90 protein-coding genes and 2 tRNA genes (2 of these 92 only partly in view) are annotated in these 115,343 nt (G+C 64.0%); 57 read left to right on the top strand and 35 right to left on the bottom strand.

Annotation, left to right across the window (positions count from 1 at the left end):
* From ACP7AX_RS04135 to ACP7AX_RS04120, 4 genes are all read right to left on the bottom strand, one after another.
* Positions 1–752, bottom strand: partial view of a MetQ/NlpA family ABC transporter substrate-binding protein gene (locus tag ACP7AX_RS04135; protein WP_426225493.1) — the 5' portion only. Its footprint begins 91 nt before the window's first position; only the first 752 of its 843 coding nucleotides appear in the window; it begins with the start codon at positions 750–752; the stop codon falls past the left edge of the window.
* 122 nt (positions 753–874) lie between these two features.
* Positions 875–1,546 (bottom strand): ABC transporter permease subunit, encoded by a 672-nt coding sequence (locus tag ACP7AX_RS04130; protein ID WP_131682731.1) that lies wholly within the window; start codon positions 1,544–1,546, stop codon positions 875–877.
* The gene (locus tag ACP7AX_RS04125; RefSeq protein WP_426225492.1) at positions 1,543–2,589 is read right to left on the bottom strand and encodes a methionine ABC transporter ATP-binding protein; all 1,047 of its coding nucleotides are present in this window, start codon (positions 2,587–2,589) and stop codon (positions 1,543–1,545) included. Before ACP7AX_RS04125 ends, ACP7AX_RS04130 begins: the two co-directional genes overlap by 4 nt.
* A 262-nt stretch (positions 2,590–2,851) precedes the next feature.
* Positions 2,852–3,562, bottom strand: coding sequence for an exonuclease domain-containing protein (locus tag ACP7AX_RS04120; protein ID WP_131682729.1), 711 nt, complete (start codon positions 3,560–3,562; stop codon positions 2,852–2,854).
* A 63-nt stretch (positions 3,563–3,625) separates the two neighbouring features.
* Here ACP7AX_RS04120 and ACP7AX_RS04115 point away from each other — a divergent pair, with 63 nt between their 5' ends.
* The 3 genes from ACP7AX_RS04115 (at position 3,626) to ACP7AX_RS04105 (ending at position 11,042) form a co-directional block, all read left to right on the top strand.
* On the top strand, positions 3,626–4,042 hold the full coding sequence (locus tag ACP7AX_RS04115) for an MGMT family protein (RefSeq protein ID WP_426225491.1): 417 nt from the start codon (positions 3,626–3,628) through the stop codon (positions 4,040–4,042).
* A gap of 89 nt (positions 4,043–4,131) precedes the next feature.
* The gene (locus ACP7AX_RS04110) at positions 4,132–7,524 is read left to right on the top strand and encodes an ATP-dependent helicase (RefSeq protein WP_426225633.1); all 3,393 of its coding nucleotides are present in this window, start codon (positions 4,132–4,134) and stop codon (positions 7,522–7,524) included.
* A gap of 47 nt (positions 7,525–7,571) precedes the next feature.
* The gene (locus tag ACP7AX_RS04105) at positions 7,572–11,042 is read left to right on the top strand and encodes an ATP-dependent helicase (protein ID WP_426225490.1); all 3,471 of its coding nucleotides are present in this window, start codon (positions 7,572–7,574) and stop codon (positions 11,040–11,042) included.
* On the opposite strand, the gene ACP7AX_RS04100 is transcribed toward ACP7AX_RS04105, so the two are convergent.
* On the bottom strand, positions 11,029–12,243 hold the full coding sequence (locus ACP7AX_RS04100) for a phosphotransferase (protein ID WP_426225489.1): 1,215 nt from the start codon (positions 12,241–12,243) through the stop codon (positions 11,029–11,031). The genes ACP7AX_RS04105 and ACP7AX_RS04100 overlap by 14 nt on opposite strands.
* Positions 12,244–12,395: 152 nt before the next feature.
* Between ACP7AX_RS04100 and nudC the strand changes: the two genes are divergently transcribed.
* The 3 genes from nudC to ACP7AX_RS04085 are packed head-to-tail and all read left to right on the top strand — an operon-like array spanning position 12,396 to position 16,240.
* Positions 12,396–13,418 carry an NAD(+) diphosphatase gene (gene nudC, locus ACP7AX_RS04095; protein WP_426225488.1) on the top strand — a complete coding sequence of 341 codons (1,023 nt, stop codon included), beginning with the start codon at positions 12,396–12,398 and terminating at the stop codon, positions 13,416–13,418.
* Positions 13,419–13,478: 60 nt separating this feature from the next.
* A complete protein-coding gene (locus ACP7AX_RS04090) occupies positions 13,479–15,614 on the top strand; it encodes an ATP-dependent DNA helicase UvrD2 (protein WP_426225487.1) in 2,136 nt (711 codons plus the stop codon).
* Positions 15,611–16,240, top strand: a complete 630-nt coding sequence (locus tag ACP7AX_RS04085) for a M48 family metallopeptidase (protein WP_426225486.1) — start codon at positions 15,611–15,613, stop codon at positions 16,238–16,240. Before ACP7AX_RS04090 ends, ACP7AX_RS04085 begins: the two co-directional genes overlap by 4 nt.
* Positions 16,241–16,267: 27 nt before the next feature.
* On the opposite strand, the gene ACP7AX_RS04080 is transcribed toward ACP7AX_RS04085, so the two are convergent.
* Positions 16,268–17,740, bottom strand: coding sequence for a zinc-dependent metalloprotease (locus ACP7AX_RS04080; protein WP_426225485.1), 1,473 nt, complete (start codon positions 17,738–17,740; stop codon positions 16,268–16,270).
* A 132-nt stretch (positions 17,741–17,872) separates the two neighbouring features.
* Between ACP7AX_RS04080 and ACP7AX_RS04075 the strand changes: the two genes are divergently transcribed.
* From ACP7AX_RS04075 to ACP7AX_RS04055, 5 genes are all read left to right on the top strand, one after another.
* A complete protein-coding gene (locus ACP7AX_RS04075) occupies positions 17,873–19,057 on the top strand; it encodes a YlbL family protein (protein ID WP_426225484.1) in 1,185 nt (394 codons plus the stop codon).
* A gap of 136 nt (positions 19,058–19,193) precedes the next feature.
* A complete protein-coding gene (locus ACP7AX_RS04070) occupies positions 19,194–22,211 on the top strand; it encodes a UPF0182 family protein (RefSeq protein ID WP_426225483.1) in 3,018 nt (1,005 codons plus the stop codon).
* Positions 22,212–22,290: 79 nt separating this feature from the next.
* A tRNA-Met gene (locus ACP7AX_RS04065) sits at positions 22,291–22,364 on the top strand.
* A 135-nt stretch (positions 22,365–22,499) separates the two neighbouring features.
* Positions 22,500–22,573 (top strand) — tRNA-Met (locus ACP7AX_RS04060).
* 138 nt (positions 22,574–22,711) lie between these two features.
* Positions 22,712–23,644, top strand: a complete 933-nt coding sequence (locus ACP7AX_RS04055) for a cytochrome b/b6 domain-containing protein (RefSeq protein WP_426225482.1) — start codon at positions 22,712–22,714, stop codon at positions 23,642–23,644.
* A gap of 13 nt (positions 23,645–23,657) precedes the next feature.
* Here ACP7AX_RS04055 and ACP7AX_RS04050 read toward each other — a convergent pair whose 3' ends face one another.
* The 3 genes from ACP7AX_RS04050 to ACP7AX_RS04040 all read right to left on the bottom strand — a co-directional run bounded on the left by ACP7AX_RS04050 (position 23,658) and on the right by ACP7AX_RS04040 (position 28,199).
* Complete coding sequence (locus ACP7AX_RS04050; protein WP_426225481.1) at positions 23,658–25,109, bottom strand: cryptochrome/photolyase family protein; 1,452 nt, start codon at positions 25,107–25,109, stop codon at positions 23,658–23,660.
* Positions 25,110–25,249: 140 nt separating this feature from the next.
* Positions 25,250–26,041: a PspA/IM30 family protein gene (locus ACP7AX_RS04045; RefSeq protein ID WP_131682718.1), complete on the bottom strand. Its 792-nt coding sequence runs from the start codon at positions 26,039–26,041 to the stop codon at positions 25,250–25,252.
* Between the two features lie 112 nt (positions 26,042–26,153).
* Positions 26,154–28,199 carry a TPM domain-containing protein gene (locus ACP7AX_RS04040; protein WP_426225480.1) on the bottom strand — a complete coding sequence of 682 codons (2,046 nt, stop codon included), beginning with the start codon at positions 28,197–28,199 and terminating at the stop codon, positions 26,154–26,156.
* Between the two features lie 288 nt (positions 28,200–28,487).
* On the opposite strand from ACP7AX_RS04040, the gene ACP7AX_RS04035 reads away from it, so the two are divergent.
* From ACP7AX_RS04035 to ACP7AX_RS04020, 4 genes are all read left to right on the top strand, one after another.
* On the top strand, positions 28,488–30,083 hold the full coding sequence (locus tag ACP7AX_RS04035) for a trypsin-like peptidase domain-containing protein (protein WP_426225479.1): 1,596 nt from the start codon (positions 28,488–28,490) through the stop codon (positions 30,081–30,083).
* 255 nt (positions 30,084–30,338) lie between these two features.
* Entirely contained in the window at positions 30,339–31,130 is a 792-nt protein-coding gene (locus ACP7AX_RS04030) for an electron transfer flavoprotein subunit beta/FixA family protein (protein WP_131682995.1), read from the top strand.
* A gap of 14 nt (positions 31,131–31,144) precedes the next feature.
* A complete protein-coding gene (locus ACP7AX_RS04025) occupies positions 31,145–32,098 on the top strand; it encodes an FAD-binding protein (RefSeq protein WP_131682715.1) in 954 nt (317 codons plus the stop codon).
* A gap of 4 nt (positions 32,099–32,102) precedes the next feature.
* On the top strand, positions 32,103–32,882 hold the full coding sequence (locus ACP7AX_RS04020) for a PIG-L deacetylase family protein (RefSeq protein ID WP_426225478.1): 780 nt from the start codon (positions 32,103–32,105) through the stop codon (positions 32,880–32,882).
* A gap of 47 nt (positions 32,883–32,929) precedes the next feature.
* Here ACP7AX_RS04020 and ACP7AX_RS04015 read toward each other — a convergent pair whose 3' ends face one another.
* The 4 genes from ACP7AX_RS04015 to ACP7AX_RS04000 form a co-directional block, all read right to left on the bottom strand.
* Entirely contained in the window at positions 32,930–33,793 is an 864-nt protein-coding gene (locus tag ACP7AX_RS04015) for an anti-sigma factor (protein WP_426225477.1), read from the bottom strand.
* Between the two features lies 1 nt (position 33,794).
* The gene (locus tag ACP7AX_RS04010) at positions 33,795–34,403 is read right to left on the bottom strand and encodes a sigma-70 family RNA polymerase sigma factor (protein WP_426225476.1); all 609 of its coding nucleotides are present in this window, start codon (positions 34,401–34,403) and stop codon (positions 33,795–33,797) included.
* 225 nt (positions 34,404–34,628) lie between these two features.
* Positions 34,629–35,096, bottom strand: coding sequence for a TrmH family RNA methyltransferase (locus ACP7AX_RS04005; protein ID WP_131682711.1), 468 nt, complete (start codon positions 35,094–35,096; stop codon positions 34,629–34,631).
* 21 nt (positions 35,097–35,117) lie between these two features.
* Positions 35,118–36,083 carry a J domain-containing protein gene (locus tag ACP7AX_RS04000; RefSeq protein ID WP_426225475.1) on the bottom strand — a complete coding sequence of 322 codons (966 nt, stop codon included), beginning with the start codon at positions 36,081–36,083 and terminating at the stop codon, positions 35,118–35,120.
* A 171-nt stretch (positions 36,084–36,254) separates the two neighbouring features.
* Between ACP7AX_RS04000 and ACP7AX_RS03995 the strand changes: the two genes are divergently transcribed.
* A complete protein-coding gene (locus tag ACP7AX_RS03995; RefSeq protein WP_426225474.1) occupies positions 36,255–36,923 on the top strand; it encodes a hypothetical protein in 669 nt (222 codons plus the stop codon).
* On the opposite strand, the gene ACP7AX_RS03990 is transcribed toward ACP7AX_RS03995, so the two are convergent.
* The gene (locus ACP7AX_RS03990; RefSeq protein WP_426225473.1) at positions 36,920–37,342 is read right to left on the bottom strand and encodes a hypothetical protein; all 423 of its coding nucleotides are present in this window, start codon (positions 37,340–37,342) and stop codon (positions 36,920–36,922) included. The two genes, ACP7AX_RS03995 and ACP7AX_RS03990, sit on opposite strands and share 4 nt — an antisense overlap.
* Before the next feature lie 90 nt (positions 37,343–37,432).
* On the opposite strand from ACP7AX_RS03990, the gene ACP7AX_RS03985 reads away from it, so the two are divergent.
* Together ACP7AX_RS03985 and ACP7AX_RS03980 are read left to right on the top strand one after the other, a co-directional pair.
* Complete coding sequence (locus ACP7AX_RS03985; protein ID WP_426225472.1) at positions 37,433–38,095, top strand: helix-turn-helix transcriptional regulator; 663 nt, start codon at positions 37,433–37,435, stop codon at positions 38,093–38,095.
* A 33-nt stretch (positions 38,096–38,128) separates the two neighbouring features.
* Complete coding sequence (locus tag ACP7AX_RS03980; RefSeq protein ID WP_426225471.1) at positions 38,129–39,361, top strand: cysteine desulfurase family protein; 1,233 nt, start codon at positions 38,129–38,131, stop codon at positions 39,359–39,361.
* On the opposite strand, the gene ACP7AX_RS03975 is transcribed toward ACP7AX_RS03980, so the two are convergent.
* Positions 39,337–40,590: an NAD(P)/FAD-dependent oxidoreductase gene (locus ACP7AX_RS03975; protein ID WP_426225470.1), complete on the bottom strand. Its 1,254-nt coding sequence runs from the start codon at positions 40,588–40,590 to the stop codon at positions 39,337–39,339. The genes ACP7AX_RS03980 and ACP7AX_RS03975 overlap by 25 nt on opposite strands.
* Before the next feature lie 206 nt (positions 40,591–40,796).
* On the opposite strand from ACP7AX_RS03975, the gene mnmA reads away from it, so the two are divergent.
* The 7 genes from mnmA (at position 40,797) to ACP7AX_RS03940 (ending at position 49,153) form a co-directional block, all read left to right on the top strand.
* Positions 40,797–41,921: a tRNA 2-thiouridine(34) synthase MnmA gene (gene mnmA, locus ACP7AX_RS03970; protein ID WP_426225469.1), complete on the top strand. Its 1,125-nt coding sequence runs from the start codon at positions 40,797–40,799 to the stop codon at positions 41,919–41,921.
* Between the two features lie 171 nt (positions 41,922–42,092).
* Positions 42,093–43,727 carry an ABC transporter substrate-binding protein gene (locus tag ACP7AX_RS03965; protein WP_131682705.1) on the top strand — a complete coding sequence of 545 codons (1,635 nt, stop codon included), beginning with the start codon at positions 42,093–42,095 and terminating at the stop codon, positions 43,725–43,727.
* Between the two features lie 128 nt (positions 43,728–43,855).
* On the top strand, positions 43,856–44,947 hold the full coding sequence (locus ACP7AX_RS03960) for an ABC transporter permease (RefSeq protein WP_426225468.1): 1,092 nt from the start codon (positions 43,856–43,858) through the stop codon (positions 44,945–44,947).
* Between the two features lies 1 nt (position 44,948).
* Entirely contained in the window at positions 44,949–45,965 is a 1,017-nt protein-coding gene (locus ACP7AX_RS03955) for an ABC transporter permease subunit (protein WP_131682703.1), read from the top strand.
* Entirely contained in the window at positions 45,962–47,677 is a 1,716-nt protein-coding gene (locus ACP7AX_RS03950; RefSeq protein WP_131682702.1) for a dipeptide ABC transporter ATP-binding protein, read from the top strand. Before ACP7AX_RS03955 ends, ACP7AX_RS03950 begins: the two co-directional genes overlap by 4 nt.
* A gap of 88 nt (positions 47,678–47,765) precedes the next feature.
* Positions 47,766–48,152 carry a chorismate mutase gene (locus ACP7AX_RS03945; RefSeq protein WP_131682701.1) on the top strand — a complete coding sequence of 129 codons (387 nt, stop codon included), beginning with the start codon at positions 47,766–47,768 and terminating at the stop codon, positions 48,150–48,152.
* Positions 48,143–49,153, top strand: coding sequence for a hypothetical protein (locus ACP7AX_RS03940; protein WP_426225467.1), 1,011 nt, complete (start codon positions 48,143–48,145; stop codon positions 49,151–49,153). Before ACP7AX_RS03945 ends, ACP7AX_RS03940 begins: the two co-directional genes overlap by 10 nt.
* Positions 49,154–49,158: 5 nt before the next feature.
* On the opposite strand, the gene ACP7AX_RS03935 is transcribed toward ACP7AX_RS03940, so the two are convergent.
* From ACP7AX_RS03935 to ACP7AX_RS03910, 6 genes are read right to left on the bottom strand one after another with little or no spacing between them, the layout of a single operon-like run.
* Entirely contained in the window at positions 49,159–49,872 is a 714-nt protein-coding gene (locus ACP7AX_RS03935) for a DUF4166 domain-containing protein (protein WP_426225466.1), read from the bottom strand.
* A gap of 44 nt (positions 49,873–49,916) precedes the next feature.
* Complete coding sequence (locus ACP7AX_RS03930) at positions 49,917–51,209, bottom strand: DUF58 domain-containing protein (protein WP_426225465.1); 1,293 nt, start codon at positions 51,207–51,209, stop codon at positions 49,917–49,919.
* 12 nt (positions 51,210–51,221) lie between these two features.
* Positions 51,222–52,298, bottom strand: a complete 1,077-nt coding sequence (locus ACP7AX_RS03925) for an AAA family ATPase (RefSeq protein WP_426225464.1) — start codon at positions 52,296–52,298, stop codon at positions 51,222–51,224.
* Positions 52,295–53,479, bottom strand: coding sequence for a DUF4350 domain-containing protein (locus tag ACP7AX_RS03920; RefSeq protein WP_426225463.1), 1,185 nt, complete (start codon positions 53,477–53,479; stop codon positions 52,295–52,297). Before ACP7AX_RS03920 ends, ACP7AX_RS03925 begins: the two co-directional genes overlap by 4 nt.
* A complete protein-coding gene (locus ACP7AX_RS03915; protein ID WP_426225462.1) occupies positions 53,476–54,129 on the bottom strand; it encodes a DUF4129 domain-containing protein in 654 nt (217 codons plus the stop codon). Before ACP7AX_RS03915 ends, ACP7AX_RS03920 begins: the two co-directional genes overlap by 4 nt.
* The gene (locus tag ACP7AX_RS03910) at positions 54,119–55,444 is read right to left on the bottom strand and encodes a hypothetical protein (protein ID WP_426225461.1); all 1,326 of its coding nucleotides are present in this window, start codon (positions 55,442–55,444) and stop codon (positions 54,119–54,121) included. The genes ACP7AX_RS03915 and ACP7AX_RS03910 overlap by 11 nt, the downstream gene beginning before the upstream one ends.
* A gap of 156 nt (positions 55,445–55,600) precedes the next feature.
* On the opposite strand from ACP7AX_RS03910, the gene mtrA reads away from it, so the two are divergent.
* The 7 genes from mtrA to secA all read left to right on the top strand — a co-directional run bounded on the left by mtrA (position 55,601) and on the right by secA (position 65,811).
* Entirely contained in the window at positions 55,601–56,275 is a 675-nt protein-coding gene (mtrA, locus tag ACP7AX_RS03905) for an MtrAB system response regulator MtrA (RefSeq protein ID WP_131682694.1), read from the top strand.
* Entirely contained in the window at positions 56,247–58,154 is a 1,908-nt protein-coding gene (gene mtrB, locus ACP7AX_RS03900; RefSeq protein ID WP_426225460.1) for an MtrAB system histidine kinase MtrB, read from the top strand. Before mtrA ends, mtrB begins: the two co-directional genes overlap by 29 nt.
* A complete protein-coding gene (locus ACP7AX_RS03895) occupies positions 58,151–59,866 on the top strand; it encodes an LpqB family beta-propeller domain-containing protein (protein WP_426225459.1) in 1,716 nt (571 codons plus the stop codon). Before mtrB ends, ACP7AX_RS03895 begins: the two co-directional genes overlap by 4 nt.
* Before the next feature lie 90 nt (positions 59,867–59,956).
* Positions 59,957–60,856 carry a ComF family protein gene (locus ACP7AX_RS03890; RefSeq protein WP_426225458.1) on the top strand — a complete coding sequence of 300 codons (900 nt, stop codon included), beginning with the start codon at positions 59,957–59,959 and terminating at the stop codon, positions 60,854–60,856.
* Between the two features lie 145 nt (positions 60,857–61,001).
* Positions 61,002–61,736 (top strand): ribosome hibernation-promoting factor, HPF/YfiA family, encoded by a 735-nt coding sequence (hpf, locus tag ACP7AX_RS03885; RefSeq protein WP_426225457.1) that lies wholly within the window; start codon positions 61,002–61,004, stop codon positions 61,734–61,736.
* A 20-nt stretch (positions 61,737–61,756) separates the two neighbouring features.
* Positions 61,757–63,028, top strand: a complete 1,272-nt coding sequence (locus ACP7AX_RS03880) for a winged helix-turn-helix domain-containing protein (protein WP_426225456.1) — start codon at positions 61,757–61,759, stop codon at positions 63,026–63,028.
* A gap of 41 nt (positions 63,029–63,069) precedes the next feature.
* The gene (gene secA / locus ACP7AX_RS03875) at positions 63,070–65,811 is read left to right on the top strand and encodes a preprotein translocase subunit SecA (protein WP_426225455.1); all 2,742 of its coding nucleotides are present in this window, start codon (positions 63,070–63,072) and stop codon (positions 65,809–65,811) included.
* A 135-nt stretch (positions 65,812–65,946) separates the two neighbouring features.
* Here secA and ACP7AX_RS03870 read toward each other — a convergent pair whose 3' ends face one another.
* A complete protein-coding gene (locus ACP7AX_RS03870) occupies positions 65,947–66,417 on the bottom strand; it encodes an Rv3235 family protein (protein WP_426225454.1) in 471 nt (156 codons plus the stop codon).
* 832 nt (positions 66,418–67,249) lie between these two features.
* Here ACP7AX_RS03870 and ACP7AX_RS03865 point away from each other — a divergent pair.
* Both ACP7AX_RS03865 and ACP7AX_RS03860 read left to right on the top strand, forming a co-directional pair.
* Entirely contained in the window at positions 67,250–67,570 is a 321-nt protein-coding gene (locus ACP7AX_RS03865; protein WP_426225453.1) for a hypothetical protein, read from the top strand.
* 161 nt (positions 67,571–67,731) lie between these two features.
* Positions 67,732–68,304: a hypothetical protein gene (locus tag ACP7AX_RS03860; RefSeq protein ID WP_426225452.1), complete on the top strand. Its 573-nt coding sequence runs from the start codon at positions 67,732–67,734 to the stop codon at positions 68,302–68,304.
* A 111-nt stretch (positions 68,305–68,415) separates the two neighbouring features.
* Here the strand turns inward: ACP7AX_RS03860 and ACP7AX_RS03855 are convergent, their stop codons facing one another.
* Positions 68,416–68,631 (bottom strand): helix-turn-helix domain-containing protein, encoded by a 216-nt coding sequence (locus tag ACP7AX_RS03855; protein WP_108597729.1) that lies wholly within the window; start codon positions 68,629–68,631, stop codon positions 68,416–68,418.
* Positions 68,632–68,783: 152 nt separating this feature from the next.
* On the opposite strand from ACP7AX_RS03855, the gene ACP7AX_RS03850 reads away from it, so the two are divergent.
* Genes ACP7AX_RS03850 through ACP7AX_RS03835 form a run of 4 tightly spaced genes read left to right on the top strand, consistent with a single transcriptional unit; the run spans position 68,784 to position 77,141 of the window.
* The gene (locus ACP7AX_RS03850; RefSeq protein ID WP_426225451.1) at positions 68,784–69,428 is read left to right on the top strand and encodes a hypothetical protein; all 645 of its coding nucleotides are present in this window, start codon (positions 68,784–68,786) and stop codon (positions 69,426–69,428) included.
* Entirely contained in the window at positions 69,425–70,732 is a 1,308-nt protein-coding gene (locus ACP7AX_RS03845) for an AAA family ATPase (RefSeq protein WP_426225450.1), read from the top strand. Before ACP7AX_RS03850 ends, ACP7AX_RS03845 begins: the two co-directional genes overlap by 4 nt.
* A gap of 57 nt (positions 70,733–70,789) precedes the next feature.
* Positions 70,790–75,643: an NAD-glutamate dehydrogenase gene (locus tag ACP7AX_RS03840; RefSeq protein ID WP_426225449.1), complete on the top strand. Its 4,854-nt coding sequence runs from the start codon at positions 70,790–70,792 to the stop codon at positions 75,641–75,643.
* A 28-nt stretch (positions 75,644–75,671) separates the two neighbouring features.
* On the top strand, positions 75,672–77,141 hold the full coding sequence (locus ACP7AX_RS03835; RefSeq protein ID WP_131682681.1) for a histidine kinase N-terminal domain-containing protein: 1,470 nt from the start codon (positions 75,672–75,674) through the stop codon (positions 77,139–77,141).
* Positions 77,142–77,266: 125 nt separating this feature from the next.
* Here ACP7AX_RS03835 and ACP7AX_RS03830 read toward each other — a convergent pair whose 3' ends face one another.
* The gene (locus ACP7AX_RS03830) at positions 77,267–77,515 is read right to left on the bottom strand and encodes a WhiB family transcriptional regulator (protein ID WP_003804966.1); all 249 of its coding nucleotides are present in this window, start codon (positions 77,513–77,515) and stop codon (positions 77,267–77,269) included.
* Positions 77,516–77,744: 229 nt separating this feature from the next.
* On the opposite strand from ACP7AX_RS03830, the gene ACP7AX_RS03825 reads away from it, so the two are divergent.
* Positions 77,745–78,251: a hypothetical protein gene (locus tag ACP7AX_RS03825; RefSeq protein WP_426225448.1), complete on the top strand. Its 507-nt coding sequence runs from the start codon at positions 77,745–77,747 to the stop codon at positions 78,249–78,251.
* A 29-nt stretch (positions 78,252–78,280) separates the two neighbouring features.
* Here the strand turns inward: ACP7AX_RS03825 and ACP7AX_RS03820 are convergent, their stop codons facing one another.
* The gene (locus ACP7AX_RS03820; RefSeq protein WP_426225447.1) at positions 78,281–82,333 is read right to left on the bottom strand and encodes an FtsK/SpoIIIE domain-containing protein; all 4,053 of its coding nucleotides are present in this window, start codon (positions 82,331–82,333) and stop codon (positions 78,281–78,283) included.
* Between the two features lie 214 nt (positions 82,334–82,547).
* Here ACP7AX_RS03820 and ACP7AX_RS03815 point away from each other — a divergent pair, with 214 nt between their 5' ends.
* The 6 genes from ACP7AX_RS03815 (at position 82,548) to ACP7AX_RS03790 (ending at position 88,612) form a co-directional block, all read left to right on the top strand.
* Positions 82,548–83,138 carry an acyltransferase gene (locus ACP7AX_RS03815; protein ID WP_426225446.1) on the top strand — a complete coding sequence of 197 codons (591 nt, stop codon included), beginning with the start codon at positions 82,548–82,550 and terminating at the stop codon, positions 83,136–83,138.
* A 129-nt stretch (positions 83,139–83,267) separates the two neighbouring features.
* Entirely contained in the window at positions 83,268–84,455 is a 1,188-nt protein-coding gene (gene glf / locus ACP7AX_RS03810) for a UDP-galactopyranose mutase (RefSeq protein WP_426225445.1), read from the top strand.
* A complete protein-coding gene (locus ACP7AX_RS03805) occupies positions 84,452–85,318 on the top strand; it encodes an ABC transporter permease (protein WP_426225444.1) in 867 nt (288 codons plus the stop codon). The genes glf and ACP7AX_RS03805 overlap by 4 nt, the downstream gene beginning before the upstream one ends.
* Complete coding sequence (locus ACP7AX_RS03800; protein WP_426225443.1) at positions 85,318–86,046, top strand: ABC transporter ATP-binding protein; 729 nt, start codon at positions 85,318–85,320, stop codon at positions 86,044–86,046. Before ACP7AX_RS03805 ends, ACP7AX_RS03800 begins: the two co-directional genes overlap by 1 nt.
* A 41-nt stretch (positions 86,047–86,087) precedes the next feature.
* Positions 86,088–87,713, top strand: coding sequence for a glycosyltransferase (locus ACP7AX_RS03795; protein WP_426225442.1), 1,626 nt, complete (start codon positions 86,088–86,090; stop codon positions 87,711–87,713).
* Positions 87,710–88,612, top strand: a complete 903-nt coding sequence (locus ACP7AX_RS03790) for a glycosyltransferase family 2 protein (RefSeq protein WP_426225441.1) — start codon at positions 87,710–87,712, stop codon at positions 88,610–88,612. The genes ACP7AX_RS03795 and ACP7AX_RS03790 overlap by 4 nt, the downstream gene beginning before the upstream one ends.
* Before the next feature lie 79 nt (positions 88,613–88,691).
* Here the strand turns inward: ACP7AX_RS03790 and ACP7AX_RS03785 are convergent, their stop codons facing one another.
* The 3 genes from ACP7AX_RS03785 to rfbA form a co-directional block, all read right to left on the bottom strand.
* Positions 88,692–89,825 (bottom strand): polysaccharide pyruvyl transferase family protein, encoded by a 1,134-nt coding sequence (locus ACP7AX_RS03785; RefSeq protein ID WP_426225440.1) that lies wholly within the window; start codon positions 89,823–89,825, stop codon positions 88,692–88,694.
* Between the two features lie 351 nt (positions 89,826–90,176).
* Positions 90,177–92,156 carry a DUF6541 family protein gene (locus tag ACP7AX_RS03780; RefSeq protein ID WP_426225439.1) on the bottom strand — a complete coding sequence of 660 codons (1,980 nt, stop codon included), beginning with the start codon at positions 92,154–92,156 and terminating at the stop codon, positions 90,177–90,179.
* Positions 92,157–92,174: 18 nt separating this feature from the next.
* Entirely contained in the window at positions 92,175–93,047 is an 873-nt protein-coding gene (gene rfbA, locus ACP7AX_RS03775) for a glucose-1-phosphate thymidylyltransferase RfbA (RefSeq protein WP_305941560.1), read from the bottom strand.
* Positions 93,048–93,150: 103 nt separating this feature from the next.
* Here rfbA and rfbB point away from each other — a divergent pair, with 103 nt between their 5' ends.
* The 5 genes from rfbB to ACP7AX_RS03750 all read left to right on the top strand — a co-directional run bounded on the left by rfbB (position 93,151) and on the right by ACP7AX_RS03750 (position 97,997).
* Complete coding sequence (rfbB, locus tag ACP7AX_RS03770; protein ID WP_426225438.1) at positions 93,151–94,149, top strand: dTDP-glucose 4,6-dehydratase; 999 nt, start codon at positions 93,151–93,153, stop codon at positions 94,147–94,149.
* Positions 94,150–94,152: 3 nt separating this feature from the next.
* Entirely contained in the window at positions 94,153–95,559 is a 1,407-nt protein-coding gene (locus tag ACP7AX_RS03765; RefSeq protein WP_426225437.1) for a sugar nucleotide-binding protein, read from the top strand.
* A 121-nt stretch (positions 95,560–95,680) separates the two neighbouring features.
* A complete protein-coding gene (locus ACP7AX_RS03760; RefSeq protein WP_426225436.1) occupies positions 95,681–96,346 on the top strand; it encodes a glycosyltransferase family 2 protein in 666 nt (221 codons plus the stop codon).
* A gap of 32 nt (positions 96,347–96,378) precedes the next feature.
* Positions 96,379–96,726, top strand: coding sequence for a DUF2304 domain-containing protein (locus tag ACP7AX_RS03755; protein WP_426225435.1), 348 nt, complete (start codon positions 96,379–96,381; stop codon positions 96,724–96,726).
* A 128-nt stretch (positions 96,727–96,854) separates the two neighbouring features.
* Positions 96,855–97,997, top strand: a complete 1,143-nt coding sequence (locus ACP7AX_RS03750; protein WP_426225434.1) for an acyltransferase family protein — start codon at positions 96,855–96,857, stop codon at positions 97,995–97,997.
* A gap of 155 nt (positions 97,998–98,152) precedes the next feature.
* On the opposite strand, the gene ACP7AX_RS03745 is transcribed toward ACP7AX_RS03750, so the two are convergent.
* Both ACP7AX_RS03745 and ACP7AX_RS03740 read right to left on the bottom strand, forming a co-directional pair.
* The gene (locus ACP7AX_RS03745; RefSeq protein WP_426225433.1) at positions 98,153–99,262 is read right to left on the bottom strand and encodes an NAD-dependent epimerase/dehydratase family protein; all 1,110 of its coding nucleotides are present in this window, start codon (positions 99,260–99,262) and stop codon (positions 98,153–98,155) included.
* Between the two features lie 61 nt (positions 99,263–99,323).
* Complete coding sequence (locus ACP7AX_RS03740) at positions 99,324–100,211, bottom strand: glycosyltransferase family 2 protein (RefSeq protein ID WP_426225432.1); 888 nt, start codon at positions 100,209–100,211, stop codon at positions 99,324–99,326.
* A gap of 158 nt (positions 100,212–100,369) precedes the next feature.
* Here ACP7AX_RS03740 and ACP7AX_RS03735 point away from each other — a divergent pair, with 158 nt between their 5' ends.
* Positions 100,370–101,656 (top strand): hypothetical protein, encoded by a 1,287-nt coding sequence (locus ACP7AX_RS03735; RefSeq protein WP_426225431.1) that lies wholly within the window; start codon positions 100,370–100,372, stop codon positions 101,654–101,656.
* A 37-nt stretch (positions 101,657–101,693) separates the two neighbouring features.
* On the opposite strand, the gene ACP7AX_RS03730 is transcribed toward ACP7AX_RS03735, so the two are convergent.
* The 5 genes from ACP7AX_RS03730 to ACP7AX_RS03710 form a co-directional block, all read right to left on the bottom strand.
* Positions 101,694–104,396: a GH25 family lysozyme gene (locus tag ACP7AX_RS03730; protein ID WP_426225430.1), complete on the bottom strand. Its 2,703-nt coding sequence runs from the start codon at positions 104,394–104,396 to the stop codon at positions 101,694–101,696.
* Positions 104,397–104,572: 176 nt separating this feature from the next.
* Positions 104,573–105,595 carry a GDP-mannose 4,6-dehydratase gene (locus tag ACP7AX_RS03725; protein ID WP_426225429.1) on the bottom strand — a complete coding sequence of 341 codons (1,023 nt, stop codon included), beginning with the start codon at positions 105,593–105,595 and terminating at the stop codon, positions 104,573–104,575.
* Entirely contained in the window at positions 105,592–106,575 is a 984-nt protein-coding gene (locus ACP7AX_RS03720) for a GDP-mannose 4,6-dehydratase (protein ID WP_426225428.1), read from the bottom strand. Before ACP7AX_RS03720 ends, ACP7AX_RS03725 begins: the two co-directional genes overlap by 4 nt.
* Before the next feature lie 88 nt (positions 106,576–106,663).
* Complete coding sequence (locus ACP7AX_RS03715; RefSeq protein ID WP_426225427.1) at positions 106,664–107,815, bottom strand: glycosyltransferase family 4 protein; 1,152 nt, start codon at positions 107,813–107,815, stop codon at positions 106,664–106,666.
* A gap of 996 nt (positions 107,816–108,811) precedes the next feature.
* A complete protein-coding gene (locus ACP7AX_RS03710; RefSeq protein WP_426225426.1) occupies positions 108,812–110,662 on the bottom strand; it encodes a hypothetical protein in 1,851 nt (616 codons plus the stop codon).
* A gap of 521 nt (positions 110,663–111,183) precedes the next feature.
* On the opposite strand from ACP7AX_RS03710, the gene ACP7AX_RS03705 reads away from it, so the two are divergent.
* From ACP7AX_RS03705 to ACP7AX_RS03680, 6 genes are all read left to right on the top strand, one after another.
* Positions 111,184–112,407, top strand: coding sequence for a CpaF family protein (locus tag ACP7AX_RS03705; protein ID WP_426225425.1), 1,224 nt, complete (start codon positions 111,184–111,186; stop codon positions 112,405–112,407).
* Positions 112,407–113,261 carry a type II secretion system F family protein gene (locus ACP7AX_RS03700; RefSeq protein ID WP_426225424.1) on the top strand — a complete coding sequence of 285 codons (855 nt, stop codon included), beginning with the start codon at positions 112,407–112,409 and terminating at the stop codon, positions 113,259–113,261. The genes ACP7AX_RS03705 and ACP7AX_RS03700 overlap by 1 nt, the downstream gene beginning before the upstream one ends.
* Positions 113,258–114,199, top strand: coding sequence for a type II secretion system F family protein (locus ACP7AX_RS03695; protein ID WP_426225423.1), 942 nt, complete (start codon positions 113,258–113,260; stop codon positions 114,197–114,199). The genes ACP7AX_RS03700 and ACP7AX_RS03695 overlap by 4 nt, the downstream gene beginning before the upstream one ends.
* Positions 114,200–114,282: 83 nt before the next feature.
* Positions 114,283–114,549 carry a hypothetical protein gene (locus ACP7AX_RS03690; RefSeq protein ID WP_426225422.1) on the top strand — a complete coding sequence of 89 codons (267 nt, stop codon included), beginning with the start codon at positions 114,283–114,285 and terminating at the stop codon, positions 114,547–114,549.
* A gap of 3 nt (positions 114,550–114,552) precedes the next feature.
* Complete coding sequence (locus tag ACP7AX_RS03685; protein WP_426225421.1) at positions 114,553–114,996, top strand: TadE family protein; 444 nt, start codon at positions 114,553–114,555, stop codon at positions 114,994–114,996.
* 133 nt (positions 114,997–115,129) lie between these two features.
* Positions 115,130–115,343 carry the 5' portion of a hypothetical protein gene (locus ACP7AX_RS03680; RefSeq protein WP_426225420.1) on the top strand. The gene runs 179 nt beyond the window's last position, so only the first 214 of its 393 coding nucleotides appear in the window; its start codon is at positions 115,130–115,132; its stop codon lies off the right edge, out of view.

Here is a 115,343-nt window from a genome sequence, read left to right as displayed (position 1 = left end):
ATTCGCACATCATCCTTGGAGTCCTCGCGCCAGGCCAGGAAATTGGCGTAAGGGTTGTTCTCCACAGACTCCACGGCCAGGGCGTTGTCTGTGCTGAGCCCGGCCTTGAGGATGAAGTTACCGTTGATCAGGGCAAGGTCCACGGACGGGTCCTTGAGGTCATTGATCAGCAATTCGGGCTGGTTCTCAGAGAACTCCAGCTTCTTGGGGTTCTGTTCATCAGTCAGGGTCAGCACGGAGCTGTCATCCTTGATGTCTTTGACCAGGCCGGCAACCTGAAGGACTTTGAGGGCACGGACCTGGTTGGAAGGATCATTCGTGATCGCAACCTTGGCGCCGTCCTGAAGCTCCGTGACGTTCTTTACCTTTTCAGAGAACGCCGCGTACGGCTCGATATGAACGCCTTCCCCGTGGCCGAACTTGTAGCCCTTTGTTTCCACCTGATCCTCGTACCACGGAAGGTGCTGGTAGAAGTTGGCGTCCAGGGAACCATCGCTGAGCGCCGTGTTGGGTGTCTGGTAATCCTCGATCTCCTTGATGTCCAGCTTGAGGCCGGCCTTCGGAGCGAGATCCTGGTTAATGAACTCGAGGATCCTGGCGTGCGGAACCGGGCTGGCGCCGACACTGAGGGTAGCCGGATTTGCCGGGTCAAGAGTTGCGACGTCGGCGCTCGGGGCGGACGTGCCGCCGCAGCCGGTCAGTGCCAGGGCAGTAACAATGCCCGTGGCAAGGAGGGTGAGTGACTTACGCATCAGATGCGGTCCTTTCTAATGGCTTGGAGTCCGCTGCCGGCTGATGCCGTGCATGGGTCTCCTGCAAAGATGCAGCGGGTGTTGTACCTGCTGCGGTAAGAAATTTTTGAGGCGTGGCCGAATCAGCGGTGGTCCAGCCGCCGCGCCGTCCATTCGCCGAAGAGCTGTATCACCTGGACGAGGACAATGATCAACACGATGGTGACAATCATGACCGGGACATCGAACCGCTGGAAACCGTAGTTATAGGCGAGTTTTCCCAGCCCGCCGCCGCCCACCAGGCCTGCCATGGCTGAGTACCCCACCAGCGTGACCACTGTGGTGGTGGTGGCAGAAACCAGTGCAGGGAGCGACTCGGGCAGCATCACCTTGCTGATGACCTGCATTTTCGTGGAGCCCATGACTTGCGCGGCATCGACTTTTCCGTGGTGGACATCCCGGAGCGTGGTTTCCACCAAGCGGGCAAAGAAGGGAATGGTGCCGATGGAAAGGGACACCGAGGCCGCGACGGGTCCCAGGCTCGTGCCGGTCAGAAGCCGGGCAAGCGGAATGAGTGCCACCATCAGGATGGCGAACGGGATGGACCTGGTGATGTTGACGATCACATCGCTCATGATCCTGTTGATCACCGGCATGGGCCGGAGGCCGCCCGGTGCAGTCGCGTGCAGGAAGACTCCCAGCGGGAGGCCAACGAGGACCGTGAAGAAGGCCGATATTCCGACCATCTGGAGCGTTTCCACGATGGCCTCAGGGAGGGCCTTGGCAAATACAGGATTACTGAAGAAATCGTTCATAGGGTCAGTCCTGTCGTGTCATCAATATCGGCGGGCTCCACCGGAGACGAAGAATCAGCAAGCTTCGCTCCGATACCGCGCTGATGCAGGTAATCGAGGACGCCATCGAGGTCCGCGTTGTCTGCGAGCTGGACGCGGAGGTGCCCGAACTGCTGGCCACCCAGCGTCTCCACGCTCCCCGCAAGGACATTGATATCAATGTCGAAGCGACGGGCGATGCCTGTCAGGACGGGCTCCTTGGCGTTGTCGCCGGCGAACAGGATTTCGAGGATCGGTCCGCCCTGGAGCGCGCCTTTGAGCGGCTCCGCTGCGGGAAGCGGCAGGAGCGCTTTGGCGAGTTGGCTCTCGAGGTCGGCGGCAATGTCCTGCAACGCGCCATGTTCGATGATTCGTCCTTTGGCCAACAGCGATACCGAATTGCAGACCCGCTTCACAACATGCATCTCGTGGGTGATGATCAGCACCGTGAGCTGGAGACGCGTTGTCAGGTCCTGGATCAGATCCAGGATCTCGTTGGTGGTTGCCGGGTCGAGCGCGGACGTGGGCTCGTCGCAAAGCAGGACATCCGGCTCCGCGGCCAGTGCCCGGGCAATGCCGACGCGCTGGCGCTGTCCGCCGGAAAGCTGGGATGGGTACGCGTTTTCGAAACCCGCGAGGCCCACGAGGGACAGCAGTTCGCTGACCCTGGATGCCGTTTTGTCCTTGGGCGTCTTGACGAGTTCCAGTGGATGGGCGACGTTGCCTGCGGCCGTTCGCGAGTCCATGAGATTTGCATGCTGGAACACCATGCCGACCCGTCGGCGCGCCGCCCGGATCTCGGAGTCCCGAACGGAACTCAGGACAGTTCCATTGATACTCACCGAGCCCGACGTCGGACGGTCCAGGAGGGTGAGGCAGCGAACCAGTGTCGACTTGCCGGCACCGGAGTGGCCAATGATTCCGTGAATGGAGCCTTTGGGAACGGAAAGGGTGACACCGTCCAGGGCAACTACGTCTTTCTTACCCTGGCGATAGACCTTGCGAAGGTCAGTAACAGTGATCATTTAACCTCAGGAGTTTGGCCTCGAGCATGACTTAGCACAGGCAGGCATTTGCAGTTAATTATGTCAGCCCAGCGCCTCGGTCGTCATTTTCGAATTTTCTTCGGGGATTAGCCCTGATCGCGATGCTTTTGAGGTGCTCGGAGGATCATCCACTAGTGGGCATGGCGGCCCAGACCGGCGTCCGCGGAATTCACGCCACGGAATTCCGGTACGAAATGGAGGCACTGGCCTGTGATCTCGATCGCAAGGCGGTTGACGGGTCCTAGAAGTCCCCGCGGCCGCCGTCTTCCGGCGGCAGGACCGGCCATTCGCCTTCGATCACGGCAGCAGGTTTGGTCTTGCGCAGGTAATTCTGGAAGTCAGCAGCCTGGCTGACGGCCCAGTCCTTCTGCAGTTCGTGAAGCTGGCTGGCAGGCATCTTGAGCTTGGGGAATTTGATGGCCATGGCATCCAGCATGCGGAGCGTGGCCAGGGCATCCGCCGCGGATGTGTGGGCGTTGTCCAGGGAGATGCCGTATTCCCCGCACAGCGCCGTCAGGGTGCGCTTGCCCTTCCGGTACCTGTCCACCTGCTTGTTCATGATGTAAGGATCCAGAACAGGGAACCGGGTCAGCTGCCGGACACCGTGGCGGGCGGACTCGGCGGCGAGGACCGTGAAGTCGTAGCTGGCATTGAAGGCAATAACCGGAATACCGGCGTCGAACAGTTCCTGCAGGACCGTGGCGAGCTCGCCCGTGACCTCGCCGGCAGGCCGGCCCTCACGCCGGGCCTGCTCTGTAGTGACGCCGTGGACGTCGCTGGCCTCGGCGGGGATTTCGACACCCGGATCGGCGAGCCATTCGTGTTCCTTGATGACGTCGCCTTTATGGTCCACCACCGTCACCGACGCCGTGACAATCCTCGCGGCACGCGAGTTCCGGCCGGTGGTTTCGAGATCGAACGCTGCACGGGGGAGGGTGTTCCAGGTGGTCATGCTTCCACGCTACCGGCGGGCACCGACAGGATCGTGGAACGCCACTGCGGCTAATCTGGATCCATGCGGATTGAGTACGTCGAGGCGGTGCTGGCGGTGGTTGAGCTGGTTCCCTCCGGAGCCGCTGTGGCCTACGGGGACGTGGCCGAGCTCCTGGGGTCCGGCGGGCCCCGGCAGATCGGGCGTGTGATGAGTCACTACGGCACCGGCGTTCCCTGGTGGCGGATCCTCAAATCCAACGGCCAGGCCCCCGAGGGTCACGAGGCCAGGGCTCTCCGGCACTACCTGGCGGAGGGGACGCCCCTCCTGGGTAATCACGCGGGCTACCTCAGCACGGGCGAGGGCCGGTGGCGGGTGGACCTGACGGCAGCCCGCTGGTCACCGGGCGAGGACGATTTCGACCGGATTGATGCCATTGCGGAGCTGCTGGAGCGGCGGCTCCACAGATTGTCAGTGGCTGATGATGGAATGTCTGTGTGACCGCAACTATCCCCGATGTCGAACCGCTTGACACTTCCCACGGCTACTCTGAGCCGAATTTCGGCGCCGGCCGACCCGGCGGGACCGGCCTGCGTCTGCTTCCGCCCCGGCAGATCCACGCCGCAGTTCCCGTGTTGTCGGCGGACCAGGCGGCCGCTGTTGAGGTTCCGCACGGTTCTGGACCGGTGCTGGTTCCTGGAGCGCCGGGAACGGGCAAATCCACGGTCCTGATCGAAGCTGCCATCCGCCGTGCACTGAAGGACGGAGTTGATCCGGAACGCATCCTGATCCTGGCACCGGGACGCCTCGCCGCAGACTCCCTGCGCGACAGGTTCACGGCCCGGCTGGACAGAAGCCTGAGCACCACACCGGCGCGGACATGGGCCTCGTACGCGTTTGACCTGATCCGCCGGGCGAAAGCAGAGGGAATCCTTCCACTTCCGCGGCAGCCGCGCCTCCTTTCCGGCCCGGAGCAGGACCTCATCATCAGGGAACTCCTGGACGGCCACAGCATGCCGGGCCTGGAACTGCCCTGGCCCGCCGATCTCGAAGCGGCCCTGGAAACCCGCGGCTTCCGCCACGAGGTGCGGCAACTGTTCGATCGCATTATCGAATCCGGGCGGACCGCAGAGGATCTGGCAGAGCTGGGCCGCGCATGCGGACGGCCGGACTGGCTTGCTGCCGCAGCACTGTACGCCGAGTACCGGGACGTGCTGGACCTGCGCATGCCTGAGGCGTTCGACCCCGCCGGGATCATCACCACCGCACGGCAAATTTTCCAGGATGCCCCTGATTTCCTGGCGGCGGAGCGCGATCGCCTCCAGCTGGTGCTCGTGGATGACATCCAGGAAGCCAACCCCGCTGTTTTCGAACTCCTGGCTGACATCGCAGCGGGCCAGGATTGCTACGTGGCCTTCTCTCCGGACACCGTGGTCCAGGGCTTCCGCGGGGCCCGGCCGGACCTTGTGGCGGAACTGCCTCAGCTCCTCTCGGCTGACGGCAGCGTCCTCGAGCGGCCGCTCTGGCACACGCACCGGCACGCACCGGCCATCGCCGAGGCATGGCTCGGCGTCGCAGGCAGGATCTCTCAGCGCGCCGGTGGCCGGCTGGCCCGGCGGCTCGAGCAGCCGCAACCTCAGGCCCCTGCACCACACGGGTCCGCCGCCGCCGTCGAACCCCATGCAACATCTGCCGGTACGGTGGAGGCCCACTTGGTTCCCTCGCCTGTCCACGAACTGCGCTACGTCGCCCAGCGCATCCTGGACCAGCACGTGAACCATGGCCGCAATCTCGGGGAGATCGCCGTGATCGTGCGCAACGGCGGCCAGCTCAGCGAGTTGCAGCGTTACCTTTCGGGTCAGGGGATTCCCGTGCGGGTTCCGGTGGCTGAGTCCGCTGTCCGCGACGAAGTGGCGGTCCGTCCGCTGCTGGATGCCTATGCCATCGCGCTGGACCCTGCGCTGCTGACGCCTGAGAGCGCCGTCGCACTCCTCACGTCCCGGATAGGCGGCGCCACGTCCATTGAACTGCGCAGGCTCAGGCAGTCCCTGCGGCAGGAAGAGCTACAGGGTGGCGGCGGGCGTACCAGCGATGCGTTGTTGGTGGAGGCTCTTTTGGAGCCGGGCGCCTTGGGGACGCTGGGCATCGAGGGCCGCGCTGCCCGTCGCACCGCCCGCATGCTTCAGGCCGGACGGGCAGCGGTGGCCGAGCCGGGCGCTAACGCCGAGTCGATGCTCTGGGCCCTCTGGCACTCCACCGGCCTGGCCCAGGCGTGGACGGAATCTGCGTTGTCCGGGGGATCCCACGGAGCGCGGGCAGACCGGGACCTCGATGCCATGATGGCGCTCTTCCACACCGCTGAGCGCTACGTGGACCAGATGCCCGGTGCCGGGCCCGAACAGTTCCTCGAATACCTCCTGAACCAGGAACTGCCCATGGACACACTGGCTGCGCGGGCCCAGGTGGATGACGCTGTTGAGCTCATGACACCTGCGAGCGCCGCCGCGCGGGAGTGGCCGGTGGTCATCGTGGCGGGTCTGCAGGAAGGCGTCTGGCCCAACACACGGCTCCGTGGCGAGCTACTGGGCAGCAGCCTGTACGCCGACGCAGTGGAGCATGGAGTCGGCTACGCGCTGCAGCTCGATCCCCTGAGCCGGCTGCGGGAAATCCGCTATGACGAACTCCGTAGCTTCTCCACGGCGGTTTCCAGGGCCTGCGAAATCCTGATTTGCACGGCAGTCTCTTCAGAGGATGACCAGCCATCATCGTTCCTGGACTACGTCGCTCCACTCGACCCGGGAGTGGAGGGCAGGGGGTTCACCGCAGTGGAACGGCCCATGACCCTCCGTGCCCTCGTGGCAGAACTGCGCCAATACGCCCAGCTGGACGGAAAGTACGAGCCCGAAGCGGCCGAGGCAGCACGGGTCCTCGCATCACTCGCCTGCGCTGAACCTCCCGTACCAGGGGCGCATCCGGACAGCTGGTGGGGGCTATCCCCCCTGTCTTCGTCAGAACCGGTGGTTCCCCCCGGAGGGACCGTCTACGTCTCACCCTCAAAGGTGGAATCCGTCCAGAAATCCCCACTTGACTGGTTCGTCCAGGCGGCCGGGGGAGAGGCCGCCACCGATTTTGCCCGCAGCCTGGGCACCCTGGTCCACGCCATTGCGCAGGATATGCCGGATGCCTCCGGTGGCGAGTACGTGGCTGAACTCGTCCGCCGCTGGCCCACGTTGGGCATGAAGGACAACTGGGAAGGCAAGCTGGACTTCCAGCGTGCCGAAACCATGGTGCGCAAGCTCGCCCAGTACGTCCTGGTCATGCGGAGTGAAGGACGCAGCCTGGTGGGTGTGGAACAGGATTTTGAGGTCCGGCTCCCAGACGTAGCTGTGACGGCGTCTGCAGGTGGGCAGAAGGCCGGGCCTGCTGCGGGGAACACCGCCGACGCCGGCGGGGAACCTGGCGTTGAGGGCGCCGGGGCTGTGCCACGTGCCGCCGTCCTCCGTGGCCAGGTTGACCGGCTCGAGATCGATGCCGAGGGAAGGCTGGTCATTGTGGACCTCAAGACCGGTAAACGGCAGCCGGGGAAAACGGAGCTGTCCAGGCACCCCCAGCTGGGGGCCTATCAGGCAGCAGTTCTGGCCGGCGGTTTCGCGAACGCGGACGGGCTCTCCGGCGGGGGCGCCGCCATGGGTTCCCCGGTCGGGGACGCGCCGGGAGGTGCCGCGCCGGGAGGTGCCGTGCCGGGCGGGGCTGTGCTGGCACAGCTGGGGACCACTACCAAGACCCCCGGAATCCAACAGCAGCAACCCCTCGATCCGCAGGAGAACTGGGCGCTGGACATGGTTACCGGGGCAGCCGCGGTGATGGCCGGCAACAGCTTCGAAGCCCGCCACGATCCAACAAAGAGCGGTCACGGCGGCCACGGCTGCAGGCTGCCGGAGGTTTGCCCCCTCTGCATCCGCGGAAAGCAGGTCACGGAATGAGTCCGCACGAACTTCCCGAGCCCCTTTTCAGCCCTGAGGAGCTTTCCATGCTACTCGGGGAAAAGAACACACCCACCCCGGAACAGTCCGCCATCATCTCCTCGCCGCTGGCCCCGCGGCTGGTCATTGCGGGCGCTGGATCCGGAAAAACCGCCACCATGGCCGACCGCGTTGTGTGGCTCGTGGCCAACGGTTGGGTGCGGCCCGAGGAAGTCCTGGGTGTCACGTTCACCAGGAAGGCAGCCGGCGAGCTGGCCACTCGGATCCGGGCCAAGCTGGCGGCACTGCAGCGTATTGCCGCCCAGGACACACGGAATGCCATCTTCCCCGAAGGGCTCCTCAGCACCGACGCCCTTGAACCAAAAGTGTCCACCTATCACTCGTTTGCCAGCGGCATCGTGTCGGACTACGGGCTGCGGCTGGGTGTGGAACGGGATGTAGTACTGCTGGGCGGGGCGCAGGCCTGGCAGCTGGCCAGCGAAGTGGTGGAGTCGTTCGACGGCGACTACCGCCACTTCAGGGCGGCGAAGTCCACGTTGGTCAAGGCTGTCATCCAGCTCGCGGGCGAATGCGCCGAGCACCTGCAGGAACCGGCCGACGTCGAAGCGTGGCTGATGGCGCGCCTTGCCGAATTCGAGGATCTGCCCTACCTTGCCGGCGCTGCGAAGAACGCCCCGCAGGGCGTCGCTGACCTGGCGGCGATGCTGCGCACCAGGGCAAGCGTCGCTGACATGGTGGGCCGCTATTCGGCGGCCAAAAGATCACGCGGTGCACTGGACTTCGGCGACCTCGTGGCCCTGGCGGCCCGCGTGGCACGGGAGATCCCGCTGGCCGCGGACATGGAACGGCAGCGGTACAAAGTGGTCCTTTTGGATGAGTTCCAGGACACCTCCTACGCCCAGCTGGTGCTCTTCTCCCGGCTCTTCGGTGAAGGCCATGCCGTCACGGCCGTGGGCGATCCCAACCAATCGATCTACGGCTTCCGCGGAGCTTCTGCCGGTCAACTGTTCCACTTCGTCCGCGAATTTCCCGTCCGGCTGGACGGCGGTGACGGCGGTGACGGCCAGGTGAAGTACACCCCCGCACCGACGTCCTATCTCACGACTGCCTGGCGCAACGGGCGGGCCATCCTGTCCGCCGCAAACATCATGTCCGACGCCTTGGGCAGGGTGGAGCAGCAGAAAGCACCGGCCGGTACTGGAGAGACGCTTGCGGCCGCCAACGTGCCGCCGTTGCAGCCCAGTCCTTTCGCGGCGGCCGGGCAGGTGGTGCTGGGCCGTTTCGGCACCGACGTTGACGAGGCATCCGCACTCGCCGAGGACGTCCTGCGGTACCGGATCACTGATTTTGAGCACGCGGCCGACGGCACTCCCGTGCCGCCTGCCCTCGCGGTTCTGTGCCGGCGCCGGGCGCAGATGGAAACCATCCGGCGGGAGTTCGAGGCGCGGGGGATTCCGTACGAGATCGTGGGGCTGGGCGGACTGCTGGACACCCCTGAAATCGTTGACCTTGTAGCCACTCTTCGAGTCCTTGCCGACCCAGGGCGCTCGGATTCCCTGATGCGGCTGCTGGCCGGTGCCCGGTGGCGGATCGGGCCGGCCGATCTGATGGCTTTCCGGGACTGGTCAAGCCAACTGGCCCGGAGGCGTGGACACCTTTCCGCAGCCGACGCGTCGGAGGACATTCCTTCGGACGGGTCCGGCGAGGCCGTGATCGAGAGCGACCTCACTGACGGCGCGAGTCTTGTTGAGGCATTGGACTGGCTGCCTCGCGAAGGCTGGACGTCCTCTCACGGCAGGGCCCTGACAGGCCAGGCACGCGGGCGCCTCGCCAGGCTCTCGGCAGAGCTCAGGCAGCTGCGTGGCTACCTCGGTGACGATCTGACCACGCTCCTTGGCGAGGTGGAGCGCGCCATGCTGCTTGATATCGAAGTTGCTGCCCGCCCGGGGACGAGCATCCATCAGGCACGCCGCAATCTCGATGCTTTCCAGGACGCTGCCGCGGGCTTCCTGAGGACCTCGCACCGGGTGGACATCCTGGCGTTCCTGGCCTGGCTGGAGGCGGCGGCTGCCGAGGAGAACGGCCTCGATTCGCCGGCTCCGGACATCAACCGCGAGGCCGTGCAGTTACTGACAGTCCACGCTTCCAAGGGCCTGGAATGGGATGTCGTCTTTGTGCCTGGCCTTAACGCCGGCGCCTTTCCCAGCAGCAAGGACTCCCGTTGGAGCAGCGGAGCGGCAGCCCTGCCCTGGCCCCTGCGCGGGGACCGGGCTGATTTGCCCCAGTGGGATACCGACCAGCCGGACCAGAAAGGCTGGCTGGATGCTGAAAAGGACTTCAAGGCCGCAGTCCAGGCGCACGGTGAGGGAGAAGAACGCCGGCTCGCTTATGTTGCCTACACCAGGGCAAAGCATGTCCTCTGGGTTTCCAGCGCAGCCTGGGTCGGATCGCGGGCGGTGCGGGCAGACATGTCGCCTTTCCTCGCTGAACTGGAAAAGCTTGTCTCCGCCGACGGCGGGGAAACGGGTTCCGCCGTCGTTCACCCCGCGTCGGTTGACGAAGCGTCGTTGCCGGAGAAAAGCCCCTTGACCACCGAGACTGAGCTGGCCGGCTGGCCCTATGACCCGTTGGAAGGCCCGTTGGATCCGCGGACCGGCCAACGCCTCCGGCTGGTCCCTGGAAGACGGCTGGCTATGGAGGCCGCAGCCGCACGGGTTATGGCCGGCATTCAGGGCTCGACGCCGGGCGCTGAACCAGCCGCAGAAGGCCCCCTGCAGTCGTCCCCGCCGGACGGGTCTTCCCCGTCAGAGGGGGTGACAGAGCGAAGGCTCCGGGGTGCTGCTGCAGGCTGGGCCACGGAAGCTGCCCTGCTGCTTGAGCGCCGGTCCAGGCGCGCCGGTGGCCAGGATGTGCACCTGCCCGGTCACATTTCTGCCTCCACCCTGGTGGATCTCGGTGAGGATCCCCAGGGAGTGGTGGGCCGGTTGCGGAGGCCCGTCCCGCGTGAGCCCGGCATGTCCGCCCGGAAGGGAACAGCCTTCCACTCCTGGGTGGAGGAGTACTTTGGCGCTGCGGGAATGCTGGACCTTGGCGAGGCGCCGGGTTCTGATGAGCACATTGATGCAGCCTACGATCTGGACGCAATGGTGGTGACCTTCAAAGCATCCGAGTGGGCGGACCGTTCGCCTGCGTTTGTCGAAGTGCCGGTGGAAACCCGGGTCGGCGAGGTTGTGGTCCGCGGGCGCATTGACGCCGTCTTCCGCGACGCCGATGGCAGATGGGACCTCGTTGACTGGAAGACCGGGCGCAGGCCCTCAGCCGCACAGCTCAGGTCGAAGTCGGTTCAACTGGCCGTCTACCGGCTCGCGTGGGCCCGGCTGAAGGGTGTACCCCTTGAGGACGTCAGGGCTGCCTTCTTTTATGTGGCGGACAACCAGGTGGTGCGGCCGCACGATCTGGGTTCACCCGAGGAGCTGGAACAGATTGTTGGCACCGCGCTGGGCGTCAGCGCTTCGTGACGTCGATGATGCTGATGGCCGCCGTGGAGGTGTCGTCGGCAGACCTGATGGCGGGTACGTTCTGCGCTGGTTGGTCCTGGTCCGCTTCGTCCAGCGCCGGTTCAGTGTCCGCGGGGATGGGCCCCACTTCTACGGCGGGAAGGACCGACGCCGGCTGTGCCGGCAGCTCGGGTACGGGGACCACCGTGACCGCCGGGGCCGGAACGGCAGTCATGGCCGGGGCCGGTACCATCGTGTCCCCGGGAGCCTCCTGGCCCGGCAGCGGTTCAACACTGATCGCTTGACCGCCGTGCTCGGCAATATCGGACGCGAGGGTCTCCAGCATGCCTTCAGCCTCGGCGACCATCGCAGCGTCCCCGGCAGCAATGCCCTTCACCAGGTACTGCGCCAGGGCGAACTCGGCGGACAAGGCAGCCCGCCGGAGCAGGTGCTGATCCGGAGCGTCGCGGCGGGCCTCGGTGTAGCTGTTGAGGACGGCATCCACGAAGTCCTGTTCGTTGGAGGCAACCAGCCAGGCGAAGTCGTCGGCGGGATCGCCGATCCGCAGGTCCGTCCAGCCGATTACTGCTGTGACGCGGCTGCCTTCCACGAGCAGGTTGTCCTCATGCAGGTCGCCGTGGACCACGCACGGGTTGAACCGCCACAAGGAGACGTCCTCCAGAGCGTGTTCCCAGCGGCGCAGGAGCAGCGCAGGAATCTTCCCGGTAGTGGCTGCCTGGTCGAGTTCGTTCAGCCGGCGCTGCCTGAATTCGTTCGGGGTGTAGCTGGGCAGGTCGGCATTGCTGACCAGGGACTGCGGCAGATCGTGGATTGCCGCCAGGGCAGCCCCGATTTCCCGGGCAAGGGCGTCGGGACCGGCGGTGAGTTCCTCCACGCTGCGGGTGCTCCCGGCCAGATGGGAGTACACAAAGGTGCTGAGACTGCCCAGGCGGACGCTTCCGGCCACGGTGGGCATGAGGAAGGGCAATTCAGCCCGGATGGCCGGTGCGAAGGCGCGGAGCACCAGGAATTCTGTTTCCAGCCGGGCACTCGCTTCCGCGTGCCGCGGCGACCTGACCCTCCAGTGCTTGCCTTCCGAGTCAAGGAGCAGGGCGGAGTCGAAATCCGCGGGATCGTCCGCAGCGGAGCTAACGGCAGTTGGCGTTAGCCCGGGGACGGCCGCGGTTGCAACGGCTGCCAGTTCGATCGGTTTTCTTCTCACTGTTCCACGGTAGATTGAGTGGCGTCCAAGACGACGATGTGCGGGCGGCGAGTCTGAAGATATGCCTCAAAACACCCCGTCCAATGCGGGACAGGCCCCATGACCGCCACAGCTGAATGTAAATTGTCGGTTCGAGTCAGTACGGTGGACACATGAGTCATGCCGAGTCCGCAACACCGGGCTACCGGGCGCAGGCAGTCGAACTGCCGGCCAACCATCTGTTTGATACCGTGCTTCCCGTGCGGCCGGCCCTGGTTGACCGCGGATCGGCAGACCGGGTCCGTCCCGGCATGGTGGAGGGACTGCTGGAGCGGGAGGACACCCTGGCCGTGGTCCTCTCCGGCCGCCAGGCTGTGGTGCAGGGCGATACGCTGTGGCTTACCTCAGCCGCACAGCTGCTGGCCGCATTGAAGGGCCTGGGCTCGGCTCCGGATCTGGTCATTTACCTCGGTGCTGCCCTGGCCGGCTCGGATCTCCCCGCAGGTACCGGGATTGTCCTGTTTGTCCTGCCCGAACCGTTGGATCCGGGCTCGGCCGGGATCCCGTCCAAGGCTTCGTGGGCCGGTTTCCGGGACGTCGCGTCAGTCCTCGCGCCAACGGACACTGCACTGTTTGTGGAAGCCAGTGCCATCGCCAACTGGCATGCTGGCCATACCCACTGTCCCCGCTGCGGAGTCCCCACAACGGTCGAGGCCGGCGGCTGGGTCCGGCGCTGCCCCCAGGACGGCTCGGAACACTATCCCCGCACGGATCCCGCCATCATCGTGACGGTGGTGGGGCCGGATGGACGGCTCCTGCTCGGTGGCGGCGGGCCCGTGGACGCCAAGAACTATTCCACCCTCGCCGGTTTCGTTGAACCCGGAGAGTCCCTGGAACAGGCCGTGGTCCGGGAAATCCATGAGGAAGTGGGGGTAAGGGTGACCGGATGCCAGTACCTTGGTTCGCAGTCGTGGCCGTTCCCGGCCTCCCTTATGCTTGGGTTCACCGCCGTCACTGCGGACAGCGAAGCAAAGCCCGACGGCGTGGAAGTGACCCGGGCGCGTTGGTTCAGCCGGGAGGAACTCCAGGAAGCGGTGCTGGCAGGGGAGATCACCATCTCCAGCAGGCTTTCCATTGCGCGCTCGCTGATCGAGCACTGGTACGGCGGCCGGATCATGGACCGTGCCGACGCCTGATACGCAACACCCATTGAACAGACGCCAGTACGTGGCCGTCGCGACAACAGAGCAGCAGAAGTGACCACAGAGAATTTTGACAGCGCAGAGTCCCTCGAGGAACGCATCCTTGGGGGACTGGATGCCGAACAGCGCGAGGTCGCCAGCACACTCAACGGGCCCCTGTGTGTCCTAGCCGGCGCCGGCACCGGAAAGACCCGCGCCATCACGCACCGGATCGCCTATGGCGTGCACTCGGGCGTGTACAGCCCGCAGCGGCTCCTCGCTGTGACATTTACGGCAAGGGCAGCGGCGGAGATGCGCAGCAGGCTCCGGGACCTGGGCGTGGGCAACGTCCAGGCGCGCACCTTCCACGCCGCCGCCCTGAGGCAGCTGCAGTTCTTCTGGCCGCAGGCCGTGGGCGGCACCCTGCCGAACCTGCTCGACCACAAAGCCCAGATGATCGCCGAGGCGGCCCGCCGGCTCAGGCTTAGTACCGACCGCGCATCCATCCGGGACCTCGCCTCGGAGATCGAGTGGGCCAAAGTCTCCATGCTGACCCCGGCGAACTACCTGGAGAACGCGCAGGACAGGGGTACCCCTGGCGGGTTCGACCTCACCGCCGTCGCCCGTGTGTTCCAGTCCTACGAGGACGTCAAGACCGACCGCAACGTCATCGACTTCGAGGACGTGCTTCTGATAACCGTAGGCATCCTGCAGGAGGACCAGAAGGTGGCCGCCACGGTCCGCGAACAGTACCGGCACTTTGTGGTGGATGAATACCAGGACGTCTCCCCGCTGCAGCAGCGTCTCCTTGAACTGTGGCTTGGTGGCCGCGACGAGCTGTGCGTTGTCGGCGATGCAAGCCAGACCATCTACTCCTTCACCGGCGCCTCGCCCAAGCACCTGCTGGGTTTCAAGGCCCTGTACCCGGACGCCAACGTGGTGAAGCTGATCCGCGATTACCGCTCCACACCGCAGGTGGTCAAGCTGGCCAACGATCTCCTGGCGGCGCGGCGCAGCGGCGGGCCGGTTGCCGACGCTGCCTGGGCCACCCCGCTGCAGCTCGTGGCGCAGCGGCCGGCAGGGCCCGTACCGCAGTTCACCGAATGCTCCGACGACGAAGCCGAGGCTGCCACAGTGGCGCTCAAGGTCCGGGAACTGCTCGACGCCGGCACTCCCGCCAGCCAGGTCGCTGTCCTGTTCCGCACCAACGGGCAGTCCGAAGCCTACGAGCAGGCGCTTGCCGCGGCTGGTATCGGCTACCAACTTCGTGGCGGCGAGCGGTTCTTCGCCCGCAAAGAAGTCCGTGATGCCATTCTTCAGCTGCGGGCAGCAACCCGGGCAGTCGCGGAGACCTCATCGCCGGAACCGCTCGGCCAGCTGGTCCGGGACATCGTTGCGTCCCTCGGGTACACGGAAGCTGCTCCCCACAACGGGGGAGCGTTGCGGGAACGCTGGGAATCCCTGGCGGCGCTGGTGGCGCTCGCGGACGAGCTGGTCCAGGTCCGGGGTGAGCAGTTCAGCCTTTCGGATTTCGTCAATGAACTGCAGGAACGGTCCCTGGCCCAACATGCGCCCACGGTCCAGGGCGTGACTTTGGCATCCCTTCACGCTGCCAAGGGCCTCGAGTGGGACGCGGTCTTCCTGGTGGGCCTCAGCGAAGGCCTGATGCCGATCTCCTTTGCAGACACACCCGAAGCAGTAGATGAGGAACGCAGGCTCCTCTATGTGGGAATCACCCGGGCACGCGAACACCTGGCCCTGTCCTGGTCCACGGCGCGGACGCCCGGCGGACGGGCCAACCGCAAGCCCTCCCGCTTCCTGGACGGGCTCCGGCCCAACTCGGTGGCCAGCTCCACCGTCCGGGGCAAGGGCCCTGCGCCCCGGCGCAAAGCTGCTGCGCCGGCCACCTGCCGGATCTGCGGGAGCATGCTGGCCAGCGGTGCCGAACGCAAAGTGGGGCGGTGCAACGACTGCCCGCCCAGCTACGAGGAGCAGACCTTCGAGGCGCTCCGGCAATGGCGGAAAGAGATCGCGCTGTCAGCAGAGGTGCCCGCGTTCGTGGTTTTCACGGACGCCACATTGACGGCCATCGCCGAGGCCAAACCGTCCACTCTGGAGGAACTGGCCGCGCTCGCCGGCATCGGCCCTTCCAAACTGGAACGCTACGGCGAGGACGTCCTGCGCGTACTGGTTGAAAGCACCACCCTATGAGGCAGGGGCAGGGGCAGAGGCAGGGGCAAGGCGGAGCGGCTCAGGCCCCGCTCACCACCCCCGACGGTATGCCGGTTGAGGTGCGGCGCTCCGCGCGGCGGACCAGGACAGTCGCCGCATTCTGGGAAAACGGCACTGCGGTGGTGGCCATCCCCGCCCGGTTCACAGTTGCCCAGGAGGTGGAATGGGTCAACCGCATGCTGGACAAGCTGCACCGCCAAGGGGCGAAACGTGCCCAGCAGGGGAAGAAGCGGCCAGCCACTGATGCCGCCCTTGCAGCCCACGCCGCTGATCTCTCCGCGAGGTACTTTGGCGGCAGGGCAGTCCCCGCGTCGGTCCGCTGGGTCAGCAACCAGAACTCCCGCTGGGGCTCGGCGACGCCGTCGGAAGGAACCATCCGTCTCTCCGACAAACTCCGCCCCATGCCGCAATGGGTGATCGACTACGTCCTGCTGCATGAACTGGCCCACCTGCTGGTGGCCGGGCACAATGCGGCGTTCTGGAAACTGTTGGAGGCTTACCCTGACACCATGCGGGCCAAGGCATTCCTGGAGGGCGTCTCATTTGCCACCGGACGCGGAATGGGTCCCGATGGGGCGGACCCCGGCCACGACGACGCCGATTAGCAGCGCGGCGCAGCAGCCGGCGGGCCGCTAGCCCTTTTCGTCGTCCGGGTTCTGCCCGTCAGTCTTCTTGTCACCGGCGCCGGGCTGTTCGCCATCGGCCGCGTCAGCACCGCCGTCGGAACCGTCTTCGGTGGCAGAACCGCCTTCCGGCGCTTTGTCGAAACCGCCGCTGAGCAGCTTCTGCAGCGCATCATCCACCTCGGTGTCGCTTGCTTCAGCGAGTTGGCGGCGTCCGCTGAAGCCCTGGGGGTCATCCAGGTCCTCGGCGGTGGGCAGAAGGTCCGGGTGCTGCCAGATGGCGTCACGTCCGGCAATGCCACGCTCGTCCTTAAGGGTGGCCCACAATGTGGCCGCCTCACGCAGGCGCCGGGGACGCAGTTCGAGACCCACGAGCGAGGAAAACGCGTGCTCTGCCGGTCCGCCGGTGGCGCGGCGGCGCCGGACGGTTTCCCGGAGCGCGGAGGCGGAGGGCAGCAGCTTCTCGGTGGCGGCGGCGCTGAGTTCGTCCACCCAGCCTTCAACGAGGGCCAGGGCAGTTTCCAGTTTTTCCAGTGCCTGTTCCTGGGCGGGGGTCCGCTGCGGCATGAACACACCCTGGGACAGTGCCTCCTGGATGCCCTCGGGATTGCTGGGATCCAGGTCCCTGGCCAGTTCCTCAATCCGTGAAGTGTCAATGTGGATGCCGCGGGCGTAGGCCTCGATGGCTCCCAGCAGGTGTCCGCGCAGCCAGGGAACCTGGACAAACAGGCGGGCATGGGCCGCCTCGCGGACTGCCAGGAACAAGCGGATGTCATTTTCCGGCAGGCTCAGGCCTTCACCGAAAGACGCGACGTTCGCCGGCAGCAGGGCCATTTCGAGATCGGCGAGGGGCACCCCGATATCGGTGGAGCTGACCACCTCCCCGGAGAGGGCGCCAATGGCCTGCCCCAACTGCATGCCGAAGATGGCGCCGCCCATGTTCTGCAGCATGGAGGACGCCCCGCCCATCATGGACTTCATCTCTTCGGGCATCTGCTCGGTCATCGCACTGGAGAGCGCATTGGCAATGCTGTTGGCCACCGGTTCGGTGAGCCGCTTCCATGTTCCGAGGGTGGCTTCCACCCACTCGGCACGCGACCAGGCACGGCCAATCAGGCCGGTCGCCGGGAGATCGGTGACCGGATCAAGCCATAGTTCGGCAAGCCGGAGTGCTTCGTCCACTTCCCGGCTCTGAAGTGCCGTGACGGAAGGGTCAGCGCTGCTGGCGGCGACCCTGCGGGCGTTCTCGTGGGCGAGCTGCCAATTGACGGGTCCCTCTGAGGGGGCGCTCATCATTGCCTGGACCTGGGAGAACATCTGCGCCAGAAGGTTGGGGTCATCCGGCAGGCCGGCAGCCTTGGCCAGCTCGGCGGGGTCGAAATTTTCCATGCCCTTGCCGCCCATCAGGTTCTGCAGCATTTCTGCCAACGGATCCTTCGGCGTTTCATCGCCGTTGGACGGATTGAGTGGGTTGGAGGTCATGATCCCGCCGATCGTCGGTGTGACTGTTCACGTTTCACGGTACCCCGGGCCGGGGCGGCTGTCTGCCGGACAGGCGTTCCGTTCGCTGTAGGCAAAGAGCTGCCCCGGGCCACACCGCGTAGTGTTGGTTCGGTGACTACAACCCGTGGCGAACACCCCAGCGAGGACCACGCCCCCGAGCTCGACGCCGGCGCAACAGTGAGTGCCCCGGCCCCCCGAAATGATCCGGCCGACGCCGATCAGGCGGCCTCCCGCCGCTACCGGCCGGAGGACAAGCGGGTGTCCGTGATGATGCTCTCCGGCGTTCTGGCACTGGGGCTGGGCATCGCCGTCGGAACTGTCCCGGTGCCGTATGTTGTTGAATCGCCCGGGCCCATTTTCAACACCCTGGGCCAGTCCCAGGGCAGCCCGGTCATCAGCATCACCGGCCGCGAAACCTACCCCGCCAACGGCAACCTGGACTTGACCACTGTCTATGTCGACGGCGGCCCTAACGGCCCGGTCAGCATTCTCGGCGCCTTCACCGGCTGGCTTGACGGGACCAAGTCTGTCTACCCGGAGGAACTGATCTACCCCACGGGCACCACAAAAGAGCAGGCCGAGGAGCAGAGCTCCGTGGCCATGGCCACGTCGCAGGAGAATGCGGTCGCATCGGCCCTGGGTGAGCTAGATATACCGTTCGGCCAGCAACTCCAGGCTGCCGGACTTTCCGACGGTTCACCGTCGGAGGGCAAGATCGAGGACGGTGACGTTTTCGAATCGATCAACGGCAAGCCGGTGACGTCCCTCGCGGTCATCCAGGAAGAACTGGCAGCCGGAAAAGGGGCCCCCGCCACGGTAGTGGTGCGGCGGGCGGGGGAGTCTGTCACACAGGAGATCAGCCCCAAGGACAACGGTGCAGGCCGCTACATCCTCGGCGTCATGCTGAAGTACCTGTTCACGTTCCCCATCGACGTGAAGATTTCCCTGGACCAGGTGGGTGGTCCCAGCGCGGGGCTGATGTTTTCGCTGGGCATTATTGACACTGTGACACCGGGTGACCTCACCGGCGGCAAGCATGTGGCGGGAACCGGCACTATCACCCCTGACGGCGCCGTCGGGCCCATCGGCGGGATCCAGCAGAAAATGCACGGAGCGCGTGCCGGAGGAGCCACCTTGTTCCTGGCACCGGCGGCCAACTGTGACGACGTCGTGGGCAATGTTCCGGACGGGCTGCAGGTGGTGAAAGTGGAGAATCTCGCGGAAGCGCGCCGCGCCGTCGAACTCTCCGGTTCAGGGCAGGACACGTCCGCCTTGCCCGTGTGCACCAGCAACTAGACTGAGCGCAGGAACTAAGCCTTACCGCCACTCGTGGCAAATATGACGGACGATGCCACACGCTTGACCGGTGCCGGACGTCAACCGCACGCACGCTCTCAATGTAAATCTGACGACCAGCTATGAGGTACCGAGTTTGTCCCGTCCCACCAGCCCCATCCCGCCCGGAAGACCCCCCTCAAGACGCGGCGCACTGACGCCGACGCTGATTGTCGTTGCCCTCGTAGTGGTGGGCTTCATCTTCTTCGCAAATGTCTGGACTGACGTCCTCTGGTACCGGCAGCTCGGCTACTTCGAAGTGTTTGTGACCGAAAACCTCGCCCGGATCGGGATCTTCCTTGCCGGCTTCGCGTTGATGTTCGTTGCGGTCTTTTTTGCGATCAGGGTTGCCTATCACGCACGGCCGGTCTACGCGCCGGACTCCGAGATCCGTGACAACCTGAACCGTTACCAGGCCCAGCTGGAGCCTGTCCGCCGCGTCGTGATGATTGGCCTGCCCATTATGTTCGGCCTTTTTGCCGGCAGCGCCGCGGCCAGCCAATGGCAGAAGGTGCTGCTGTTCTTCAACCAGCAGCCGTTCGGCCAAGAGGATCCTGAATTTGGCCTGGACATCAGCTTCTACCTGATGAGCCTGCCGTTCTTCGGCTTCGTGACCGGGTTCCTCATCAGCGTGGTCGTCATCGCCGGCATCGCCGGAATCCTCACGCACTACCTCTACGGCAGCATCAGGCTGATGGAACGCGGCGTGTTCACCAGCCGGGCGGCGCAGATCCACCTCGCGGTGACCGGCGCGTCGTTCCTGATCCTGCTGGGAATCAACTTCTGGCTTGACCGCTATGCCGCCCTGCAGAACAACGGCGGACGCTGGGCAGGTGCGCTGTACACGGATATCAATGCCGTCATCCCCACCAAGGCGATCCTTGCGGTGGCAGCCGGCCTCGTGGCCATCCTGTTCATCGTTGCCGCGGTGATTGGCCGCTGGCGCCTGCCGGTCATCGGCACGGCCATGCTGGTCATCACCTCCATCCTTGCCGGCGGCGTGTACCCGTGGGTAATTCAGCAGTTCCAGGTCCGCCCGTCCGAGCAGACCCTGGAGAAGGATTACATCGAACGGAACATCAACAACACCCGGGCGGCCTATGGCCTGGACCAGATCCAGGTGGACCGCTACGACGCCACCAACACGGCAACCACCGGCGCACTCGCCCCGGATGCCCAGACCACGGCCAACATCAGGCTGCTTGACCCCAACCTGATCTCCGATGCATTTTCCCAGCTGGAACAGTACCGCCCGTACTACCAGTTTCCGGAAGCGCTGAATGTGGACCGCTATGAGGTGGACGGCAAGATCCAGGACACCGTCATCGCCGTACGCGAGCTGAACCCGACGAACGTTGCCAGCAACCAGCAGGGCTGGCTCAACCAGCACGTTGTCTACACCCACGGCTACGGCGTTGTTGCGGCCAAGGGAAACAAGTTCACCGTTGACGGCAAGCCCGAGTTCCTGCAGTCGGGCATCCCGTCCACCGGTGTCCTCGGTGACGATTCCACGTACGAGCCCCGGATCTACTTCGGCGAGACCTCTCCGGAGTACTCCATTGTTGGCGCACCGGAGGGAGCACCCCCGCGTGAGCAGGACAGGCCGTCCGGCGAGGGTGAAACCCAATATACGTTCACCGGCAACGGCGGACCGAACGTGGGGAGCTTCTTCAATAAGGTTCTCTACTCCATCAAGTTCCAGTCCTCGGACCTGTTGCTTTCCGATGGTGTGAACGAAGCATCCCAGATCCTTTACGACCGCAGTCCGCGGGACCGGGTCGAGAAGGTGGCGCCCTACCTGACGGTGGACGGCAACGCCTACCCGGCGGTGGTTGATGGCCGCGTCAAGTGGATCGTGGACGGCTACACCACCAGCCAGTATTACCCGTACTCGCAGCAGGAGCAGCTCTCTGCCGCCACGACGGATTCGCAGACCACCTCGGGCCGGACGGTTGCCCTGCCCAACAGCTCGGTGAACTACATCAGGAACTCTGTGAAGGCCACCGTGGATGCCTATGACGGGTCGGTGACCCTGTACGCGTGGGATGACCAGGATCCCATCCTGAAGGCGTGGCAGAAGGTCTTCCCGACCTCCCTGAAGCCTTTCTCGGAGATGTCCGGCGACGTCATGAGCCACGTCCGGTACCCGGAGGACCTCTTCAAGGTCCAGCGCGAGCTTCTGGGCCGTTACCACGTGACCGAACCCGGCAGCTTCTACCAGGCCAAGGACGTCTGGAGCGTGCCGAACGATCCCACCGTGGACACCGACGTCAAGCAGCCGCCGTTCTACATGTCACTGCAGATGCCTGACCAGGAGCAGCCCGCGTTCCAGCTCACATCCTCCTTCATTCCACAGATCGTCAACGGCACCGCCCGGAACGTCCTCTACGGCTTCCTCGCTGCTGATTCCGACGCCGGGAACGAGGAGGGCGTGAAAGCCGAAAGCTACGGCAAGCTGAGGCTCCTCCAGATTCCGCCGGAGATCCAGGTTCCCGGTCCGGGCCAGGCCCAGAACAAGTTCAACTCTGACCCAACAGTTTCCCAGGCGCTGAACCTGCTCCGGCAGGGCGCCTCCGAGGTCCTCAACGGCAACCTGCTGACACTTCCGGTGGGTGGCGGCATCCTGTATGTCCAGCCGGTCTACCTGAAGTCCACGGGTGAGACGTCATACCCGACGCTGCAGCGCGTGCTGGTTGCCTTTGGTGACAAGGTTGGTTTTGCGCCTACCTTGGACGGAGCCCTGAAGCAGCTCTTCGGCGGCGACGCCGGCGCGGCGGGCGGGGACGCCGACAACACGGGCCAGACACCGGCAGCTCCGGGGGCACCGCCCGCGGTCAGTGCCGGCGCCCAGGCGGACCTGAAGGCCGCACTGAACGAGGCCAGCGCCGCTATCAGGGCAGGGCAGGCCGCGTTGGCGGCAGGCGACTTCGCGGCCTACGGGGAAGAGCAGAAGAAACTTGCTGCTGCGCTCCAGAAGGCCACCGAGGCCGAGAGCAGGATCCCGGCGCCGGCCCCGGAAGCCACACCCTCTCCTGAAGCCACACCGTCAGCGGAGGCCACACCGGCCCCCGAAGCCACACCGTCTGCGACGCCCTCGCCGGCGGCCAGCAACTGATGGCCTGACCCAGCGAGACCCACATCACGCCACCAGGATTTGGCCTCCCGTTCACCGGACGGTAGAGTTGATCTTGCGACGCGGGGTGGAGCAGTTCGGTAGCTCGCTGGGCTCATAACCCAGAGGTCACAGGTTCAAATCCTGTCCCCGCAACTGGTGAAAAGTCCGGATCCTGGAAACAGGATCCGGACTTTTTTGCTTAAAACCCGCGGGCCGGGGGAGCCGTTGGGAGACTCAATCCGCCTCGGTTTTTGTGCCCTTAAAAGTAGGGTAGTGTTGATCAAGCGACGCGGGGTGGAGCAGTTCGGTAGCTCGCTGGGCTCATAACCCAGAGGTCACAGGTTCAAATCCTGTCCCCGCAACTATGTGAGAAGACCCCGACCGGCAGATATGCCGGCCGGGGTCTTCTTTTGTCCGATTACTACCGGTTCCTAGTATTCTCGTTCGCAGAGCCTCACATTTGAGCACTGGTCAGTCATTCTCGAGAGGAATGTTGTTCGATGTCCACACCCACGAAGAAGCCCGGCTCCGCGACGGGCAAGCGGTCCCGACTCTACTGGGGTGTTCCCGCTGCTCTCGTGGCCTTAGTGCTGGTGGTGCTCCTCGCGAAGTGGATGACAGGGCAACCGGGAGTACAGTCTTTCCTTGCTGAGTATCCGGGCCACTCCGAGCTTCCCGAGGGCGCGCCCGTTGGGTTTCCGGCCTGGCTGGCCTGGCAGCACTTCCTCAATGCTTTCTTCCTGCTGCTCATCATCAGGACCGGCTGGCAGGTGCGTACCACCACACGCCCCAGCGGGCACTGGACGCGTAACAACAAAGGGCTCATCAAGACCAAGAACCCGCCCACCAAGATCACGCTGGAACTCTGGTTCCACCTGACCCTGGACGCGCTCTGGATCCTCAACGGACTGGTGTTCGCTGTCCTGCTGTTCGCGACCGGTCAATGGATGCGCATCGTGCCAACCAGCTGGGATGCCATTCCCAATGCGCTCTCGGCCGCCCTCCAGTACGCCTCACTGAACTGGCCTACGGACAACGGCTGGGTCAACTACAACGCGCTGCAGCTGCTGACCTACTTCGCAACGGTCTTCATCGCTGCCCCGCTCGCTTTTATCTCCGGTATCCGGACCTCACCTGCCTGGCCCAAGAAGGCAGCTGCCCTGAACAAGGCGTACCCGATGGAACTGGCGAGGGCCATCCACTTCCCGGTGATGATCTACTTCGTCGCGTTCATTGTGGTCCACGTGTTCCTGGTGCTCGCCACCGGTGCCCTGCGGAACCTCAACCACATGTACGGCGCTAACGACGGCGGCGGCTGGCTTGGCTTCTGGATTTTCCTGGCGTCGGTGGTGGTCATGGTGGCGGCCTGGTTCCTGGCCCGGCCCATCTTCCTTCGCCCGATCGCGTCACTGATGGGCAAAGTCAGCCGCTGACCCTCCGCCTGCTTCAGCCCGGAGCGGTGCCGCCCTGCCCGTCCTTCAGCTTCTGGTAGGTCGCCAGGGCACGTTCCCTGGACTCCGGCAGCCCAACCACCGGCTCCGGGTAACCGGAGGTATCGGGCAGCTTCCACGGTTCGTGGATGGCCTTCCGGTCCAGGTGCTGGAGCTCGGGGATGAATTCGCGAAGGTAGCGGCCCTCGGCGTCGAACTTTTTGCTCTGGGTTACCGGGTTAAAGATCCGGAAGTACGGTGAGGCATCAGCACCCGAGCCTGCCACCCACTGCCAGTTCGCCGGGTTGCTGGCGGCATCGGCGTCCACCAGCGTGTCCCAGAACCAGGCCTCGCCCAGCCGCCAATCGGCCAGCAGGTTCTTCACCAGGAAGGAGGCGGCTGCCATCCGGACCCTGTTATGCATCCAGCCCGTTTTCCAGAGCTGCCGCATGCCGGCGTCAACCAGCGGATAGCCGGTGCGGCCCTGTTGCCATGCAGTGAGTTCCCCTTCGGTGAGGTGCTGCCATTCGAAGCGGTCGAACTCCGGGCGGTAGTTGCGGGTAGCCAGCTGGGGGTTCACATACAGCAGCTGCCAGCAGAACTCCCGCCAGCCGAGTTCGGAACGGAAGATCCCGACGTCGGGGCCCTCCTGGCGTGGGAAACGGCGCCGCAGACCGTGCCAGACAGTAAACGGACTGATTTCACCGAACCGCAGGTGCGGGGAAAGGCGGCTGGTTCCCTCAACGCCCGGAACGTCCCGCCCTGTTCCGTACTCCTCTACCGGCCCGTCCAGGAAGTCTTCCAACCGGCGGTGGGCTCCCGACTCTCCGGGTTCCCACGTTTCGGCGAGGCCTCCGCTCCAGTCGGGGGAGACCGGAAGCAAAGCCCAGTCCGCCAGGTTATCGGAGGCTGCGTTCTTGTCCGAGCCGGCGCGGGCGGGGGACGGCAGGCTCTCCGGCCGTTCGAGGGGATGCCGGGGTTCCCCGGCTGAGGTGCAGGCCCGCCAGAAGGGCGTGAAGACCTTGTAGGGCCCACCGCTGCCTGTAGAGATGCTCCCCGGTTCAAAGAGCAGGTTGGCCTGGAAGCTGGCGGCTTCGATGCCGTTCGCTTCTGCCCACGCCTTGATGCCCGCGTCCACCGCCCGTTCGGGACCGCCGTAGCGGCGGTTCCACAGCACGTGACGGGCACCCGTTTCCTGAGCGAGGGCCCTGACCACCCGCTCCGCCGGCCCGCGCCGGAGGACGAGCGCGGAACCGGCTGCGGCCAGGGACTCCGCCAGGGACGCCAGGGAATGATGCAGCCACCAGCGGGCTGCGCCTCCAAGGGGACGGATGCCCTCTGATTCCTCATCTAGGATGTAGACCACTGTGAGCGGCAGGCCCAGCTCGGCAGCCCTGGACAAGGCTGGATTGTCCTCCATGCGGAGATCATCACGGAGCCAGACGATTGAGGTTTCGGTGGAGGCCATGACCTCCACGCTACACATCCGGACCGGGGGCCGCCCACAACCTTGACTTGGGTGCCCCGCGGTGCCGTTCCGGATACGGCAAAGGCCGGGGTTCGTCAAGAACCCCGGCCTGCCGGCGGCCCACCGCGGGCCGGAACGTCTTACAGCTTGTCGAAGTCGGCTTCGTCGACCGTGGATTCCGAGCGTGCAGAGTTGCCCGAGGCGCCGATGGCCGGCTTGGCTCCGCCGGACTTCAGGGCCGCCAGGCGTGCCTCGATTTCAACCTGCTCGCCGAGGTCTTCGAGCTGGTTGAATTGCGCGTCCAGGCTGGACGCGGAAAGCTCCTGCTGGCCGCGGACCTTGGCCTCTTCGCGGCGGATCTTTTCTTCGAAACGGCCCACCTCGCTGGTGGGATCCATGAAGTCGATGCTCTTGATGGCATCGTGCACCTGGGACTGTGCTGCGGCGGTCTTGGAGCGGGCCACCAGTTCGTTGCGCTTGCTGGTGAGCTCGTTGAGCTTGCCCTTCATCTGGTCAAGGCCGGTCTTGAGCTTTGCCACCACTTCGCGTTGCGAGCTAATGCTGGGCTCTGCTCCCTTGGCCTCGTTCTCCGCGGACATCTGGCGCTGCAAAGCCACCTTGGCGAGGTTGTCAAACTTCTCGGCGTCAACGCTGTCGCCGCTTGACCGGTATTCATCCGCCTTGCGCGAGGCTGCGAGGGCCTTGTTGCCCCAATCCTGCGCATTCTTGACGTCCTCGTTGTAGTCGTCCTCGAGCATCCGGAGGTTTCCGATGGTCTGGGCAACCGCGGACTCCGCTTCCGCGATGTTGTTCGTGTAGTCCCGGACCATCTGGTCCAGCATCTTCTGCGGATCCTCAGCGTTGTCCAGCAAGGTGTTGATGTTTGCCTTTGCAAGCTGTGCGATCCGGCCGAAAATGGACTGCTTAACCATGGTGTATACCTTTCGTCCTGCTCAGTGGTGGCCACTGAAATCAGTGAACAGTTGTTGTACCGCTTCTATCCGCCGGAAGGGTTGTTCCTGACCGGCGCCTAGCCTATGAGGGTCAGAAACTTCCTGAGTCGCCCCCGCCGAAGTCCCCTCCGCCGAAGCCACCGCCGTCGCCGCCGCCCCAGCCGCCGCCATCGCTGTGGCCGCCGCCCCAGCCTGCGCCGCCGCCGCCGTTGAGGATGGAGTTGATGAGGATACCGCCGAGGATGGCGCCGCCGAGGCCGCCACCGCCTCCGCCGCGTCCGCCGAACATACCGCCGCCGCCGAAGCCCTGGTTGGCGTAGCCACCGAAGTTATCGACATCGGCCTGGGCCAACTGCGCTGCCTGCGCCGCGAGGGCGTGGGCCTGTTGGGCGTAGGTGAGGGCCGTGACGGGATCGTTCCGTGAGATGGAAAGTGCGTAGTCAAGGTTTCGCTGGGATTCCGCCAGCCGGGTACGCGCTTCGGTGCCGACTCCGCCGCGGCGGGCGGTGATGTAGTCCGACGTAGCGCTGATCTGGGCCTGTGCGGACATGATGGTCTGCTGCAGCGACGCCTGCGCACGGCGGGCCTGCTCCTGCTTGTCCCGGATGCCGGTGAGGGACTGGTCCAGGGCCTGATGCGCAGACTCCACACGCTGCAGGGTGGCAATGGGATCGATCTTGCCGCCCTGTATTTCTGCCTTGACCTGGGCGAGAGCCTGTTCGACGCCGGCAACCGGGCCTGCCAGTTCGGGGTGTTCCCCGGACTGGATCATGGCTTTTGCCTGGGCCAGGTCCTGTGAGGTGTCCACGACTGCCGCCTCCAGGCCTCCGCGGGCTTCGTCCAGGCTTGTGGACACCTTGGCGATGGCGTCGAGCAGGACGTTGGTCTGGTGCAGGCTCTCTTCGGAAGCGCGCACCGCCACAGCAGCGAGGCTGCCTTCGCCTGCCGCGAGCTTTTCCTGGGCTGCAGCCGTGGCGTTCTGTACAAAAGCGAGGCGTTCCTTGGCCTGGGTGATGTTATCCGCCACCTGCACCAGGGCGCTGTCAGCGTACTTGGCGCGCAAGGATGTCAGCGACTGTTCCGCGCTGGCGATCTTGGCGTCGGCTTCCTGGGCGCCGGCACTGACAGCGGCCAGGGCTTGGGGTGCGTTCTTCTCAAGCTCGCGGAGTGAATCGAAATCGGCCTTCTGCTCCTGGAGCGAACCGAGCGCTGCCTCAGACCGCCGGATGATCTCACCGAGCCAACTGCGCTGCTGTTCCTCTGTATCAGGAATGTGGTCGTCAAGCTGCTGCTGGAGCTTGAAGGATTCGGACATGTGGGCCTTGGCCTCGGCCAGCGCTTTAGTGAAGTTCCCCACCGCGGCGTCGCCGTACTGCGCCTCTGCGAAACCGAGTTCCTGCTCGCTGGACTTGATGGCGTCGTCGGCTTCGATGATCAGGGAACCGCTCTTGCGCCGGAGTTCCTCGATGCTGAGCGAAGCCAGCGGGTCCAGTTCGGCGCCCTGGGGGCCGTAGCTGGCACTGGATGCCAGCGCCGCTTTCTTCCGTTTGTTGCGGAAGTACAGGTATGCTCCGGCGCCACCGGCCGCGACAACACCCGTTCCGACGAGGACAGCCGCCCCAGCACCGTCACCTGAGGGGACATTGCCGCTGCCTCCGCCGGCGGCATCGCCGATGGCCGAGGCGGTATCGATGGCGGCCTGCGCAAAGTCGCGCTTTCCGCCGGCGAGGTTGGCCGTCACTGCGTTCTGGCTGATCGCTCCCTGCTTGGACTTAATGGGGCTGGCGGAGTTCAGCACAAAACTGAACTTGCCGTCGTCTTCGGCTATGGCCAAGATGGCGTCAGACCTGCCCATGCCCTTGTTCGTCGCCACCGCGGCGGCCCACTCTGCAGGGACAGTGGGGTTAGTGAAGGAGTCCACAGTGACAACATAGAGGTTGTACTTGTGGTCCTTGAGGAGTGTCTGGATGGCTTCCTGGACTTCGCCCTTACGGCTGCCGAGGACGTTTGCGTTATCCACGATGTTCGTGCCGGACGGAATAGTTACCGGAGGTTCGGCCCAGGCCGCAGCGGCAGGAGCCGCCAGGAGCCCGGTCAGGCCGATCACGGCGAGAATACGCTTGAACTTTGACCGCATGTGCAACCCTTCAGCACGCTTGACACTGATTCGGGACGAATCAGTCGTCTCAGAATGCAGCAGCGCCCCCACGCGTGATGTAAAGCCGCAGGTCGCTGTGGCAATTCAATTTGATTCTATGGTGCCCCAACTGACGAGTCCACACGGCCGAATATGCCACCAGCGAAACCACGCAGGGACTGCAGGAAAGGTGCTGGCCAGGCTCTCAGGAACCTCCCAGCCAACGTTCGCCCCAGTTCCAGCCAGACGGTCCATAGTTAATGGCAGACGAGGATGAAAGGAAGTCCAATGACTGAGAACCCAACCCCGGGTGCAGCGCCTGAGAACCGGCATCCGGATGACAACCCGGCTGGCGCGCAGAACCCTGCGGAGGGCCGCAGTGACGCTGCCGGTCACGGTAATCCGACAGAGCGGCTGGACCGCCCGGGGTCATCCGATAACCCCACCCAGCAGCTTCCCGGCGCGCCCCGGCCGGAATATCCTCCCCGCGAACCGTTCTACGGCCAGCAGGCGCCCGGCCAGGGACAGTACGCCCAGCCCACCCCTGGCCCGGACACAGCCTCGCCATACGGCGCTGCTTACCGGGCCCCCGAGCAGCAGTACCAGCATGGAGCGCACCCGGCATCACCGGCCGGGTATACGGGTCAGTTCAACTCGGCCCCCAATCCGGCAAATACGCCACGCCGCAAGGCTTCGTTCGGTGTAGGAACCCTCGTGGCCAGCATCCTTGCCGCCGGCCTGGTGGGTGGCGGGGTCGCAACAGTCGGTTCGGCCAACCTCTTCGACACAGGGTCGCCCGCAGCATCAAGCAGCAACAGCCAGCCGGGCACCGTCATCGTCAATAACCAGGACGCCGTCAACGCCATCACTGCGGCCGCGCTTAAGGCATCTCCGTCCGTTGTAACCATCAGCGCCACGAGTGGCGGTTCCGGTGGCACAGGATCCGGAATCGTCCTCGACGAAGAAGGCCACATCCTCACCAACACCCACGTGGTCACCCTGGACGGCCAGACCGCCTCCGCAGCGCTGGAGGTGCGCACCAGCACAGGCCAGGTGCTCAAGGCCACTCTGGTTGGCACTGACCCCCTTTCTGACCTCGCAGTGATCAAGGTGGACAACGCATCCGGGCTCACTGCAGCCACCCTCGGGGACTCCGGCAAGCTCAATGTGGGAGACACGGCCATTGCCATTGGCTCACCGCTTGGCCTGACCGGAACGGTCACCGACGGCATCGTCTCGACCCTGAACCGGACCATCAGCGTGGCCTCGGCTGCGGCACCTGACGAGGGCGACAGCTCTGAGGACGACGGCGGGTTCCAGTTCGCCCCGCCCAACGGTGGCGAGAGCCAGAACACCACAGGCCAGGGTTCGATCTCCATCAACGTGATCCAGACAGACGCCGCGATTAACCCCGGAAACTCGGGCGGAGCGCTGGTCAACAGCAACGGCGAAATCATTGGCGTGAACGTCGCCATCGCCTCTGCAGGTTCGGATTCCGCCTCCAGCGGCAACATCGGTGTAGGCTTCAGCATCCCCATCAACCACGCCAAGCGCGTGGCGCAGGAGCTCATCGACAACGGCAAGGTATCCCATGGCCAGCTCGGGGTCAGTGTCAAGGACAAAACCTCCAGCGGTTCATCATCGTCAGGCTTCTCCGTGGGAGCGGACGTTGCCACGGTCGAGGCCAACTCAGCCGCCGCAAAGGCAGGCATCAAAGTGGGCGATGTTGTGACCAAGTTCAACGACCTGGTCATCAGCGAACCCAACCAGCTGACCGCCGCCGTGCGCGAGCAGGCCGGGGGAGCCACCGTCAAGCTCACCGTCCTGCGCAACGGCCAGGAGCAGACGCTCGACGTCACGCTGGGCACAGCCCCGGACCAGTAAGGCACCGGAGCAACGAACACCAAGCACCACCGACGACGGCGGCGGTCACCACACCCGGTGCCCGCCGCCGTCGGCCGTTAACACCTGAACCGAACGGTCAAGCCGGGGTGACACAGGCGTTAACGGGACGGCAGCGGGGCGCGCCTATATGGTTAGCTAAGATCTACCCGTACCCCGGGCGTTCCGCGGCCACGACCTCACCCGGCTGGCTATCCACAAGCATGGAAGGCTGCTGTAAATACAGTGGAAGAGACATTGAAGATCATCGTCCTGGTCAAGCACGTGCCGGATGCGCAGTTCGACCGTCACCTCAACGGAGAGGGCTACACTACCGACCGGGATGAGAGCATCCTGTCGGAACTGGATGAATATGCTTTGGAAGCGGCGCTGCAGCTGGCTGAGGCCCGTGGCGGAGCCAAGGCCGGCAATCAGGTCATTGCCCTGAGCATGGGCCCCTCCGGCGCCGTGAACGCCGTTAAGAAGTCACTTCAGATGGGTGCCACCGAAGGCGTACACCTGACGGACGGCGCCCTGGCAGGCTCCGACGCCGCGGCCACGTCGCTGGCGCTCGCAGCCGCCGTCCGGCACCTCGGTGGAGTGGACCTCGTCCTCACCGGCATGGCGTCCACCGACGGCGAAACGTCCCTGGTTCCCGCCCAGCTCGCCGAACGCCTGGGCCTGCCCCAGGTCACCTTCGCGTCGTCGCTGACGGTCGACGGCGGCCGGCTCACCGCGCGCCGTGACGCGGACACCTTCTCCGAGACCGTGGAAGCCTCCCTGCCGGCCGTAGTGTCTGTCACTGACCAGATCAACGAGCCCCGGTACCCCAATTTCAAGGGCATCATTGCCGCCAAGCGCAAAAGCATCACCACCCTGTCCCTGGCGGACATCGGCGTGGATCCCGCGCAGGTGGGGCACGCCGGTTCGTGGACCACCGTGACCTCAGCCGAAGAACGCCCGCCCCGCACCGCCGGCACCATCATCACCGACGAAGGCGACGCCGGCATCAAACTGGTGGACTTCCTGGCCGCCCAGAAGCTGCTCTAAGAGGGATCAAAGACATGGCAAACGTACTCGTATTCATTGATAACCCGGGCCAGGCCCTGAAGAAGAGCAGCCTCGAACTGCTGACCCTGGGCCGGTCCCTGGGTGAGACCGCTGTTGCACTGAACGGGGACCTCAGCGACGGCGTCTCGGCGGCCTTCGCCGAGTATGGTGTCAGCACGGTCCTCCGGCCCTCGGCCGCGGACCTGGATGACTACCTCGTGGCACCCAAGGCCGCCTACCTCGCCGCCGCCGCAGCATCCGCGGGCGCTGGCACCGTCCTCCTGGACAACTCGCCGGAAGGCAAGGAGATTGCCGGCCGCCTTGGCATCCGCCTCAGCGCCGGCGTCATCACCGACGTCGTGGCAGTCGACGCCGACGGCACAGCACACAAGTCCGTCCTGGCCGGCTCCTACACCACCGCCTGCAAGGTCACGACTCCGGTCTCGGTGCTGACCGTGAAGGCAAACAACGTGACGCCGGAACCGGCCGCAGTGCCGAGCAACCCGGAGACCACCACCGTGGAGGTTCCCGCGGATGCAGCGGCCACCGCCGCCCGGATCACAGCCCGGGAGCAGAAGGTGGCCAGCGGCCGCCCGGACCTCACAGACGCCCGGATCGTGGTGGCCGGCGGACGCGGCCTCGACGGCGACTTTGGCCCCGTCGAACAGCTTGCGGACGCCCTCGGTGCGGCCGTCGGTGCCTCCCGGGCAGCCACTGATGCCGGCTGGATCAGCCACGACGCCCAGGTGGGGCAGACCGGCAAGACGGTCTCACCCCAGCTGTACATCTCAGCGGGAATTTCCGGCGCCATCCAGCAGAAAGCCGGCATGCAGACGGCCAAGGTCATTGTGGCCATCAACAAGGACGCCGAGTCCCCGGTCTTCGAAATTGCCGATTTCGGCATCATCGGCGACCTCTTCGACGTCCTGCCCCAGGCCACGGAAGAAATCAAGAAACGAAAAGGCTGATCCTTTGACCACTCCTGCTGGTCCAGCACAGAGCCCGTTCAACCCGGCCACGGCCCGGGTTGGGCGGGTGCTCTGTTTCGCGGCCCACCCTGACGATATCGATTTCGGTGCGGCCGGCACCATCGCCGCCTGGACGGCTGCCGGCGTAGAGGTCAGCTATTGCATCATGACCGACGGCGACGCCGGGGGCTTCGACCCGGCCCACCGTGCGGAGATCATCACGCTCAGGGCCGCCGAGCAGCGCCGGGCGGCCGAAATGGTGGGCGTCACCGACATCCATTACCTGCACGAGCGGGACGGATACCTTGAACCGACGCACGAGGTGATGAAGGGCGTGGTCAAGCTGATCCGGGAACTCCGTCCCGACGTCGTGCTTGCCATGCACCCGGAGCGGAACTGGGGCCGGCTGCAGAAGAGCCACCCGGACCACCTGGCAGTGGGGGAGGCCGTGACGCGTGCCGTCTACCCGGCGGCGGAGAACCCGTTCGCGTACCCGGAGCTGGCCGAGGCCGGCCTTACTGCGTACAAACTGCCGTGGCTGTGGCTTTACGCCGGGCCGGAGGAGCGGGAAAACCACTTTGTCGACGTGACGGACCACGTACGCGCCAAGCTCGACGCCATCCATGTACATGTCAGCCAACACCCGGACGTCAAGGCCATGGAAGCCGCCGTGCGGAACGGGATGAGCGTGAACGCGCGGCGCGCGGGCTTGGCCGGGGGCCGCAGCGCCGAGGCGTTCCACGTCGTGGCCGTTAACGGCCCGGCAACCATCGCGGGCTTTTAACGGGACCGGAGGACGGCAGACGCCTGGGAGCCAGGCGTCTGCCGCTGTCAGGCTCCCAGTGTTGCTGCAGCCACCACAGGCGTGGTGGGCGCGGCTGAGCCGCCCGTCGGTTCAACGGTGATGCCCAGGGCGGACGCGGTGGCGATGCCCTTCACAAGGGCAGGCTTGGACAGCGCTTCCTCGTCCATCAGTCCCTGGGAGACCGGCGCAGAGCCGTCCTTCGGGATCAGCCACATCTGATAGACCTTGCCGGCCGGTGGGGCAGGCACGCCGTTCATCTTGACGACGAGTGAATCCTTCGACGCCGACACCAGGACCGTGGCCGTTCCGCCGGCGGCGACCGGCACGGACGCTTCACGGACGTCCCCGGCACGGACAACCTGGTTCAGCGGATCGTTTTGATCCGCGACGTAAGCCCCCACACCCACTCCGCCAAGCGCGATCACGGCGGCGGCAGCGACCCCGGCGAGCCAACGGCGCGCCCCACCGGGCCGGCGTCGTTCTTCCTTGCGTTGCCTCAGCCCCGCGAGTTCGTCGGTGCCCCCTGCCGAAGTTCCTGCTGCGGGTGCGGACGTAACAGGAGGGACCGCAGCACCCTCAACCGGCAGCTGCGCCAGCGAGGGCAGCTGCGAAACGATGCGGGCGAAAAGATCCGCCGGCGGTTCGGCCTCTGCCGTGAACGACGTGGCCAGAGTCTCCCTGGCCTGCCGGACGCGCTCAAGGAAAGCGTGGCGCTCGGAACCGGATGCGGAAGAGATGTACTGGTCAATGGCGGCGCGTTCAGCGTCTGTGACCGCGTCCAGGGCGTAGAGCTCAGCGAGGTCGACGGCGCGGCCTGAATCCAGGTCTGCAGCAATCGAATCACCAAACGAACCGGGACGGCGGCCTCCGGGACTATTCATTTCTGTCATCTCAACTCACCCCCAGACATGTCTTCAAGCGGATCAGCCCGTCGCGGATGCGGGACTTGATGGTAGGAACTGCGGCGTTAAGCTTCTCGGCTACCTCGCGGTACGTCAGGCCGCCGTAGTAGGCCAGCCGCACGGATTCCTGCTGGGTATCCGTCAGTGTGTCCAGGCAACGGACCACCGCCTCGGCTTCGAGCCTGGTGTCCACTTCATCGGAGACGGAGTCATGATCGACGTCCTGGCTGCTGGCCCCGTACCTGGCTTCACGGTCCGTGGCTGACTGCGAGGAACGGACTTTGTCCACCGCCCGCCGGTGCGAAATGGTCATCAGCCACGACAACGGGCTGCCCATGTCAGGGTTGAACTTGCCGGCGTTCTGCCAGACCTGCAGGAAGACTTCCTGCGTGGTGTCTTCACTGAGTTCGGGATCGATGAGGACGCGGCGTGCCATTCCGAAGACCCTGCGGGAGGTCAGTTGGTAGAACTGGGCAAACGCGGCCTGGTCACCGCCGGCGATCCGGGCGAGCAGCCCTGCCAGACGCTGGCTGAGTTCCGCCGGTGAGTCGGTGACGGTGGGCGGAGCCTCGGAGTTCGGCGCGTTGGGAGTTTCCATCACTATCAAGCATAGGTCGCCCGGCGGACAATCCGGGGCATCGCGGCCGTGCCCCCCGGCGGCGGCCCGCCGGCCCGGCTGAGCAGTGTCAAGCCCTGCATGCAACAGTGTCACCCGCCGTTCCCTCCCTCGCCCTCTTTTGCTGTCAGGAGTGATTCGGTGCAGGTGGCGCTCCGGATGGGCCGCCGGGCGGACGGACTGGGAGGCGCGGACGGACCGGGATGCTCAGAGGCGGGCGCCGGCAAACCCCTGCTGGCGCCACGCCTCATAGACGGCGATGGATGCGGCGTTGGCAAGGTTCAGCGAACGCAGGGACGGCAGCATCGGAAGACGGACGGTCGCGGTGACATGGGGGTCCGTCTTGAGGTCCTCGGGCAGGCCCACGGATTCCTGGCCGAACAGCAGGACGTCACCGGGCCGGTAGGCAATGTCTGCATAGCTTGTGGTGCCGTCCGAGGTGAAGGCATAGACCCGCTCGGGCTGGAGTTCGCGCCAGGCATCGTCGATGCTCTTGTGGACGGTGACGACGGCGAGGTCATGGTAATCGAGGCCGGCCCGGCGGAGCTTGGCGTCAGAGAAGTCAAAGCCGAGGGGCTCCACCAGGTGAAGCTCGGCGCCGGTTATGGCGGCCAGCCTGATGGCGTTGCCGGTGTTGCCAGGGATTTCGGGGGCGTGGAAGAGGATACGGAACACCGTCCAATCCTAGTCAACGCGTCAGTGCATGCCGCGCAGCAGCCTTGCCAGGACGGAGACATTGACCGCGTTGGGGGTGGGCCCGGAGGAGAGGAAGTGTTTGAGGCCGCGGACCAGCCCTGCCGCATTCACTACGTGGACGGTCTCGATTGACCCTGCGGCGCGCCGGTGCCGGTCGATGACGGGCTCGTGAAGGTTGCCGTCCGGACTGTGGATGACTGTCCAGCCGGTGACGTTCAGTTCGGGAAAGATGTCCTGCATGGCCCGGACGATGTGGGCGAGCTGGGGCGGTGCGATGGAACGGCCGCCGTGGTTCAGGGTCTGTCCGTCCCACGCATAGGCGCCCTTGGGCAGGAGCATCGAATTGATCAGGGCCAGCCGGTAGCCGGACAGCAGCGCGTGGTCGATGTGGTTGTCGTCGGCAGGGGATTGGAGGCCGTTGACCAGCCGGGCAGCAGGAATCGCGGGCAGGACCTGCCGGGTGATGAGCTGCACCGTCCGCATCTCACGCTGGATGCGGGCTTCGGCGCCAAAAATGCCCCGTTTGCGCGGAGTGCCGTGGACCTGCTGGCTGGCTTGGCTCAGCGGGATGAGGGGGACCGTCCCGGCGGCCTCAAACGCCGCTGCGTCGTAGGCCGGAACAAAGAAGGGCGCGTCTCCGGCGGTATTGCGCGGTGTGCCGGGCCTGTGAACGGAAGCTGACGCGTGGCTCCCTGCGGCCGGTGCGTCAAAGTCCGGACCCGCGGCGGACCCGGCCGCTCCGTTTCCGCCCTTGCCCGCGGCGTAGGAGCGGTCGTAGGCCTTCCTGCGCTGGGGATCTATCAGGGTTTCGTAGGCAGCCGTCACCCGCCGGAAGGCTGCGGCATCCCCGCCGTGATCCGGATGGGCCGTGCGCGCGGCCCGGCGGTAAGCCACCTTGATTTCCTTCTCGGAGGCTGTCACGGCGACGCGCAGCACCTCGTAGTAGGAGCTGCTGCTCTCGGTCAAGCACTCATCCTTCTGTTGGTCTGGCCAGTCCACGGCAGGCAGTCCGGTCGGCCCAGTTTAGCCGCCTGTCCACATAACGTTTGTGCAGGATGGGGTGGTTCCCCGGCTGGCATAAACTCTTGAAGGATGACGGCAGGGTATGACCGTCCGGGCTATTGCATTGGGGTAAACGTGAAGGCACAGGCTGCGGCGGGACTGTTGGCGGGCTCGCTGTTTGGGGCAGTGGCGTTGACAGGCTGCAGCGTGGGCGTGCCGGACCCGGCTGCGCCGAAGGTTGAGCAGACCGTTACCGCGCTGGCCACTCCCACCATCACGCCGGGCCATGACGCCGAGGCCGTGGCTGCCAAGGACCTGCCTTTCACCGCGGGCGGCACACTTGCCCAAGGCGCGCCGGTGGGAATTTCCGACGGGCTCAAGGACGCGCCCGGCTGGAAGCAAGTCAAGGAGAATGTTGCCGGCGAAAGCCAGTACCTTAAGGCCGATGGCTGCCTGGTGGCAGCCAAGGTCCGCACAAACCAGTCGCCGCTGGCATTGACTGATGACAAAGAGTCCACCGTGGGCCTCTTCGCCTACCTGGACCCGAGCATCCTCCCCAGCTATTTGAAGACATCCACGTTGCGGTGGGGCGGTGAGCACGACAAACCGGGTCCTACGGCCGAGGTGCTCCTGCTGGAAAGGCCGGCGCTTCCCGGAGCCAGCTCCACGGCCGTTCTTGCCAGGGTTTTCGGCAAAGCCGCGTCCTCTGTGTATATCTCCGTTGCCTGCCCCGACGCCGGAACCCTGACGGCGGCCCAGGCTGATGTCGCGGCACGGCTGATACTCGTTCCGCCTACAAACTAGCGCTGCCGGCGGACGGACCCGGGGGACAGCCGGTTCAGTGCAAGCGCGGCGACCATCAGCCCGAAATCACGGAGCGCTACATCGTAGAAGCCGCCCAGGACCAGCAGGTTGATAATGATTCCAAGCAGCCAGACTGCCACCAGCAGGGATCCGAACCGGGGACGGACGGCCACCGCGATCCCGGCGATGATCTCCACCACCCCCACTGCATACATAAAAGTCTGCGCCGGGACCGGCACCACCGAGGTGGCAACCGGGGCGAGGTACATGGTCCAGTCGGCCAGGATGTTGGTGAACTTGTCCAGCCCAAAGATGATGGGCGCGGCCGTGAACACTGTGCGGAGCAGGAGGAACGCCTGCCGGTCCGGATTCATGGCCATCAGCCGGCCGCTCGATGTGGTTACTCCTGTGGCTTCCATGGTGGACTCCTTCTAAAAGTAGGTATAGTCATTTTAGAAAGCCGGCAAGGTTTAAGCAATGCATTTTGTTTTTAGAAGAAGGGGTTCGGAATGCGCAGGCTTCCCTGGGTCCGCCGCATGGCGGCCGTCGCCTCGCTGGGGGATGGCAAGCGCCGGCAGCTCTTTGAGCTGATTGCAGCCTCTGACAATGCCATTGGGCGCGATGAAGCCGCGTTGGCGTTGGGGGTTCCGAGAAGTACGGCCTCCTTCCACCTCGACAAGCTGGTGGACGACGGCCTGCTGGCTGTGGAATTCCAGAAGGCATCAGGAAAAACCGGGCCTGGTTCCGGGCGGCCGGCCAAGATGTACCGGCCTGCCGCGAGCGAGGTAAGTGCCTCGGTGCCGGACCGGAACTACGATCTCGCCGGCGAACTGCTCGCGGCGGCCATTGAACATTCCACGGGTACCGGCCTCCCGGTGGGTGATGCATTGCGGGAAACCTCGCGCCAAAAGGGCCTCCAGCTGGCCGCAGGTTCCGCCAGCCTGGCGGAGTTCATTGCCGGGGAGGGCTACCAGCCCGAGCCCGACGGCTCGGGCGGGCTCATCCTGCGGAACTGTCCTTTCCATCGGCTCGCCGGCGGGCATCCTGAAGTAGTCTGCGCCATGAACGGCTCCTTTTTGCAGGGCGCAGCCGCAGCGTGCGGAGAATCAGAGGAACGGGTGGCGCCCAACACCGTGCCTGGCCAGTGCTGCGCCAGGATCACGCCGCCCTGAATCCCTGACCACCAACGCCGCTAGAATTGATGCGTGCCCGTTTACCTCGACCATGCAGCCACCACGCCCATTTCTCCCGAGGCGTTGGCGGCCCTGACCCGGGAGCTCGCCCGCACCGGCAATCCTTCGTCGTTGCACGGATCAGGCCGCCGCGCACGGCGTTCGGTGGAGGATGCCAGGGAAACCATCGCGGCGGCGGCAGGCGCCCACCCCTCCGAGGTCATCTTCACGTCCGGCGGCACTGAGTCCGACAACCTGGCAGTGAAAGGCCTGTACTGGTCACGAGTGGCCGAGAACCCGGCCCGGCGGCGCATCCTCTGCTCCGCCGTCGAGCACCATGCAGTGCTGGACACCGTGGAGTGGCTGGAGCGGCACGAAGGTGCGGCTGTTACCTGGCTTCCCGTTGACGGCGAGGGGGTGGTGGACCTCGAGGTCCTTGCCGCCGAACTCTCGCGTGACCCGGAGTCCATTGCACTGGTAACAGTCATGTGGGCCAACAATGAAGTTGGCACTGTCCAGCCCATCCCGAGGATCGTCGAGCTGGCGCACGCGGCGGGGGTTCCGGTCCACTCCGATGCTGTGCAGGCGTTCGGCTCGCTGCCGGTCGGTTTCAAGGCCTCAGGGCTTGATGCGATGTCAGTGTCCGGACACAAGATCGGCGGCCCCGTGGGCGTGGGTGCCTTGCTGCTGGGCCGTGCGGTCAAGCTGACCCCCGTCCAGCACGGTGGCGGCCAGGAACGTGATGTTCGCTCCGGGACGCTGGACACGGCGTCCATTGCCGCCTTCGCGGCGGCCGCCGAAGCCGCGACGGCACGGCTGACCCAAGAGTCTCGCCGGATCGCGGCCCTGCGGGACAAGCTGATCGACGGCGTCCTGGACCGCGTGCCCGAGGCGGTGCTGCGAGGGGCGCCGGGGGAGGGGCGGCTCCCCGGAAATGCCCACTTCACCTTCCCTGGCTGCGAGGGCGATTCGCTGCTGTTCCTGCTTGACCTTGCGGGGGTTGAGTCCTCCACCGGATCTGCGTGCACGGCGGGAGTACCCCGCCCGTCCCATGTGCTGCTTGCCATGGGGCTGGACGAGGAAACGGCACGGGGTGCGCAGCGCTTCACGCTGGGTCACTCCACCACGGAGGCGGATGTTGATGCCCTGCTGGCGGCCCTGCCCGGTGCTTATGCCCGGGCGCGGCAGGCGGGGATGGCCGGGCACGAATCATCGATCCAGACCGCTGGAACGGTGGCGCGTCAGGCCGCTTCGGGCAGGAGCTGATCGAGGCCGGCTGACGTGTCGGCAAGCCGTTCAGCCGGTACAGGAACTCCCGCCGAAATGAGGGCTTTGATGACCTTCTGTGCTGGCTGGGGCTTCCGCGGCCAGTTGACGCTCATGCCGGCCACCACCCGCGAGCCGTGCTGCCAGAAGGCAATAAACTCCTTGGCCTCCAGCGAGCCCCTGATCACCGGTTCGGCGCCAGCTGCCAAGGCCGGAAAACCTGAGTACTCCATGCTGACGTCGAACTGATCGGTATAGAAGTAGGGGATGGTGCTGTGGGTGGCTTCCAGGCCGAGCATTGCCTTCGCTGCCACCTTTCCCCCATTGAGGGCGTTGGACCAGTGCTCGCTGCGATGATGCTGGCCGGTAAACGGATGCAGGGCGTTGGCGACGTCGCCGGCGGCAAAAATCCCGGGCACGCTGGTCCGGAGTGAGGCGTCCGTGAGGATCCCGTTGTCCAGGGCCAGCCCGGCCGCTTGGGCCAACTCCGTCCCGGGAACCACTCCGACGGCGATGACCACGATGTCCGCCGGCAGCAGCTCGCCGGAATCGGTGATCACCCCGGTGACCGTCCCGTCGGCCCCGGTCAGCTCCCGCGCCGAGGCGGGAAGCCGGAAGCCCACACCGTTGGCTTCGTGGAGTCCGCGGAAAAACCGGCCAAGATCAGGGCCGATGGCTCCGGCCAGGGGGATGTCCTCCAGGCCGAGGAGCGTGACGTTGTTGCCATAGGTGGCCGCCGCTGCTGCGAGCTCCATGCCGATCCAGCCCGAACCGATCATGACCACGTTTTTCCCGCCCGGTGCCAGAGCGCCGCGCAACCGGCGGCTGTCATCCAGGGTGCGGAAGGTTGTGACCCCGGCCAGGTCGCTGCCCGGCAGGCGCAGAGTCCTGGGCTTCGCCCCTGTGGCGAGGAGCAGGAATCCGTAGTCCAGCAACGTTCCGTCGCCCAGTTGGACTGTCCGGGCGTCCGGCTGGATGCCGGTGACGCTCACGCCGAGGCGGAGGCCGACCTCGTTCTCTGCATACCAGCCTTTGGGCACCACCGGGACGGCATCCTCTCCCGCTTTGCCCAGCAGATACTCCTTAGACAGTGGCGGGCGCAGATAGGGGGCATGGGCTTCGGCGGCGACGATGGTCACCGGGCCAGTGAAGCCTTCGGCCCGGAGGGTCTTCGCCGCGGTGGCGCCGGCCAGTCCGCCGCCAACAATCACGATGTGTTCAACAACCATGACCTTCCACTCCCGCCTCTGGTGCCAGAATTCTAAAACCGTTAGTTTTGACTTTAGAAGCGGCTGCCAGTGCAGTCAAGGTCTTTTGGGCAGGGTTCGGCGTGCCGATAGAATAGAGCGGCAGGCATTGTGTTACCTCTGCGGCTTCCGGCCTAACGGCGCCGCCGGCCGTTGCCTGCACCCCCCGAACCCTAAAGAAAGCCAGCATGCGAGTTCTAGCAGCCATGAGCGGCGGAGTTGACTCCGCCGTAGCCGCAGCACGTGCCGTTGAAGCCGGGCACGACGTCGTCGGCGTTCACCTTGCGCTGTCCCGGATGCCGGGGACACTGCGGACGGGCAGCCGTGGCTGCTGCACCATCGAAGACTCGCGTGACGCATGGCGTGCCTGCGACGTCCTTGGCATTCCCTATTACGTCTGGGATTTCTCCGAGCGCTTCAAGGAAGACGTCGTCCAGGATTTCATTGACGAATATGCGGCCGGACGCACCCCCAACCCCTGCATGCGCTGCAATGAGCGGATCAAGTTCGCTGCGCTGCTGGAAAAGGCAATTGCCCTGGGCTTCGACGCCGTCTGTACGGGCCACTACGCCAAGGTCATCACTGACGCCGAGGGTAACCCCGAGCTCCACCGCGCCGCTGACTGGGCCAAGGACCAGAGCTACGTCCTCGGCGTGCTGACGCATGAGCAGCTCAAGCACTCAATGTTCCCGCTTGCTGATACGCCTTCCAAGGCCGAGGTGCGGGCCGAGGCCGAGCGCCGCGGGCTGTCGGTGGCGAACAAGCCTGACAGCCACGACATCTGCTTTATCCCCGACGGCGACACCGCCGGCTGGCTGGCCGAAAAGATTGACATGACCACCGGCGACATCGTGGACGAAACAGGTACCAAAGTGGGCGAGCACCCCGGGGCCAACGCGTTCACGGTGGGCCAGCGCCGCGGCCTGAAGCTGGGTACCCCTGCGGCAGACGGCAAGCCCCGTTTCGTCCTGGAGATCCGGCCGAAGGAAAACAAAGTGGTGGTGGGCCCCCAGTCCCTGCTTGCCATCGACGAGATCCGCGGCATCAAGGTCTCCTGGGCAGGCCTGCCCATCGCCGAGATCGCCACGGGGGCAGAGTTTGACTGCTACGCCCAGGTCCGTGCCCACGGCGATCCCGTGCCGGCAACCGCCCGCATGGTGGCCGGTGCTGAACCGGAACAACTGCTGGTGACCCTGACCGAGCCCCTCCGCGGTGTTGCCCCAGGCCAGACCGTTGTCCTATACCAGGGCAGCCGCGTGCTTGGCCAGGCCACCATCGACGTCGCGCGGTCCCTCCAGCGCGCCGAACTCTAGGACCGGCACAACACCATTCAGGTAAATTTTGTGTCTCAACTCACTAAATAGCTCTTTGGCGAGCCTGCTGTCTGGTTGAATCTAGGCATCAGGACAGCGCGCTGCCCGCTCATGCGAATACACCCCATCAGCGGGCGGCGAGCGCGTACTCATCGAACAGAAAGTTCACAGATGACCAAGAGCACTAAAGCCTTGCGGAGCGCAATCGCGCTCGCAGGCGTTTCCGCCTTCGCACTGACAGCCTGCACGGGCCCCTCCGGCGGAGGCGGCGGCACTTCCACCGAGAGTGCCGGTGGCGGCACCATCACCTTTGGAACGACTGACAAAGTGGTCACGCTCGATCCCGCCGGTTCCTATGACGGCGGGTCCTTTATGGTGATGAACCAGATCTACCCGTTCCTCATGAACTACAAGCCCGGCACCGCAGACGCCAGCCCGGATATCGCAGAGTCCGCATCGTTTACCAGCCCCACCGAATACACCGTGAAGCTGAAGTCAGGTCTGAAGTTCGCCAATGGCAACGCCCTTGACTCTTCGGACGTTGTTTTCTCGTTCAAGCGCGTGGCGGCGATCAACGATCCCAACGGACCTGCTTCCTTGTTGTCCAACATGAGCACGGTGGAGGCCAAGGATCCCACCACCGTGGTCTTCACCCTCAAAGCCGCAAACGACCAGGTGTTCCCGGGCGTCCTCGCCTCAAACCCCGGGCCGATCGTGGACGAGCAGGTGTTCCCGGCCGACAAAATCATGGACGACGACGCCATCATCGCGGCCAAGCCCTTCGCCGGCCAGTACGTCATTGAGAGCTACAAGAAGAACGAGCTTGTCAGCTTCAAGCCGAACGCTGACTACAAGGGCCTGCTGGGCGCAGCCTCCAACGAGGGTGCCAACCTCAAGCACTACGCCGATCCGAACAACCTCAAGCTGGACGTACAGCAGGGCAACATCGACGTCGCCGGCCGCATCCTGACGGCCACCGACGTCGCGGACCTCGAGAAGGACTCCAAGGTCAAGGTCCACAAGGGCCCCGGCGGGGAACTCCGCTACATGGTCTTCAACTTCGACACCATGCCGTTCGGTGCCAAGACCCCGGAGGCTGATCCGGCGAAGGCCCTGGCAGTGCGCCAGGCCGTTGCCCACTTGGTGGACCGGGACGTCATCGCATCCCAGGTCTTCAAGAACACCTACACCCCCGTGTACTCCTACGTCCCGCAGGGCTTCGAAGGGGCCTCCGAGCCGCTGAAGAGCCTCTACGGTGACGGCAGCGGCAAGCCCAGCCTGGACAAGGCAAAGAAGGTGCTCGCGGATGCAGGCGTCACCTCCACCGTCGATCTGAAGCTGCAGTACACCGACCGGTACGGCACCTCCGCGGCCGACGAATACGCGCTGGTGAAGCAGCAGCTCGAAAAGTCGGGCCTGTTCACCGTGGACCTCAAGTCCACTGAATGGACCACCTACACCAAGGAACGCCGTGCGGACGCCTACCCGGTTTACCAGCTCGGCTGGTTCCCGGACTACTCCGACGCCGACAACTACCTGACGCCGTTCTTCATCCCGGGGAACTTCCTGGGCAACCACTACGAGAACCCGGCCGTCACCGAAGTCGTCAACAAGCAGCTGGTCACCACGGACAAGGCAGAGCGCAGCAAGCTGATCGGTGAAGCCCAGGAAGCAATTGCCAAGGACCTCTCCACCATCCCGCTGCTTCAGGGAGCCCAGGTCATGGTTGCGGGCACTGACGTCAAGGGTGTTGAAAAGACCCTGGATGCTTCCTTTAAGACCCGCCTTGGTGTGATGTCCAAGTAGGTCCCCGGCCCATCCGGTTCTGATCACGGCAGCGAGGCGGGACGTCTACCGGCGTCCCGCCTCGCTGCTGGTCACAGGCCAGCGCGAGGGGAAGCTGCTGGCTCCGGCCACCACAAACTTAGGTACCAATGACTACATTGATTGACGCGCCGCCCAGCGACGCAGACGGAATCCTGCCGTCCAGCAAGAAATCTTCAGGCGGGGGGCTCGGACAGTACATCCTGATCCGGTTCCTGCTGATCTTCCCGACCATCTTCATCCTCGTCACCATGGTGTTCTTCCTGATGCGGATCACCGGCGATCCCATCACAACGGCCATGGGTGGCAGGCTGCCCATGGAGCAGCTGCAGGAACGGATCCACAACGCCGGCTATGACCGCCCTATCCTGGTGCAGTACTTCGAATACCTGGGGCAGCTGGCCACCGGAAACTTCGGCAGAACCCTTTCGGACAACCGCGCAGTCTCGGAGATGCTCACCACGTACGGTGCAGCCACCCTCGAACTGTCCGTCAACGCCCTGATCCTTGCCCTCCTCGTGGGCATCCCGTTCGGAATGATTGCAGCCCAGCGACGCGACCATGCAACTGACGCGGTCCTGCGGGTCTTCGCGATTCTCTGCTACGCAACCCCGGTCTTCTTCGCCGGCATGCTGCTGAAGCTGACCTTTTCCGTCTGGCTCGGCTGGTTCCCCGTCGCGGGACGCGCCAAAACGTCCTCCGAACTGGCACTGACCTCCCTCGAGGCCCCCACCGGAATCTACTGGCTCGATGCGCTGCGCAGCGGAAACATGGCGGCGCTGGGCGACGTGATGGCACATGCCGTGCTTCCCGCCGTCGCGCTTGGTCTGCTCACCGCCGGAATCTTCCTCCGGCTGGTCCGCACCAACGTGATCGGAACACTGGGCAAAGATTACGTGGAGGCCGGCCGTTCACGCGGCGTCAGCGAGTTCCGCCTGGTCACCAAGCACGCCTACAAGCCGGCGCTGATTCCCATCATCACGGTGATGGGCCTGCAGATCGCAGTGATGCTCGGCGGTGCGGTGCTCACGGAAAAAACATTCGAATGGAAAGGCCTGGGCTTCCAGCTGGCCAACTACCTGACCGCCCGCGACTTCGTAGCGGTCCAGGGCATTGTGGTCCTGCTGGCCATCATCGTCGCGGTAACCAACTTCATCGTGGACATTGTTGCCGCGCTGATCGACCCACGGGTGAGGTACTGACATGAGCGTCCTTCCCGCAAACGAACCCATGGCCAACCCACGGGCCCCCTTCTACCGGCGCCTGCCGGTAGTCTCGCACCTAAACAGGAGCGTGGGGCTGCAGCGCGGCATGCTGGTGGCCGGCCTGGTCCTCACCGGACTTTTCCTCCTGACAGCGCTCCTCGCCCCGTTGCTGGCCCCCTACGGTTTCTCGCAGCTCGCGGATGCGGACGGCAACTTCCCCACCCAGGAGGCTCCCGGCGGCAAACACCTGCTGGGCACCACGGTGGGCGGGTACGACGTCCTGTCCCGGGTCATCTGGGGAGCGCAGACTGCCTTGTTCGTCATCGTGGTGGCTGTGCTGATGTCCATCGTCATCGGCGTGGTCCTGGGGTTGGTGAGCGGCTATTTTGGCGGCTGGCTGGACCGGATCCTGGTGGTCATTGCCGATGCTGTCTACGCCTTCCCGTCGCTGCTGGTGGCCATCGTGATGGCCATCGTCATCAGCGGCGGCCAATCCAGCCTCATTGGCGGTGTCTTCGCGGCCGGCACGGCCATCACGCTGGTCTTCATTCCCCAGTATTTCCGGGTGATCCGTGCCGAGACTGTCAGGCTGAAAGCTGAACCGTTCGTTGAATCAGCCAAAGTTGTGGGTGCCTCGAACATCCGCATCATGAGCCGCCACATCTACAAAAACGCCACCCGCACCCTGCCCTTGATTTTCACCCTGAACGCCTCGGAGGCCATCCTGGTCCTGGCCGGGCTCGGTTTCCTGGGCTTCGGCATCGAGCCAAGTTCCGCAGCCGAGTGGGGATACGACCTGAACAAGGCGCTCGCGGATACCACCTCCGGGATCTGGTGGACCGGGCTCTTTCCCGGTGTGGCGATAGTTCTGACCGTGATGGGCCTGACCCTCATGGGCGAGAGCATCAATGACCTGAACGATCCCCGCCTTCGCGGACGCAAGGCAGCAGGCACCGGCGGCCCGGATCCAATCGTCGGCACGGCAGCAATCAGAGCGGAAGTGAGCGGACTGTGACCATCAACATAGGGTCCATTTCGGACCAGTCCACGCCGGGGAATCAGCCGGTCCTGGAAATCAACCACCTTAAGGTCACTTTCGCCACGGACGGCGGGGACGTGCACGCCGTCAAGGATGTCAGCCTGGACGTCCGGTCCGGAGAGGTCCTCGCGATCGTGGGCGAATCCGGTTCCGGCAAAACAGTGACCGCCAAGACCATCCTGGGGCTCCTCCCGGAGACCGCCACCAGCGGCGGAGCAGTCCTGATCAACGGGAACAACGTGATCAGCGTCAGCGCCTCGAAGCTGAGGCAGATCCGTGGCCGGGATGTGGCCATGGTGTTCCAGGAACCATCAACTGCCCTGAACCCCGTCTTCACCGTGGGCTGGCAGATTGCCGAAGGAATCCGTGCCCACGCCGGCGGTCCCGGTGGAAAGCGTGTCTCCGCCAAGGACGCCAAGGCCCGTGCCATCGAAGCACTGCGCAAAGTCGGGATCCCGGATCCTGAACACAGGGTCAACTACTATCCGCACCAGTTTTCCGGCGGCCAGAAGCAGCGTGTGGTGATTGCCGCAGCCCTGGCCCTGAACCCGGGGCTGATCGTTGCGGACGAACCCACCACGGCCTTGGATGTGACCGTCCAGGCGGAGATCCTGGAGCTGTTGCGGGACCTTCGCGACAAGTACGGCACATCGATCGTCCTGATCACCCACAACATGGGTGTGGTGGCGGACCTCGCGGACCGCGTTGTGGTGATGTACCAGGGCGACGTCGTGGAGGAGGCACCCGCGCGGGTGCTGTTCGCCGAGCCCAAACAGGCCTACACCAAGAAGCTGCTGGCCGCTGTTCCCCACCTGGGCAGGAACTCTGCCTCGGAGGGGTTGCTGGAACGCGCCCACCAGGGCTCGCCGGTGCTGGTGGAGGCAACCAACCTGACCATTGAATACCCCGGCCGGCTGGGCACCCCTGCCTTCAAGGCCGTGGACGGGGTCAGCTTTACCGTCTCGGAAGGTGAAGTCTTCGGGCTGGTGGGCGAATCCGGCTCAGGAAAGACCACCATCGGCCGGGCCATCGCGGGCCTGAACCGGACGACGGGTGGCAGCCTGAAGGTGCTGGGCTACGAAATGCTGAACCTGAAGGAGCGGACGTTCAAACCGCTGCGGAAGGACATCGGCTTCGTCTTCCAGGATCCGGCCGCGTCCTTCAACCCGCAACTGACCATCGGCGACTGCGTGGCAGAGCCCATGATCATCCACACCAACCCCAGCCCTGCGCAGGCGCGCAAACGCGTCGGTGAGCTGCTCGAATCAGTCCAGTTGCCGGCGTCGTACGCTGACCGGTACCCGCACGAGCTCTCCGGCGGCCAGCGCCAGCGGGCTTCCCTCGCGCGGGCCCTCATTCTGAACCCGAGGCTCCTGATCGCGGATGAGCCGACGTCGGCCCTGGACGTTTCGGTGCAGGCCAAGGTTCTGGAACTCTTCAAGGAGATCCAGGCCGAGTTCGGATTCGCGGCGCTGTTCATCAGCCACGACCTCGCCGTGGTGGACATCCTCTCGCAGTGGGTGGGGGTGCTGTACAAGGGCAAGCTGGTGGAGCAGGGGATCGGCAGCCAGATCATGGGGGCGCCGCAGCACGAGTACACCAAACGCCTGATCGCGTCCCTGCCGGTTCCTGATCCGGACGAGCAGGCACGCCGGCGCGAGGCGCACCGGGCGCTGCTGGCGGGCTAGGCGCGAAGTGGGGCCTGCTTTGCGTTGCGTAAGTGCACTCAGCGACGCGGAGCAGGCCCCGCCACCCGGCTGCCCATAGACTTGGATCATGACGCAGCAAAACCACGAAGTTCCCGAAACCGACGCTTTCGATCCCGCCGCGAGTTCGCTGGCCGGCCAAGTGAACGAATCGGTGATGGCGGAACTGCTGTCCATCCGCTCCAGCATTGACAACATTGATGCCACCCTCGTGTACCTGTTGGCCGAACGGTTCAAGGCAACCCAGAAAGTGGGTTTCCTCAAGGCGGCGCACCGGCTCCCGGCAGGGGACCCCGGCCGCGAAACCGCCCAGATAGCGCGGCTCCGCCGGCTTGCAGAGGACGCCCACCTCGATCCGGCCTTCGCGGAAAAGTTCCTCAATTTCATCATCGGCGAGGTTATCCGCCACCATGAGGCCATCGCCGAGGACCACCAGGCTGCCGCAGAGTGGAAGTAACCGCCACCGGGCTGGGGCCCTGGCCAGGGGAGGACCCCGTAGAGGCCACCCGCATCATCCGCGGCGAGCTGGGCAGCCCGCACCTGCCGTTCCTGGCCGAACTTCCGGACCGTGGCGTCGGCTCGGACGCCCTTGGCCGGACTGCGTCCCTCCTGGTTGAGCTGGCCGTTGATGTCCAGCCCTACGGCTGGCGCCTGGTGGACCGTCCCGGCAAGGACTTCCGCCGCGCCGCGTCTGCGCTGTCAACGGACATCAATGTCCTGGCCGATGTGGCCGGCGCGGAGGACACTCCCGCCGCAGAGATCAAACTCCAGCTGATGGGCCCGCTCAGCCTCGCGGCCGGGCTGCACCTGCACAACGGCGAACGTGCGGTGCTGGACTACGGAGCCCGGCGGGACATTGCGGACTCCCTGGCGGCCGGTGTTCAGAGCCACCTGTCCAAGGTCTCAAGTGCGGTTCCCGGCGCGCGGCTGGTGGTCCAACTCGATGAGCCGGATATCGCGGCCGTGCTTGCCGGCACCATTCCGACGTCGAGCGGTTACCGCACACTGCGGGCCGTGGGTGGCCAGGAGGTCACCGAGTCGTGGCGCCTGGTGATCGAGGCCCTCCGCGCCGCCGGTGCCGCCGAAATCGTCATTTCGGTTCCGGAAATCGAAGCGCCGATCGAACGTATTATTGCCGCCGGCGCGGACGGGGTTGCCGTGCCCCTGAAAGCCCTGACAACGCGGCAGTGGGAGCAGCTGGCCCCGGCGGTTGAGGCGGGCAAACGGCTTTGGGCGGGCGCCCTGGACCTCAGCAATGGCACCCTGCCCAAGGTGGGCGAGGCCGTGGACGCCGTGTGGCGGCCCTGGCGCCAGCTGGGCCTTCCGGCGTCGTCCCTGGGCAGTGTGCGCGTTACCCCTTCCGGCGGGCTTGCGGGCCACACGCCCGCCACCGCCACCGCCGTGCTGGCACGGCTCACCCAGGTGGCTGACGGGCTGAACCAGCAGGCCCACGGCTAGCCTGGCTACACCCGGTTTTCCCACCGGTCCGGCTGGGCGTAGCGGGGGAGGAAGCTCGCCGCCGAACTGCCGCCGACGTAAGGGCGCAGGCGGTAATTGAAGCTGCCGGCGTAGACCAGCACCTGGCCGATCTGGGGCTGGATGACCTTGACCTGGATCCGGTGCGATCCGTTCTCTCCCGCGTCGGCGTCCCACCACTGTTGGGCATAGGCCTTGGCGTCAACCATTGCCGGCAGGGGCATGCGGAGCGGGCCAAGGAAAAGCCGGGAATCTTCCGAGACCCCGCGCAGCCTGCCCTCCGCTGTCACACTGACATTGAGATCCGTCACCATGCGCCGGAACCTGCCCAGATAGTCCACCAGCCGCGGGCCGTCAGGGGCATCAATGATGCTGGTGGTGTCCTGGAAAATCCGGCGGTGCCCGGGGAACCGGATTTCCCGCCGGGCTGTCAGGCTGGAGCGTCCGAACGGGTCCTGGTGCGCATGGTTTTCGATCCTGAAGGGAATGTCTTCCCCGTACTCAGGGAAGAAGGCCTCCTCCCCGGAGGTGAGCTTCAACAAGGGCCGCAGCCACGCCTGCCGGCAACCCACGACGTCGAATACGCCTTCCCCCACGCCGTAACTGCCGGAGCCGGGCACCAGGGAAAAGTACTCCTGAAGCTCAGGCTGCAGCCGGTGGAAGTCCTCGCCCAGGGCCTGTTTATAGATGGAAACGTTCATTGGTGACCTCCTGGACGGCACCGCGGGGGTGCGCTGCGGTTGGTTCATAATCTACCGGCAGCCTTGAGCCGGATGTACATGTCGGCAAGCTGCGGCGGCAGTTGGTGCGGTTCCGCATCCACCACTTCCACGCCGTGCTGCCGGAGTTCGGCCGCCACAGCCGCACGTTCCAGGAGTGCGCGTTCGGCTGAGGCCGCCCGGAAGACGTCGGTGGCGTTCGTGCGTTCCTGGAGCATCTGCCCCAGCACCGGATCGCGGACCGTTGCGACCACCACAACGTGCTGCCGTGCCAGCTGCGCAGCAACAGGAATGAGCCCCTCCTCCGGCGCACCGCCGTCCAACGACGTCAGCAGGACCACCAGGGAACGGTGGGCGGAAACCGCCCGGATCTGGCCCGGGATGCTGGACCAGTCAAGTTCGATCAGCTCTGCTTCGAGCGGTGCCATCGCCTGTACCAGCTGACCCAGGAGATTGCCGGACGTGGCGGAACCTGCCCTGGCGCGGGGGCGGCGGTCGAAGGCGAGGAAATCCACCCTGTCGCCGCCGCGTTCGGCGAGCACCGCCAGCAGCAGCGCCGCTTCCATTCCGGTGTCCAGCCGCGGCTCGTCCTCAATCCGCGCCGCCGCGGTCCGGGACGTATCCAGCATGATCACCACCCGCCGGTCGCGTTCGGGCCGCCATGTGCGCACGACGACGGCGGAGCGCCGGGCGGTTGCCCGCCAGTCGATGGAACGGACGTCGTCCCCCCGGACATAGTCCCGGAGCGAATCGAATTCAGTGCCCGCCCCACGGATCTGCACCGCCGCTTTGCCGTCCAGTTCGCGGAGCTTCCTGAGCTTGGACGGCAGGTGCCGCCGTGAGTGGAAGGGCGGCAGGACCCTCAGGACGCCGGGGCAGGGAACCGTCCGCTGCCGGGCTGCGAGCCCCAGGGGACCATGGGAGCGGACCGTAACGTGGGGGACTTTCATGTCACCGCGGCGGACGGGCCGGAGCCGCACTGTCAGGCGGCGGCTCTCCTGGCCGGGGACCTGAAGTTCCTGGACCGGATCCTGGGCGCCGGCCGACGGTTGCCAGGCGTCCCGGACGGTGGCACGCAACCGGCGCGGGCCGTTGTTGAAGACGGTGAGGACGGAAACGGCTGTGCCGTGCAGCGTCACGTTGCCCGGGTCAGCCCGCCGGACCTCGATGGTTCGCGGGGACGCTGCCAGGCCGAGATCCAGGCACAGCAATGCGGCGAGGACAACGAGTACCCCCAGCACCGATCCCCAGCCAGGCAGCAGCAGGACAGGCACCAGCCCCAGCAGGGCGAGCAGTACGAAACGTCCGGAGAGTGCCATTGCTGTTGCGGATCAGCGGGGGACGGGGACAGAGGCCAGGATGCTGCCGAGGACATCATCCACCCGCACCCCGTCCATCTGTGCGTCCGGCTGCAGTGCCACCCGGTGGCGCAGGCACGGCAGCGCCAGTGCTTTGACGTCGTCCGGCGTGACGAAGCTCCGCCCGGACAGCCATGCCCAGGCCCTGGAGGTGTTCAGCAGGGCTGTTGCGCCGCGGGGCGAGACGCCCAGCTGGAACGACGGCGCCTGCCGGGTGGCGCGGACCAGATCCACGATGTACCCGATGATTTCCGGTTCCACCGCGACTGTTGCCACGGCCTGCCGCGCCCGTTCAAGATCTTCGGCGCCGGCCACGGCCCGGACGCCGGCGGCGTTCAGATCGCGCGGGTTGAAGCCGGCCGCGTGCCGCCGGATCACTTCCACCTCGTCGGTCCGGCCGGGCAGCGGCATAGTCAATTTGAGCAGGAACCGGTCCAGCTGGGCTTCGGGCAGCGTGTAGGTTCCCTCGTACTCAACGGGGTTCTGGGTTGCCGCCACCAGGAAAGGAGAAGGCAGCGGACGGGACACGCCGTCAACGGACACCTGCCGCTCCTCCATGGCCTCCAGGAGGGAAGCCTGGGTCTTGGGGGGAGTGCGGTTGATCTCGTCGGCGAGCAGGATATTGGTGAAGACCGGACCCTCGCGGAAGCTGAAAGCCGAGGTATGGGAGTCATAGACCAGCGAACCGGTAATGTCACCGGGCATCAGGTCTGGTGTGAACTGCACCCGCTTCGTATCCAGGCTCAATGCCGCGGAAAGGGCACGCACCAGCAGGGTTTTGGCGACGCCTGGCACACCCTCGAGGAGCACGTGCCCGTCGGAGAGCAGCGCGATGAGCATACCTGTGACCGTTGCGTCCTGGCCCACCACGGCCTTTGCCACTTCGTGACGCACGTCCAGGAGCGCCTGCCGCGCAGGATCCTGGTGCGCAGCGTCACGATGCGCAGAGTCACGATGCGCGGGATCATGCTGGCCCGCAGCAGTCTGCTGCGACTCCGGGAATTGCTGCCCGGAGTCAAGGATTTGCTGGGCACGGGGCTGTTCGTTCATCGGGTCCTGACCTCGTTCTCTAGTTTCTCCAGTGCCTGTGACCATTGCACCAGCCTTGCTTCAGTCTCTGGCCGCTCCTGGACCAGGGCTGTAATCTCTGTGACCGGCCGTTCCAGGTACCTGGCGGCTGCAGCCGCGACATCGTCCGCGGTTGCCCCGGCGCCCAGCCGCAAAGCGTGTGCCAGCCGCACCAGCGTGCCCGCCCGCAGGTTGCCCCGGGCTCGGTCCAGGGCGTGGGACTCGTGGTAGAGCCGGGCGCGTCCCTCAGCCGTCTCCGCTGCCTTGACCACTACGGGCAGGGGTTCAAATACGAGGGGACCCAGGCGGCGCCCGCGCCACACCATGGCAAGCACGGCCACGAAGATCAGCCACGGGCCAAGGAACCCCACCCATGCGGGGGCGAGTTCGTCCAGGGTCCGCGGCGCCTCCGAAGCGGCGTCGCTGAGCCCGGGCAGGTACCAGACCAGATCCCGGGACGTACCAAGTGTCCGCAGCACCAGCGCCGCGTTGCCGTTCTCGGCCAGCGCACGGTTGCTGATGACAGAAGTACTCCCCAACACGGTCAGGGTGCCGCCGTCGGTGACGGTGAGCAGCCCGGCGGCGCTTCCGGGCGGACGGTAGCACACCGTTCCGCCGTCGTACAGGAAGCCTGCATCACCCGAGAGCGTCCCGGCAGCCGTTGCAGCCGGGAGGCCGCAGCCGGGTTCCAGCAGCGGCGACGAGTCGGGCACCACGCCTGCCTGCCTGATTCCGGCGTCGAGCGCCGTCAGCGTGCCCAGCCGCGGCGTGACCAACACCGTACGTTCGGCGGCCGAGGTCAGGCCTGCCAGCTGGGAGGAGTCAAGGAACCCGCTCGCGTCGTACAAAAGAAGCGTGGCTCCCGGCCTGTCGTCAAGTGCCTGAACAGCTTGATCGAAGGAACCCACGTCCTTCACCGACACTCCGTGTGAACCCAGGATCTGGCTCACGGCTTTCGCTCCGCCGGGCCCCGCGTTGTGCACCGACAAGGGCAAAGTGTCACCCTTAGGAGCGAGCTGTCCCGCAATGATTACTGCCAGTGCGGCTGCGGCCGCCAGTCCGGTGAGTGCAAAGCTGCGGTGCCGCCGGACCCAGGAGCCAGGTCCTGCGCCAGGTTCCGCGCCGGGTCCTGCGCCCGCGTTCGCCTTGAGATCCTGAGTCACCCCGGAACCTCCACGTCATCGCGGCCGGCAGGAACGTGATGGCGTTCCGGTTTGAGGGAGCGCAGCGCCGTGTCGAGTTCCAGCATCGCGGCGTAGGCCGTTGGGCCGGCGGATTCGTTTCCGTAGCGGACCCCGTCAAACGTCCGTGCAGCATCGCCCAGCTGCCGGGCCTTCGGGCTGAAGGGCGTGGCCAGTTCACGGGCAACTTCGTCCGCGGTCCGGCCGGGGCGCGGGTCCAGTACGTTTCGTTCCTCGGCGGTTCGCACCACAGCGCGGAAAGAGTCGACGACGGCGGCGTCCCAGTCGCCTGCAGCGGCTGCGGCCGCCGCCCTCCCACGGTAAGCCGTGGCTGTGACTGTTGGGTCGGCGTCGAACATGTCCGTGGGGCGCTTTACCTTGGCGTTGAGGCGGGGACGCACCAGAATGATGGCCGCTCCGATCAGGGCAACAAGAAAAACACCGATCCACGGGGCCGTGGCGGTGCCGTCGGCGCCAGGGCCGTCCACGGCGCGGAGCCAATCCATGATGGCTTCCCAGACGCCGGCCAGCCAGCCGGGATCGGCATCACGGTATTCGGGTTTGGCAAGTTCCTCCTCGGCCCAACGGCGGGCTTCGTCGCGGCCAGGCGCCACCGGGGGTTCAGCGGCCATTCGGCCATGCCCCGTACGGTGGCTGCGGACCATTGTCCGGCCCGTTGCCCAGGCTGTTCCCGGGGCCGCCCTTGAAGACCGGTACACCCCTGCCCGGAATGCTGTCGGGGTCTGCACCGGATTCGAGCAGCCGCAGCAGGGCGATGTCCAGGCCGTCCCACCGCATCCTGAGGTCCAGGTACAGCAGTGCCATGACCGAGGTCTGGAAGGCGAATCCCACTGCGCCGATCAGGGCGCCGATGACCGCGGTGGCAATGCCGACGACGATCGCCGTGGTCAGTGCCTGATCGGGCCCGCCGTGCGGCGAAACCACGCTGGAGTAAAAGCTGGAGAGCAGGGAGACGGGAATCATGACCACCTGGGAAATGACGCCCACCATGATGCTCACCACCAGCGTGATGCCCAGGAGCCGCCACCAGTTGTTCCGGGTGAGGCTCCAGGAGCGGCTCAGGCTGTCCAGCGCGCCCAGTTCCTCAACAACAACCACGGCCGGCGCAACCATCAGTTTGATGTAGATCCAGATGAAAAGAAGGATGTACAGGAGCCCAAGGGGGATCAGCACCAGCGCCCCGGCTGCCCCCACCGTGCTGATCAGCAGCAAAGCCAGCGCCACAAAGAGCAGCACCGCCAGCAGCCCGCCGGCGAGCAGCACGGCAGCGAGGCGGACCAGCGGCCAGACGCGGGAACGTGCCAGCCGCCACATCTGTCCGAAGCCCGTGGAGCGGTTCAGGACGGACCGGGCCACCGGAACAACCATGGCGCCCTGGAGCACCGCGGACAGGAAAATGGTCAGCACCGAAACGAGCAGGATCCCGCCGGCGAAGGACACCACAAACGAGAGGAGGTCCTGCTCCGTCAGTCCTTCCGCCCAGTTTTCGATCGAGGCAGCCGAGGTGGCGGTAAACGTGGTGAGGACAGCCGCCAAAACCGCCGCAAACGAGTTCACCAGCAGTGCAGCCCCCAGCATTGCCTTGGGATTGCCCCGGATTGCCTGGAAAGAGCCGTCCAGGATTTCGCCGAACATCAACGGGCGGAGCGGGACGATGCCGGGTTTGGGCGGCGCGACATAGCGGGGCTGGCCGGCGGGGGGATACTGCGGGGGCTGGCCCCATGCGGGCTGTCCGGCGGAGGGATGCTGCGGGGGCTGGCCCCATCCGGGCGCGCTGCCCCAGGGAACCGGAGCCAGGCCGCCGGGAACAGGTGCCGGGCCCTCGGAAGGGTTCTGCGGAGCCGGGCCCGCGGGCGGCTCCCATGGGAACCGGCCCCCCGAGGACTGGCCACACGACGACTGGCCGTCGCCCTGCGGCGGCCGCATATTCGGATCCTGGTGTGACAACCTTGTTCCTTCCCCCGGCGCGGCACTGTCCGCGTCCTGCCAGCCTATAGTTCCGGCGTCGGGCGTCATAGCATGCGCCATGCCGTACAGGGCGTTGAGCAGGACAAAGCCTGTTCAATAAGGGAACATATAACTATGAAGGCACGCATTCTGGTAGTTGATGATGACGAGGCGCTGGCCGAGATGATCGGGATTGTCCTCCGCAATGACGGCTTCGAGCCTGTCTTTTGCGCCGACGGCGGCCAGGCGTTGGACATCTTCCGTTCGTCGAAGCCGGACCTCGTGCTGCTCGACCTCATGCTTCCGGGCGTGGACGGCATCGAGGTCTGCCGGCAGATCCGAGCCGAGTCCGATGTCCCAATCGTGATGCTTACCGCCAAATCCGACACGTCCGACGTCGTCCGCGGGCTGGAGTCCGGGGCGGATGACTACGTGCCCAAGCCTTTCAAGCCCGCCGAACTGGTGGCCCGCGTCCGGGCGCGCCTGCGGCCCGGCGATCAGAAGGCTCCGGAAACGCTGCGGATCGCCGATATCACCATCGATGTGGCCGGCCACACGGTCAAGCGCTCCGACGAGCGGATTTCCCTGACTCCGCTGGAATTTGATCTCCTGGTGGCGCTGGCCCGGAAACCGTGGCAGGTGTTCACCCGGGAGCTGTTGCTGGAGCAGGTCTGGGGCTACCGCCATGCGGCTGACACGCGGCTGGTAAACGTCCATGTACAACGGCTCCGGTCCAAGATCGAGCGTGATCCGGAAGCCCCGGAAGTAGTATTGACGGTTCGTGGTGTCGGCTACAAAGCAGGTTCCTGAGCCCTCGGGACCGGAAGGTGCCCCCGAACCGGGCGTAGCCGCAGCCAAGGGCCCGGAACATTCCGATGCCTTGGCAGCAGAGCTGGCCAGGCTTCCTTTCCGGGCCAGGATCTGGCGGCGCCGCGGCATCATCGTGGGCCTGCGGGTGGCACGCCTTGTCACAATCGGGCTGCGCCGCTTCATGCCGGCCCTCCGCTATGTGGGCAAATCCCTGCAGCGCCGGTGGCGCCGGTCCCTGCAGTTCCGCACAGTCCTCACCACGCTCATGCTGGCCGTCACGTCCTTCGGGGCAGTGGGTGCTTACCTGTCCAACCAGATCGCCAACAACCTTTTCCAGGAACGGCTGACCCAGGCCGAATCCGAGACGCGTTACAACGTCAAACAGGTCCAGGACACGTTCGACGGCGCCCAGGTCACTGACCAGTCCAGCGTCATCACCCTGGTTTATGACACCCTGAACGCGGTGGAGGGCCGGGGCTCGGTCATCCAGCGGCGTTATGTCTTTGAGGCGATGCCCGAGCAGACCAAGCCCCGGAACAGGTGGGTGGAGTCCAGGGCTTCGGATCAGCTGACCGTCAGCGTTATCCCGCCTGAGCTCCGCAAGGCTGTCCAGGAGTCAGGCAAGGACCAGTACTGGGCATCCACTGTCATTCCGGTGGGCACCGAAGACCGCCCAGGTATTGCTGTGGGCAACAAGGTCACTTTCAACGGCACGGTGTACGAGCTCTACCTGATCTATGACCTCAACACCGCCCAGCAGACCCTCGACGAAATCCAGGGTGTCCTGTTGGCCGGCGGGGCGGTGCTGGTCCTGATGATCGGTGCCATCGCCTGGTACGTCACGAGGAACGTGGTCAGCCCAGTCAGCCACGCCGCCCTGGTCTCGGAGAAGCTTGCTGCCGGCCAACTGCAGGAGCGGATGGTGGTCAAGGGGGAGGATGAGGTGGCCCGCCTCGGGGCGTCATTCAACCACATGGCCGCCAGCCTTCAGGAGCAGATCACCCAGCTGGCCACACTGTCCCAGATGCAGCAGAGGTTCGTCTCCGACGTCTCCCACGAGCTGCGGACTCCGCTGACCACGGTGCGGATGGCCGCTGAAGTGCTTTACGACGCCCGCCACGACTTCGATCCCATCAACAAGCGTTCCGCTGAACTCCTCTACAACCAGGTGGAGCGGTTCCAGTCGCTGCTGGCGGACCTCCTGGAGATCTCCCGCTTCGACGCCGGTGTAGCCATGCTGGACGCGGAACCCGAAGATATCCTGCAGGTCGTTGCACACGTCATTGAAGGTGCAGCTCCGGTTGCAGCGGAATACGGGTCCGAGATCATCCTCCGGGCGCCCGCCGAGGGCATTGTGGCGGAAATGGATGCCAGGAGAATCGACAGGATTTTGCGGAACCTCATCCTCAACGCCGTCGAGCACGGGGAAGGCAAACCCGTCACGGTCACCGTCGCAGCCAACCAGGGAGCTGTGGGCATAGCTGTCCGCGACCAGGGGATCGGGATGACCCCGGCCGAGGCTGCGAGGGTCTTTGACCGGTTCTGGCGCGCTGATCCTGCACGGGCGCGGACCACCGGGGGCAGCGGCCTGGGCTTGTCCATCGCCATGGAGGACACAAAACTCCACAACGGCTGGCTGCAGGCATGGGGGAAGAAGGGGAGTGGAGCAAACTTCCGGCTGACGATTCCATTGCGCAAGGGCGGGGAGATCGAACGTTCCCCAGTTCAGCTCGAGCCGGAGGACATCGTCCTGCCGGGCGTGCCTCAGGAGAACAGGATGGTGGTCGTGGAGTCCGGCCCGGCCGTGCCCGTGAGTGCGTCTGCTTCGAGCGTGAGTGCCCGGGCCGGGGCAGCAGCCACACCGAAGGAGTCTTCATGACCGGACCGAAAACGCGGGAGCGGCTGAAGGCACTGGTGCTGATCGTCGTCGTCCTGCTCCTTGCCTCCTGTGCCCGCATCCCCACGTCCGGGCCTGTCGGGAAAAGCGACGAGGGCAGTGCCGGGAACCTGAATGCTCCGGTGTTCCTCCCGGCCGCTCCCGAGTCGGGGGCCGCTCCGGAGAGCATCATCGACTACTTTTACCGCGCCGGTACCGGATATGAGGGCGATTACGCCGTCGCCCGGGAGTATCTGACCCAGGCGGCCTCTGTGGCGTGGAAGCCTGACCAGCGTGCCCTGGTGTACCGCGAAGCGCAGGTGGTGGGCACCGACGTCGAAAATGTCTACAACTACCGGCTCGACGTCGCCTACACGGTGGATGCTGACGGAATCGCCACGCAGACTCCGGCCGGAACCATCGAGAACATTCCAGCCACCGTCACCCAGGTCGACGGCGAGTGGCGGATTTCTGCCATCCCGGACGGCACCGCTATCCCGGAGGAGACCTTCAAGGTCATCTACGGCGCGTACCCCATCTACTTTTACGATCCCAGCTTCACCTATGCTGTGCCGGATGTCCGGTGGTTCATCAAGAACAAGACCGTCAAGGCCATGACCAGTGCGCTGCTCGCCGGCCCGGCGCCCTATCTGCGCGGCGCAGTGGTGAGCGCCTTCCCCTCCGGCATCAAGCTGGCACGCGAGTCGGTTCCAGTAGTTTCCGGAGCGGCGCAGGTGGATCTCAGCGCCAAGGAGCTCACCGAGGCGTCCACTGAGGACCGGCTCCGGATGCAGACGCAGCTGTCCCTGACCTTCCGCAGCCAGCCCGACGTCGTCAACGTTGAGCTGCGCGCTGACCAGGACCTCGTCCGGGTCGAGGACAACGGCTCGGTACTGCCTCCCGTCCGGGATAAGAACGTACCGGGCCGGCAGATCGCCGTCAGCGGAAACGAGCTGGTGCGGTACGAGAACAACCGGGTTTCGCCGCTGCCCGAAATGCAGCCCGTTTCCTCGCTCGGACCCCGTTTCCCGGCTGAATCCCCGGTCTCGCAGACGGTCGCGTTTTTGAACGAAAGCCGGACCACGCTCTACAGCATGGTGCCGGGCCAGCCCGCCCGGGCGCTGAGCACTCGCAGCACCATCACCCACCCATCCTTCAGTCTTTTTGACTGGGTGTGGGCCGCCGGGCCCGGAGCGAACGGTGGAACAGAGGTAGTGGCCTACCGCCCCAACGGAGTGGCCGAGGGCGCCGCGGTTCCCACGGTGACGCTCTCACCGTCCTGGCTTGCAGGCCGGACCGTCAAGGACCTGCGGATCTCCCGTGAAGGCGTCCGGGTTCTGGTGATTTCGGAACAGGGCGGCAAAACGAGGGTTCAGATCGCCGGGATCATCAGGAATGCCGACGGCACGCCCAGGGAGCTGACCTCGCCCATCACCCTGGTGACAACCGGTGACCCGGATCAGGGGGTCTGGGTCAACGACACCACCGTTGCAGTGATGGAGGGCTCGGCAGCGGAGAATGTGACGCCGGAGCTGCTGTCCCTGACCTCCGGCGAGCCGCAGCAGCTGGCCCCTTGGCCGGGACTGGTGTGGCTCAGTGCCGGCAACGGTGTGGAGGAGATCTACGGACAGTCGGCTGACGGAATTTTCCAGCGGTTGGGCAACGGCTGGTCGCCGCAGCTCAAGGGGCCCATCGACCCTTCCTTCGCGGGATAAAGGACCACCTGACGCTCAACCCGTAGCTGCGTTTCCACATAGGCCCTGCAGGGCCTTGCCGGGCGGCGCCGGCAAGGCGATTCTGGGGACGTGAACGCCGCTGCAGATCCTGACCATATGCCGCCCCCGCTGGTGTCCGCCAAGCATCGCGGCGGACACCAGCGAACGTGGCTAAAGGCCACCGGTTTCCTCGCCGCCGCCGGCTCTGAACTCCTGGCACTCGTAGTCCCCGCGGACTGCGTCTGTTGCGGCGCCGAGGACCTGGCGCTCTGCGTGGCCTGCGAACGCCAGGTCCGGTTTCTCACGAAGCACCCTTTCCGGGCGGAGGAGCAGGCACCTGCTCTGATGAACGTCGACGCCGGCATCATCCTTCCCGTGGTGGCGGCCGGGGTCTACCGCGAGGAGCTGGCAAAGGCCCTTCTGACGTTCAAGAGCCACGGCCAGCATCAGCTCACGTCGGTTCTGGCCAAAGGGCTGGGACGCGGCATCGCTGCCGCCGCCGACGGCATCGATGAGGTGTGTCTGGTGCCCGTGCCCAGCAGCACTTCGGCGTTCGTCAAGCGGGGCTTCAGCCCCGTCCACCTGCTCCTGGCCGCATGGCGCCGCGCCAACGCCGCTGCAGACGTTCCGGTGCTGGATGTCCTCCGGAAATCCCGGCGCCGGGCGGCCATGGAACAGCTGCCCGGCGGTCAAAAGGGACTCGGCCGCGGGGCCAGGGCGCGGCGCGTCCGGGGCTCCATGACAGTACCGGGACACAGGCGCTTAAGGGTCGCAGGGCGCCGGTGCATCATCGTTGATGACGTCCTCACAACCGGCGCAACGCTCGCTGAGGCGGCTCGTGCACTCCACTCCAGCGGCGCCGTCGTGTCCGGCGCTGTTGTGCTCGCGGCGACACGCCCGCCCGATTCAGCTGGCGGCGAAGCAGCTTCCGCGGGACCCCGCGGAAAGCCACCTGTCCAGGAAAAAAATAAACGAATAAAGGATGAATAACGGGGGGCTATGAACTAACGTCGGTTGTGGGTACCAAGAACAAGTTGTACCTTTCGATAGCGGCTCGGAAAGGAGCTCGACTGTCAATCAGATCGGCTCCTGGAATGTGCCGCCGTCGTGTCACCGAAGTCATTTGGAGGGCACCATGGAGTTTATGATCAGCGGACGAAATCTGACGGTCTCAGACCGCTTCCGCGAATACGCCGGTGAGAAGATCTCAAAGATTGAATCACTGGGCGACAAGGTCCAGCGTGTGGACGCGAAGGTTTCCAAGGAAACGAATGCACGCCAGACCGGTGACCAGCTCACCGTCGAAGTGACGGTTCTGGGCCGGGGGCCCGTAATCCGCGCCGAAGCCAGCGCCGCAGATAAATTCGCTGCGTTCGATCTTGCCTACAACAAGCTCCTTGAGCGTCTCCGCCGTGCCAAGGACCGCAAGAAGGTCCACCACGGGCGGCATACACCCAAGGCCGTCCGCGAGGCGACGGCCGAGCTCGAACCCGCCAGCGCCAACGAACCCCTTTACGTTGAGGCGAGTCACCGCCAGGAGCCGCAGGAAGCACCTGCTGAGCGCTCAGCCTATGAGGTTGAGAACGACATCCCCGCCGGCGATTCGCCGGTTCTGATCCGGCGCAAAGTCTTCCCCGCCGCTTCCCTTACGCTCGACGACGCCGTGGACAACATGGAGCTCGTCGGCCACGATTTCTACCTCTTCGTGGACAAAGCCACCAATACGCCCTCTGTTGTGTACCGCCGGCGTGGCTGGACCTACGGCGTGATCACCCTGGACCATGAGTGCGAACCAGGGGAAACCGCCATTGAAGAGAAAATCCTTGCTTACCGTTCCGGTGACGAGGCTGCACAAGTCAAGGGCGCCTAGCCCTGTAGGAAAGGACTGCATTGCCAGCAACGCTAAGCCTTAATCAGGCAAGGCGGATCGCACTGGCAGCACAGGGACTCGACAAAGGACGGCCCGCCGGCCCCGTGACCACACGGACGGTGGGCCGTACCTTTGCCCGGCTCCAGCTGGTCCAGATCGATTCCGTCAATGTGCTCTCCCGGAGCCACTTCCTGCCCTTCTTCTCAAGACTCGGCAACTACGACCGCACCATCCTGGCCCGGATGTCCGGTTCGCAGCCCCGCCGAATGATGGAGTACTGGGCACACGAGGCAAGTTACATCCGTCCGGAACACTTCCAGGACCTCCTTTTGTGGCAAAAGCGGAAGTGGGTAGGTGCCTCCGGAATGGACCCGGAACTGCGCGATGAAGTGGCCACGAAGGTCCTGGACACCCTTGCCCGCGGACGCGCCATGACGGCGGCCGAACTCACCGCGAGCATCGGGCATGTGGAGGCGCGGCGTGACGAGAACTGGGGCTGGAACTGGAACGCCGTCAAAAGGGTTCTTGAACATCTGTTCGAAGCGGGGCTGATCTCCTCGGCAACGAGGACGGAGCAGTTCGAGCGAAGGTACGCGCTGACGTCCCGGGTGTTGCCGCCCGGCCTGGCGTTGGACGAGTCACCGGACCCTGTACAGGCAATGCACCGGCTCATCGATGCTGCGGCGCAGGCCCATGGAATTGGAACTGTGAAGTGCTTTGCGGACTACTTCCGCACACCGGTCAAGGCCGCCGCTGACTCCGTGGAGCACCTGATCGGTGTTGGGCGCCTTGAGCCGGTCACTGTGGCCGGCTGGGACAGGCAGGTGTTCCTGCACGCAGAGGCCAGAATTCCGCGTCGGGCCGCAGGGCGCGCTTTGCTGAGTCCCTTCGACTCCCTGGTTTTTGAGCGGCGCAGGCTTGAGGAGCTCTTCGGCTTCCACTACCGGATCGAGATTTACACCCCGGAGCACCGCCGCCGCTTCGGGTACTACGTCCTGCCCTTCCTCCTCGGCGAGAACATCGTGGCGCGGGTTGACCTCAAGGCAGACCGGGCCGCCGGCAAGCTGCTGGTCAGGTCCGCCTACGCCGAGCCTGACGCCCCGCCCGGGACCGCCGTCGAACTCGCCGCCGAGCTGGAACTGATGGCCGAATGGCTGGGGCTGGACGGCATCGTGGTCAGTCAGGCCGGGGACCTGGCCGGGTCTGTCGCGGCAGCCCTGCACCAGCCGTTCGGGTCCGCTCCGCTCTCAGGGAACACCGGCCGCGTGGCCTGTGTCTCTCCCGTAGACTAAAAACGCCAGAATCGGCGGCATAAGACTGGGAGTATCTTCACGTGGCATCACTTATCGAAAAACTTCTCCGCACGGGTGACAAAAAAACCCTGCGGCAACTGCGGAACTATGCCGACTCCATCAACGCCCTGGAAGACTCGTTCAAGACCTTCACGGACGCCGAACTCCGCGAGGAAACCGATCAGCTCCGCGCCCGCTACCAGGACGGCGTGCAGCTGGACGATCTTCTGCCGGAGGCCTTCGCGGCCGTGCGGGAAGCCTCGTCCCGCACGTTGGGCATGCGCCACTTTGACGTCCAGCTGATGGGTGGCGCCGCACTGCACCTGGGCAACATCGCCGAGATGAAGACCGGCGAAGGAAAGACCCTCGTGGCTACGGCGCCGGCGTTCCTCAACGCCCTGACCGGAAAAGGCGTTCACGTCATCACGGTGAACGACTACCTTGCCGAGTACCAGTCCGACCTCATGGGCCGCGTCTACCGTTTCCTGGGCCTGACCAGCGGTTGCATCCTGTCCAACCAGGATCCCGCCGTCCGCCGCCAGCAGTACGCCGCTGACATCACCTACGGCACGAACAACGAGTTTGGCTTTGACTACCTCCGCGACAACATGGCGTGGGACAAGTCCGAACTGGTCCAGCGCGGCCACCACTTCGCCATCGTTGACGAGGTTGACTCCATCCTGATCGACGAGGCCCGCACGCCGCTCATCATTTCGGGCCCTGCCCAGGGTGACACCAACCGGTGGTACAGCGAATTCGCCAAGGTTGTGCAGCGGCTCAAGCTCGGCGAGGACTATGAGACCGATGAGAAGAAGCGCACGGTGGGCGTCCTGGAGAGCGGCATCGAAAAGGTCGAGGACTACCTCGGCATCCAGAACCTCTACGAGTCGGCGAACACCCCCCTGATCGGGTTCCTGAACAACGCCATCAAGGCCAAAGAATTGTTCAAGCGGGACAAGGACTACGTCATCCTCGACGGCGAAGTCCTCATCGTCGACGAACACACCGGCCGTATCCTCGCCGGCCGCCGCTACAACGAGGGCATGCACCAGGCCATCGAGGCCAAGGAAGCCGTGGAGATCAAGGCCGAGAACCAGACCCTCGCCACCGTGACGCTCCAGAACTACTTCCGCATGTACTCGAAGCTGGCGGGCATGACCGGTACGGCCGAAACCGAGGCCGCGGAGTTCATGGGCACCTACAAGCTCGGTGTGGTGGCCATCCCCACTAACCGCGACATGACGCGGATCGACCAGTCCGACCTCGTCTTCAAGAACGAAAAAGTAAAGTTCGACGCCGTCGTGAAGGATATTGCCGAGCGCCACGAACTGGGCCAGCCCATCCTCGTGGGCACCACGAGTGTGGAAAAGAGCGAATACCTCTCGGGGCTCCTGGCCAAGGAAGGCATCAGGCACGAGGTCCTCAACGCCAAGAACCATGCCCGTGAAGCGGCCATTGTTGCGCAGGCCGGGCGCAAGGGCGCTGTCACGGTGGCCACCAACATGGCAGGCCGAGGCACTGACATCATGCTCGGCGGCAACGCCGAGTTCACCGCAGTGGCAGAACTTGCCAAGCGGGGGCTGGACCCGGAAGAGAATTCCGAGGAGTACGAGGCCGCGTGGCCCGCTGCCCTTGAAGCAGCCAAGCAGGCCGTCAAGGACGAACATGAGGAAGTGCTGGAACTCGGCGGCCTGTACGTGCTGGGAACTGAAAGGCACGAGTCCCGCCGCATCGACAACCAGCTCCGCGGCCGCTCCGGACGCCAGGGTGACCCCGGCGAATCGCGTTTCTACCTGTCCCTGACCGACGACCTCATGCGGCTCTTCAACTCCGGTGCCGCCGAGCGGCTGATGAACAGTTCGGTTCCGGATGACGTTGCACTGGAATCGAAGCTGGTCTCCCGGGCCATCGCCTCCGCGCAGGGGCAGGTGGAAGGCCGGAATGCCGAGCAGCGCAAGAACGTCCTGAAGTACGACGACGTCCTGAACCGCCAGCGCGAAGCCATTTACGGTGACCGGCGCCGCATCCTCGAAGGCGACGACCTCCACGAGAAGGTGCAGTTCTTCATAGAGGACACCATCACGGCCCTTATCGACTCGGCCACCGCCGAGGGCAACGGGGATGACTGGGATTACACCCAGTTGTGGACCAACCTCAAGACGCTTTACCCCGTCAGCGTGACACCAGAGGAAATCATCGAGGAGGCAGGCGGCAAGTCCAGGCTCACCGTTGATCTCCTCAAGGAGGAACTCCTGTCCGACGCCCGGGTGGTCTACCAGGCACGCGAAGAGGCCATCGGTTCCGAGAGCATGCGTGAGCTTGAACGCCGGGTGGTGCTCTCTGTCATCGGGCGCAAGTGGCAGGAACACCTCTACGAGATGGACTACCTGAAGGAAGGCATCGGGCTGCGTGCCATGGCCCAGCGTGACCCGTTGGTGGAATACCAGCGCGAGGGCTTCACCATGTTCCAGGCCATGATGGAGGCCATCCGCGAGGAAAGCGTGGGCTTCCTGTACAACATAGAGGTTGAAGTCACTCCCGCCCAGGATGTGGTGGTGGCCGACGCCGACGGTGGCCACACAGAGCACGTCGAACCGCAGATCCGCGCCGCCGGACTGGAAGCGCCGGAGAAGCCGGCCCAGCTCCAGTACACCGCCCCCGGTGAAGACGGTGCCTCTCAGACCCGGGTTGAGGGACGGCCCTCTTCGCGGTCAGGCAATCCCGCCAAGGCTGCGGCACAGGATGCCACCAAGCGTCCGCCGGCAAAGAAGAAGCGCCGCTGACGCAGTGATTCAGGCCAACCGGTTCTGACGCTGGTCAGCCCACGAACGCCAGGGCGCCCAGCACAGCAATAGTCCCGAAATGGCAGAGGAAGTGCCCGGTGCGCGAGCGCCGGGCACTTCTGTCATTCCGGGTGCTCAACCGATCATAAATTCAGTGACCCGCCAGACCTGTTTGCTCCGTTCGAGCCGGACTGCAACGGCCCGGGCGCGCACGTCGTCCACCACCACGGCGCTGGCCTCGTAAATTCCCGGGGCGACCTCGCAGGCCCGGACAGAGCGCACTATGGAATTTTTGTGCAGCCTGGCAAGGAGCGGTGAGGCGGTGCGGGATTGCTCGCGCCGGATGAGTGCCGCCCGGTGCTGCAAGGCGGCAAGGCAACGGGGATCCAGGCGACGGGCCAGCTGGTGGACCGGCCGGATTCCGGCCAGGACTTCCATGGCTGCCTGCACGGTACTCCGGGTGATGGCCAGGATCTCGGAGCTCTCATCTGCTGCACGCAACGGCGGCCCAGGTGCGGCTGGTGCAGGGAGCGGAAGCCGGCGGACAGCAGCGGTGGGGCCACTCTTGGTTAGGGCAGAGCGGATGGGCGTGACTGCGGCGTTCATGGGATTCCCCTTATAGGTGCTGATTGCGGGTGTGCAAATGCCGGAGTTCGAAATGCTGTCGCAAACGATGAGACAGCTTCGAAGAGCGTTGTATGGATGACTGCGGTGGGATCTTCTAGGCCGTGGACGGTGATTTCAGAACCTGTCCCGGTAACAGGACATGAGGGCTGGACCCGATGAGGGCTTTGTTGGCTTCGTACCAGCGGGGCCACTGGAGGGCAACGTCCACGTCTGTCGCCGATGGCCCTAACTCACGTGAGGCGATGTCCCATAGGGTGTCGCCCGCTAGTACTGTGATTTCCCGCGCGGCTCCCTGAGGACCATTCGCCGCGCGGACAGGCGGGGCCGCCAAGAGTCCCGGATCCGCAACTGGTGCGCTGGGACGCCACTCGGGGCGGACGGCAGGGGCCGGCGGTTTCGTGCGCTGTGGTTCTGTTGGGGGTAGTTCCGAGGACGGTAGTTCTGTAGACGGCAGTTCTGTAGACGGTAGTTCTGAGGACGGCAATTCTGTAGCTGGCGGTTCCGGGACCTGCATTGCCGTGTCCGGAGAGACCTGTACGTGCGAATTGACTGAGGGAGGCAGCGCCGGGGCCTGCGGACGGGGAGAAGGCGTGGCTGGGGCAGGTGTGGCAGTCTTTTCCGGCACCGGCACCGGCACCGGCACCGGCACCGGCACCGGCACCGGCACCGGCACCGGCACGAGCAAGGGCACCGGCACCTGCCGCGGCGCGGCGGTCGGTGCCCACTGGGCCTGGACAGCCACCTCCTGCGTTGGAACCCAGGCCGGCCCTGCCGGCGGCACGGCCGCCTGGGCGAGCGGAGCGGACAGCAGTTGCACAGAAAACGCCGCGACAGCCAGCCGGCGCATAAAGGCCGGGCAACACTTTCCAGCTTTGGCAGCGGCGCGCCTTTTGCCGCCTTTCTCAAGTGCCGCAGCTGTTGCAGCCAGCAGCATCGAAAAGATCCACCAAGCCACTATGACAAGTCCGGCCGACACGGCGACGGCACCGAGGAGGTCCTCGACGCCGGGCCTCTGCCGCCGGGCGGCTGCTTGCTGCCACTGTTCCATCAGGGCCGCGCCGGAGAAGAACAGGAAAATGCCCAGCAACAGGATGGACCCAGCCATGACCGCATCCGCCGTCAGCCTGCGTGAGGTAGCAACTGCCATGACTTCCCTTTCATTCGTTTGATGCAGTTTGATGTTGTTTGTTACATCTACGCCCAGTTTGACCTAGGCTAATTACTTTTGTCCATAGATTGGAACGAAGTCGTTCTTGATTGACCGCTGAGGAAAATGCCACCTACGCTGACCCCATGCGTTGGGATGCACTGTTTGATGACATGGAGGCACAGTTTGCCGAGGGCGACAGATTGGCAATCGAGGCGGAGATCTCGGAGCGGGCGCGGGTGGAGGGCGCTGCGATTGTACTGGTGGACCGGCTGCGGGGCTCCGTCAGCAGCCAAGTCATCGTTCACCTGCTGTGCGGGAAGACTTTCGAGGGCACACTCAGTCATGCAGGGGCAGAAGCCCTGGTTCTCAATGAGGCCCGCCACCAGGTCCTGATTCCTTATGGCGCGGTGGCGCGCTATTCAGGTTTGGGGCGGGTCTCCATTGCAGAGCCGTCGCAGGTGCGGCGCCGGATCGGGTTGGCGTCGGCGCTGCGAGGTCTGGGCAGGGACCGGGCCGAGCTTGAGGTGACCGTGCGAAGCGGGCCGGAACAGGCGAATGGGCTCACCGGGGTCATCGACCGGGTGGGCAACGATTTCTTCGATATGGCACTGGTCAACCCGGGGGAGGCCCGGCGGGCCTCCTCGGTCCGGCAGGTTGCCACCATTCCGTTTCAGGCGCTGGGTGCAATCCGCTCACGGAGTGCAGGGGACTTGTAGCGCCGCGTTGGCAGGGCGGGGGCGGTGGCGGGAACACAAGTGGGGGACCACAAGTGGGGGGACGCAGGCGGTGGGCACACGCGATGGACGATAAAGCTGGAAGGCCGCTGCTCAGGTCTGCTTGGCCTTGGCTTCCTGGATCATCCGGCTGGCCTCGGCGTAACGCTCCTCGATGTACTGTTCGAGCATTTTTTCCTCCACCCGCCACTGGCCCCTGCCACCAACCTGGATGGCTTTGAGTTCGCCGCTGCGGACCAGGGCGTAGGCCGCTGGCGAATTGATCTGCAGCTGTTCAGCCACATCGGCGAGGGTAAGGAATCTGGGCATGAACCCATTTTGCCACCGAAGAAGCCGTCTGGTGCTGTTATCCACAGTTTGATGTTGTTTGGACTTTTGACTTTTGTTCCGGGGCCCATGCCGCAACAATGAGGTGTCCGGGTGCAGCAAGCCGTCCGGCGCGAGTTAGGGGAGAGACACGCATGAGCCATGATGCTGCAACCGCGGGGAACAGGCTGAAGGCCCCGTCGTGGAAGGATCCCCGGCTGCTGGTCGGCGTGCTGTTGGTTCTGGCGTCCGTGGTGGGAGTGATCTCCTTGGTTGGCAGTGCTGACCAGACCACTGAGGTCTATGCAGCCAAGGACTCCATTGCCGTGGGCGAACGGCTGACAACCGAAAATGTCGTTCGCGCGAAAGTCCGGCTCGGGGAGACTGAAGAGCACTACGTCACGGTCGAGGCAGGATTGCCGGAAGGGCTCGTTGCGGTTCAGAGAATCGGGAAGAGCCAACTGGTACCCAAGGAAAGCCTTGCCGGTGTGGACGCGCTGGACCGTAAGCCTGTTGCCGTGACCATCGATGAGGCGCTCCCCCCACAAGCCGTTGCCGGAACCCGGGTGGACGTCTGGGTTGCTGCCCCTGATGCACGGAACGGCTTCAGCGAACCGCAGCTACTGCTTCGCGGTGCCGAAATTGCCCAGCTGACTGACGGCTCCACTGCCTTTGGCTCCTCCCGAAGCACAGTGGTGATGGTTCTCGTCGCTGACAGCCAGATGCCGGCGCTCCTGGGAGCCCAAGCGAATCAAGCCAAGATCTCCGTGGTCTGGAACCCGGGCGGCGGGACGTCATGAGCATACCCGTGGTGACTGTGGGCGAGGCCGAAGAGGACGTCGTCGGAGGGTTGGAAAGGCTCCACGGTCCTGTAACAGTGGTCAGGCGCTGCACTGAACTGACGGAACTGCTGGCAGCCTGTCAAAGCGGGTTGGCGCGGGCCGCAGTGGTGGCGGACGGCTGCGAGTCGCTGACAGCTTCCCTGGTTGACCGGCTCGGGGCCGTCGGCGTGGCCATCATCGCCTTGACGGATAATGCCGAGGAGGCTGCCCGGCTGCGCGGGATCGGCGTGGCGTCCACACTGACGGGAGTGGAGCCGGCCGCACTGGCGGGCCGCATTTCCGAGGCCGTCGCTCAGCTGACCGGCACACCACGTGGCGCCGGCCACGGGAGCGGGGTGGGCGATACCGGTGCGGCACTGCGCCAACTCCCCGGGGAACAGGTAGACGTACCACCAGCCTCCGGAGCAGGCAGGATCATCGCGGTGTGGGGTCCGGCAGGATCACCCGGCCGGACCTTCATCGCAGCCAACATTGCGGGGGAGCTGGCGGCCGAAGGAAAATCCGTGTTGCTGGTCGATGCGGACAGCTATGGTGCCAGCATTGCGGCGGTCCTCGGCCTGCTGGACGAGTCGGCTGGCCTTGCCCAGGCATGCAGGCTGGCCGATCAGGGCCTGCTGGATGAAGATGCCTTGCTGAAGGTTGCCATACCCGTCACCACCAAACTGGGCACGTTCCGCGTCCTGACCGGGATCACCCGCGCTGACAGATGGACCGAACTGCGGGCGGCGGCACTCTCACTGGTGCTGGAGCGGGCAAAGGCGATTGCCGACGTCGTCGTGGTGGACACCGGATTCTGCCTCGAAGCAGACGAGGAACTCAGCTTCGACACGATGGCGCCGCGCCGGAACGCCGCCACCTTGCGGAGCCTGGAGGTTGCGGACACTGTTTTCGCGGTGGGGGCGGCCGATCCTGTGGGCGTTCCACGGCTAGTCCGCGGCCTTGCGGATCTGGAATCGGCAGTACCGCACGTGTCGCCGGTTGTGGTGATGAACAAGGTGCGCGCGGCCGCGGTTGGGAGATCACCGGAACGGCAACTGCGTGACGCCTGGGAGCGGTATGGACCGTCGTCTGGCATCACGGCATTTCTGCCCGCGGACAGTTCTGCGGCCGACGCAGCGCTTCTTGGCGGTTCATTGCTGCTTGAATCGGCGCCTGAGTCGAAGCTGAGGCGCGCCATCGCCGATTTGGTTTGTGCACCCGTCCAGCGATCTCCGCGATCCTCTGTATTTTCTTCCACACCGAGGCGGCTTCTGAAGGGTTAGGCTCACCATAAGAGCTGCAAAGGTGCAGCAATAATCGTGTGATGGAGGCGTTTGTCGATGTCGTCTGGATCCAGCGTGGAGGATCAGTCCGTGGCCATTGAGGACCAAGAGGGTTTCCTTGCGGACTATTACCAGCATATGGCTGAAGAGGATGCCCGGAGCTATCCTCCGGAGGTTCTGGCCACCAGGGCTGAATCCCACCGCAAGGTTGCGGCCAGCCGGATGCCGGGCCAGGCAAAAGTTTCCATCGCCACCGAGGCAGACAGCAGCGTTGTCTACGTTGTCACGGACGACATGCCGTTCCTCGTTGACTCGGTCAATGCAGAGCTGGTCCGCCAGAAGGCCGCCATCCGCCTCGTGCTTCACCCCTTGTTTGTTGTGACCCGGAACCGCGAAACGGGGCAGCTGGTCAAGGTGGACCGGGTTCCTTCCCACATCGGGATTTCCAGCGGCGACACCGCCGCGATGCCCATCCTGTCCCACCTGATCGCCCAGGGCGAGAATGCCTCCCATATGGAGTCCTGGATCGCCGTGGAGATCAACCGCATTTCCGAAGATGCGCAGGCATCGCTGCTTGACGGCCTGGACCGGATCCTCGCTGACGTCCGCGCCGCCGTCGAGGACTGGCCCAAGATGCGGAACAAAGCCCTGCAGATTGCGGCCGGCCTGGACCAGGTGGCCAACCCTGCCCAGATCGCTGAGCTGAGGCAGGCGCAGGAACTTTTGCGCTGGCTCGACGACGGCAATTTCACCTTCCTCGGCTACCGCGAATACGACCTCGTTAACGTGGACTGCGAAGATGTGTTGGAACTGCGTGAAGACAGCGGCCTTGGCCTGCTGCGGGCAAAGCCTGACGCTCCGCACGTGCAGCATCTGACTGAAGTGGGCCGCCGGAAGGCCCGCGAGAAGCGTGCTCTGGTGATCACCAAGGCGAACTCCCGGTCCACTGTCCACCGCGCCGCTTACCTGGACTACATCGGCGTCAAGAGTTTCGACGCCGCAGGAAACGTCAATGGCGAGCTGCGTTTCATCGGTCTGTTCGCAACCAGCGCTTACACGGGGTCTGTCCGGGACATTCCCGTCGTCCGCGAAAAAGTGGCGGCTGTCCTGGGCAGCGCAGGCTTCCCGCCCGATTCCCATTCCGGCAAAGATCTGTTGGGGATCCTGGAGACCTACCCGCGTGATGAGATGTTCCAGATCGAAACCGAAGATCTGGCGGCCACGGCTACCGGTATCCAGAAGCTTCAGGAGCGGAGGCGCACGCGGCTGTTCCTCCGCCCGGACATCTACGGCCGGTTCATGTCGGCGCTGGTGTACCTTCCGCGTGACCGCTATACCACCAACGTCAGGCTCCGCATCGAGGAAGAACTGCGGTCCACTTTCAAGGCCGAGTCCATCGACTACGAAGCCAGGATGACAGAGTCCGCCCTCGCCCGCCTCTTCTTCCGGATCCGGCTGCCCAAGGGCGCCGACGCCAGCGACGTCAACACCGATGAGCTCGAGAAGCGGCTGGTCCGGGCCTCCCGTTCGTGGAGTGAGGGTATCGCCGAGGTACTGCGGGAACGCGGGGCCGATGACCACGCCAAGGAACTGGCCAGTCTTTGGTCCGAGGCATTTCCTGCCGGTTACCGCGTGGACTACGAAGTCGAAGACGCGCTGGAGGACATCAACCGCTTTGAGCAGTACGGGGCCCACGCCGAGCGCGCAGAAGGTGCCAAGCAGGAGAAACCCGGTGTTCATGTGTACCTGCCCAAGGGCGCAGGCGAGGACCTGGAGGAGGACGCCCGCGTCAAGCTGTACATGCTGGAGCCTAAGAGCCTCAGCCAGATCCTGCCCTATTTCCACAACATGGGGCTGGAAGTACTGGATGAGCGGCCCTTCGAAATCGAGACCGCCGACCGGCGCGATTTCTTCCTGTACGACCTCGGCCTGAAGTACCCCGCGGGCATCGATCCGTTGGCAACAGGCCAGCTGCTGGCTGACTCGTTCGGCGCCGCAATATCAGGCGCGGTGGAGTCGGACAGCTTTGACCGGCTGGTGCTGCGCGAGGGCATGCAATGGCGCCAGATCACCATCCTGAGGGCATACGCGCGGTACATGCGCCAGATGGGTAACACCAACTCCGTGGGCTTTATGGCTGACACGCTGCTCGCGAATCCCCAGGTCACCAAGGCGTTGACGGCCCTGTTCGCCGCGCGGTTCGATCCTGCCGTCGGCGGGGAGGAGCGGGTTGCCGCACAGGCCAAGGTCCGTGCAGAGCTCTCAGTTGCGATCGAGGAGGTTGAAACGCTCGACGCCGACCGTGTCCTGCGGACGTTCGCCAACCTGATCGAGGCCACGCTTCGCACCAACTACTACCAGGACAAGCCGCACCTGAGCTTCAAACTTGACCCTTCCAAAATTGAGGGGCTGCCGTTCCCGCGGCCGATGTTCGAAATCTGGGTCTATTCGCCGCGGGTCGAGGGTGTCCACCTGCGCTTCGGCAAGGTGGCCCGCGGCGGACTGCGCTGGTCCGACCGCCGCGAGGACTTCCGGACGGAAATCCTTGGCCTGGTGAAAGCCCAGACCGTCAAGAACGCAGTCATCGTGCCCACCGGGGCGAAGGGCGGTTTCTTTGCCAAGAAGCTGCCTGACCCCGCGGTGGACCGTTCTGCCTGGATGGCCGAGGGCATTGAGAGCTACAAAACCTTTATCCGGGGGCTGCTGGACCTCACTGACAACCTGGTCACTGACGCCGCGGCGGAAACTGTTGTTCCGCCGTCGGACGTTGTCAGGCACGACGACGACGATTCCTACCTTGTGGTGGCGGCCGACAAGGGCACGGCCACATTCTCGGACATCGCCAACGGGCTGGCTGCAGAATACGGCTTCTGGCTCGGCGACGCCTTCGCCTCGGGCGGCTCGGTGGGCTACGACCACAAGGCCATGGGCATCACCGCCCGCGGCGCCTGGGAGTCGGTCAAACGCCACTTCAGCGAACTCGACGTCGACACCCAGACCCAGCCCTTCACGGTGGTGGGTGTGGGGGACATGTCCGGTGACGTGTTCGGCAACGGCATGCTGCTCTCACAGCACATCCGGCTGCTCGCAGCCTTCGACCACCGGCATATCTTCCTTGACCCGGCGCCGGACGAGAAAGCCTCGTTCGGCGAACGGCAGCGGCTGTTCGAACTGCCACGGTCATCCTGGGACGACTACAACAAATCCCTGATCAGCGAGGGCGGCGGTGTCTACGCCCGCCAGGCCAAAGTCATTCCGGTCTCGCCACAGGTCCGGAACGCGCTGGGCCTGCCTGAAGGGACCGCCGAACTGAGCCCGCCTGAGCTCCTCCGCGCCATACTGCTTGCCCCCGCCGACCTGCTGTACAACGGCGGCATCGGGACGTACGTGAAGGCAAGCACCGAAACCAATGCCTCCGTCGGGGACAAGGCCAACGACGCCATCCGCGTGGACGGCAAGGACCTGCGCGTCAAGGTGGTGGGCGAGGGCGGAAACCTGGGCATGACACAGCGGGGCCGGATCGAAGCCGCACTCCAGGGCGTCATCCTGAACACCGATGCGATCGACAATTCCGCCGGTGTGGACTGCTCCGACCATGAAGTCAACATCAAGATCTTCGTGGACCGCATGGTGGCGGCCGGCAAACTGTCACCGGAGGAACGGCCCGGTTTCCTGGCGTCCATGACCGATGAGGTGGGACGGCTGGTCCTGGAGGACAACGTGGACCAGAACATCCTGCTCCTCAACGACCGGATGCGGGTGGCTGAATGGAGCCCAAGCTACGAGCGCCTGATGGACTGGCTGGAAAAATCGGCGGACCTGAAGCGTGATCTCGAAGCGCTGCCCAGCACCGAAACCCTTCGGGAACGGCTCAGCCAGGGCCAGGGACTGACCTCACCTGAGCTCGCCGTGCTGGCGGCCTATGCCAAGATTGAGCTCGCCACGGCGTTGCGTGAAAGCGATCTCGCGGACGATCCCTGGTTCCGGCAGACGTTGCGGGCGTACTTCCCTGAGCAGCTCAGGGAGCGCTTCGACGCGGAACTGGACACGCATCCGCTGCGGCGCGAAATCATCGCCACGGTGGTGGCCAACGACATGATCAACCTCGGCGGCATCACCTTTGCGTTCCGCACCATGGAGGAGACGTCCGCAACGGAAGTAGCAGTGGCCAAGACCTTCGTGGCCCTGCGGGAAATTTACGAACTGGACGCCATGGTGTCGGGGCTGAACAGCCTGCCGGCGTCGTTCCCCACCGAACACTGGAGCACTGTCCATTTGGACATCCGCCGCCTGCTGGACCGCGCGGTCCGCTGGCTGCTGGGCCAAGGCGGCACGTCGCGCCCCATCGCAGATACAGTGGCGGAGTTCAAGCCGCTGATGGACCCGATGCGGGCGCGGCTCCTGGACTACCTCCGGGGGGATGACCGCGAGCGGGTGGCCGGCTGGCTGGAGAAAGCGCGCGGCTGGGAACTACCCGAAGACCTAGCGCTCCGCTGGGCCGAACTCTTCGAGAGCTTCGTCCTGCTGGACATCGCCAAGATCGGTCACACCCGCAAGGAACCCGTGGAAGAGATCGCGGGCGTCTACTACACCGTGTTCAACCGCTTCCACATCGATTCTCTGCTTGAGCGGATCAGCAGCCTGCCACGGCAGGACCGGTGGCAGGCCCTGGCAAGGGCCGCCCTCCGTGACGACCTCTACTCCACCGCCTCTGACATGACGACGGCGGTCCTTGAGAACACCGCGTCCGGCACCCCTGCAGAGGAACGGCTGAAGGATTGGGAAGCCCAGAATGCCGAGCAGTTGGGCCGGGCGAAGACCATGTTTGACGAGGTGAACTCGCTTGAGTCCGACGACATGGCGTCACTGTCGGTAGCATTGAGGCTCTTGAGGTCAATCGTCCGACGCTAGGAAACCTGGCGTCGCAACTGGAGGTGCAGTGGCAATCTTTACGGACCCCATCAGGGAACACGCTGATTTTGGGCCGGGCGATGCTGAATGGCTGCACCTCCTGGTGGGCGACTGGCAGATGGTCGCTGACCTGGCCTTCGCTGACCTGGCTCTGTGGTTCCCCCATCCCGACCACGGGTACGTGGCGCTGGCGCATGTCAGGCCGTCCACCACCCACACCGTCTTCCACGGCGACTTTGTGGGGGAGCCGATCCGGTCGGACCTCTTGCCGCTGGTTGACAAGGCCTGGGGAAGCCGGGCCATCGAACGCTCCAGCGAGACCAACTGGAGCTCGGACATGGCCCTGCGTGTTGAGGCAGTGCCGATGGTTCGCAACGGCCGCACCTTGGCTGTGGTGACCACCCACATGGATCTGTCCAGCTCCCGCATGCCGTCCCGCCTTGAGCTGACCTACCGGCAGTGCGCCTACGATCTTCTGCGGATGGGAACACTGGGGCTATGGCCTGATTTCGCGTCCCCCACCGGCTCGCGCCGCGGCGCGCCGCGTGTTGGTGACGGGCTCATCCGGCTTGATGCCGAGGGAATCGTGCAGTACGCGAGCCCCAACGGCGTCTCTGCTTTCCGGCGCCTGGGTGATGGCGAGTCCCTCGAAGGCCGTTCCCTGGCTGAAGTGACGGCCAGCCTGTTGCGGGACCGGCGCATGGTGGATGAGACCCTGCCCCTCGTGGTGACCGGGCGGATGCCTTGGCGCAGTGAGATCGAGTCCCGCGGAGTGAGCCTTTCACTACGGGCCATCCCGCTGCGGGACGAGCAGCAACGGTTTGGTGCCCTGGTGCTCTGCCGCGATGTGTCCGAACTCCGGCGCCGGGAAATGGAGCTCGTCACCAAGGATGCCACCATCCGCGAAATACACCACCGGGTAAAGAACAATCTGCAGACAGTTGCCGCCCTGCTGCGGATGCAGTCCCGGAGAATGGTCAGCGACGAGGCCAAACAGGGCCTGGAGCAGGCGATGCGCCGTGTTGCCACCATCGCCCTGGTACACGAGACACTCTCGCAGGGGTTGGCCCAGAGCGTCGATTTTGATGAGCTCATCGGCCGCCAGTTCCGGCTGTCCGCAGAGGTGGCTTCCCCTTCGCAGCAGGTCAAGACCGAGCGTTCCGGGCTATTCGGCGAACTGCCCAGCGACTTCGCCACCCCGCTGGCCCTGGTCATCAACGAGTTGGTGACCAACGCCGTCGAGCATGGCCTTGAGGGACGCACGGGGACCGTGTGGCTGATAGCGGACCGTTCCGAGGAGGAAGACGGTGAGGAACTGCTTACCGTCACCGTTGCCGACGACGGCGTGGGGCTCCCGGATACCCCTCACGTTGAGGGGCTTGGACTCCAGATAGTCCGCACGCTTGTCACCAGCGAGCTGGGCGGATCCATTCAGTGGCGGCCCCGCGACGGCGGCGGTACGGCAGTCCAGATCCGGCTGAGCCTGGCGCCGCGGTAGGTCCGGGCGGCCCCAGGGTAGGGCCGAATCTGCGCGAACGGATACTTAACGGTGATGGCCGCGATCCCTGAGGGGATCGCGGCCAGCACCGTTTTAAGCTTGATTTTGTGCGCGGTTGCCTGCTGCTAGGAGGCGCGGCGGGCGCGGGCTGCACGGCGCTTGAGGGCGCGGCGTTCGTCTTCGCTCATGCCGCCCCAGACGCCGGCGTCCTGGCCGGACTCCAAGGCCCACTGGAGGCAAGTGTCAACAACCGGGCAGCGGCGGCAGACGCTCTTGGCTTCCTCGATCTGGAGAAGTGCCGGCCCTGTGTTTCCGACGGGGAAAAACAGTTCCGGGTCCTTGTCGAGACACGCCGCGCGGTTACGCCAATCCATGCTGATCAGTTGCTCCATTTCTGGGAAAAGCTCTTGTGAAATTATTCACTAGTAGCTACAAAGGAAAAGGGCCCTACGGGGCCCCCTTGTCATCTGAGTCAAGCCTGTCATGTTAACGCTGTGTAAACAAGGGGTAATAAGGCTTGGAATCCCCGGAATATTGAGCGATGCATCACATGTCTGCTGCAGACCCGCACCAATGTCCGACTATGTCCGGTAGGGTGCCAGTGTGTCAAGACCCCCCGTGAACCCCGCAGGTCCAGCGCCCGAACCTGATCCCGCCGAGTCCGGTTTTCCGGCCGGCACCGGAGCGGACAAATTCGCGCCGGGGCCCGACGCCGAGCGGCCCCGCGGCATTGTGGTGATCGCGCTGATTGTTGCCGCTGAAGCCACTGCACTGCTGGTGGCGGCGGCCTGGTACGGCTATGAACTCCTGACGGGCGCACCGGTGTTGTCTCTCGGGGGTGCCATCTTCACGTTAGGCCTGCTGCTGGCTTTTTCTGCGTGGCTTTATTCGGTGGCACTCTTCCTCTTCCGGGGGCGCCGGTGGACGCGGGCTGCGGCTCTGGTAGCCCAACTGTTTGTCCTGACCATCGCTTTCCCCACCCTTACGGGCGGCGTAGTGCTGGCAGGGCTTGCGATGCTGGTGCCCGCGGTCGCCGCGTTGGTCCTGCTGTTCGACAAACGCGTCATCAGCTACGCCTCGCGGACCGGCGACATGCCTCCGGCGCTATAGCCTTTGCGGCTCTGTACCGCCCATGCCTGTCAGGCAGCCCGTTCGGCCGGCGGCTCACCAGGGTGTTCATCCGGGGGTTGCCAGCCGAGCTGCACGGCCGTGGCGCGGCCGTTTTGAATCACAATGCTCCGGCCCGGCGGTGGGTTGGGCTCCGCCTCGAACCGGACTCCGAACAGATCCCCGTCCAGCAAGGTCCTCGGGGCGACAAGCACTCCCAAGCCTGAGTTGCGGGCAGGGATTGCCAGCAGAACCCGCTGCGGGAGGACCGGGCTGAACCCGGCAGTGAACACGACGGTGATGCCGAGGGCAGGGAGTTCCGCCAGGCTGCGGTTAACTTCCTGCGGCAAGAGGTCCGCATCGTCAACCAGCGCCACAGACCGCCGATCAATTTCGCCAGCCACTGCCTGACGCAGGACTTTGGGCCAGTAAACCGCGGGTTCGGCGTCCGGCCGAAGCCAGGGTCCTGAATCCTGATTGAGCTTGGGAAGCAACCGCATAAAGGACGACTTCCCGGACTGGGGGCCACCCAGTACCGCCAGAACGCCGCCCGACTGCACTCGGAGGCTTACGGGGTCCAGTTCGTCCCCGCCAACGCCGATGCGGAGGAGACGGTGTGATTGGGCGGATCCCGGGTTGCTCAACATTTCCGGTATCTCAGCTGCCGGGATCCGTTCCGGCAAGGGTTCAATGCGGAATGGCACGGTCAGCAGGGGAGGTTCCCCGGGCTGGCGGGACAGCCTGATCTGAGCTTCGGTGCTGCTTGGCGCGTAGAACTGACAGACCGCATTTTTCCCGGACGCCAGCGCGCCAACCGCAACTGCCCGCCCGCTTATCGGAGGCATTGGAGGCAGCTTCGGCCAGGCGATCCGGCTGTCCTCGCTCGAACCTGTCGGGAAATATACCCGGCTGGGAAGTGCGGCAAAAAATCTGGACGTGACGAGTTCGCGCTGCCCGGAGATGAGCACCGTGATGCCGGCCCGGCCGCCATCCCGGACCAGGTCACTGACCAGTTCCTCCGCCCAGCCCCACGGGCCGGCACGAAAGGCCGACACCCAGGAGCCCCAGCCGGCAATAGCCAACACAATGGGAGTGTCCTGGGCGGCCTTGCGTCCCAGCCGCAGGGACTGCTCGCGGGCCAGGCGCTCCAGGACGCGAACGGCGCGGCGAATCTCATGGAGCCCGGCCCTTGCACCCACGCGGCCATGGGAAGCCAAGTCCTCGAACGAGCCGTCGGGGTCAAGCAGATACAGATGGTATTCCCGCGGATGCAATGCCACGCTGAGGACGGCCAGCTTGACAGCCTCCTGCATTCCAGACTCGGGTGCGCCGACGAGACCCAGGTGCCCGTGACGGGCAGGTTCCCAGACCAAGGGCGCCGTTTTTTGTTCGGAGGGCACATCCATCAGGCCGAGTCTGACGGACCAGGTTTGGCTGTTGCAGGCGTCGGCATCTCGTTCGGGTTCCGGCAGAACCAGGGGCAGTGATGGCGCTACGGGCTTCCGGACGGCTGCGCCGTTCATGGAGGTCCATAGCGCAGACATCGAGGCCAGCAGGGGAGCGATGGCCTTGGCTGGGGTCGGCTCAGTGCTTATGGCTCCAGAAAAACTACCAGCTTGCGATTCTCCGGATACCGGGGCGGCCTCGATGAATTCCGAAGCCAACATAACCGACACTCCGGATGGCCCGGACGTTGATGCTCCCGCTCCTGCCGTGAGGGAAGCGGCCTGGAACTCCAAGGGAGCCTCCGTGGCCCGTCCAAGAAAAGCCCGTCCAGGAGTGTCCACACTGATACCAGCCGCCACGTGGGAATTGATGATGTCCGTGGACTCCATTTCCGACTGGACGCGCAAGGCAATGCTCGTTGTCACGTTGGCGCGGATGTCTGCCGTCAATGCACCTTGGGGCCGTTGCGTTGCCATGATCAGGTGGATCCCCAGGGAGCGCCCTATTGAGGCGATCCGCATGAGCTCGCTGAGCGCCTCCGGGGCCTCCTCCACGAGCATGCGGAATTCGTCGATGACGATCACCAAGTGGGAGAGCGGTGGGGCGTTAACCGCCGAATCGCGGTAGGTAGCCAAATCCGGGGCCTGTACCTCGGCGAGTGCCTTCTCCCGGAACCTGATTTCGGCCCGCAGGGACTGCAGTGCCCGTTCCAGTTCGTGGCTCGTCAGGTCAGTAAGTATTCCCACGCAGTGCGGAAGCCCGGCGAGTGGGCCGAGCCCCGAGCCACCTTTGAAATCGACAAAGAGAAAGTTGATACGGTCCGGCGGATAACTGAGGGCCAAGGCAACAGTCAGGGTCCGCAGGAGTTCGGACTTGCCTGAACCAGTGGTGCCCGCGACCAGGAGGTGAGGCCCGTCGGACTGGAGATCCAGCAAGCGGACACGGTCGAGCGACACGCCGACGGGGACTGACAGTCCCGGGCGGTTGCGGTTTGTTGACCACCGGGTGGCGGTTTCCGCCGCGGAATGCGGAAGCAGATCTTCCAGCCGGCAGGACACGGGCATGGCGCGGTTGGAGTTCCCGGTCCCGTGGGCGTCTTGTGCAAGCCGCCGGCAAAACGTGTTGAAGACGCCTTGGGGAACCAGGTCCGGCGCGAAGCGGACGGCTTGGTCACCCGCGCGGAACAGGGAAGAGCCTTCACGGAGCTCCACGTCGGCGGGCGACGCGGCTGCCGTGCCGCTTGCGAACCGAAAGACCTGCCACGCCTCTGCGTGGGCCTTCTGGATGATCCCGTCAGCGGAGACGGCCGTGTCCAGGAGAATCAGCACGCCGTGCCCGGATCTGACGCCTCGCTCCAGCACGGTTCCGCTCGTGGCGGCGGTGCTGGAAAGCGTGAAGCCGTCCAGATAGCGCGCGGCGAGGGGGAGCCGGTCCACATTGCCGTGGATCAGCACGCGCGTGCCCCGGCCCGACGGGTAACCGGCCAGTTGCATGACAAGAGACCGGACCATTCCGTCGGCTGATGCCTGCGGGCCCCGGATGGTGGTGAGCGGCCTGCCGGGGTTGAGTGTCAGGGGGAGGACGCCGGCAGATGGAATCGGCTGGCCAGGATCCGGTGGATCGAACCGGAGGTTGGCCGGTTGCTCCGCCTGGCCAAGACGGAGCCAGACACCGTCGGCCGGTGGCGGTGCGGACTGGCTCTCTACCGGGCCGGGGGCAGCCGCGCCGCCCCCAACCCCGACACTCCCATGCAGGACCCCAACGGTGAGGTCCGACAGCGACGGCGCGGCCCGCCGTCGTCGTTCCTGGTCATGGGCCACGGCGGCCCTGACTGCAGCAGCCAGCTCGCGGCGTTGCCTGCGACCGGAAACCAGGGGCACCAGAACGGAGATGACAGAGACGGCTGTGAACGCGAGGAACATCCACATGCCGGTGACCACGGCCAAGCCCACACCAATGACCAGTGGCAGAACAGCTGCGAGCCAGAGGGCCGCCCGGTTCGCAGGGCCGTCACGCCGGCTGACAACCAACGGCTCGTCGACAGCCAACCCGGCCGCGTGCAACCGGCTGTTCGGCTGTTCGAGGAAGACCAGGGACATGGTCGAGTTGCCGCAGCGGATGGTGGAGCCGGTCGAAACGATGGCGTGTCTCACGCGCTCGCCGTCCACCTCTATGCCGTTCGCACTGTCCAGATCCTCAAGCGAGATGGCGGTCTCGGTCACCACGAGCCGCGCGTGCGACCGCGACAGGTCGGCGTCTGGAATAAGGATCTCGCCGTCGCTGCGGCCAATGGTGTAGGTTCCCCGGCGGAGGGGCACAACGATGCCCGCCCCGGCACCGCTGTTGACTGCCAAAGCCAGCGACGCGGGAGGCTCGGAGCTGCGCTGCCTGGACGTGAAGCCCCCGTCCGCCATGCCGCGGTCGACGAGGACAGCTCCGTTGACCAACGGGGGCTGCCCGAGGGTGAGCGAACTGATTGACTGGCCGTCGACCGTTACTTTCCCGGTTCCAAAACGGGCCGCCAGTTGTTCCTGCAGTTCCATTCCGGAGCGACCACTTGGGCCCTCGATGGTCAGTTCCGCGGGGCTTTCCTGCAGAGCTGCGCCGGGGCTCCGGACGAGCGTGCAGTGCAGCAACATGGTCTTCCGTTCCTCACGATCAGCTTTTCTCCAAGCTAGCTATTCGGCTGGCGGGTGTCGTCTGATACGTGGGCTTATGTGGATTGCGTGGCCTATGTGGATAAGGACGGATTCTTTGCGCAGTCAAAACAATGTCCACGGGCGGGGGCCTCAGTTAGGATCGGTGACACCACCCGCCCTTGCCCCTCATCCCAACAGAAGAAGGTACGGCCAGATGACTTCCATTTCAGAAAGTGCCGACGTCTCAGCCAGTGCCATGATCGGGGAGGGATCGAAGATCTGGCATCTCGCACAGGTGCGGGAGGGGGCCCGGCTCGGCGCGAACTGCGTCATCGGGCGCGGCGCCTACGTCGGCCCGGGCGTGACACTGGGCGACAACTGCAAGGTGCAGAATTACGCCCTGGTGTACGAGCCTGCTGTCCTGGCGAATGGTGTCTTCATTGGGCCCGCTGTGGTGCTGACCAATGATGTTTTCCCCCGTGCCATCAACTCTGACGGAAGCCTGAAGACTGAGGACGACTGGGACAAAGTGGGGGTCACGATCCACGAAGGCGCTGCGATCGGCGCGCGCGCCGTGTGTATTGCCCCGGTCACCATTGGTTCCTGGGCAACGGTGGCTGCAGGGGCAGTTGTGACGCGCGATGTGCAGGACTTTGCACTTGTGGCGGGCGTTCCAGCCAAACGCATTGGGTGGGTTGGCAAGGCCGGACTTCCCCTGCAGCAGGACGATGGGGCATGGGTGTGTCCGAGCACGGGCACCCGCTACGCGGAGTACGACGGCGGGCTGCGGGCGTTGGGGGATTAGGCGCGGTTCGGTACCTGGGGGAGTGGGAGCTGGCTCACCCGATTGGACGGTCACGACAGGGTCTCGGGTAGGCTAGAGCAGCAGACAATGCGCAACATTGCGCTGCCCGCATTCGAACCAGGAGATTTTGTGACCGCTGACCTCGTCATCGTAGGGTCGGGCTTTTTCGGCCTGACAATCGCAGAACAGGCCGCCACTGAGCTCGGCTTGAAGGTAGTCGTTCTCGACCGCCGCCACCACATCGGTGGGAACGCGTACAGCGAAAAGGACGGACAGACGGGGATCGAGGTCCACCGTTACGGCGCTCACCTGTTCCATACTTCGAATGAGCGCGTGTGGGAATACGTGAACCGGTTCACCACCTTCACCAACTACGTCCATAAGGTCTACGGCGTGCACAAGGGTGAGGTTTACTCCCTGCCTATCAACCTGGCCACGATCAATCAGTTCTTCCGCTCGAATCTGACTCCCGGACAGGCTCAGGCCCTGATCCAGGAACAGGCTGGCGAACTTGCTGGAACGGATCCGCAGAACCTGAACGACAAGGGCATCCAGCTCATCGGCCGGCCTCTCTACGAGGCGTTCATCAAGCACTACACCGGCAAGCAGTGGCAGACGGACCCCAAGGACCTGCCGGCCGGCATCATCTCCCGGCTTCCGGTGCGCTACAACTACGACAACCGCTACTTTAACGATAAGTACGAGGGCCTGCCGACCAACGGCTACACCGCCTGGATCGAAAAGATGGCTGAGCACCCGAATATCGAGGTCCGGCTGAACACCGACTTCTTCGACGAATCGCATGAGTACAGCAAAAACAAGGTCGTCGGCAACATCCCGGTCATCTACACGGGCCCCGTGGACCGTTACTTTGACTTCGCTGAGGGTGATCTGTCCTGGCGCACCATCGACTTCGAGGAAGAAGTGCTCGACGTCGGCGACTTCCAGGGAACCTCGGTGGTCAACTACAACGACGCCGATGTTGCCTACACTCGCATCATCGAACCGCGCCACTTCCACCCGGAACGCGAGTACCAGACGGAAAAGACCGTTATCATGCGTGAGTTCTCGCGAGCAGCGGAGAAGGGCGACGAGCCCTACTACCCGATCAACACGGCCGCGGACAGGGAGCGCCTGCTCAAGTACCGCGACCTGGCTGCAGCCGAGAAGGATGTCCTGTTTGGTGGTCGTCTAGGCACCTATAAGTACCTTGACATGCACATGGCCATTGGGTCCGCGCTGAATATGTTCGACAACCAGATTCGGCCGCATTTTGAAGGCGGAGCGAAGATTGAAAGCGGAGGCGTGGACGCGTGAGTGGTGAGTTGCTTGCCGCCCCCGACAGCGGCGGCGGGCTCATTGACGTCGTTCGCCGCCGTGGTCTACTCCGGCTGATCGTCCGAAAAGAACTTAAGGTTAGGTACCGAAGTTCGGTTCTGGGCCTCCTTTGGTCCTATGTCCGCCCCGGTGTGCAGTTCGTAGTTTTCTATTTTGCACTTGGTGTGTTCCTGGGACTGAACAAACAGCCGAACTTCGTCATCTACATGTTCTCAGGAATTATTCTGGTGAACTTCTTCTCTGAAGCATTCGGTCAGGCCACCCGTTCCGTAGTGGCCAACGGAGCCTTGGTGAAAAAAATCTACCTTCCCCGCGAACTTTTTCCGGTTGCGTCCGTATGGGTGGCAATTGTGCATTTTCTCCCCCAATTCTTGATATTGGTGGTTGCGTGTATGTTCTTCGGCTGGACCCCGAGCGTGATTCAGCTGATCGGGGCCGTAGGAGCCTTTGTCATGGTGACGATTTTGTCGCTTGGGCTAGGCCTGCTCTTTGCTGCGGCTAACGTAATGTTCCGGGATTCGGAGAACATTGTTGACCTCATGCTCATGATGGCCACATGGCTTTCCCCAGTACTCTATGCTTGGTATTTGGTGCGCGATACGCTAGGCGAAACATTCTACTTCTTTTACCAGCTGAATCCCATGACCATCGCGGTAGAGATCTTCCATGCAGCCTTCTGGTCACCGACTGCCGCTGTAAGAATGGCCCCGGAAGGAGCCCGTCTACCCGACAACCTCCTGTCCCTCTGGTTGCCCGTGGGCTTGTTGATTTCATTGTTGATTCTGGCCCTGGGGCAGTCAGTATTCCGACGCCTTGAAGGCAGATTTGCGCAGGAATTGTGATGGCTCAAGCTATTGTCGTTGAAAACGTTTCCAAGCGGTTTAACCTCAGGCACACACGTTCCCTAAAGGAAACCGTCGTGTGGCTTATCAAAGGTCGAAGGGGTGACCTGTCGTCCACCTTTATGGCGCTCGACGGAGTGGACGTCACAGTGGAATCGGGGGAGTCAGTTGCCTTGCTCGGATTCAACGGCTCAGGCAAATCTACGTTGCTGAAATTGATCTCCGGCGTGATGAGCTCAGACTCGGGCAGCATTCGGACTCGGGGAAAAGTTGCTGGTCTTATTGAGGTTGGTGCTGGTTTCCACCCGGATCTTACTGGCAGGGAGAATGTCTACCTCAACGGCGTGATCTTGGGAATGACGGAGCAGGAAACGGCCGACAGGTTTGATGAGATTGTCGAGTTCTCTGAAATAGGGAAGTTTATAGACACTGAGGTGAAATTCTATTCCTCGGGTATGTTTCTTCGTTTGGCCTTCTCCGTTGCTGTTCACACCAAGCCTGACGTTTTTCTCATTGATGAAATCCTCTCGGTGGGCGATGAGCCTTTTCAAAAGAAGTGCCTCGAGCGGATTCAGGAACTTCGCGAGTCCGGGACGACCTTGGTTGTGGTGAGCCACGACCTCGATATGGTGAGCAAAGTCTGCGACCGAGGTGTCGTTCTTCGCCAAGGAATTAAAGTCGCCGACGGTCCGATTACAGAGGCCGTCCGCCTATTGCGAGAAGGCTAAGGGAAAAAGCATATGCAAGCGAGTTGCGACGAGGGATCCTCATGAACAAAGCCCATAAGCTCTTTGAGACAATCGACGATGGCGGCTCTGGGCTCGCCGGTGGCGACAGTCGGCTCTCGGACAGGGAACTCGGACTGCTCGTTGGCGGGTTGAACTACCACTCGCTGATTCAGCCTGGCCGTGAGTTCAAGGCCATTGTCCTCCGTGCACCGGACGGTGAGTTTCCTCGTCTGACCGGCCATGAGTGCCACCAGCACGAATGGGAGCCCGACCGGACTGTCGTGTGTTCTGTGGTCATAAAGAGCACGGTTCCAGCACTGGCGTCAACCGATGCACCGGTTATTCCCTTGGTCCTGGACTTGGGTGGTAAAGGCGCTGAGGGTGGAACAAGCTTCTACGACCGCCCTGGCCGGAAAGCCAAAGTGTTGCGGCTTGCACGATTTGGTGCTCCGATCGCTTTCGACGCGCTGCGCCAAGGACTTACTGATTACTACGAAAAGCGCGTTACCCCTAACCGCCGGCCACACCGGATGGCTCCTCTTGAATCGACGACGCCGTATCTCCACTCGTCTCAGAAAGGAGCGCCGGTAATCATCTTTGGGCTGCACTGGCTGGAGATGGGTGGTGCAGAACGATGGGCCATCGAGACCATCGCGTTGGCTCGTGAAGCAGGCTTCCTTCCTATCGTTCTAACTGACCGCGAGTCAGCCCACCCGTGGATCGTGCGGCCTGAACTGGATGGGGCGCTTGTCCTGCCGCTAAACCTGCCTATTTCCGCCGAAGAAGAGTCCGCTCTGTTGTCGGCACTGGTGACGCAATTCTCCGTTCAAGGCATTCATGTCCACCACAACGGCTGGTTGTATCACCGCCTACCATGGTTCAAAGCCATGGATCCTCGGATCAGGACGGCCGACTCATTACACATCGTCGAGTGGCGGACCGGCGGATTTGTTGAAGTAGCGGTGAAGCTGTCCAACGTTATAGACGTGCACCACGTCATCTCGCCGCAGCTAAGAGACTATATGGTCTTGCAGCGTGACGTCCCCAAAGCGAAGGTATCGCTCGCTCCGCTCTACGGCCTGATTGACGTCTCTGCCGCCTCGAAAATTGAGAAGGAGCCAGGACGCCCTTTCACGGTGTCCTTCGTTGGCCGTCTCAGCCAGCAGAAGCGCCCGTATCTGTTTCTGCGCTATGCAGCCCAGCTAAAACGCTCCACGGACCAGGATGTCCGGTTCATCCTCCACGGCTCCGGCACTTTGGAAAGAGAGACCGCGCAGCTCGTCGCAAAGTATGGGCTGACGGATCACATTGAACTGCGCCAGCCCCCGCATTCCGTAGACGAAACGCTCGCTGAATCGGACCTTCTCGTTATTTCCTCCGACAACGAGGGACTCACCCTGACGACGTTCGAGGCGACAGCGCAGGACGTAGCCGTCCTTTCTACCGACGTCGGTTCCCAAGCTTCTTTGGTTTCTGCCCGGGCGCTGGTGCCGAGGCAACCGCTGGCGTTTATTAAGGCGGCCGTGCAGCGCACGAAAGCGATCATGGCGTCAGAGGAGCTACGCGAACAGATCGTCGAAGAACAAAGGAAGAAGATTGCCGCGCTGAAGGAACTTCCCGACGCGCGGACTTGGACCGCAGAACTTTACAAAGGATGGAAAGCATGACCGACCAGGTCGCAGCCGTAGTAGTGACATATAACCGAGTTGACAAGCTCGGAAGGGTGCTCGACTCGATTTTGGCACAGACGCGGCCCGTGGACCGTCTTATCGTGATCGATAACGCAAGCACCGATTCAACCCCGCAATTACTGTCCGTTTATGTCGACGATCCCCGGGTGGAGCTCGTTCGTCTGGATCACAATACCGGGGGAGCCGGCGGGTTTTCGGCGGGCATGGAACGTGCTTACGAGCGCGGCGCCGACTGGGTGTGGATCATGGACGACGATTGCTACACGGACGAAACGGCCCTTGAAAGGCTTCTGTTCGGCCATGCCGAAGCAGAACAGGAACTGGGACGCAACGTGCCGTACAGCTGCTCCTTGGTCCGCTACACAGATGGCTCAATCTGCGAAATGAACAACGCCGGCGCCACGTGGGACTGGGGACGGCTAATCGCAAAGGGTAAGCAGGCTGTGCTGATCACGAACTGCTCGTTTGTGTCGGTGTTGATTCCCCGCCGGTCCATCGCAAAATTCGGACTGCCGTTGGTGGATTACTTCATTTGGTTCGATGACATGGAGTACACGCTGCGCATTAGTGCTGATGGACCTGGTGTCCAGATTCTCGATAGTCTTGTCACTCACGACATGCCGACGAACCGCGGCGTCAACTTCGGTGATTTGAATCCAGGAAATGCTTGGAAGTTCTTCTACGGGGCGCGCAACGAATCTTCGTACCGGTGGCACCACGATGACAAGTTGGCCTGGATAAGGTTCGTGATCACAACGTTTGCACGGATGATTAGGGGCGGGGTCGGGCGCCGCCTGCAACTCGGGGTGGCAAAACGCATCCTTTCAGGCATCAAGTTTGACCCTAAGCCTAAAATGGCACGCACCGTGCGCTGAAGGTTTTAGTGGCCGGTCGAATCTAGCACCAATGGCATACAAAGGAGGGCAAATGCAGCCCCCCTTTGTATGCCTCCTCTTAGCGGACGGGATACAAAGCCAAAACCTCGGTCCTCTTGCTAGCCGCCAATCGGATCGCAGCAGCTTCGAAGCCTGCCGCGCCGGTAGGTTCTGGAAGTTCTATGTCACTGCTTGCAGCGGCGTACGTCCAGCCGGAGCCAAGATCCAGCAGCGAACGGTGTTTGATGTCGTAGTAGTCGTCGAGGACGCCGATGGCGACGCCCTTAGCGCCTGCGGCCGCAGCAACCATATGCGGGTGGAACCGCGAGGTGTACCACTGCTGGCCGCGTCGGACGGGCAGTCCATCGCTCCAGACCTCTGTGAACGGCACGAAGTTCTCCTCGGGGATTACTCCGTCAAGAGCATCGAACATTCGTCGGTCCGACCCAGGAATCGCCTCCACGTAGCCCACCGAAAGTCCGTTTGCAAGGGAGTTCTCGACTAGGACCTGCAGTTTATCCCTGAGCTGTGAAAAGGTCTGTTCATCGGTCATGTCGCTCTGGATGCACAGCATGACGTCCTTTGCACGAGACTGTACGCGCGGAGACCCGGCGCTCCGGTGCAGCTCATGGAGAATACCTAAGAAGACATCGTCCACTCCCGTTTCGAGGCCAAGAAATTCCGCGCTGGCGTAATCGCGGACACTGACCGCCGCGAAGTCCGCGAAGGTTTTCGCTAGCAGGTCTGAGTTTTCCGGCAGCGGCATCAGGCCGAGGCCGGAACCCAGGAGCCTGCAGCCGTTCAGCTTTCGCGCAGCGGCCATACCCGCAACGAGCCCCACATGGTCCGGCCAGACACCGTTGACATAGCCGCCGCCTAAGAGATGGATGGAGTCCGCCTGGCCCAACGTCATGAGCCCGACGTCGTACATGGGTGTTCCGCCGTCGGCCACGATAGTTGCAACATGGTCCCACACGCCTTGGGCAGACTGATCCGGCGCGTCGGCGCAGGCCCGCCAAAGGGTGTTCGTTGCGTGGAAGCCAGGGTGTATGCCGGCAAAGAGAGAGCTCGCCGTGCCTGGCTGTGGGCAGTCCAGCCAGACGGTCGCGTCAGGGCGCACGCGGGCTAGGAATCGCAGCCAGGCGGCAACGATAAGCTCATCGCCGTAGTTCGGATTTCCACCGGAAGCGACGAGATAGAGGTTTTCAGTCATCGGTAAAGGTTAACATTCTCTTTTAGGACCAACCCAATTGGTTTAGCCGGAATCCGCGGGCCTCCAGCTTTGGGCCCAACTGACCTTGGTTTTAGCTGTCACGGCCAGTTCAAACGACACCCATTTAGTACCAATTCCTGGTCCGTCGGATAGTTGCTCAACGTCGTTACCTTTGGACGGCAGCATGCCGACGGCAGTGACTTGCGCGGGCGAGGACTGCGCAAGGTGGCGAGCCAAACTAGTGCAGGGCTTCGATTTGCGTCGGCAATGCCGCCGTGGTATTTTCCGGCCGCTGATGCTCGCGCCACGTGTTGGGGGTCGTCTCAACCTGATCGGTCCCCGCGCTATTGCTTAGCCGCAGGAGAGAACTTCCAGCAGCCGGGCCTCCCCCTGGCTATCCACAACCTTCACCGACGGTGAAGCCTTGACATCCACGACGCCCCTGAAGCCCTGGGCCGCTGCTGCGTCGGCCAGGTAGGCGGATCCGAAGTCAAGGATGTAGTCAACGTTCCGCGCTTTAGCGATCGAACACACGGTGGAACCAGGGAGTGCGGTGCCGATGTCCTTGTTTATGGCTGCCAGCTCAGGGTCGTCGGTGGAGAACATATGGTACGTGCTCACTTTACGGCCCGTTAGGGCGTAGGCGAGCGAGCCTCCGTTCCAAGGGTTCACTGCGATGGTCGCGTCCTCGGGAACAGTCTGCGGCAGTCGGTGGATCACGGCCAGCTCGTCGGAGTCGACGATTGGCGAGGAGGAGTCCAAAACGTAGGCCCGTGACGCCTCCTCCGTGATTCCGCGCATGGTTCCGGTCTGGGTTGCAACTACTGCGGCCAAAATGGTGAGTGCCGCCAATCCGGCCTGGGCTGCAGCCGGGAACTTGCGGCCTACCGGCCCGCTGACGCGGGCGGTGACCCTGGTTACGGGAACCTTAAGGACGTCCCACAGGAACAAACTGCCCATGGCTGCGAGGACAACGGTAAAGATGGGGAGGAGCGCTGCAAGACGGTAGCTGTCCTGATACCAGCCGCCAGTCAGGAGCATCCTCCAGAAGCCCTTTGGTGTGGAGGCGGTTGTAACGTAAAGGACCACAGGCACCAGCCAGCAGAGGACAATCCAGAGGTCTCTGGTCTTCCGAAGAACCTGTTGAAGGCCAAGGAGGGCGAGGATGGAGAGTGCCCACGCGACGGGCCGGCCGATGGGTGCGTTCAAGATGACTTCGCCCACTGCGCCGGTCAGGCCCGTGAACGGCGCCCATCCGTCGTATTCCACGAGGGGGCGCAATACGCGCCACACGAGTGCAAACACCAACAGCCCGGCGAGGGCCGTGCCGATAATGATCAGCACCTGCACGGGACGGAACGAGCGGCCACGGAGGCTCAGTAACTCGCGGCCCGCGACCCACAGCCCAAGGGGAAGCGCGAATGCCACCAGGGACAGTAGGCCGTTAGTCTGAGACAGGGCAAGCGCCGGGACGGCCACGGTGAGGGCCATCCACAACATCGTCCGGTCTCCACGGCTATCGAACCCCAGTCGGCACAGACCAATGACGACTGCCAGAGCCGCCGGCAGCAGCGCGTAGGACAGGATGTTCGGGTACAGGGGGCCGAAGTCCATGATCGAGATCGGGAAGGCCGTGAACCCCGCGGCGAAGACACCTGTGAGGGCCAGTGCAACCGGCCGGGGACCGACGATCTGGTGCACCAACAGGATCAGCGCGGCCGGCCAGATCACCGCGCCGATGGTGATGTTGAACACGTTTTCAGCAACAACCACGTCCGAGGCGGATAGCTGGGCTATCAGGGCTGCCACGGAGTGCCAGGCGGAGGGGTAGATCGCGCCGCCGCCTTCGCCACCAGCCATGCCGCCCAACGACAGGGAGGACGCGTTGCCGGTCTCGATGATATAGCGGATGGCATTAAGGTGAAACACGTTGTCGAAACGCTGCGCGAAGTTTTCCGGGCTGCCGATGACTTCCGTGAGTCTCCGTGCGGTCAGGGCTCCGCCGAGGGCCATGCCTGTGGCGGCTCCCGCCCAGGCAACGTAAGGTGCCGGCTGCCGCGCGGAAGACTCGGCTTTCACTACAAACCGCCGAAGTGCCCACGCTGCCGCGGAGGCACCCGCCGTCGTCAGCAGCAACGGCGTGAGGTTCCAGCGGAGGCCTACAGCGCCGGCTACGATGCCGGCCACGCCGACGATGCCGATGGTGAGCAGGGGCGCGAGGCACAGCAGGGGAAGCCTCCGGGCACCCATGAAGTAGGCGAGCACCCCGCCTGGGCCGAAAGTGATGAGGAGAGCGACGGCAAATGCGGGCAGGGTGTTCCACCAGGACATGTAGGAATATACCTGTTCTTAGTTGTTTGCGCTGCGGAGGAGCTCCAGCAGGTAAGATCCGTAGCCGCTCTTGACCAAGGGCTCGGCGCGTTCGCGCAGTTCCTCGTCGCTGAGGAATCCTAGCCGCCAAGCGATCTCTTCCGGTGCACCAATCTTCAGGCCTTGACGGTGCTCCACCGTGCGGATGAAGTTCGACGCATCGTTGAGGGAGTCGAACGTGCCCGTGTCCAGCCATGCCGTACCGCGGGGAAGAATTTCAACCTTCAGCTGACCGCGCTCCAGATAGGTACGGTTGACGTCCGTGATCTCGAGTTCACCGCGGGGGGAGGGTTTGAGGTTCTTCGCGATGTCGATGACGTCATTGTCATAGAAGTACAGTCCGGGAACGGCGTAGTGGCTGCGCGGCTTTTCCGGTTTCTCTTCCAGGGAGATCGCCTGGCCGTCGGCGTCGAACTCCACAACGCCGTAGGCGGTCGGGTCCGAGACCCAGTACCCGAACACTGCACCGCCTTGGATGTCCTTGAAGCGGCGGAGCTGGGTGCCCATGCCTTGGCCGTAGAAGATGTTGTCGCCGAGCACTAAGGCCACCGGTTCGTTGCCGATGTGTTCTTCCCCAAGGACAAATGCCTGCGCGAGGCCGTCCGGACTCGGCTGCTGCTTGTACGTAATATTGACGCCGAATTGCCAACCGTTGCCGAGCAGGCGCTGGAACTGATCGGCGTCGTGGGGCGTGGTGATAATCAGGATGTCCCGGATACCGGCCAGGATCAGGGTGGATAGCGGGTAGTAAATCATGGGCTTGTCGTAGACAGGCACAAGTTGCTTGCTCGAGCCAAGAGTGATCGGGTGCAGCCGCGAGCCTGTGCCGCCAGCCAAGATGATTCCACGCATGCGCTCTATCATTGCTTGCATTGTCACGGCCAGCAAACCAGTAAGACCTGCTGCGGAGGCCCGGGGCTGAAAGTCCCGGTGCGTGCCGCGCTAAGCTGGCTGAATGCAGAAACTCCTTGTCACCGGCGGTGCCGGCTTCATCGGTTCGAATTTTGTCCACTACGTTCTGGCGAACACCGAGGATCACGTCACTGTCCTGGACAAGCTGACGTACGCAGGGAACCTGGAATCCCTGAGGGGGCTCCCCGAGGACCGTTTCCGCTTCGTGCAGGGTGATATCTGCGACGCCACCCTGGTGGACACGCTCGTGGCCGACGCCGACGTTGTGGTGCATTACGCAGCCGAATCGCACAATGACAACTCCCTGCATGACCCGCGCCCGTTCCTGGACACGAACATCATCGGCACCTACACGCTGATCGAGGCCGCCCGGACGCACAACAGGCGCTTCCACCACATCTCCACCGACGAGGTCTACGGCGACCTGGAACTCGATGACCCGGAACGGTTCAGCGAGTCCACCCCGTACAACCCCTCCAGCCCGTACTCCTCCACGAAAGCCGGTTCGGACCTGCTGGTCCGGGCCTGGGTGCGGTCCTTCGGGCTGCAGGCCACCATCAGCAACTGCTCGAACAACTACGGCCCGTACCAGCACGTGGAGAAGTTCATCCCGCGCCAGATCACCAACGTGATCGACGGGATCCGCCCCAAGCTCTACGGCAAGGGCGAGAACGTCCGCGACTGGATCCACGCCAACGACCACTCCTCGGCCGTCCTGGCGATCATCGACAAGGGCATCATCGGCGAGACCTACCTCATCGGCGCCGACGGCGAGAAGAACAACAAGGACGTCGTGGAGCTTATCCTCGAGCACATGGGCCAGCCCCGCGACGCCTATGACCACGTCGTGGACCGGCCGGGCCACGACCTGCGCTACGCCATCGATTCCGCCAAGCTCCGTACCGAGCTCGGCTGGGAACCGAAATTCTCCAACTTCGACGCCGGCATCGAGGACACCATCGCCTGGTACCGCGACAACGAAAACTGGTGGCGCCCGCAAAAGGCCCGGACGGAAGACAAATACAAGGAACAGGGCCAGTAGACGATGTCGATCGAGTTCTCCAAGAAGCTGACCGCGCACGAAACCGCGATTCCCGGCGTCCTCCTTTATGACCTTCCGGTCCACGGTGACAACCGTGGCTGGTTCAAGGAAAACTGGCAGCGGGAGAAAATGGTGGCCCTCGGGCTGCCGGACTTCAGCCCGGTGCAGAACAACATCTCGTTCAACGAAAAAGCCGGCACCACCCGCGGCATCCATGCCGAGCCGTGGGACAAGTTCATCTCGGTGGCGAGCGGCCGGATCTTCGGCGCCTGGGTTGACCTGCGCGAGGGCCCGTCCTTCGGCGCCGTGTTCACCGCGGAACTGGACCCCAGCCAGGCAATCTTCATTCCCCGTGGTGTGGGCAACGCCTTCCAGACCCTGGAAGACAACACGGCCTACACCTACCTCGTCAACGACCACTGGTCCGCGGACGCCCAGGGCCAGTACACCTTCCTGAACCTCGCCGACGAAACTGCCGCCATTTCCTGGCCCGTCCCGCTGGAAAAGGCCGAGCTCTCCGACAAAGACAAAGCCCACCCCCGCCTCGCGGACGTCGTTCCGATGCCGGCAAAGAAGATCCTCGTGGTCGGCGCCGACGGTCAGCTCGGCAAGGCACTGCGGGAACTGTACGACGGCGACCCTTCTGTCGAGTTCGCCGGCCGGGCGGACTTCGACCTCGCCAGCGAAGCGGCCTTCACGGAGCGGAACTGGAAGCACTACTCAACGATCGTCAACGCCGCCGCCTACACTGCCGTCGACACCGCGGAAACCGCGGAAGGCCGGGCAGCTGCCTGGGCCGTCAACGTTGCTGCCGTTTCACGGCTGGCTCGCGCCGCCGTCGAACATGACCTCATCTTGGTACATGTTTCCTCGGACTACGTCTTTGACGGCGTCCGTGAGAGCCACGACGAAACCGAGCCCTTCACCCCGCTGGGTGTGTACGGCCAGACCAAGGCCGCAGGTGATGCCGTTGTCAGCGTCGTTCCCCGCCACTACATCGTGCGAACCAGCTGGGTCATCGGCGAAGGCAACAACTTCGTCCGCACCATGGCCTCCCTCGCCGGCCGCGGCATCGGACCGTCCGTGGTGAACGACCAGATCGGCCGGCTGAGCTTCACCCCGGACATCGCAGCCGGCATCCGGCACCTGCTCACCTCCGGCGCCGCCTATGGCACCTACAACCTGAGCAACGACGGCGAACCGCAGTCATGGGCGGACATCGCCGCCGACGTGTACGAGCTCTCAGGCCAGCCGCGGACCGCCGTCACCGGCGTCAGCACCGAGGAATACTTCAAGGGCAAAGAGGCAGCGCCGCGGCCGCTCAACAGCGTGCTGGACCTTGCAAAGATCCAGTCCGCAGGCTTTCACCCGGCCAGCGCAGCCACCAGGCTGAAAGAGTACCTGAGCTAGCACGGAGGGGGCCGGAGCGGCCTGAACCGGGCATGATTTGCCGGATTCAGGGCTGTTGCGCCGGCCCCCGCCTCCGGTGCCGCTGCCAAGCCGGAGGCGTCCCATATGCAACAATTGATCTGTGAGTCGCACCTGGATCGTAATCCCCATGTACAACGAGGCTACTGTCGTAGGTTCGGTCATCCAGGGGCTGCGGAAGCAGTTCCCCTACGTCGTTTGTGTTGATGACGGCAGCACGGATGGATCACAGGAGAAGGCACGCGCCGCCGGAGCCGTTGTTGTTCAGCACCCCATCAACCTCGGCCAGGGTGCGGCCTTGCAGACCGGCATCGAGTTTGCCCTGCAGGACCCCGAACTGGAATGCATCGTAACGTTCGACGCCGACGGCCAGCACCGCGTTGACGACGCCCTGGCCATGGCCCAGCGGGTGAAATCCGGGGAAGCCGAAATCATCCTCGGCTCGCGTTTCCTTGACGACCGCACGAAGCTCTCGCCCGCGAAGCGGCTCGTCCTCAAGACGGCGGCCATTCAGTCCAGGCTTGCCACCGGCATGAACCTGACCGACGCACACAACGGCCTGCGCGCCTTCAACCCCCGCGTCGCCTCCAACATCCAACTGACCCAGAACCGGATGGCCCATGCCTCCGAGTTGGTGCACCAGCTGGCCAGGCTCAAGCCGAAATACGCTGAGCACCCCGTGGAGATCATCTACACGGACTATTCCAAGTCCAAGGGACAGTCCCTGCTGAACTCGGTCAACATCGTGGCCGAACTGTTCTTCAAATAGCCCCCAGTTCTTCAATAAGCCAAGGTGTCGGATTGCTAATCATCGTCCAAATTGTCCTCGTTGCTGCCGTTATGGTGGTTTCGTTCGCCCTGATGCGCGGCGGTTCCAACGCCAGGCACCTGGCTGTACGCCGCATCCTGCTGATGATCTTCGCGGTCGTCGCGGCGCTGTCGGTCTTCTTTCCGGAAGCCCTCACCCGGGTTGCGGGGTTCCTGGGCATCGGACGAGGAACCGACCTGGTGCTCTACGGTGCGGTAGTTTCGCTGTTCGTCTTCATGGCCACCACCTACCAGCGCTTCCGCCACTCTGAAAACGCCCTCACCAAGCTCTCGCGCCGCATCGCGATCGATGAAGCCGAGAAACCCGGGCAGCTGAGCTAGTGGAGGAAACTTCCAACGCGTCCCAAATCACACGAACGCCGGCGGCCGCTCGGGTTGCTTCGGGCCCTGTTAAGCAGCGGGGTTCCGGCCCGCGCTGGGGCAAAGCGCTGGATCCGCGAAACAACAGCATGAATATGATCAGGCTGGGCCTGGCTGCCATGGTGCTGTTTGCCCATAGCTTCTACCTGGCCGGCGCGGGGGAGGGGCCGCACCTTCGCGGTGAGAACCTGGGCGGCTGGGCTGTTGCCGGCTTCTTCGCCCTGAGCGGATTCCTGATCACCGGGAGCCGCTTCACCAACGGCCTCGGCGAGTACCTCGTACACCGCGTCGCGAGGATCTATCCCGCATTCCTGGCATGCCTCGCGGTCACCGTCCTGGTGTTTGCTCCTCTCGGTTTCCTGCATCAAAACGGCACGTTGGCCGGTTACTGGACAACTGAAACAACTCCGCTCCGGTTCGTGTTTTCCAACCTCTTCCTGGAGATGAAGAACTACGATGTGGCCTTCACTCCCGCGAATGTGCCGTTTGCCGGGTCGTGGAACGGGTCGCTCTGGAGCCTCTACTACGAATTCCTCTGCTACCTGATCATTGCGGCAATCGGCGGCCTGGCCTGGGTCCGCCGCTCACCGGTGCCTCTCGCCCTGGCATTCGGCGTCAGCGTCGCCGTCTACGCGAACCTGCCGTCCATCATGCCGTTGCTGCAGGACACCGACTTCTCGCTGCTCGCCAAATTGGTGCCGTTCTTCCTCGGCGGAGCCCTCGTCCAGTCGCTGTCAAAATGGGTCGGCCTCCACTGGGCGGGCGGCCTTGGGGCCCTTGCGGCCGCTGCGTTGTGTATTTTCGCTTTTCCGGTCTGGGGAGGCCAGCTTGCCGGACCGTTCATCGCCTATGGCCTGCTGTGGGTCTCATCGGTGCTGCCCTCGCCAAAGCTGATCCGCATCCACGATGTGTCCTACGGGTTCTACATCTACGCCTGGCCCGTCCAGCAGCTCCTGGCGCTCTACGGTGTCCACAACCGCGGGATGACAATCTACATCCTGGCCTCCGCAGCCGGCACCCTCGTCCTGGCCACACTCAGCTGGCTGCTCGTGGAGCGGCCCGTCATGCGCGCAGTCCGGAGGCGGCGGATGGCAGCGGTTCCGACTGCGGCTCCGGCGACGGCGCCCTCCGCCGCTCCGGGGGCGCTGACTGCAGGCTCGGCGAAGGAAAGCCTCTCACCGCCTGCCGATTCCCTGACGGAAGCCGGTATCACCACTGTGGGGCGGCGCTAGCACCACGGCACTGTATCCGTAGGTTTCGCGGAGCGCTGCACGCACTTAACACCAAAGAAAAATGAGGGCCTCCGTATCGGTTGAGTGTAATCATCCAATCGATACGGAGGCCCTCGCTTCTTGTGCGGCTGTTCAGTGATCCACGGGCGGTAAGCCTAGAGCTTTGCCTCTGCGGGCAGGCGCCCGTCGATCCACTCGGCAAGGCGTGCAATGCCGGCTTCCAGGTCGTAACGGGGCTCCCACGGCAGCGCGGCCTTGGCCGGCTCCACATCGGCCCATGCATGCCGGACGTCGCCCTGGCGGAACTGGCCCGTGACGTGCGGCTCCGGGGCGCCGTAGTGGCGGCTGATGATCTCGGCAGCCGTCCGGATCGTCTGGAATTCTCCCGAGCCGATGTCGAGGGCGCCATCATGCGCTTCCTCAGCAACAGCCGCCGCCACAACAGCCGCGGCGACGTCGTCGATCAGGACGAAGTCGCGGCGTACCTCGCCGTCCTCGTAAAGCGGGATGGACTTCCCGGCTTTTGCCATCCGGCAGAAGAGGGACATGATGCCCGTGTACGGGTTGATGAGGGACTGGCCGGGTCCGTAGACATTCTGGAGACGCAGCACGGCGGCTTCGACCCCATAGGACTTGGCCCACGACTCGAGGATGTTTTCCTGCGCGAGCTTCGTGGAGCCGTACACGCTGACGGGGGCCGGGGCCACGACCGCAGCAGACATGGCCACGGGCTGGGCGGCGGGGAAATCCCACTGCGAGCGTGACAGGATTTCATTCGAACGCTGGCCCGGGTAGAAGAGGGCGCCGTCCGCATCCGACTTCCAGGCGCCTTCGCCGTAGACAGCGCGGCTGCTGGTCAGGACGATGCGGCGCGGCAGCTTCCCGCTTCGGTTCAGGCCGTCCAGCAGCTGCGTGGTGCCCACGACATTGGCCATTGCGTGGCGCGTGGATTCCTCCAGCGACTGTCCGGTTCCGGTCTCGGCGGCAAGGTGAATCACGACGTCGGGCGCGACGTCCGAGAGCACGTCGTCCCAGGTCTGGGCCTCAGTGATGTCACGAACGATGAGCTCGACAGCGGGATCGAGTTCCTCCGGCCGTGACTGGCTGGCGTGGATCTGCGGGTGCAGGCTGTCCACAGCTACCACTCGGTCGAACGCCGCAACCAGGGCCGGGGAAATGGCGCATCCGATGAATCCGGCGCCTCCCGTCACGAGGACAGTTCCTCGTTTGGCGGCGGACGTTGTTGATGACGTTGAGGGGGTCACTAGTGAGGCCTTTCTGGGGCGGACATCTGCAAGATCCAGTTTCTCATAGGACTGGCGCGGTTCAGTGACCGAAAGCGTGCCTGAAGGTGGCCTTGACCGCCTTCGGATTGCGGGAGAGCAGGGCACCCGGCACAAGGGTGACGGCATGCAGGCGCGAGGTCCAGCGAACGCGTGCTGCTACCGCTGCCTTCTTCCAGCCCTTGGCCCGGCAGAGGTCTTCGGCAATTTGCGCGTACTCCCGGTCGCCGGCGAAACGCGTTCCGTCGGTCAACGTCGCAGCCGAGGCACTTGCGGAGTGGCGGCGGTAGGAGAAGGCCAGCGTGGGGACGTGAACCAGTGATCCGCCCTGCAGGACGATGTCCATGACAAGCGCCAGGTCCTGGACGATGGGGAGGCCGTCGCGGAAGCTGACCTTTCGGATGGCATCGGTCCGGAAGGCGAGGGAAGGCCAGTACAGCCAGTTGCCGCCCAGCAGGCTGACGGCGAGGGATTCCCCGGCCAGGACGGTGGTGGCGTTGGTCCTGGGGCCCACAAACTTCCGCTTAACGGAATCGGCCAGGGACCGGACGATCTGCCCTGTCTCATCGATGACCTGTACCCCGGGCTGGATCACGGAGGCATCCGGAAAATCACGGTGGGCCTGCAGGACGACATCAACGTAGTTGGGCAGCAGGACGTCATCGCAGCCGAGGATCACCATGAGGTCCTGGGTGGCCTGGGAAACGCAGGTGCGGTAGTTCTCGGTAATGCCCTTGTTGGATTCGTTCCGCTGGTAGGAGACGCGTTCATCATCGATGGTCGCGAAGTACTCCTTCACGGTGGGATCGGGGTAGCAGTCGTCGATGACGGTAAGCACCCAGTCCCCGTTGGTCTGTGCAAAAACGCTCGCGACGGTTTCCTTCAGCATTGCAGGATCGCCCCAGTACGGTACAAAAATATCGAGCGGCATTTTCCAACTTCCACAGGTTGTCGTAGCTCATCTGAGCTCGTTCACAGGTGCCCGGCCGGCGGCTCCAATTGAGTGCCCGTCCGGGTCCGACACTAATATGTTGCCATGACCTCCCTAGTTATCCGGCAATTGACCCCTGCAGCCCCGGCCTCCAACGGATGACACACACCGAGGGCAAGGCACCGCAGAAGTCGACTATCGCTGGACGCCAGGCGGCCACGGTCGGATTGGCATCGATCGCCTCGGCCGCAGCCGGGTACCTGGTCATCTGGTTTGTGCCACGGGTCCTGAACAAGGCCGACAACGCCGAATTCCTGGCCTTTTGGTCCGCGCTGTTCCTGCTGTTCGGTATTCTCGGCGGACTCCAAACGGAAATCATCAGGTACGTCACCGCCTCGGCCACGGACCCCTCCAGCAGACCCAAGGAAGGCACGGCGCAGGCCAGGAGGGTTCCCCTGTTTGCAGTGGTCTTTGGGATCGCCGCCGGGGTGGCAATTGTTTTGGCGGCGACGTCGTTGCTGTGGGGCCGTGCCGTGCTGGGACCACACTGGGGAGCGCTGGTCCTGGTCCTGGCCGGTGCCTGCGTGGCTTTTTCCGTTCACGCCGCGTTGGCGGGCGTCCTCAGCGGCCGGCACCTTTGGGGCAATTTCTCGGCCCTTGTCGCTTCCGAATCCTCATTCCGGCTGGTCCTTGTCCTCATCGTCGGCTTACTGGCGGGATCCACTGCCGGCCTGGCTGCCGCCGCGGCAGCCGGGGCCCTCGCCTGGGCATTGGTTGCCGTGTTCAGCCCGCAGCTGCGGTCAGCATTCAGGACACCGTTGACAGTCCCCGTCCGGGACTTTGCGCGGAAAGTGGGCCACGCCAGCGTCTCGACGGCAGCCAGCGCATCGCTGGTTGTTGGTTTCCCCATCCTGTACCGCATCACCACCCCGGCGGATGTCTACCTCGCCTCGGCGCCCCTGCTGCTAGCCATCCTCCTCACCAGGGCGCCGCTGATGGTTCCGCTGGGAACCTTCCAGAGCGTCGCCATCGCCCATTTCGTCAGGCACCGTGACCGCGGCCTCGGGGCCCTGCGGCCGATCGCCCTGGCAATTGCGGGCGTGGCAGTAGTGGGCGCCCTGGCGGCGTACTTCCTGGGCCCCTGGCTGATGGTCCTGCTGTTTGGCCCGGACTATCACGTCGCCCCGTGGGTCCTCGCCGGACTGACCGCCGCCGCCGCTGTGCTGGCTCTTCTAACCCTCACCGGCGGTATGTGTGTAGCCCTCAACCGCCACCGGGTATCGTCTGTCGGTTGGGTGAGCGCGGGTGCCCTCACCCTGCTAGTCCTGCTGCTGCCCCTGGACGCGGATCTCCGTGCTGTCGCATCCCTGCTGGTAGGCCCGCTGCTGGGCGTGTCCATCCACACCGTGGCGCTCTCGCGCCGCTCTGCTGTGCCGCTGGCGTAGGACCCCGCAGGGCCCTACGCCGCGCTAGCCGGGCGACTCAGTAGCGGGTGATGGTGTAGCCCGACGCCGCGCTCCATTTGATCGAGCCGCCCTTGAAGGTCTGCACGCAAACATCCGCGGTGCAGGTTTCGGTGCTGGTGGGGAAGCCGAAGAAGCCATTCTGGGCTCCATTGGTCCGCCACACTCCGCCAATGCCGCTGTTGTAGACAGCGCCCATGCCCACGCCCGATGACCACAGGATCTCCCCACCCGCGAACGACTGGGTGCAGGTGGTCGCACCGCAGGTTTCGGTCGTGGTGGGGAAACCGAGCCGACCCGATTCGGACCCGAGCGAGCGCCACAGCGATCCGATGCCGCCGGAGAACACCGCAGCCGTACCGGTGGCGGGGCTCCACAGGATGTCGCCTCCGGCGAAACTCTGGCGGCAGGAGCTGACCAGGCAGGTCTCGTTGCTGACAGGGTAGCCCAGCCGCGCGTTCTCGGCTCCGAGGGTCCGCCAGAGGCCGCCGATGCTGCCGTTGTAGACGGCCCACTGTCCGGTGGCGGGCGTCCAGTAGATGGTTCCGCCGCTGAAGGACTGCTTGCAGGTGCTGCCGGCGCAGGTCTCGTCGGTGGCAGGGTAGCTCAGGCGGGCGTCTTCGCTTCCCATGGCTGCCCACAATGAGCCGATGCCTGTGCCGCGGAGTACTCCGAATGCAGGGGCGGCAGCGGCTGGGTCCTTGAGGATCCGGCCACCCTCGAAGTCCTGGGTGCACTCTTTCCCGGCGCAGAAGCCGGTATCGGTGATGGGGCTGCCGAAGCGACCCTTCTCAGCCTGGAGCGCGGTCCACTTCTTGGAGATTTCGCCGTTGACGATGGTCCGCGTACCTGACGCCGGGGCCCAGAAAATTTGGCCGCCGACGAAGAGCTGGCGGCAGACTGAGCCTTCGCAGGTCTCGGCTGACTTGGGCGCCCCCACCGTGCCGGCGAGTCCGCCGTCGGCCTGCCACTTGCTACCAATGGCTGTCCACCAAACCGGGACCGCGCCCGTGGCGTCGGTTCGGACGATAGTACCGCCCTGGAAGCTCTGGACACATGAGGTGTCAGTGCACGTCTCGTTGCTGGTGGGGTAGCCGAGCCGGCTCGTTTCGCCGCCCATAGCCTCCCAAGCCTTCGCGATGTTCCCAGTTGTGATTGCCCATGAGCCCGTGGCGCCTGTCCACAGGATCTTTCCCCCCTGGAAGGTCTGGCTGCATGCCAAGGCGGAACAGGTCTCGGATGCCGTGGGGTAGCCGAGGGTTCCCGAGGTGCCACCCATGATTCTCCAGCGTGCACCAATTCCGCCGTCGAAGACGGCCGCGGCGTTCGTTGACGTGGACCAGTACACCTCGCCGCCGACGAAGGTCTGCAAACAGGCGGTAGCCGAACAGGTTTCATCCGTCTTCGGGTACCCGAGACGACCGTCGACGCCGCCCCAGTCGCGCCACGTGCCGCCGATGGAGCTGAAATAGACTGCCTTCGCTCCGGTATTGGGATGCCAGATAATCTGGCCGCCAGCATACTGCCGGTAGCAGCCGCCAGCTGTCAGCCCGCAGTACAGCGGGAGCGTCTGCGCGCCAAGCCGGCTGGAAGCGCCGCCCATCGCGATGTACTTGTTGAGGACAGGATCGAAGCCAGTTGCCAGAGCCTGGAGTTCGGCGTAGCTGCCGCTGAAGACGTTCGAATCGCCAGCGAACGGACCTCGACTGCTGTACTGCCAGATATCGTATTTGGACCAACCGGCCGGCAATACGCCCGGTGAGACGGTGCGGTATGACGCTATGTGGAGGGGCTGGTTTTTGAACGCCGGGCTGTTCCCCGTGCACTGGGTCCACCAGTCGGTGGTGGTGTAGATCGCGGGATAGCGGCCTGTCCGCGTGTACATGGTGTTGGAGAAGTCTGCAATCCAGAGAACCATCTGGCTATGGGACATGTTGTAGCAGGTGTTGCCGAGTTCTGGGTACGGGTTGTATTCGATATCCAGAAGGGGAGGCAGGGTTGTTCCGTCGCCGCTCCAGGCACCGCCGTTCGATGCGAAGTAGTTGGCTTGGGCGGCGCCAGAAGAAACGTTGGGGATCGCGAAGTGATAGGCCCCCCGGATCATACCGACGCTGCGAGATCCGTTGTACTGGCTGGAAAAGTACGGGTTGAGATAGCTGAGGGCTTCGGATGCCTTCACGTAGGCGAAGAGCCCGCCCATGTTGCGCTGTTCCTGCCAGTTCACGCTTCCCTGATGGCTGCTTACGTCGAGTCCCTGGATGCCGGGCGGCGTGTAAGTGGCCTCTGTGGAGATCCCGCTTGATTCGGCAGGTGTCCTAATCCCCAGCTTTTGCTGAAGCCCCTGGCCCATGTGTGCCCCATTGGCCCCCTGGGAGGCCTTGAGTTTGGCAAACATCTCCGCGTCGATGGTTGATCCCGGCGGAACGGAATCGCTGGTGGCCGGAGCGGGGGTCGATGTCGGAGTCGCGGCGAGCGCCGTCGTGCTCTTTGTCGGAGGGGTATTCGTCGGGTCCACTGGGGAGTCAGGGGCCGGTGGGGCGTCAGCCGTCTCAACCGGTGTGGACACCGGCGAGGGCAGGACTTGATCGTCGGCGGCGGCACGCTGCACCGGCGCGACGGAACTGCATACCAAGGCTGAAGTTAGAAGGGCCGCGGCCAGTATCCTCCCGCCGAGGGAGGTGGATGCGCCTGCTCGTGCGCTGGTGGTTTTGCTTAGACTCATGTTCTGCTCCGGCCGGCAACGCGCAGATCCCCCACACATCGCAAATTTAGACACCAAATGGTTTGTCATTTCAGACGGTGGCGACATCTCGGCCGTTCCAGATCATCTTCATGACCCGGCCAATGTAGCACCAATGGTACTGGTGTAACCAGAGTGCTAGTTGAGACCAATGTGAACTAAGACTGAGCGCTTTCGCCTGCAAGGATTGTCTGGTCATGCCGCACCATGGCAGTCACCAGGGCATCGAAACCCACGGACGGCCGCCATCCCAGCTTGGACGAAATCTTGGCGATGTCGCCCCTCATTTCAGCGGCGTCGGTGGGACGCGCGAGGGACTCATCAACGTCCACCACTGCTCGCCAGTCGTCTATGCCGGCGGCCTTGAAGGCCGCTGCCACGAAGTCCTGGACGGAATGCGAGACGCCGGTGGCGACCACAAAGTCGTCCGGCTCAACTGCGTGGATGATCCTGTCCATTGCGTCTACAAAGTCAGGGGCCCAGCCCCAGTCCCTGATGGCGTTCATGTTTCCCAGCGAAAGCCTATCGAGCTTGCCCGCCGCGATGGCAGCTGCTGCCGATGTGATCTTGCGGGTTACGAACTTTGCCGGCCGTCTGACCGATTCGTGGTTGTAGAGAATCGCCGAGGAAGCGAACATGCCGCGGCCCCGGTAGACACTGACGGCGTGATGAGCCAGCGCTTTCGCTGCGCCATACGGGGAAATGGGCCGGATCGGAGTGGTCTCGTTCTGCGGAGCCGACTCCGCCTCGCCGAACAGCTCGGCGCTGGAAGCCTGAAGGAAACGGATTTCCTTGCCCGTCGCCTGCTGTAACTGCCAAGTTGTTTCCAGCATGGCGACGACGGAGGCGCCCGAGACCAGTGCCGTGTCATATGGATGCTGCCATGACTGGTACACGGAACTGATGCCGCCCAGATTGAAAATCAGATCGGGTTTGACCGATTCCAGAATCGAGCCCACCTCGTCAGGTCGCGACAGATCGCCGACGTGGTACTCCACCCCTTCCACGGCGGTTTCTCCATCGCCGTGAGCCCCCGGCAGCAACTGATGGCGGACGAGGCCGTGGACTTCCCAGCCGCGAGACAGCAGGGATTCGGCCAAGTAGGACCCGTCCTGACCTGTTACCCCGGTAAGAAAAGCGGCGCCGACCGGTATTGCTGCCGCCTTGCTGAGCGGTTTCACCGCATCATGGCAGACTGCTCGGCAATGTCGTTCTCAACCATCATAGTGATGAGTTCGTTGAAGGAGACCTTGGGCTTCCAGCCGAGCGTATCCTGGGCTTTGGACGCGTCGCCAATCAGCAGATCGACTTCGGCGGGACGCATGAATTTGGGGTCCTGCCGGACGTACTGCTTCCAGTCGTCCAGTCCCGCAGCGTCAAAGGCAGCTTGGAGCAGTTCTTCAATGGAGTGTGTTTCGCCTGTAGAGATGACGTAATCGTCAGCTTCGGGCTGCTGGAGCATCAGCCACATCGCCTCCACGTAGTCCCCTGCGAAGCCCCAGTCACGCTTGGCGTCTAGGTTGCCGAGGACGATTTCGTCTTGGAGTCCGAGCTTGATCCGTGCAACTGCCATTGAAACCTTGCGGGTAACAAATTCAGGCCCACGGCGCGGTGATTCGTGATTGAAGAGGATGCCGCTTGATGCGTGCATCCCGTAGGATTCGCGGTAATTGATCGTCATGTAGTGGCCGAAGACCTTGGCCACGCCGTAGGGGGAACGGGGCCACAAGAGGGTCTCCTCGGTCTGGGGCACCTGCTGAACCTTGCCGAACATCTCGGACGAGGAGGCTTGGTAGAAGCGCACCCTAGAGATGTCGTCGCCTGCATACAGGCGGGTCGCCTCAAGCATGTTGAGGACGCCCTTGCCCGTGACGTCAGTGGTCAGCGAGGCATTCTCCCAAGAGTAAGCCACAAAAGAAATCGCCCCGAGGTTGTAGACCTCGTCCGGCTGGGCAACGCCGAGCACCCGGACCAGTGACGAGACATCTGTGAGATCCCCGGTGAGCAATTTGACGCCCGGAACGATCTGACGGACCAGGTCGTGCTTGGGGTTGTTCTGTCCTCGAATGAGGCCGAACACCTCGTAGCCTTTCGAGAGAAGGAGCTCTGCAAGATACAGGCCGTCCTGGCCAGTGATTCCGGTGATAAGCGCACGGGGCATGGGAAAAGGTCCTTAGAGAATTGTTTGCGGGGCTACGGCAACTATATATGGGAAGGAGCCTCGGCTCTGAGGCGGCGTGTCGCACCGCTCAAACAATAGTCGCCGCTGAGGAGCGCTGATTCAGCGCATAACGGTACGCCTGTACGTGCACAGCGGCGCAGTGTTCCCACGTGAACTTGCGCACCTGCTCTAGTCCGAGCCTCTGGAGTTCGTCGGTCCTGGCGATGGCGTTCCGGATTGCCTCAGCGATCGCGGCAGAGTCCTGGGGATCGAACAACACAGCAGCATCGCCCACAATTTCAGGAAGCGAACCGGCGGTTGAGCTTGCCACGGGGCAGCCCGAAGCCATTGCTTCCAGAGGTGGAAGCCCGAATCCCTCGTAAAGGCTGGGAAACACCATGCATGCGGCGTGACGATAGAGTTCCCTGAGCTCGGCGAGCGGGACCAGGCCGCGGACTTCCACGTTGGCGGGAACGTCGGTTAGTTCGTCCAAGGCCCCGCCTGTGAGGATGAGGCGAAGCCCTGGATCGGTAACCATTAGCAATCGCATGGCTTCGAAAAGTCTTGTGTGGTTCTTGTGCTTCCACCCTCTTGCCGGGTACATGATGTAGGTTTCGCGCGGTCCGAAATTCGGTGTAAACTCGTCCGCATTGACTCCCAGATGGGCCGTGAAGATCTTGTCCGGTGCGATGCCGAGATGGCTGACAATGCTCTCTTTGGCAAAGTCGCTGATTGTCACGATCGCGTCCGCGTCGCGTGCCGCTCTCTCATAGAAGACCTTGCGGTACAACTTGTCAGCGGTGCCGAACAGTTCGGGGAGGTCGAGATGCTGAACGTCTAACAGTGTCTGGACCGACGGAGTGCCCTTAGGCGGCTTCGGCAGGGGAACCGTGAACGGGACGTGGAAGACGTCCATCGGGCGCATCCTGCGCAGAATCGACCTTCTCTTTAAGAGGCCTTTGGCGAGGGTGGCCAAACGGGCAACGGTTGAGCCGCCGCCGGGCAGCCCCGGAATCACCACTTCATCCGCACCTTCGCTGAAACCACGCCCGGATTCGTTAACGTAGCAAGTTGGGTTGACTGCCGGGGAAGATCCAAGTTGGCGGATCAATTCGCGTGCGTAGGTTTCGCTGCCCCCCATTCCGCCGGGGACGAGGGTGAGCATGGAAATACCGACGTTCAAGGGGTCTGTGCGGCCGGTATGGTCGGCAGGCGAAGGGCCAGGCTCAGGGGTCATCATGCTAGACATAATAACGTTTGTCCCGGGCGCAGGCTTCTGCTGTGAGGCCCCCGCGGCCGGAGCTCCGCCTTCGATGCCGTGATCCACTTCGCTTGTCTGAAGGACTTTGGCGAATCGGTGGCTAAACTTCTCTCGTACCAACAGAACAACGTGGTGGGAGGCTCAATCTCCTGCCCTGCATAGATCGCGCCGGTATCCGTAGGCTCTTCAGGTCTTCCGCAGCGGTCCGTGGGGCCGCCGAGGAAGTGCCTCTGATCGGGCGGGTGCCGCTGAACGCCACCAATCCCAAGGTCGGACCAAAGAACCCAAAGAACAGATCGAAGACAAATTCCCTGACCTCGGAGCGGCCGGCCACGCTAGAGCATAGCCCTGCGCCGCTACTTCAATTAGTGAGCGCCCATGAGTCAGATTTGATAAGCGAAGACCCGCAGGGCAAGCAGAATTATTTGCTCTCGCAGGTCTCAAAAGTTGCTGTAGGGCACCGAGACTAGGCGACGACCCTCGGTAGCGACTGCCCGACGCCATACGGGACGGGCGCACATGAATACATCCATTTCATTGACTTGTCTGCGCGCGGCCTTGCGTCCCTTGGCTTTCCTCGCTGAAAGGAAGGGTATTGTCCGTTGGAACCCAGGAACAGGCCCGCTGATATCTAGTACTTGAGGTCATCAACGCCTTTGTGGAGGCAGTCTGGCGACTGCTTCCTTTGAGTCCGGGGGATCGTCGCCCGGGAGACTCTGCGGTTAGCTATGGACACCCCCCGTCAGTTGCGTTGGGCGACCCGGGCAGGTCCGCAGCCGGGCCCTCGAGCAGATGTGCTGAGCCTCTGGCGCTGGAAGGATTAAATCCAGTGGGATACCAGGTGCAGCCTTGAAAGGTCAGCCGATGGCGGAGCACGCCGCCCGTAATTGCATGTTCGTGACTTATAAGTCGATAATGACTCAATTTCTGGCCGAGCCTGACTGATTATCCACGATTCCCGGTAGTCGCTAACTTCTAGTTGAGGCTGGACAACCTCGAAAGTTTCGATTCATCAAAGCCACTCGATTGCAGGAAGTCGCGCAGTTTTCTGTCGAGAACAATAGAAACGTGTGGGTCGGCGTCGAGGATATTTTCCGCGGCACGCCCCAGGTTCCCGGTATAGCCGCTGTAAAGGGGGCGCAACTCGCCGAGGACTCTATTCGTATTGTCCTTGTGCGTTCCAGTCAACGACAGGTACCAGGTAGCGGCAAGAAGTGGGTCAATCTGGTCGAAGCTGGTGACGAAAACGGCATCTCCCTGGTCGGACGTGTAGGCGCTAGCGGCCTGGAAAAGCTCGGTGGCGGCCGGGCCGTTGGTGAGGGTTTTGGAGGTGATGGTCGCCATACCTTTCTGGTAAGGCGCCAGCGGATCCATGCCCAGGGGCCTAGTGTCGGGGACTGTAAGCCCAAAGACCTGTGTAGATGCCAGCGCCGTCAACACTGACATAATCGCAAGTTCACGAGGGTTCACGTATTTGTGTGTCGTCAGCCAGCGGTCCGCTAATGCAGTTACGGTGATGCAGGCAACAAGAGGCAAGAGCAGTTCGACTGCCAATGCAAGCTTAAGAGAGTAGTAGTTGACGCTTCCCATACTGACAATCTGGTATGCGCCCATCGCAATAACTGCAACGAGTCCTACTGCGGGTACTAGAACCAGCCTCGCGGCAGCGTGTCTGTCTCCCAGGCCATTGAAGAACTGTCTCGGACTACCATGGACAAGCAGCATCGATGAGGCGACGGCCACCAGGAGGGTTGCGATTTCCACTCCGTGAGTCGAACTTTGAATTCTCCCCCCCGCGGTAACCACAGTCTCGGTTCCGATACGGGAAATTTGCTGGGCGATGAGAACCATGCCTACGACAGCTCCGACAACTGATCCGAGATTCACCACCCAGCACCTTTTGCTTGCCTGCCACCGCGAAGTGATCCACGGGTGAACCGCCAAAACTAGGGCTGGCACGGCCAGCAGCAGGAGCAAGGACCAGGTATTGGCTATCCCCACGACCGACGCGGCAGCAGCGGCGAAAATCACTGGCGTAGCCAGCGACTCTGCGAATGCCGCGATCAACATAAATGAAGCGAGGAGTGCAACACCCAGTAGGAAGTTCTGGAATGCAAAGAACGTCGCATGGGCGGCGGTACCGAAAGTCCAGGCAGTGATCACGAAAACTACAAATGGTGCACTCACCAGCGGGCGCCGTCGGATCCAAGGTATCGATGTGAGGCAGGCTGCTACGAGCATAGTCGAGGCCACCGCCACCAGTGAACTTAATCGGCTGTAGGTTACCAGTTCCTTTGCCAGCGTTCCCTTTTCGGGTCCGACTACCAGGTCGGCCATAGTGGCAACGGCAGCGTGAAAGCCCTGAGGATACTCCATGAAGCTCCACACTTTGCCTCCCCCGGGGAGAGCTGCCATTGGGATGACTGTTCCATGTTCCCGGAGCATGAAATACATATCGAAGTGTGACGAGTTGTCCCAACTTGACAGTAAGACACCCAAAGCTTGCGGCCCCGTGAAGACCAAGAAATAGGGAGCCAGAGCAACGATGGATAGAATGCCAGCAACCAAAATCAGGTAGTCGGCCTTGTTCACGACCGGTAAAAAGGATGACAAGACCGCCTTGCGACGGCTGGATGTTACAACTCGAACCGTGAGACCGGACAAGAGTGCGGCAAAAAGCAGATGGCCCCAGCTGAACAAGCCTTCAGTTCGGGGCACCCACCAGAGCATGGGAACCGCTCCGAAGTACAGGGCGCAACCCATAATTATTCGCCCGGCCAAGTGCTTTGACGTCGGCACAGCGAGCCCAAGCAGTGCTGTCGCCATCAGCAGTCCCCAGCCCCGGAGAACACCGAGATGCCCGAGGAACAGGCATGCTGCCAGCACAGATAATCCGACGCCCAACCCCAGCACTCCGCGCGATGCCCTTGACTTTTCAGCCTGAAGCGGACGCGAAAGACGGCGCGAGGGGAGGACTTCGGGTTGAGGCACGTAGACTCCGTGGGTTGAGTGCAGGAGGGCTTCCAGTTTGATCAGTGCTTTGCAGAGGGACTGTTAGGCCCTGCAATTCGCCCATTTTTGATTCGGGGCAATAGCCGGCACTCATCGAAGGCAAGCTTCGGCCTAGCTTCCTGAATGGTGCTACTTGTCCGAATCTTGCATGAGGGGCCAAGAGTCATACTATCTCCGTGGTCACCGAGCGCAGCATTCGAGAGCCGAGGTCCGACCTCCGTGGCGGATTGTTATCCACAACCCGCACGATATGACTTTGACGCATGGCCTATGCTCCTTAAGCTGTAGCCAGTTGGACTGCCTCCGCCGGGGGCGGCAGTTGTATTGGGGAACTCATGGATGCAGTGCGCATCGTGGAGGACGAAGTCCGCGAGCTGATACGTCGTCGCGGCCTGGATCCCTCGCGGCAGGCTGGCGAAGTCCGCCGCCTGGTCGAGGCAGCCGTCAGCGACTACGACGAGCGCGCACTCATGGGCCCGCTCCCTCCGATCGGCCCGCTGGACGCCGCCCGCAGGTTCGTTTTCGACGCGGTTGCCGGGTTCGGTGTGCTTCAGCCCCTGCTGGACGATCCGTCCATCGAGGAAGTCTGGATTAACGCCCCCAACGAGATATACGTAGCGAGGAACGGCGAATCAGAGCTGACCTCCCTCAGCCTCACAGACCAGCAGGTGCGCGATCTCGTGGAGCGGATGCTCAAGAGTTCCGGCCGACGCCTGGACATGTCTTCCCCTTTCGTGGATGCCGCGTTGCCGGACGGTTCCAGACTCCACGTCGTCATTCCGGACGTAACACGCCGGCACTGGGCCGTAAACATCCGGAAATTCGTCGTGAAAGCCAGCCGGCTTGAGCATCTCGTCGAGTTGGGCACATTGACGCCGCAGTCAGCCCGCTTTCTGGGTGCCGCCGTCTCCAGCGGACTCAACATCCTTGTCTCAGGGGCAACCCAGGCCGGCAAGACCACCATGCTCAATTGCCTGGCCGCCAGCATAGGCAGCCGCGAACGGGTCATCACGGTCGAGGAGATTTTTGAACTCCAGTTTCCGCTCCGGGATGTGGTGGGCCTTCAGTGCAGGCAACCCAACCTGGAAGGTGAAGGCGAGATTCCGCTGCGCCGTCTTGTTAAGGAAGCGCTCAGGATGCGCCCGGACCGCCTGGTGGTGGGTGAAGTCCGGGAAGCGGAAAGCCTGGACATGTTGATTGCTTTGAATAGTGGGTTGCCTGGGATGTGCACCGTCCATGCAAACTCGGCTCACGACGCCGTCACGAAGATCTGCACGCTTCCGTTGCTCGCCGGCGAAAACATCTCAAGCGCTTTTGTCGTGCCCACTGTGGCGTCCTGCATCGACCTCGTGGTCCACTGCAGCCGTCACGCCAATGGCCGCCGGCAGGTGACAGAAATATTGTCACTTGGCCGGCGAGTAGAGAACGGCATCATCGAATCGGCCATGATTTTCGCCATGACGGACGGCCAACTCCAGCCGCGGGCCAATTCGATGCCAGCCCCTGAGAAGTTCGCACGCGCAGGGTTCGACGTCGCGGCGCTGCTGGAACCGCGCTGATGGCACCTTTCTTCGGGGTGCTGGCCGGCGCCGGGCTTTTCCTCATCTGGTGGTCCTTCTGGGACAAGCCGCCAGCGGTCGACCGGGGCCCGCGGGTCAGCCGCCTGCAGGATCTACTGGCCTCCGCCGGAATTGAAAAGGTCAGCGGGGCGGGGCTTATTGCCACCTGCGTGGGCTTGGGCGTCTTCGTGGCGCTGATCTTCTTTGTGGTCAGCCGCTCATGGCCGATCTCGGCCTGTTTCGGCCTGTTCGGTGCGTGGCTGCCCATCAGCGTGGTCCGCTGGCGGGCAGCAAGAAGGACCTCCGTACTCAGACAGCTCTGGCCCGATGTCGTTGACCATCTGCGTTCCGCTATCCGCGCCGGACTCTCGTTGCCGGAGGCACTCATCCAACTGGGGGAGAAGGGGCCGGAGGAACTGCGGCACGTCTTCAGCGATTTTGGCGCCGATTACCGGGCAGGCGGCCAGTTTGATGCCGCAATTAACCGGCTCAAGGACCGGCTCGCCGATCCGGTGGCGGACCGCATCGTCGAGGCGCTCAGGCTGGCCCGCGAAGTGGGCGGCTCAGATCTGGGCAAGATGCTGGGCACGCTCGCCGAATTTCTCCGGGAAAATGCCCGCACCCGTAGCGAACTCGAGGCTCGGCAATCCTGGACCGTCAACGCTGCCCGGCTCGCCGTTGCTGCTCCCTGGATTGTCATGATGCTGCTGGCCACCCGCCCGGAGGCAGTGCACGCGTACAACACGCCCATGGGAGCGGGAGTACTTCTGGGCGGACTGGTTGTTTCGCTGTTCTGCTACTCCATCATGCTCCGCATCGGGGCGCTCCCTCAGGACGAAAGGGTGCTGCGATGAACGGAATGTCTGCGGCCGCGATCGCCTGTGGCATCGTCCTTGGAGTAGGACTGTGGCTGCTGTTCGTCCGGTTGCCGTTCATGCGGCCCCTCACATTCGTGGAGCGCATAGAGCCACAGCTGAAGTCGCAGAACCTTGAATCGCGGCTGCTCCGTTCCAGCAGCCAGAACGCCACGCCGTTCGGGCCCCTGGAACGGATAATGCGCCCATTAATTCACGACGGACTCACCGCTTTGGGGAAGCTGAACCTTGGCTCCAAGGCGCTCAGCCGCAGGCTCGCCCAGGCCGGCATCAACAAAGCCCCTGTGGATTTCCGGGCAGAACAGCTCCTTTGGGCAGCGGCCGGATTCGCCGCGGCGTTGGCAGTGGTGATACTCGGTGCGGTCGGCGGCCGGTTCAGTCCCTTCCTGGCCGTCGTGGCGGTTCTGGGAAGCGCACTGGGTGGATTCCTCTTCCGCGACTACTGGCTGGGAGTCCAGATCAGCCGGCGGGAGACGCGCATGATGGCTGAGTTTCCCAGCCTCGCTGAGTTGATGGCTCTGGCTGTCGGTGCCGGCGAAAGCGCTACGGGCGCCCTTGACCGGGTCTGCCGCAGTGCACACGGGGAACTGGCGAAGGACTTCGCCAAGATTCTCGCCGAGACCCGCGCAGGGAAACCACTGGTGGAAGCGCTGCAGGAGTTTTCCGCACGGACCGATCTCGGCCCGCTCGTACGTTTTGTCGACGGCGTCATCGTGGCGGTGGAGCGCGGCACTCCCTTGGCGGACGTGCTTCGGGCGCAAGCCCAGGACGTTCGGGACACGGCCAAACGCGACCTCATGGAATCAGCGGGCAAGAAAGAAATTGCCATGATGGTGCCGCTCGTTTTCGGAGTCCTCCCGCTGACTGTGGTCTTCGCCGTCTTCCCCGGCCTCGCGGCGATCAGCCTAGGACTGTAGCCATGACCACGGCCAAACAGTCACATCCTCGACCAGCCCTACCAACTGACCACGAAATCACTCACACACTGAATGGGACCAAAATGAAGAACCTGGGAAACTCGAGCAGCTTGATGCTCCTCGCTCTGCTGGCGGGAATGTGCGCGTGGATAAGCGCAACACCTACAGGCCGTCGATACGCACGGAGAATTGGGGCCGACCATTCCCAGGACCATCCGGAACGCGGCGACGTTCCGGGCTGGGTCATGATCACCCTGATGTCTGCCGTCCTCGTGGCGGGGCTGCTGGCCCTCGCCGGCCCCGCCTTGGAAACCATGTTCAACCAGGCTATGGACCAGGTCGGAAAGTAGGGCATGCCGCCATCCAGCCTGCCGGGCCCCGGCCGGACCTGCTCCCCCCAGCAAGGGCGGCCCGGCCGCGGCCAGCCCAGCGAAGAACGGGGCTCGGCTGTGGTGGACTTTGTGCTGGTGGGAGGACTCCTCACGATGTTCTTCCTGGCGATAATCCAGCTCACGCTGGTTCTGCATGTCCGCAACACGCTCATCGACGCGGCGGCATCAGGCGCACGCTATGGAACCCTCGCCGACCGGGGAGCGGCCGATGCGCAGGAACGGGCGGCTGCCCTAGTAGGAACGGGCTTGAATGCCGACTTTGCGCAGAGTGTCACCACGTCCGAGGTGACCTTCCAGGGCCTGCGGACGCTGGAAGTGACTATCAAGGCTCCCATGCCGGTCATCGGACTCATCGGTCCCCGGGACATGCTGGAGGTGAAAGGCCATGCAGCCATCCAACCCTAATGGCCTTCTGCCCCGCATCACCCTCAGGTTCCGTGAGGCCCTCTGTCTGCGTCTGCGCCGCGCCTACCCACAGTCAGGCCGGCCAACCCAGGACTGTAGCGGGACCGCCGGCCGGACAGAACAGGGAAGCGCGGTGGTCGAATTCACCTTCCTGGCGCTCCTCCTGATGGTTCCCCTCGTGTATTTCATCATCACCATCGGGCAACTCCAGGGTGGGTCCTTTGCGGTTGTGGGTGCGGCCGACCAGGCAGCGAAAGTCTTCGTGGCGCAGCCGGACGCTGCATCAGGCCAGGCTGCGGCGGAGCAGGCGGCCGTCATCGCGCTCGCGGATTTCGGCCACGATGCCA

This window comes from Pseudarthrobacter sp. DSP2-3-2b1 (assembly GCF_049895945.1).
In the GTDB taxonomy this organism is placed as follows: domain Bacteria; phylum Actinomycetota; class Actinomycetes; order Actinomycetales; family Micrococcaceae; genus Arthrobacter.
The sequence above is the reverse complement of the archived record's forward strand: the minus strand, read 5'-3'. Positions and strand labels throughout refer to the sequence as shown.

What these genes read in the sequence shown, in the direction of transcription:
- ACP7AX_RS04130 (WP_131682731.1), bottom strand. Translation starts at nt 1,546, where the DNA reads ATGAACGATTTCTTCAGTAATCCTGTATTTGCCAAGGCCCTCCCTGAG.
- ACP7AX_RS04125 (WP_426225492.1), bottom strand. Translation starts at nt 2,589, where the DNA reads ATGATCACTGTTACTGACCTTCGCAAGGTCTATCGCCAGGGTAAGAAA.
- ACP7AX_RS04120 (WP_131682729.1), bottom strand. Translation starts at nt 3,562, where the DNA reads ATGACCACCTGGAACACCCTCCCCCGTGCAGCGTTCGATCTCGAAACC.
- ACP7AX_RS04115 (WP_426225491.1), top strand. Translation starts at nt 3,626, where the DNA reads ATGCGGATTGAGTACGTCGAGGCGGTGCTGGCGGTGGTTGAGCTGGTT.
- ACP7AX_RS04105 (WP_426225490.1), top strand. Translation starts at nt 7,572, where the DNA reads ATGCTACTCGGGGAAAAGAACACACCCACCCCGGAACAGTCCGCCATC.
- nudC (WP_426225488.1), top strand. Translation starts at nt 12,396, where the DNA reads ATGAGTCATGCCGAGTCCGCAACACCGGGCTACCGGGCGCAGGCAGTC.
- ACP7AX_RS04085 (WP_426225486.1), top strand. Translation starts at nt 15,611, where the DNA reads ATGAGGCAGGGGCAGGGGCAGAGGCAGGGGCAAGGCGGAGCGGCTCAG.
- ACP7AX_RS04080 (WP_426225485.1), bottom strand. Translation starts at nt 17,740, where the DNA reads ATGACCTCCAACCCACTCAATCCGTCCAACGGCGATGAAACGCCGAAG.
- ACP7AX_RS04055 (WP_426225482.1), top strand. Translation starts at nt 22,712, where the DNA reads ATGTCCACACCCACGAAGAAGCCCGGCTCCGCGACGGGCAAGCGGTCC.
- ACP7AX_RS04050 (WP_426225481.1), bottom strand. Translation starts at nt 25,109, where the DNA reads ATGGCCTCCACCGAAACCTCAATCGTCTGGCTCCGTGATGATCTCCGC.
- ACP7AX_RS04045 (WP_131682718.1), bottom strand. Translation starts at nt 26,041, where the DNA reads ATGGTTAAGCAGTCCATTTTCGGCCGGATCGCACAGCTTGCAAAGGCA.
- ACP7AX_RS04040 (WP_426225480.1), bottom strand. Translation starts at nt 28,199, where the DNA reads ATGCGGTCAAAGTTCAAGCGTATTCTCGCCGTGATCGGCCTGACCGGG.
- ACP7AX_RS04035 (WP_426225479.1), top strand. Translation starts at nt 28,488, where the DNA reads ATGACTGAGAACCCAACCCCGGGTGCAGCGCCTGAGAACCGGCATCCG.
- ACP7AX_RS04025 (WP_131682715.1), top strand. Translation starts at nt 31,145, where the DNA reads ATGGCAAACGTACTCGTATTCATTGATAACCCGGGCCAGGCCCTGAAG.
- ACP7AX_RS04015 (WP_426225477.1), bottom strand. Translation starts at nt 33,793, where the DNA reads ATGACAGAAATGAATAGTCCCGGAGGCCGCCGTCCCGGTTCGTTTGGT.
- ACP7AX_RS04010 (WP_426225476.1), bottom strand. Translation starts at nt 34,403, where the DNA reads ATGGAAACTCCCAACGCGCCGAACTCCGAGGCTCCGCCCACCGTCACC.
- ACP7AX_RS03990 (WP_426225473.1), bottom strand. Translation starts at nt 37,342, where the DNA reads ATGGAAGCCACAGGAGTAACCACATCGAGCGGCCGGCTGATGGCCATG.
- ACP7AX_RS03985 (WP_426225472.1), top strand. Translation starts at nt 37,433, where the DNA reads ATGCGCAGGCTTCCCTGGGTCCGCCGCATGGCGGCCGTCGCCTCGCTG.
- ACP7AX_RS03975 (WP_426225470.1), bottom strand. Translation starts at nt 40,590, where the DNA reads ATGGTTGTTGAACACATCGTGATTGTTGGCGGCGGACTGGCCGGCGCC.
- mnmA (WP_426225469.1), top strand. Translation starts at nt 40,797, where the DNA reads ATGCGAGTTCTAGCAGCCATGAGCGGCGGAGTTGACTCCGCCGTAGCC.
- ACP7AX_RS03965 (WP_131682705.1), top strand. Translation starts at nt 42,093, where the DNA reads ATGACCAAGAGCACTAAAGCCTTGCGGAGCGCAATCGCGCTCGCAGGC.
- ACP7AX_RS03960 (WP_426225468.1), top strand. Translation starts at nt 43,856, where the DNA reads ATGACTACATTGATTGACGCGCCGCCCAGCGACGCAGACGGAATCCTG.
- ACP7AX_RS03955 (WP_131682703.1), top strand. Translation starts at nt 44,949, where the DNA reads ATGAGCGTCCTTCCCGCAAACGAACCCATGGCCAACCCACGGGCCCCC.
- ACP7AX_RS03945 (WP_131682701.1), top strand. Translation starts at nt 47,766, where the DNA reads ATGACGCAGCAAAACCACGAAGTTCCCGAAACCGACGCTTTCGATCCC.
- ACP7AX_RS03935 (WP_426225466.1), bottom strand. Translation starts at nt 49,872, where the DNA reads ATGAACGTTTCCATCTATAAACAGGCCCTGGGCGAGGACTTCCACCGG.
- ACP7AX_RS03930 (WP_426225465.1), bottom strand. Translation starts at nt 51,209, where the DNA reads ATGGCACTCTCCGGACGTTTCGTACTGCTCGCCCTGCTGGGGCTGGTG.
- ACP7AX_RS03925 (WP_426225464.1), bottom strand. Translation starts at nt 52,298, where the DNA reads ATGAACGAACAGCCCCGTGCCCAGCAAATCCTTGACTCCGGGCAGCAA.
- ACP7AX_RS03915 (WP_426225462.1), bottom strand. Translation starts at nt 54,129, where the DNA reads ATGGCCGCTGAACCCCCGGTGGCGCCTGGCCGCGACGAAGCCCGCCGT.
- ACP7AX_RS03910 (WP_426225461.1), bottom strand. Translation starts at nt 55,444, where the DNA reads ATGCGGCCGCCGCAGGGCGACGGCCAGTCGTCGTGTGGCCAGTCCTCG.
- mtrA (WP_131682694.1), top strand. Translation starts at nt 55,601, where the DNA reads ATGAAGGCACGCATTCTGGTAGTTGATGATGACGAGGCGCTGGCCGAG.
- ACP7AX_RS03895 (WP_426225459.1), top strand. Translation starts at nt 58,151, where the DNA reads ATGACCGGACCGAAAACGCGGGAGCGGCTGAAGGCACTGGTGCTGATC.
- hpf (WP_426225457.1), top strand. Translation starts at nt 61,002, where the DNA reads ATGGAGTTTATGATCAGCGGACGAAATCTGACGGTCTCAGACCGCTTC.
- ACP7AX_RS03870 (WP_426225454.1), bottom strand. Translation starts at nt 66,417, where the DNA reads ATGAACGCCGCAGTCACGCCCATCCGCTCTGCCCTAACCAAGAGTGGC.
- ACP7AX_RS03860 (WP_426225452.1), top strand. Translation starts at nt 67,732, where the DNA reads ATGCGTTGGGATGCACTGTTTGATGACATGGAGGCACAGTTTGCCGAG.
- ACP7AX_RS03855 (WP_108597729.1), bottom strand. Translation starts at nt 68,631, where the DNA reads ATGCCCAGATTCCTTACCCTCGCCGATGTGGCTGAACAGCTGCAGATC.
- ACP7AX_RS03850 (WP_426225451.1), top strand. Translation starts at nt 68,784, where the DNA reads ATGAGCCATGATGCTGCAACCGCGGGGAACAGGCTGAAGGCCCCGTCG.
- ACP7AX_RS03845 (WP_426225450.1), top strand. Translation starts at nt 69,425, where the DNA reads ATGAGCATACCCGTGGTGACTGTGGGCGAGGCCGAAGAGGACGTCGTC.
- ACP7AX_RS03840 (WP_426225449.1), top strand. Translation starts at nt 70,790, where the DNA reads ATGTCGTCTGGATCCAGCGTGGAGGATCAGTCCGTGGCCATTGAGGAC.
- ACP7AX_RS03830 (WP_003804966.1), bottom strand. Translation starts at nt 77,515, where the DNA reads ATGGATTGGCGTAACCGCGCGGCGTGTCTCGACAAGGACCCGGAACTG.
- ACP7AX_RS03820 (WP_426225447.1), bottom strand. Translation starts at nt 82,333, where the DNA reads ATGTTGCTGCACTGCACGCTCGTCCGGAGCCCCGGCGCAGCTCTGCAG.
- ACP7AX_RS03815 (WP_426225446.1), top strand. Translation starts at nt 82,548, where the DNA reads ATGACTTCCATTTCAGAAAGTGCCGACGTCTCAGCCAGTGCCATGATC.
- ACP7AX_RS03800 (WP_426225443.1), top strand. Translation starts at nt 85,318, where the DNA reads ATGGCTCAAGCTATTGTCGTTGAAAACGTTTCCAAGCGGTTTAACCTC.
- ACP7AX_RS03795 (WP_426225442.1), top strand. Translation starts at nt 86,088, where the DNA reads ATGAACAAAGCCCATAAGCTCTTTGAGACAATCGACGATGGCGGCTCT.
- ACP7AX_RS03790 (WP_426225441.1), top strand. Translation starts at nt 87,710, where the DNA reads ATGACCGACCAGGTCGCAGCCGTAGTAGTGACATATAACCGAGTTGAC.
- ACP7AX_RS03785 (WP_426225440.1), bottom strand. Translation starts at nt 89,825, where the DNA reads ATGACTGAAAACCTCTATCTCGTCGCTTCCGGTGGAAATCCGAACTAC.
- ACP7AX_RS03780 (WP_426225439.1), bottom strand. Translation starts at nt 92,156, where the DNA reads ATGTCCTGGTGGAACACCCTGCCCGCATTTGCCGTCGCTCTCCTCATC.
- rfbA (WP_305941560.1), bottom strand. Translation starts at nt 93,047, where the DNA reads ATGCGTGGAATCATCTTGGCTGGCGGCACAGGCTCGCGGCTGCACCCG.
- rfbB (WP_426225438.1), top strand. Translation starts at nt 93,151, where the DNA reads ATGCAGAAACTCCTTGTCACCGGCGGTGCCGGCTTCATCGGTTCGAAT.
- ACP7AX_RS03765 (WP_426225437.1), top strand. Translation starts at nt 94,153, where the DNA reads ATGTCGATCGAGTTCTCCAAGAAGCTGACCGCGCACGAAACCGCGATT.
- ACP7AX_RS03750 (WP_426225434.1), top strand. Translation starts at nt 96,855, where the DNA reads ATGAATATGATCAGGCTGGGCCTGGCTGCCATGGTGCTGTTTGCCCAT.
- ACP7AX_RS03740 (WP_426225432.1), bottom strand. Translation starts at nt 100,211, where the DNA reads ATGCCGCTCGATATTTTTGTACCGTACTGGGGCGATCCTGCAATGCTG.
- ACP7AX_RS03735 (WP_426225431.1), top strand. Translation starts at nt 100,370, where the DNA reads ATGACACACACCGAGGGCAAGGCACCGCAGAAGTCGACTATCGCTGGA.
- ACP7AX_RS03730 (WP_426225430.1), bottom strand. Translation starts at nt 104,396, where the DNA reads ATGAGTCTAAGCAAAACCACCAGCGCACGAGCAGGCGCATCCACCTCC.
- ACP7AX_RS03720 (WP_426225428.1), bottom strand. Translation starts at nt 106,575, where the DNA reads ATGCCCCGTGCGCTTATCACCGGAATCACTGGCCAGGACGGCCTGTAT.
- ACP7AX_RS03715 (WP_426225427.1), bottom strand. Translation starts at nt 107,815, where the DNA reads ATGATGACCCCTGAGCCTGGCCCTTCGCCTGCCGACCATACCGGCCGC.
- ACP7AX_RS03710 (WP_426225426.1), bottom strand. Translation starts at nt 110,662, where the DNA reads ATGGCGACAGCACTGCTTGGGCTCGCTGTGCCGACGTCAAAGCACTTG.
- ACP7AX_RS03705 (WP_426225425.1), top strand. Translation starts at nt 111,184, where the DNA reads ATGGATGCAGTGCGCATCGTGGAGGACGAAGTCCGCGAGCTGATACGT.
- ACP7AX_RS03700 (WP_426225424.1), top strand. Translation starts at nt 112,407, where the DNA reads ATGGCACCTTTCTTCGGGGTGCTGGCCGGCGCCGGGCTTTTCCTCATC.
- ACP7AX_RS03695 (WP_426225423.1), top strand. Translation starts at nt 113,258, where the DNA reads ATGAACGGAATGTCTGCGGCCGCGATCGCCTGTGGCATCGTCCTTGGA.
- ACP7AX_RS03690 (WP_426225422.1), top strand. Translation starts at nt 114,283, where the DNA reads ATGAAGAACCTGGGAAACTCGAGCAGCTTGATGCTCCTCGCTCTGCTG.
- ACP7AX_RS03685 (WP_426225421.1), top strand. Translation starts at nt 114,553, where the DNA reads ATGCCGCCATCCAGCCTGCCGGGCCCCGGCCGGACCTGCTCCCCCCAG.